Raw genomic sequence first — 111953 nt, 5'->3', positions numbered from 1 at the left:
TCGGCCCATACCCGGGCAACCACCGGCCGTGGGCGTCAGTGCACCTGGCGTGCGGAGAGCTGTGCGCGCCCTATCCCGCCAACGTCAAGTCCCGCGGCGGCGGATGCGAGGTCTGTGCACGCCAGGTGCGCGGCCGCAGGCGCCGCGTCGACGAGTCGGTAGCCGTCGCGATCATGCGCGCGGCAGGACTCGTCCCCTGGTCCCCTACCCGACCTCCGGGGAACCCTGGACGTGCCGGTGCGAGACCTGTGGTCGCGAGGTCTCACCCACGTACGACAACGTGCGCGCCGGGACAGGGGCTGCCGGCCGTGTGGCAGCTACGGGCTGGACTGGGACGGGCCGGCGATCGTCTACGTGCTGACCCAGGCAGCACACCTGGCGGTGAAGGTGGGCATCGCGAAGGCCCGGCCGACGCCAGGCACCCCGTCGCGCGTCGACCTGCTGTCCCGGCGCTTCGGGTGGGTGCCCTACGCGCGGCTGCCGGTGCCCACCGGTCGGGAGGCGTACCGCATCGAGCGGGCCGTGCTGCGCGTATGGCGGGAGGATCTGCGGCTGCCGCCGCACCTGGGGCCGCAGCAGACCGAGGGGCACACGGAGACCGTCAGCCTCGACGCTGTCTCGGAGGAACAGGCGTGGCAGCACGTCCTGACCGCGGCCCACCCGCCCGGGCCGCCGCAGGCGCCGTCTCCTGCACCGGTCTGACCGCCTCCAGACGCGCGCGAGCCCCGGTCGGCTCACCGACCGGGGTTCGCGCCGGGGAAGTGGGTGGCGTCTTCGTAGATCGGGGCACGCAGAGGTCGGGGGATCCCTTTCTATAAATGACATGAGCCGCCTGCACCCTCCGGCGCCGAGTCAGCACCATGAACCCGCAGATCAAGCGCCCCGCTCGTCGAGGAAGCGTGCACGCAGGGTGGCCAGGGTGACCCGACCGGTGGGGCGGTCGACGGCCCAGAACTCCCATCCGTTGGCGTGGAGGCCACCCCTGACGGCCCTCGCCGCATTACTGGGGCTCGGGTGCGACGTGCCGTTGTACTCGACTTCACCGTTGGGCCCGAGGGCCGCCGTCGCGGGGTAGACGCTGTTGGTCGAGGTCAGAATCTCCCTGCGGTGAGCAGGCCGACGTCGAGGAGCTGCTTGACGGTGATCCCGTAGAAGCGGTTGCTGCGAGTCCTCGCCGCCGGCCTGGCTGCGACTTGGTCGTCGGGGCTCTCGGTGTCGTATCCCAGCAGCCGGAGAACGCGCCGGATCGGCGGCACGATGCTCTCCAACGCCGCGCGCTCGTAGGGCGGCAGGGTCTCGTCGCTGGGCCGGTTGCCGTTGTGCAGGTGGGTGTCAGCCGCGGCGTCGAGCAGGTCGTACAGCCGCCCCTCCAACCACCCCACGTGCGCGCTGTTGAACCCGAAAGTGGTGTCACGCCGGATGAGCAGCGCTCGGCACCAGTGGTCTCGGCTTCTCAGGTGTTGCGCCAGGCGGGTGCGAACCCCGCCGGGAGCCTTACCGACGTAGCAGCCCCAGGTGCCCTCGGCGTCGTGCCGGTCGAGCAGGACGTAGACGCCGGGGACATCCCAGTCACCGGTCAACTCGGCGACTGCCCCGCGGTCGACAACGGCCATCGCCAACGCCGCGGTCGTGTCGTAGATCAGCGCGGGAGCGCCCGCGTCCTCCGGTAGCAGCACGGAGAGCGGAAGCTGGTCGGCGCTCCCGGCCACCGATGCGCTGGTCATCGGTGCAAAGCGTCCAGTGCCGGCGCGGCCACGTCCCAGAGTTCCCGGAAGCTGGCCACGAGACCGGTGAGGTAGGCCGCCGGGTCGAGCGCCGGGGCGCCGGTCGGCGGCAAGACGTACCGGTAGTACGGCCAGACGATCTCCTTGCGGCCGCCCTTCAGCTGGGCGTGGACCGGCGCGACGGCCTCGGTGACCTGCCGGCGCCGCTGCGGATCCTCTTGACTGCGCGGCAGACGGACGGCCACGAACGGCCACGTGTTGCGACCCGGCTTGAGCAGCCGGGGGCGTTCCCACTCGAGGACCACGCTGAGATCCGCGACGCCGTGGTGGTGCCAGGTCGCCCGCCGCAGCCCCAGCGTCGGCCACTGCCCGGACTCGAGCTCGTCGCTGAACTCCGGTTCGGCGTCGATCTCCACCGCCAGCTTCTCGAACGTTGGCGCCAGGTCGACCAGATAGCGGTTCAGGAGCTGGGCGGCGTCGTCGCGAAGCGCGGCCCAGATCTCGATGTCCTGACGGTGATCGAGGTAGAACCAGGCCTTCGCGTCGGCATCCTCGCGCTCCGGCAGGGTGATCGGGTCAAGCACGGTGGTAGGCCTCCAGGGTGGCGATGTAGTCGTGGACACCGGGCGCGACCTCGGCCATCGGCCCGGCGGCGGTGCGAGCGATCTCAGCAACCTCGCGCCAGGTCAGCCCGCTCCAGGCCGTACGGCTGGCTACGGCGGTCAGCGGCAGCCGCTCGCCGCGGGCGAGGAAGACAAAGCATGGCGTCGGCTCGTCGGACCAGCGCGCGTGCAGCCGGTCCAGCTGCCGCTCCTGCTCGACGGCGAAGGTCTTGGCCTCCACCACGATCGTCCAACTGGGGCCGTAGACGACGAGGTCGGCCCGGGTCTCCTCCCGCTGCTCCTCCAGCACCACCCGCACGCCGGGGTCCGCGCCGGACCCGTCAATCTCCAGGTGATCCAGCAGCCCGTCAAGCACAGCAGGACCGAGGCCGTGGTGGCCGTCGGGACGGAGCAACCAGGCCAATCCCGCGGTCACCGCCAGCTCCCGGTACTGCAGGTCCAGGGCAGCGAGGAGGGTCCGCGGGCCACCCCGCCAGCGGCGGCTGACCAGCAGGGCCTGCTGGGTGGCCCGCATGTCCGCCAGCCGTGGCTTCCACTGCGACACGAGCGCACCGGCGCGGGACCGCTCCGCCGCAGCCACGTGCTGCCAGGCAGATGCTGTCTCCTCGTAGCGCTCCGGCCACCCGCGCAGCGCAATGCCAGCTCGTCCGACCTCAACCGCCAGGTGAGTCGCGTGAGGTGGATCAATGAGAGCCACAGCGCCCCTCCAATGCCTCACGGTTCGCGACCGCTGAGTAGTTCGCCAAGCTGATGCTGCGCTGATGTATCCCGCGCACCAGTGCTCAGGTCCACATACTTCAGGCGGTCCGTCGTGCTCGTCTCACCATGGCGGCTCTGCTGGAAGCCATCCACAACTTTGACGGTCCAGTCGCCGGTCGGGGCGCCATCCGCCAGGACCAGCGGCCACATGTCTACATAGCCTCCGGCGGATTGCAGGTACACGCGACCAGTGACCAGCGGAGTTGCGACATCCGCGCGCACCGGTGCCACGGACTGGGCTGCGCCAGCGAGAACTGCGAGGTCCACGCTGTAGGTGCTCCCCGTGAAAGCCATAGGTCCTGCGACCACCAGTTCGAGCGGGGTGCTCGTCCGGGCGGTCAAGACGAACCAGTCCAGCCATCCGAGCACATCGGCCAGTGCCCCATCCCATCCGCTGGCCGGGGCACCGCCGCCATGCACCACATCATTCCGGTGCTGTACGACGGCGTTCGCCTCGGTGACACAGACGGCCTCGATCCACCTGACCAGCACTCGGTCACGGACCTGCGGAAGAAGACGACGGCAGATTTCCTGCCAAGTTCCAAAGCTCGGCCGCACCAGATGGGTGAGGACCGACTGGTCGAGCGGCCCTTCGGTCCGTATGGCGGAGACGGCGGCGAGCGCACAAAATCGTGCAACCGCTTCAGCTGTCATGAGACTCGCCCGCAGTTGAGATTCCCGGTCGAGCGGCACCTGCATGCGCTGATACGGGAGAGCGATGGGGGTGGGAAGTTGATTGACGGCGAAGTCGGCACGCGATCGTTGGCTCCGGGCGAGCACATCTTGGATTCGCTCGGGGAGCTCGATGGCCGCCTTGTCTTTCATGACGAAGTCGTGCGCCAATCGCATCGCTTCGATCGTCTCGGACTGCCCACCCTCTCCGGACAGGACAAGCGTGTCGATGGCGAGACCACGCTCCGACAGCTCGCGGAGCAACCAGAGTCCTCCCCAGTCGTCGGGCGGCATTCGGAGGTCCACCACGGCCAGGTCGAATGCTTCGGCGGAGAGCCGCGTCAGGGCGGCCTCGCCGTCGTCGGCGAATCTGCACTCGAAACTGCCCTTGGGTAGCAGCTTGGACAGGGTCACCGCCACATCTCTTTGGTCGTCGACGAAGAGAATGCGAGGGCGGCGGGGGCAGGGGCTAGCGGCGGACATGTGCTACTTGTCTCGACTTTCGGCTTGGCCGTCTTCGGTCGCGGTCGGCAGCGTCAAGAGCCAACCGGTTCCTTTCGCCCGCGGCGCAGGCTCGAGTTCACCACCAGCACGACGGAGGGTCCGCCGGACCCCGAGGAGGCCCAGACCACTTCCTTCCCGCTTGCCGCTGGTGATCGACTTCCCTGCTGCGAGCGCTTCGAGGACGGCCGCCGGGATACCGGCACCGGTGTCCGCAATCTCCAGCAGGACGACGTCGTCACCTGGCGAGGCCGTGTAGTCGAAGGTGATCTCGCCGCCTACAGCCATTGCCTGCTCGGCGTTCTTGACCAGGTTGTCCAACACCGCGCGGAGTGCACGCTCGTCGATCGCCACCACCGCGGGGGCCAGCGCGGGGGAACAACGCGAATCTGTGTCGGTAGCCGCCGGATGAGGTCGCTGACGTAGGCCTGCATGAAGGCAGCGAGTTCTGTGGTTCCTACGAGGTCGGCGGCCTCGTACAGCATGTCCGCGTCTCGCAGCCGCGACGCGAGAGCGGCTGCTGCATCCATGTGCCGGCTGGCTGCGAGCTGCGCTTCCAGGCGTTCGGTCCGCGTGGCTGCATCTCGCTCGTACGCCAGCCGCGCAGCGGTCACCTCGTTCTTCAGGTCGTGGATGAGGCGCGCCAACTCAGCGTCATAGTCATCAGCTGTCGGTTGGCCGTACGCGGCTCGCGTCAGCCAGTTCTCGTCGGCGGAGGGCGGCGACGTCTTCACGCTGAACTGGATGGATCGTGCGTCGTGGACGCCTACGAGAAGCGTGGGACAGGTCTCGCACAGGAGCCGCATCGTCAGGGTGTCCTTCACCTGGTCGAGCGGGTGCCCCGCACAACTGACGGTCACTGAGACACCGGCCGCGGTCGTTCGGCCGTGCATCGACAGGCGAGGTTCAGACTGTCCGGATAGGGCCGCGGCACACTCCTGCAGGGCCCTGAACAGGGCCGCCGCTGTACGCGCATCGACCACAGCACCATCCAGGGGAGGTCGTGCTCGACCTGCAGCCGACGCCGATTGACCACGAGCCAGTTCTCCAGGACCTGCGCAACCGGCTGATCCGCCCCGGCGGACATCCACACGCTCTGTGCCGCGGATAGCGCAACGAGTTGTTGCGTTGGCTCATCCCACGACGTAGCGGGCTCGTCGGCGGCGGCGGCTGCCGCTATCCAAAGCAGGAGTGCGGAGAGGACGTCCGTGAAGATCACCCGCTTCCGCGCGGTTTGCGAGACCTGACCGAAGTAGTCAGCCAGCGCGGCCTCAGCAACTGCATCGGGCCGCCAACCCGGACCGATGACGTCGTACACGCCAGCGGCCCATCGACCGAACCCATGCCGATCCCCTGCTGCACCATGCGCGCACCCAGTCGCCCGGCACGCTGCCAGCGCGGCCAGCGAGTCCGTGATGCTGCGAGCACTTCAAGGTGCCGCACAAGGAGGAGGCGAGCGATCGTCGTGTCCGGCACACGCCCCGCGCCGTCCGTCAAGATCTCCGCGGACGACCAGAAGTGTGCAGCCGCGATCTTGCGGGCAGCGGTCCGGGAAGCGCCGGCTCCCTCCACCGAGATCGGCTGTGCAAGGCCCCGCACGTTCAACCGAACGCGGAAAGTGGAGTTGTGGTCCGGCCCCTCCCGCGAGCTGTCCTCCTCGACTTGAAAGTCGAGTTCGATGGAGAGCTCTTGCAGGCGAGTGACCGGGTCCACGAGGCTTGTGCTGCTCTGCGCACCCAGGAACTGGTGCACTTCGGCAGGGAGATGGCTCTCGAAGGTCGAATGGTCCGGCCACTGGATGTGGGACGCGGCGAGCGTCGCCTGAACCATGTTGGCGACGATCTCGTCGGAGAGAGGTTGCCCTCGCAGTCCGGCGCTGACTCGGACGAGCCTCCCGAGGCCAAGAGCCTCGAACATGGGTCGCAGAGCCGCGTCCGGGACGGTGAGCGCGACCGCGACATCGGGGTCGGGGTCGGTCGTCCGACTCAGCAGCACCGCCGCCCGCCGGCGCATCATCGCAGCGTTCAGAACGGAGCTCCCAAGGTTGGCGAGCACCGCGTTGCCGTCACGGTCGGTGTCTCCCCACTGATGTTCTCGTACACCCAGGATCGGTGAATGAGGGCGCGGGCGAACGGCCGCGCATCACGACAGTCGAACCTGGCGGCGAGCGCGGCGTACCGCTCATCTACCAGCGGCCGCGCCGGTCGGCGCACGACCGGCTTCCCGCGCTTCGCCGGCGAACCCTGGTCCGCCAGGACGTGAGGCGCGTGTCGGGACAGGTAGTCGTGACACGCGAGTCGCTGCGCGTGCTTCTTCGAGCCGGCCTCCCCTTCCCGTTCGGCCGTCCTTCGTCGTGACAGTCACCGTGAAGACGGTGTCGTGGTCCGGGCCGGCCTGTGCGACCTCGAATGCCGGTTTCAAACCTTGGGCATGCTGCTGAAAGAGCGACCGCACGTCCGCAGCGGTGGCTGAAGACATCGCGGCGTCGGCGTACAGCCTCTCTACAAACGTCCGTAAGCCGGCTCCCGCGACCACAAGAGACCACCAACCCACGACCTGCAGGGCGACGGCATCGAACGTGCGAACGGTGGAACCGGACGCCACCTTGTTGGCGGCCTGTGACGCCTCGCCCCGACCAAGGTGAGCCCGGTTCTGAACTTGAAGGCTTTGCCCGAGACGTTCGCGGACCATGCGACCGACACGATTCGCCTCTTCATCACGTCGCTTCACGTCGAAGTTCGGAGCCGCCTTCGCTATGGCGCGTCGCAGTTCAACGTCGACCGCTGCTTTGCCGACGCTTTCTAGCAGCGACAGGCACACCGCACTCACATCTGGGAACTCGTCAGGACTTTCATAAAGGCCGGATCGGTGCAGCGTCGCGACGGTCAGCCACTGACGTTCCCTCGATTGAAGCTCCGCCAGTGCGTGGCCCATCACTCGCTCCAGTTCTGGCCACGACATCACCTCACCGATGGCTTGCGGCAGAGCGACGAGCGGAGGTAGCGGAGATCCGGGCGGTCGGCTCACGCGGCCACCTCAGCGGCCAACAGTTCAGCCTGCTGCATGACCAAGGCGGCGCCTTCCTGCTTGTCCGGTGGGCATCAGTGCTTTGTCATCCGTGCCGTCACGCGACCGTGACGTCCGGAAGAGCACGGTCTCTGACCTGGTGAAGAACGGTCACGATCCCGTCGACGTCATCCTCGGTGAAGATCGAGTCCGGCCCGTGGGGCGCGCTGTCGGTGAACGGTGATTCGTAGAGGCGGCCCACGTCCATGACCCCGTTCGCGGTCAGGTGCTCGACGATGAGCTGGACGAACCGGATCTGGTTGACCGAGTACACGCCGTCGGACAGGTAGCGGTCGAACGCGGCGGTCGCGGCCTCGCGGTCGAGGCCAACCAGGGAGCGGATGAACAGCCCGAGTCCGTGGGACTCCTCGCGGGCGCGGGCGATGTCGGCCTCGCTGCCGGCGCCGGACTCCACCAGCATCTCCTCCAGCGACGCCAGATCCTCCGGTGTGAGCTGGAGGTTGCGGCGGAGACGCTGCAGGGCCAGGTGGTCCTCGTGGTCGCGGAGGTAGGCGCGGGCCTTCGCACGGAATCGTTCCCAGTTAGTGCCGGGCGTGACGCCGGGCAGTTCGATGACGCTGCTCTCGCCGAGCTCGTCGGCGAAGTCCGAGTAGACGACGGCGCGCCGGGACTTCTCGACGAACCGCACGAGCCCGCGGATTCGGCGCCGGGCGAGCTCGAGCATCGGGAGGGTGACGTCGACCCACCATTCGTCGCCGGCCAGCTCCTCGAGCAGCTGCTCTTGTGCCTTGACCGAGGGGATCCCGGTCTGGCCGAGCAGCGCGCCCGCGATGTCCTGCACCTGCGTGCGCAGCCGCTCCACAAGGAGCGCATCGCCGTCGAGCCGGGCCAGCTGCAGTCGCAGCAGGATCAGGTCGAAGCGCTTGGCGTCCTCGTCGTCGTCCCGCTTGGTGGACGGCAGGCCGGCGAGGTGGTGCGCGATGTCGCCGGCCTTGTCCGGGGTCAGCTGGTGCCAGGCATCCCAGTCGGAGTACGTCTCGACCCATTGCCGAGCCGGGCGGACCAGGAAGTTGTCGACGTTCATGCCGACCAGCACCTCGTGCAGCGTCCAGGCCACGTCGACGCGCAGGCCGCGCTCGCTGACCTCGCCGTGGCCGACCTCGGGCTGGCCTTCGGAGTCGGCGCCCGCGCCGGTTTGGTCCAGTGCGGTGAGCAGTCCCAGTCGGGCTTCGAACAGCCGCTCGGCGAGCGACTTCTGCAGCGACCCGCCGGAGTCGGGCAGGTTCTGGCTGAAGAACTCGAGGTTGCCGCAGAAGTCGAAGACGTAGAAGTTTTTCTTGTCCTCGCCCGGTCCGTAGAGGTCGGGGCACAGGCGGGTGCCGCGGCCGATCATCTGCCAGAACTTGCTCTTGGCGCGGATGAGCTTGAAGAAAACGAGGTTGACGACCTCGGGGACGTCGATGCCGGTGTCGAGCATGTCGACGGAGATGGCGATGTGGGGCGCCTTGTCCTTGATCGAGAAGTCATCGATCAGGTTCTGGGCGTAGGTCACCGAGTGGGTGATGACGCGGGCGAAGTGGCCGGCGTACTCGGGGTAGTTGGCGTCGAAGCGCTTCTGGATGAACTCGGCGTGGGCCTGGTTCTTGGCGAAGACGATGGTCTTGCCGAGCCGGTCACCGCCGGCGACCTTGTGGCCGTCCTTCATCAAGGTGGCGAGGACCTTGTCGACGGTGTCGGCGTTGAAGAGGAACTTGTTGAGCTCTTCGGCCGAGACGGCGTCAGGGATGTCGCCGTCCTCGTTCCACTCGAGCGAATCCCAATCGTCCTTCTCCTCCTCGCTGAGCTCGTCATAGCGGATGCCTTCGCGGAGGAACTTCGTAGGCACCGACACGGCCACTGGCGGCACGAGGTAGCCTGCGGCCACGGCTTCGTCGAGGCTGTAGGCGTCGGTGGGAACCCCGTCTTCGAGGTTGAACAACGAATAGGTGTTGCGGTCGACCTCGTCCTTCGGCGTCGCGGTGAGGCCTACAAGAAGCGAGTCGAACCAGGAAAAGATGGAGCGGTACTTCTGGTAGACCGATCGGTGGGCCTCGTCGATGACGATGAGGTCGAAGTAGCCCGGTCCGAACAGCCTCCGACCCGCGTCGGTCTCGTTGATCAGGTTCATCATCGTCGGGTACGTCGAGACGTACACCCGGCCGTCGGCGACCTTCTCGGTCACGAGGTTGACCGTGGTCGCGTTCGGCAGGTGGGTCTTGAAGGCCCCGACGGCCTGGTTGACCAGGGCGGTGCGGTCGGCGAGGAAGAGGACCCGCTTGACCCACCCAGCGCGCATCAGCTGATCGACCAGCGCGATGACGGTTCGGGTCTTGCCGGAGCCGGTGGCCATCACCAGCAGGGCGGCGCGCTGCTTGGCGATGAAGGTCTCTCCTACCGCCCGGATGGCGCGCTGCTGGTAGTGGCGCTCGACGATGCTCTTGTCGATGGGCGCGTCGGCCAGCGGCAGGCGGCCGGTGCGGCGCTGCACCATCAGGGCGAGCTCGTCGGCGGTGAAGAAGCCCTCGACCCGGCGCGGCGGGTAGCCGGCGGCGTCGTCCCATAGCCAGGTCTGGTAGCCGTTGGTGTAGAAGATCACCGGCCGGCGGCCGGTCATCTGCCGCAGGCAGTCGGCGTACAGCTTGGCCTGCTGTTGGCCTACCGCGGGCTCCACGGTCGTCTTCTTCGCCTCCACAACCGCAAGCGGGAGCCCGTCGCTACCCCACAGCACGTAGTCGACGTAGCCCTTGCCCTCAGCGTTGGGCATGCCGGTGACCTCGAACTCGCGGTCTCGGACATCGGTGAGCTGCCAGCCCGCCTCGCGGAGGAGCTCGTCGATGATGAGGTCGCGGGTCTGGGCTTCGGAGTAGTCGTGCGTGTCGGTCAGCGTGTTCGCGGCCTGCGCAGCCTTGATCTGCTGGCGCAACTCTTCGATCTCGGCGTCCTTCGCCGCTGCGAGCTCGTCCCGCTCCCTTAGAGCGCGACCGTGAGCCTCGTCCTGGAGGCGGAATCTCTCCGCCAGCTGAACGACGTCGGACCGGCTCAGGGGCGCCTGGCTGCCGGCGAGCTTCGGGTCGAATACCGTGCCGGTCGGCACCGCCGCCGGGTTGGTCGAGTAGCGAAAGGCCGTCCACACCACCACGTGGTGCAACTCGCGCAGCACATCAAGCGCGGCTCTCGCCGGGATGGCCTGAACGTCATGGACAGCCCGGTTCCCCAGTTTGCGGATCAAGTTCAGCTTCTGCCCGATACCGACGCCGACCCGCCGCTGGAAGGCAGGCTCGTTGATGCGGGCGGATAGGTCGTCCTTGTATGGGATAGACAGCCCGTCGACGTCGTAGATCAGCCCGACCAGATGCTCCGCCGCGCGGCGGGCGTAGAAGCACGCCGACCGCGGATCAGAGGTCAGATAGCCCGCCGCGCGCACACAGTCGGCGTGGACCTGCGGCCACTCGGCATTGATGAAGTCGAAGTTGCTCACGTGCTGGCGCCCCCGCAGGTTCTCCTGACACCGAGACGGTCGCGAACGCGCGCCGCCGGAGAGACGTCACGAGTTCCGCCGTGGCGGCCTCGGCCTCCCGACCTATGATTCGCCTCTCTTCAATGACGTCAACAACATGACTAAACGCCGCCAACTGGCGACTGCTCGGAACTGGCACCGGCAATGAGCGCAGGATTGCAAGGTTGATGTTCTTCTGTGCCGACTGGGGTGCTGACGCCTCCAGGGTGGCCTGCAGAAAGGTCAGCCAAACCCGCACGTAGTTCGTCATCTCTTTGTCGGCAGTAAAGCCCACGATACTGTCCGGAAAGCACGCGTCGAAGGTCAGGATGCCGGTTTTGGCGATGTTCGCTGCAATCGTAATGCATAGCGTTCCTGCGGGCCACAGCCTACTCTGGGCCAGCCCAAGTTCAGAGTAGGTGGAGGAGTACTCGCGGATGAAGCCACCCGAGCTTGCGACCTCTCCTGTCTGAATGAGCGGGTACCTGCCGCCCAGTAATGCCGGGTCGTTGCGAGGACGGTGCCTCGACACGCCTCTGTCAAGCCGCCCCAACTCGCCTAAAGGCACCAACGCAAGACCGTTGAGATTTCGAATAGGATCACCGAACATCTCGACGAATGCCGACTGAGTGAGGTCGTTGATCAACGCGAGGACTCGGCGTCGCTTGGCGCGCAGGGTTTCTGCTTCATCCATGATCGCCACGAGGCGCCGTTGCTCCTCGAGGGAAGGAAGCGGGACCTTCAGCTCCTGCAGGAATGCAGGGGAATGCGTCGCTGCCCAGCACTCCCCGTCATGCGCCGCTCACCCTCAATGCTTACGCAATCTTGACGTAGGAAGTGCAGCAGGTAGCGATCGTCTACCACATCTGTTTTCGGTCGAACGACATGGAACTCGGTTGAGCCGACTCCTACTAGATGACGGAGTCGCGCTTGCCCGATCTTGCCATTCTCGAAGCACGGCGTGATCTTTGCGACCAACAGGTCTTTGTCTCGGAAGAGCGTATAACCTTTAGAAACTTCCCGAAAAGGGCGAGTCTGGCCGGGCCCAGCCTCTGCCGCGTCGGCATCGAGATCAGCCATTGGCACGAAGGCGATATCATCGTCGCCGGCGGGCTTGACATTAGCTCGCGGATTCACGTCGGCTACGTCACCTAAAGCGACAGTCCTCATGAGAGCATCGACCGTAGATCGGCAAGTCCCTGCTGAATGTCCGCTTCGAGCTTCTCGAGATCTGCGATGATCTCGAGGGGTGACCGATGCGCGATTTCCTCTAGAGCGTTCTTTTTGTAGCTGTTGAGAGACAGATCGTAAGCGGGACCGACGATCTCCGACTTAGGCACAGAGAAGCTTTGCTCCGTACGCTCGCGGTTCAGTTCGTCGGCGTGACGATTGCGCCAGCGCGCCAGCACGTCAGGAAGGTCGCTGGCCTCGACAGGATTGCGTCGGTCGTCCAGGCTGAAGCCGTCGGCGCGCACGTCGTAAAACCAAACATTGTCTGTGCCACCGCTGTTGGTCTTCGTGAAGAGAAGAATCGCGGTCGACACCCCGGCGTACGGCCTGAACACCCCAGATGGGAGCTTCACGACCGCGTCGAGCTTCTGGTCCTCGACCAAGATTCGGCGCAGCTCCCGGTGTGCCCCTGACGGCCCGAAGAGGACCCCTCGGGGACAATGACTGCCGCGCGTCCGCCTGGCTTCAGCAGCCGCAGGAACAGCGCGAGGAAGAGCAGTTCCGTCTTCTTCGTCTTGACGACCCGCTGCAGATCCTTCGATGTCGATTCGTAGTCGAGGCTCCCCGCGAAAGGCGGGTTCGCGAGAATCAGGGAGTAGAGGCCTTCTTCCCCCGCAGCGCCCTCCGAGAGCGAGTCGCGGTAGCGGATGTCCGGCTGCTCGACCCCGTGCAAGAGCATGTTCATGCTGCCGATGCGGAGCATGGTGGAGTCGAAGTCGTACCCGTGGAACATGCTGCGGTGGTAGTGCTGCCGCTGCTGCTCATCAGTCATGACCGTGTGGTGCTCGCGGCGCACGTACTCGGAGGCGGCGACGAGGAAGCCGGCGGTGCCGCAAGCCGGGTCGCAGATCTCATCCGACGGCTGCGGGGCGGTCATGGCGACCATCAACTGGATGATGTGCCGAGGCGTCCTGAACTGGCCGTTCTGACCGGCAGTGGCGATCTTGCTGAGCATGTACTCGTAGAGGTCGCCGTTGGTGTCGCGGTCCTGCATGGGAACGTCGTCGAGCATGTCCACGACGCGGGAAAGCAGCGCCGGCGTCGGGATGGTGAACCGAGCGTCCCTCATGTGCTCGGAGTAGGTGGATCCGTCGCCACCGAGCCGGCGCAGGAACGGGAACACCCCTCGCCGATGACCTGGTGCATGACCCCGGGTTCGAAGTCCTTGAACCGCGACCACCGGAGGTCCGCATCGTCGGGCCCGAAGATCGCGTCCTCGATCGGCTTACCGGTGCGGTTGGCCTTCCGCTCCTTCAGCGTCTGCAGGTCATCAAGCCGTCGGACGAACAGCAGGTAGGTGATCTGCTCGATGACCTCGAGGGGTTGGAGATGCCCCCGGACCAGAAGGCATCCCAGACTCTGTCGATCTTGCTCTTCAGATCGCCGGTGATCACGCCGGTACCCCCGTCCTCGGCACGACGAGCTGCAATGGGCCGCAGAGCTGGTTTGCTGGCTTCGACGGCACGCCCTCGGACTGCAGCGGGTCCGACCCGTTCCTCTTCGCGCGCGGCGGCACGTGCAACTCCCTCGGTTGTTCAAGCACAGGCACGGTAGCCCGGCGACCGCCGCACAGTGGACAACCGGACACTGTCGGTCACGCCAACGAGGGCTCACCTCCTCTCGGCGTCGGCCTGACCCGACGTGTGTCCCGTGCCCCATCGCCCGGCGGCTTCTACAGCAGTGGGACGCGGGCGACAGCGCCGTCGGGGATCACCTCCTTCGGTGACGGCTGTCAGTCGCCGACGACCGGGCGTCCGTTGATCTCTGTGGAGTTGTCAAGCTGCGATCGGCGGCACCTCGGGACGCCGCCGCCGGGCACGGTCACCGGGCACTTTTCTTCGTCAATCAGGCTGCCCAGTCGAATGCCCCCACGGACCCAGCTGGCACAGCTGAGGGCGCGGATCGTCCGCCGCGGCCCATTGGGTCGCCAGCAACCGGAGGTGCCGGCATGTCCGTGCTCCCCTTCCCGTCCGTCGACAACGGCCACCGGCCGTGGGCGTCAGACCGCGTCGTCACTGCCTCGGACCAGGCTGTGCTCGCCCGCGCAGCGACCCTGGTAGGCGTCTCCCCCACCTGCTCCCGCTTCCTCTGCGCTGGGGTCCGGGCCCCGCCCAGCTGGCGGTCCTCCGGGTCACCGCGACGGTGCTCCTGTCGCGGCTGGAGGAGACCTCCGGTGCATGCTCCGACTGCGCCGGCTCTGACCGGGCGATGGCCTGCGCACGTGAGCTCGGGAGGCTAAAGGCGCGGCTGGACGCACTCGCCCGTGAGGAGCCGCTCCGCAGCTGGCACGACCGCACCGCCCGCGGCCCGGCGGACCACCCGCTGCTGCAGCCCGACCCGCCGTACTGGGGCTTCCGCGACCTGACGAAGGAGGAGGCGAAGGCCGTCGACGCCGAGCACCTGCGCCGCCTTCACGGCGGCCACCTGCAGCCCGTCGCCACGGCCGCGTGACACACCACGAGACGACGAACCGCCCCGGACCTCAAGGTCCGGGGCGGTTCGTCAATCTACGAAGGATCTCCGCACATTCTGCGAAGACCTCGTGGTGGAGGTGGCGGGAATCGAACCCGCGTCCTTCGACGCATCACCAGGGCTTCTCCGAGCGCAGTCTGCGTTGCCTCTGCTCGACCCCGTCGATCATGCAGACAAGTCGACGTGACGGGCCCAGTCGCTGTTGGGTGTCCCGCACGCGCCCGCGACCGGCACGTGCGGTGAGTCATCTAGCTGATGCCAGGATCCGGGCCGATGACGAACCCGGGCTGACAGACTCGCCTAGCTGCCGTCAGGCAGCGAGAGCGAAGTCGCGCTGATTGGAATCGGCGCTTGTGTGTTGTGCAACGGATGGTTAACGAGCTCATCGTTGCCTTCCTCGGCTCGCTTCCCTGGTCACCCGACCGAAGTCGAGACCATTCACCCCTGTGTAGTTGTGCAGACAGCGTAACGGGGGCAGAGCTTCCCGTGTTCCCCACGCTGCGGAGTCACCCGCCCGGGTCTGTCACCCGATGGCCCCCGACAACCGGCGTCGCAGGCCGGTCGCCCGGGCCACCGGCTGCGACACCGCCCGCCGCACCGCCTCCGCCGATCCCACGACCGTGACGCCCTCGCGCGCGCGGGTGACGGCGGTGTAGACCATCTCGCGGGTGGCCAACGGCGAGGACGACGGCGGCAGCAGCACCGTCACCTCGCCGAACTGCCCGCCCTGACTGCGGTGCACGGTGAGGGCGCGCAACGGGACGACGTCCCCCAGGCGGCCGAGCGGGACGTGCACCGGTGCGCCAGGCCGGCCGAAGGCGGCAAGCAGCTCCCCATCGCGGGCCACCACGACGCCGGTGTCCCCGTTGAACAGGCCGTTGTCGTAGTCGTTGCCGAGCACGAGGAGGGGCAGCCCGGCGTAGCGACCGTCCCGCCGCGGGACGGCCCCGACCTCGTCCCCCATCCAGTGCTCGACCGTCCGCTCCCACACCGCGACGCCGCGCGGCCCTTCCGGTGCGCACACATCAGCCGATGCCGCTCCAGCGCGTGCAGTGCCGCCCCGGAGTCCCCGGCCCGCGCCGCCTCCAGCACCGGGCGGGCGGCAGCCAGCAGCTCGGTCCGCAGCGTGGAGAGCGCGGCTCCGGTCACCGCTGCGCCGTCGGCGACCTCCAGGAAGCGCACCGCTCCACCGGCGCGGAGCACCGTCAGTGCAGCCTCGCCGTCGCCCTCTCGGATGCGCTGGGCGAGCTCCGCGATGTGTCCGCCGGCATCGAACCTGCGGACGGTGCGCAGGAAGCCGATGCCGTCACGCACCCGGGCCGCCGGCGTCTCTGGCGCCACCGGCGCGTCGGCCGGCACGTCGTCCGGCACCGCTGCGCGCAGCTGCGCGAGCCGGGCCGCCGTCCGGGCGCCGTCGCCCGCCTCCGCGGTCAGATCGGCGAGGACCGCGCCGGCCTCCACAGCGGCCAGCTGGTCGGGGTCGCCCACCAGCACCAGCCGTGCGCTGTCGGGCAGCGCTTCGAGGAGGCGTGCGAACAAGGTCAGCGACACCATCGACGCCTCGTCGACGACGACCACGTCCAGCGGCAGCGGGTTGCCCCGGTCGTGCCGAAAGCGAGCCGACCCGGGGCGGACACCGAGCAGCCGGTGCAGGGTCTTCGCCTCGGTCGATCGCAGCAGTTCCCGGTCGGCCCCTCCAGGACCTCGTCGGAGGAGGCGGCTTCGTCGACGGCCTCCTTCAGCCGCGCGGCGGCCTTGCCCGTGGGCGCCGCCAGGGCCAGTCGTGGCGCCTGCTCCGGGTCGGCCAGGGCACGGAGCGCGGCGACGAGCCGGGCCACCGTCGTCGTCTTGCCGGTGCCGGGGCCGCCGCCGACCACCGCGATGCGCGACAGGACGCTGACGGCGGCCGCGTGCCGCTGGTCGTGCGCGCCGGGCTGCGGCCACAGCCGGGTGAGGACCGCCCGCAGCCGGGCCGCGTCCACCACCGGCGGCGATGCCGTGCGGCGGATCAGGTCCTCGGCGACGGAGGCCTCCTGCCGCCAGTACCGGTCCAGCCACAGCGCGCCGTCGGCCAGCCGCAGCGGAGCGCCCTGGCCGACGCCGTCCACCGCCACCAGCGGGCTCCGGCTGACCACGGACAACCACTCCGTGGGCTCGGGCCACGGCAGGGCCGCGACGTCGTCGGGGCCGCCCTCCCCTCCAGGAGGTCCTCCTCCGATCCCACCGCCAGCTGAGGGGCATCGGCCAGCGGCAACATCACCGATCCGGACCGGGTGCTGCGCACGACGAGCGCCGCGGCGAGCAGGACCCGCTCGTCGGACTCCCGGCACAGGCGTCCCAGCCGCTGCGCGACGTGCACGTCCGCGGCGTGGAGCACGCCAGCGCGATTGAAGTCGGCGAGCAGGCCCGTGGCCGCCAGGGCGAGCCGCGCCTCGGGCACCGAGGTCATCGGGCACCTCCGGCCAGCAGGTCGGACAGGGCGATCACCAACGACGATGGTGGTCGCCACGACCACACGCCGGGGATCTCGCCGTCGGACCCGACCGGGGCGTCGGGCCCGCACATGCCCCGGAGGAACAGGTAGAGCAGCCCGCCGAGGTGCTGCTCGGCCGCGTACCCAGGCTGCCGCCAGCGCAGGAACCGGTGCAGGGCGACCGAGTACAGCAGCGCCTGCAGCGGGTAGTGCGAGCGCACCACCGCGTCGTCGAGCGCGGCCGCGCGGTAGTGCCACGTGGTCAGCGGCACGCCGGGCTCGGCGAGGGTGTTCGTCTTGTGGTCGACGATGACGTAACGCAGATCGGTGCCGGCACCCATCCGCAGCACCGCGTCCAGCGACCCGGTCAGGTAGCCGCGCAGCGGCTGCCCGGCGAGGACCGGGTCGCGAAGGGCCGCGGCGTAGCGGGCCATGCGGTCGCCGGCGGGCAGGTGCTCGTCCAGCAGCCCGGCCATCGCCCCGAGCCGCAGGTCGCCGTCCACGACGTCGCCGCCGGCCAGCGGCAGCTCGAAGTCGAGTTCGGCGAGCACGTCGCGGCGCGGGAAGTCGCTGAACGGACGCCCGTCGGCCAGCGGCCCCATCGGCGTGCGCATCGCGGGCACCAGTGCCTCGGCGAGCGCGTCCGGGTCGACCCGCCCACCGTGCCGGAGCACCTGCCGTCGGGCCGCCGCGCGCAGCGGCGGGAGCGGGTCGTCGGACGCGAACTCGGCCTCCTCCAGGACGGCGTGCACCAGCGTGCCGAAGGCGGCGCCACCGGGGAGCGCGGCCATCGGGGACACCGGATGGGCCGACTCGTCCGGGGGCGGCTGATCGCCGGCGACCGCGGCGGCGTCGTCCTCGTCGTCCTTCCGGACGAGGTCCGGTTCCGAGCTGACGCCGCCCCCGCGCTGTGCGTGTCCCGGGTGAGCGCCGTGTAGGACGTGCGCCGCCAATCGGTGTCGACAGGCCGGCCCAGCCGCGCGGCGGTCAGCGTTCCGTCGACGCCCCCGGCTGGGGCGGGCGGCGCAGCGACCGGCCCGGCGCCCGCCGCCGGGACCGGCTCCACCCGCACCCCGCCGCGCGGGCCCGCCGCGACGGCCTGGAGCCGGGACATGGCGTCACCGTCGTTGTCGGGCACGGCGACGTTCACCGGCATCGCGACGGAGGGGTCGGGGCTGAACAGCAGCCGGTGCAGCGGGCTGGGCTGCGTCTTGGTCGACGGCGCCCACCACAGCACCAGCCGGGAGACCGCGCGGGTCGCGGCGACGTACAGCAGCCGGAGTTCCTCGCCTGCCGAGTCCGCGTCCTCTGCCCGGCACGCGGCGGCGTAGCCGGGCCCGTTCCGCCCGCCCACGTAGCGCACCCGCCGGCCGACGGCGTCGTAGCTGCGGGGCAGCCGCTCCCACGTACCCCCACCGAAGGCGTCCCACGCGAAGGGCAGGAACACCACGGGGAACTCCAGGCCCTTGCTGGCGTGCACGGTGACGACCTGGATCGCGGCGTCGTCGGTGTCCAGCCGCCGCGAGCGCTCCTGGTCCAGGTCGCCCCGGGCCTCGTCGATCCGCGCCCGCAGCCAGGCGAGCAGTCCACCGATCCCGAGCGAGGACTCCAGGGCCTCCGCATGCAGCGCTTCTGCGACGTGGCGGCGGTCGGTGACCAGCCGCTCGCCGTCGGGGAGGCTGAGCAGACGGGCGGCCAGCGCGCGCTCCTGGGCGACGGCGGCGAACAGCCCGGCCACACCGCGACGGCGCAGGACGTCCTCCCACCGGCGCAGCGCGTCGGCGAGCTCGTCGGTGGCCTCCTGACCTCCGGCCTCGAGCTCCGCCGCCGAGCTCCCGATCAGCGGGGTGAGTGCCAGCCGGCGGACCCGTCGGCGCCGGTGCGGCTGCTCGAGGGCCTCCAGCAGCAGGACCCAGTCCCGCGCCGCGTCGGTGCCGAAGACGCTGGACGTGCCGGTCACGACGGTCGGGAACCCGCGGGCCTGCAGCACGTCACGCACGAGGTCGGCCTGCGCCTTCGTGCGGACCAGCACCGCGACGTCCCGCGGAACGAGCGGGCGCGGCGCGCCGCCCGGGCCGCGCGGGACGATCGTCGCCTCCTCCTCGAGCAGCGCCTGCACCTGCGTCGCGAGGTCCGCGGCCACGGCTCTCCGCGCGGCGTCGACCTGGATCAGCTGCGCTCTGCCCTTGAGTTCCAGTCCGGCCCGCGGCAGGACCCGCATCCGGACCGGGGCGGGGTCGGCCGTCGGACCCACGGCGCAGCCGGCGTGCCCCGCACGGACCGGGCGGACGACGATGGCGGGGTCGCCGAGGGCCGCCCCGCGGAACACCGTCTCCAGTCCGGCCAGCAGTCCGGTGTCGCTGCGCCAGTTGGTGTCCAGGGTCGCCCGGGTGGTCGCCGCCTGCGCGGCCGACAGGTACGCGCGGACGTCGGCGCCCCGGAATGCGTAGATGGCCTGCTTGGGATCGCCGATGAGGACCAGGTCCCGGGAGTCATGGAAGGCCAGCCGGAAGACGTCCCACTGCACGGGATCGGTGTCCTGGAACTCGTCGACGAGGACGACCCGGTACCGCTCTCGCAGTCGCTCCCGAGCCTGCTTGCCCGTGGCCGGGTGGTCCAGCGCGTCCCGGACCCGCACCAGCAGGTCGTCGAAGCCCTGCACGCGTGCCCTCCGCTTGCGCCGCTCCACCTCCTCGCGCACGGCACGCGCGAAGCGCCACTGCAGATCGGCGGGCGTGTCCCGGTCGGCGTCGTCCGGGGCGAGGACGGCCTGCGGGTCCTCGATGACCGCGGCCCGGGCCACCGCACGCGCCCGCTCGTGGGTGAAGGACGCCGGCGGTGAGCCGGGGCGGCAGTGGAAGAGCAGGTAGAGGTCGTCGCAGACCTCGGCCACCAGGTCCGCGAGGTCGGTGACCAGCTCGGTGCCCGGGTCGACGTCGGCCACGATGCCGAGTCCCTGCAGCACCTGCTGGCAGAACTGGTGGATGGTGGCGACGGTCGCCGCGTCGAAGCCGGCCAGCGCCTCGGTGAGCCGGGCGTGGCGCTCTGCCACCTCGGCCGCCGTCCCGTCGGCGAGCAGCGCCACGACCGGGTCCGCCGATCCGCGACCCGTGGCCGGATCGGCCAGCGCATCTCGGGCCGTGACCAGCCGCTCCCGCACCCGGGTCCGCAGCTCGCTGGTCGCCGCCCGTCCGAACGTCACCACCAGCAGCTCCCCGAGCCGGGCGTGCCCTTCGGCGATGTAGCGGGTGACCAGCCCCGCGATGGTGTACGTCTTCCCGGTACCGGCACTGGCCTCGAGCACACTCGTGCCGGTGGGCAGCGGGCCCCGCAGGTCGACGACCGCGGGCGGGGTCGCCGCGCTCACCGGACCACCGTGCGCTCGGCGTCGAGCAGCGGCTGCCAGATCGTGCGGGCCAGCCGGCCGAAGTCGGTGGGCTCGTCCCGGTGCGCATCGCCGAGCAGCCCGGGCGATGCGGTCCAATCCTCGAGCACCGTCAACGACGCCGCCTCTCCCCAGATCAGTGCGTGCGCCGCGTCGACGTCCTCACCGTCGCGGCGGTAGGACGACGCCCAGGCGCTCTCGGCCGCCACCCGGGCCGAACCGGGATCGCGACCGCGGCTGCGAGCCTCCGCGTAGCCGGCACCCGTGCCCACCGGCACGGGGAGGGGACCACAGCACCCGTGGGCCCGCAGCCGCACGAGATCGGCCAGGGCGGCCCGGGCGTCCTCCGCACCGACCGGACCGAGGGTGACGACCGTGACGTCGGGGTCGTCGTCGCCGCGGCCGACGACGACGGCACGCCAGGGCCGGTCGTGGCGGGTCGCGGTCAGCGCCAGCAGCTCGACCCAGGCCCGTAGCCGCTGCTTGGGGCGCACGCGGGAGTACGTCACGGTGAGCAGCACGTCCCCGTGCACCCCGCCCACGGCACCGAGGACCCGCAGCCCTCCAGCAAGCGCGGCATCCACCGCCAGGGTCTGTGCCGGACCGGTGCGGAGCGGGGCGCTCACGTCGACCAGCCGGTCCACCCGGGTGCCGATCGCCGCGAGCTGCCGGTCGCCCAACGGCGGCGGAGGGAGCGCTCCCCGCGCCCGTTCGAGCTCCCGGACCTCCGCGGCGCCGACGCCGCGGAGCCGGGACCGCAGCACGCGGTCGCCGACCGCCCAGAGTTCCAGCGGCCCCGGCTCGACGGGCATGGCGTCGTCCGGCTCCTCGTCGGCGCTGTTCACGCCGACGTCCAGCCGCTGGGCGAGGAACTCCTCGGCCGGGTGCTGCCAGAAGCTGATCAGCCGACGGAGCTCGACGACGCCACCCTCCTCGGACGCCGGCAGCGGTGACGCCAGGAAGGCGCCGGCGCCACCCGCTCGCCGGCGGCTGTCACCGCACCGGCCAACCAGGTGGTGTCGAAGGAGAACGGCCCGGGGCGACCGAGGGCGCCGTCGAGAAAGTTGCGGCGGTCGAAGGGCTGGAGCGGGTGGTGCACCACGACCGCATCCCGGACGGACCCGCCGTCCCCGCTCACCGCGGTGGCCTCCAGGGCATCCAGCAGTTCGCCGACGGGAACCGCCGGCGGCAGCGGTGCACCGGTGCGGACGTCCGCGCCGCCGTAGGTGATGACCAGGTGGTCGCCGGCCGCACCCAGCGCGTCCAGGAAGAGCTGCCGGTCCTCGCTGCGCGCGTCCCGCTCGCCCAGGCAGGGATCGCGCAGGAGCAGGTCCTCCCCGTCGACCGACGTCTGCCGGGGAAAGGCTCCGTCGTCCATGCCCAGCAGGCACACCACGCGGTGCGGCACCGAGCGCATGGGGGTGAGCGTGCAGACCGTCATCCCGCCGTTGCGGAAGCCGGCCGTCGTGGGCCGGCCCTCGAGCCGGCGGCCGATCAGAGCGGTCATCTCGGCCAGGCCGATCTCCGGGCGCCCGGCCTCGGCACCGGCGTCCTCGGCGGCGGCGCGCACCTCACCGAGCTCCTGCCGCAGGGCCACCAGCTGCCACTGCGCATCAGCCCGAGCGCCGCCCAGTGCCTCGACGTGCCGCTCGAGGAGGTCCACCCACTCGGCCACGGTGTACCGCCCACCGAAGTCGGCGACCGCCGTGTCGAGCCGGTCGACGAACTCCGCGAACCGGCCGGCCAACTCGATGGCGCTGGAGTCCACCTCGTCCACGGGGAGGGCGGAACCCAGCAGGGTGTCGTGCTGCTCCACCGCCACGCCGGCCAGGAGCCGGTCCATCCCGGCCCGCCACGTGCCCTGCTCGAGGTGCCCTACCCGCCAGCCGTCCCGGTGACGACCGTCCAGCCCCCACCGGACCCCGGCCGACACCGTCCACTCGCGCAGGCGTTCCAGGTCGTCGTCGTCGAAGGCGAACCGCACGCGGACCGGGTCCCCGCCGGCCAGGTCGAGCACCTGCGTGGCGGTCACCCGGGAGGCGGCCGTCTCGAGCAGCGTCGCCGCCAGGTCGAGCAGCGGGTTCACCCGCCGGGGCGAACGGTCCGCGAGTGACACCCGGAGTCGCCCGCCGGGATGGTCGTCGGCCCCGAACACCGCGGCGACCAGCGGCGCGAACCCCTCGACGTCGGGGCACATGACCAGCACGTCCCTCGGTTCCAGCGTGTCGTCGTCGGCCAGCAACCCGACGAGCACCTCGCGCAGCACCTCGACCTGGCGGGCCCGGCCGTGGCAGGCGTGTACCTGGACCGACCGGTCGTCGGGGGCCAGCCGGTGCCCGGGCGCGGGTCGGCGGTCGCCGCGCAGGTCGGCCTGCAGCCGCGCCAGCAGGGACGGCGCTCCGGCCGGCGGGACCGGCGGGTGGTGGACGTCGGCGACCACCGGCAGCGCGCGCAGCCGCAGCTGCAGCTCGCGGACATCGCGGGACAACGAGGCCAGCAGCGGGTTGCGGACCGGGACCGACACCTCGGCCCGCCGCACCCCCGGCACCTCGGCACCGGCCACGGCGTCCCAGAGGGCCGGGCTCGCCGAGTGCACCCACAGGTGGACGGCTCGGCGCCCGGCCAGGGCGGAGAGCACCTGGAGGTCGGCGGCATCGAGCCGGCTGGCCCCGAAGACGTTCAGCCGGCCGGGCAGCGCGCCGTCGTCCGGGGAGTCGCGCAGCGCCGCACACGCCTCGTCCAGCAGCTCGGCCGGCGAGGAGCCCAGCCGTGCGCGCAACCGGCGCCAGAGTTCCGGCTGCCACCGCAGATCGGCCGGCACGGCGTCGTCCCGGCCGTCGGCCCAGGCCCGCACCAGTTGCGGCCGGACCGCCGCGTAGGAGCCGAAGAGGCCGCTCACGTGCCGGGCCAACCCGTACCGCCGGCTGCTCGGGCCGCCGTCCACCGCGAGGTAGCGGTGCAGGGCGGCGCACCACGCGGCGCCGGGTTCCTCCCGCAGGACGTCGTCCAGGGCGCGGAGGAGGACCCAGACGGCCCGGTCGGCCCGCCAGGCGTCCACGGCCTGGGCGTACCGGGGACTGACCGCCGCCACGGCACCGTGGAGCAGCTCACCGGGGCGCGGGAACTCCACCCGCGCGCAGACGCCGTCCTGCCGCCCGGCGGCACCGAGGCGCGCCGACATCTGCTGGGTGATCCAGCGCTCGACCCCGCGGGCGGGGACCGCGACCACATCGCGATCGAACGGGTCCGCCGGGGGTGTGGCGAGCAGCCCGGCGAGCCCGTCGACCAGCGCCTGGGCGCTCTCCGACCGGTGCACGTGCAGCCCTCGACCGAGGCTGGGAACGGGCATGACACCTACCGATCGCGAGGTCCGGGCCGAGGCAGAGCGACCCTAGGCGAGGGGTACGACGCAGTTGCGGATCACCGCTGGAGGTGCCGGCGATCAGATCCAGTCGCGGCGCTTGAAGACGGCGTAGAGCGTCAGGCTCACCCCGACCATCAGCAGGAGCGCGAACGGGTAGCCGAGGTGCCAGTCCAGCTCCGGCATCTCGTCGAAGTTCATCCCGTAGACGGTGCCGACGAGAGTGGGCGCGAAGAGGATGGCGGCCCACGCCGAGATCTTCTTGACCTCCTCGCCCTGGGCGATCGAGGCCTCCGTGAGCTCGCGGATCTCCTCGTTCTGCCGCTGCGCCACCAGCGTCGCGTTCACGGTGAGGATGTCGCGCAGCTGCAGCCGGAAGGCCTCCGCCCGCTCGTTGACCTGGGTGACGTGGTCGGCGACGTCGCGCAGGTAGCTGCGCAGTTCCTCGTCGACGCCGTACTTGTCGAAGCCGGCGGTGATCGCGGCGAGGATGCCGGCCAGCGGGGCGGCGGCCCGCTGGAACTCGAGCACCTCCTGGGACAGCTCGTAGATGCGCCGCGAGACGCCCGGGTCACCGCGGAAGACCTCGGTCTCGATCTCGTCGATGTCGATGGCCAGCCCGTCGACCACCGGCCGGTACCCGTCGACGACGGCGTCCAGCGTCGCGTAGAGCACCGCCTCGCTGCCCCTGGCCAGCAGCGCCGGCTCGCTCTCCAGCCGTCGGCGCACCCGCGACAGGTCCGGCGACTCGCTGTGCCGCACGGTGATCGCGAAGTCGGCGCCCAGGAACAGGTGCAGCTCCCCGAACTCCACCTCCTCGGTCGCGTCCAGGTACCGGGCCGCCTTGAGGACGACGAACAGCGTGCTGCCGTAGCGCTCGAACTTCGGCCGCTGGTGGGCCTTGATCGCGTCCTCGACCGCCAGATCCGGCAGGTCGTAGAGCTCGGCCAGCTCACCGAGCTCCCCGGCTCCGGCCGGTACAGCCCCAGCCAGGCGAGGCGGTCCTCCCCGCTGCCAGCTCCTCGAGGCTCTCCGCGGCCGTCTCCGGCGTCGCGACCCGGCGCCCCTCCGAGTAGACGGCGTTGTCCACGACGCGCGAGCGGGCTCCGGCGCGGACGCCGGGGGTGGTGGAACCCGCGGCTCCGCCCGGTGCGGGCGACGGGTCAGTGTGGTGAGGGCGGTCAACGGCGCGAGACGGCGCTCGGTCATCAGGGGCTCCCGGAGCAAGGCGACGGCGAGGGCACGGGAGGTCCTCGCACAGCGCCGCCCCGACCGGGGAACGGCCGGGGTTCAGGCGGGGAGGACCTCGGGATGACCGGGACTGGGCGGTTCGCTGCGCATGCGCGTCTCCTCCCGGTCGGGGCCGTCGTCGGCCTGAGGGCCGTCGTCCATGGTGACACGGGTTGTCCAGCCCCCGCCCGGACGGGTGATGTCAGCCGCCGACCGCCCCCAGGACGAGGTCGACCAGCACCGGCAGGAGCAGCACGATCAGGATGGCGCCGAGGACGTCGAAGGATATCCCGGACCGGATCATCTTCGTGATCGGCACGACGCCGGAGCCGTACACGATCGCGTTCTGCGGCGTGGACACCGGCAGCATGAACCCGAACGACGCCGCGAACGTCGCAGCCAGCGCCGGCACGAACGGGTTGATGCCCGCGGCGACGGCCACCGGGATGATGATCGGCACGACGACGGCCGCCGACGCCGTGTTCGAGGTCGTCTCGCTGATGATGATCGCCAGGATGACCGCGAACACGGTGATGGCGAGCGTGCTGGTCAGGCCGAGCCCGTCCGCGGAGGCCTGCCCGATCGTCTCGGCCAGGCCGGTGCTCGCCAGCAGCGAGCCGAAGATGATCCCGGTGCCGAACAGCAGGATGGTGCCCCAGTCGATCTTCGCCGCGTCGCTCCAGTTGAGCGTGAACTCCCGCGACTTCCACTCCGTCGGCAGCAGGAACAGCAGCGAGGCGCCGAGGACGGCGACGATGCCCTCGTCGAGCCGGTCGCTGATCGTCGCGTAGAGGTCGGACTCGGTGCCGGCGGTGAGCGCGATGACGCCGGGGAAGATCCACAGCGCGACGGTGATGCCGAACGCGATGAGGGTGTTGCGCTCGGCGCCGGAGAACGGGCCGAGCTCCGCCCGCTCCTTCGAGACGTACTCGTGCACCCCTCGATCCGCTTGATCTCCGGCTTGTTGATCAGCAGCAGGACGACGGTGAGGGCGACGAACATCAGCGCGCAGATCGGCAGCGCCATGAGCATCCAGTCGAGGAAGCCGATGCGCTCGCCGGTGGCCTCCTCGATCAGCCCACGGCCGATCAGGTTGGGCGGGCTGCCCACCGGGGTCAGCAGCCCCCGACGCCGGCACCGTAGGCGAGCATGAGCATCAGCGCGACGCCCACGCGCAGCCGGAGCGGGTCGAAGTCCGGCTTCACCAGCTCCTTGTCCTGCAGCAGCTTGGCGATGACCGACAGGATCCCGATCGCCGTCGGCAGCAGCATGGCGACCGTGGCGGTGTTGGAGACGAACGCCGACAGCACCGCGGTGATGAACCCGAAGGCGATGATCACCCGCGCCGTCGAGGCCCCGACCCACTTCAGCGACAGGATGAACATCGCGAAGCGCCGGGCGACCCCGTGCTTGAGCATGGCCGCGGCCAGGATGAACGCGCCGATGAACGTGAACACCGTCGTCGACCCGAACGGCGCCAGTGCGTCGTCGGCCGGCACCACGCCGAGCACGACGATCGCCCCGACGCCGATCAGGCCGCCGATCGGGATCGGCACCGGCTCGGTGATCCACAGGACGATGACACCGAGCAGGACGGCGGCGAGCAGGTGCTGGTCGCGCGGCAGGTCGATCGGCACCAGCGCGAAGACGAGCGTCACCACCGGCGCGAGGAACAGGCCGACCGTGCGCCGGCCCTTCTCGAACTTCTCCTCGGCCGGGCTGAGCTCCTGCTCACCCAGGCTGCGGTAGGTGGCGCTGCCCTGGAAGGCGGCGTCCACGTCGGTCCGCTGTGCCTGGACCTTGCCCTGCTCCCGCTCCGTCGCGGTCATGACGCCTCCCTCGGTCCGGGGATCCGGCCTGACCCTAGGAGTCCGGCGGTCCCTCGGCGACATGGAGAACGTGCGGGTCCGCGATAGGTGACGCGACCCGCCCGGGGAGCACGAGGAACCGCCTCCCGCACCCGGCGGGAGTGCCTCGTCAGCGACCGAAGATGCCCTGCCCGAAGGCGCCGGCCTCCGCCACCCGGCGCGAGAGCCCCTTGCCGAGCTCCACGACCCGCGCGGTCTTCTCCGCGCCCAGCGACAGCCACGGGTCCGCGGCCAGGGCATCGGTCTGGACCTCGATCCGCCGGCGCAGCTCCTCGCCGTCGGCGGTCAGGCCCGCCTCGTCCAGGAGCCCCCGCTCGGCGAGCGCGGAGCCGGACGCGGCCCACTCCTCGTCGCGCCAGCCGCGGGTGCCCTTGGCGGCACTCTCGGTGAACCCCGACCGGTGGCACAGTGCGTGATGAGCGCTTCCAGCCCGGTGAGCCCGGCGTGCAGGAGGACGGCGACGTGCCCGTCGCCGCGGTGCTCCCGGAGCAGGGTGGCGCCGTGCCAGAGCGCCAGCAGCGGCTCCTCGGGCCAGGGCAGGTCGGCGTGGCCGGCGAAGAGCGGCCGTCCTCGGCGGTCAGCCCTCGGCGGCCTCGCGCAGCAGGTCGCCCAGCTCGGTGACCTCCGGCGACCCGGCCGCCTCGCCGAGCAGCCGGGTGAGCGAGGCGCGCGCGGCCGCGAGACGCGCGGCCAGCACCTGCTCCGGAGAGGCGAGCGTCCACGCGCGCGGGATCATGTGCGCGACCAGCGACGGCGAGAAGTTGTAGAAGGTCGCCGTCACCACGCCGGCGCCGACGGCCCCATCGGCGCCGCGCGCCCGGCGAAGTAGGACATGCGCCCGGGCTTCAGCCCGACGGCACTCAGGTACTCGTCCTGCTCCGGGGCGAAGTACAGCTGCGAGTGCAGGGGATCGACCGCGCGGTGGGCGCGGCCGACGAGGGCGGGGTCGAAGTGATCGGCGCTGACCATGCGCCGGACCTTAGTCAGCCCGCTGCGGGGTCAGCCGGCGGGACCAGGAGACCTGGGTGTGCGCGGTCGCGAAGCCGAGGCTCTCGTAGAGGCCGAGCGCGCCCGCGGAGTTCTCGCTGTCGACCTCCAGGCCGGCCGTCCGGCAGTCGTTCGCCGCCGCCGCGTGCAGCGCCTCGATGATGATCGCCTTCGACAGCCCCTGCCCCGGGCCTGCGGCACCACGCCGATCTGCCCGAAGTAGCACTCCCGGGCTCCGGTCACCCGGGCACCCGACTCGTGCACGTAGGCCAGTGCGTAGCCGACGACCGCGCCGTCGAGCACCGCCAGCACCGAGAGGTCGGGGCGGAAGGCACGCATGCCGGTGAACATCACCCGCCAGGAGACGACGTCGCGCTCGCTGGACCCGTAGTGGTCGGTGAAGGCCGCGTTGTGCGCGTGCCGGACGTCCTCGTCGCGGTCCCAGGTGAACGGCACCAGCTGCACGCCGTCGACGACCCGGCGGTCGGGCAGGCCGGTGAGCGGGCGTGCCATGTGGAAGAACCAGCGCAGCTGCTCCAGCCCGGCCCGGCGCAGCAGCGCCTCCAGCGACGTCTGGCTGGTGTAGACGGTCGCGGTGAGCCGGGCCGGCGCCTCCGGATGACGCGTCGCGTGCAGCTCGGCCCCGCGGTCGAGCTGCCAGGCCAGCAGCGCCCGGCCGATGCCCCGACCCCGCCAGTCGGGGTGCACCCGGCCCTGCAGGTGGACGCCGTAGGCATCCCGGAACGTGGGTGGGGCGACGGTGGTGGCGTAGCCGACGACGGTGCCGTCCCGGTGCTGCACGAGGACGCCGTCGTGCTCGAGGTCGACCAGCTCGTTGACCCAGAGTTCGGTCAGGTCGGCGGCGTCCGGGTGGTCGCCGGTGTGGTCCACCGGCTCCGCTGCGGCCAGGAGTGCGGCGACGGCCTCGGCGTCGCCGGCGCGGAGCGGTCGGGCGGTCAGGCCGTCGGACAGGGAGAGGCGGGGCGTGGACACGGGGACCCAGGCTACGGGCGCCCCTCCGTCCCCCGTCGCCGTGCGACACCCCGGTGAGCGCGGGCAGCGGACGAGCCCACTGCACCTGGGTGCGCCGCCGGGTGAAGCCGAGGCCCTCGTAGAGCCCGAGCGCTCCGGTCCCGTTCTCGCTGTCCACCTGCAGCCCGGCGCTCCGGCAGCCGTGCTCCGCCGCCGCACGGAGGGCAGCGGCGATGGTCGCCTTGGCCAGCCCGCGGCCGCGGGCCGACGGCAGGACGCCGATCTGGCCGAGGTCGACCTGCTCGTAACCGGTGGCCGCGGTGTCGGCCTCGAAGACGTAACCCAGCGCGTAGGCGACGACCATGCCGTCGGCGAGCGCCAGCACCGACAGGTCGGGCCGGAATGCGCGCTGGCCGGTGAAGAGGGTCCGCCAGGTCGCCTCGTCGCGCTCCGCGGACCCGTGGTGCTCGGTGAAGGCCGCGTTGTGCGCCCGCCGCACCTCGTCGTCCCGGTCCCGGCTGTAGGGCACCAGCTCCACGCCGTCGGCGACCGGGGCCTCCGGCAGGGCGGTGAGCGGGCGCTCCATGACGAAGTACCAGCGCTCCCGGACCAGCCCGGCCCGCTGCAGCAGGCGCTCGAGGGAAGGCATGGAGGTGTAGGCGGCCACCGAGAGGACCGCCGGCGACCCGGGGTGCCGGTCGGCGTGGATCTCCCGGCCACGCGCCAGCTGCCAGCGCAGGAGGGCACGGCCGATGCCGCGCCCACGCCGGTCCGGGTGGACCCGGGCCTCCAGGGTGATCCGGAAGGCCTCCCGGAACGTGGGCAGGGCCAGCACGGTGGCCCAGGCGACGAGTCCGCCGTCCGCATCACGGACGGCGAGGCTCTCGCGCTCCAGGTCGACCAGGTCGTTGACCCACCACTCCGTCAGGTCCTCCGGGCTCCAGTGCTCTCCGGTGTCGTCGACCGTCTCGGCCGCCGCGAGCAGCGCCGCGGCGTCGACCACGTCGTCCGGGGTGAGCGGGGCGACGGTCAGTCCGTCCGGAAGCGCGGGAAGGTCGGCCACGACGCCGGAGACTAGGCACCCGGCCGCGCTCGGGCCAGCCCTTTCGGGTCAGCAGAGTCGGGCCAGCAGGGTCAGCGGCGCACGAACAGGCAGAAGGGGTGCCCGGCCGGGTCGCGGTAGACCCGCACGATCTCCTCGTCGTCCTCGTGCCCGCCCACGTGCTCGGCACCGGCCTCCTCCGCCATGGCGCAGGCCGCCGCCAGGTCGTCGACCAGCAGGTCCAGGTGCTGCTGCATCTGCTGCGCCCCGGCTCCGGTGGCCACACCGGCGGCACGTGCTCTGGCTCCCGCTGGAACGACAACCCGGTGCCGCCGTCGGCCGGCCGCAGGGTGGCCCACTCGTCGGTGTCGTCGCGCAGCGGCCAGCCGAGCAGTCGCTGGTAGAAGCGGGCCAGCCCACGCGGGTCCGGGGTGCCGAGGACGGCGGCGGTCAGGGTGACGCTCGGCATCAGGCCTCCAGCGAGAACAGTCGGGCGCCGTTGTCCCAGAGGACGGCGCGCAGCCACTCCTCCCCAGCCCCAGCCGGTGCAGCGCCTGGAGCTGGTGCGCGTACGGGTACGGGATCGAGGGAAGTCGCTGCCGAGGAGCACCTTGGCACGCAGGGCCGACAATCGCGGCAGGTCGTCCCGGTCGAAGGGCATGAGCCGCTCGGTGAAGTCGGTGGCGAACATCGTGGTGTCCAGGTGCACCCGCTCGTACCGCTCCGCCAGGTCCAGGAACTCCCGGTACTCCGGCATGCCGAGGTGGGCGATCACCAGCTGCAGCCGCGGATACCGCTCCAGCAGGCCGGTGACCGGCTCCGGTCCGGTGTGCACCCCGCCAGCGGCCCGGAGCCGCAGTGGATGACGACCGGCGTACCGGTCTGCTCCAGCCGCGCCCAGACGTCGTCCAGCAACGGGTCGCGTGGGTCGAAGGAGCCCACCTGCACGTGCACCTTGAACACGCGAGCGCCGCCGTCGAGCGCCGCGGCCACGTAGCCGGCGGCCTCCGGTTCCGGGTAGAAGGTCGCCGACTGCAGCACCTGCGGGCGGGACGCGGCGAACCCGGCCGACCACGCGTTGAGCCAGGCTGCCATCCCGGGCTTGTGGGGGTAGGGCAGCGTCGGGAACGCGCGGACGCCGAGCCGGCCGAGGATCGCCAGCCGCTCGTCCTCGGGCAGGGCGTAGGCGACCGGCCAGTCGGACCCGTAGTGGGTCCCGGCCGCCTCGAAGTACTCCCAGACCTTGGCCTGCACCCGCTCGGGCAGGAAGTGCACGTGCACGTCCACGAGCCCGGGCAGGCCCAGCTCGCGCCAGTACCTCGGGACGTCGGCGTCGTCCTCAGGTGGCAGGACCGTCATCGGACCGTGAGTTTCGGCAGCAAGGTGACGCCCGGGTGGGAAAGCCCCGCCCGTCATGACAGGCCGCCGCTCCCGGGGCCGGGATCGCCGTGCCGAGTCTCGCAGCGCCCTGTCGGCATGCAGGTTGAGCCGCGCCAACGGACGGTGAGCCGCGCCGTGACGCGGCTCACCGTCCGGTGGAGCGGCTCCACCTTGCCCGTCGTTTCCCACCCCGAGATCACCCTGCTGCCGAACTCATCCGACCGTGACCACGACCTTGCCGCGCACGTGGCCCTCGCCGACCATCCGGTGCGCCGCCACCAGGTCCTCGAGCGGGAACGCCTTGGCGATCGGCACGCGCAGCTGGCCGGCGTCGGCCATGCGGCCGAGCTCCTCGAGGTCGTGCTGCTCGGGCCGGACGAACACGTAGCGCCCACCCATGTCGTTGACCGACGGGTCGACGACCGAGGCGATGCGGGACACGTCGCGCACCTGCTTCGGCGCGTCGGCCAGGGTGTCGCCCCCGACCAGGTCGAGGACGGCGTCCACGGGCTCGGACAGCTGCCCGCTGATCGGGCCGGCGGAGTAGTCGAGCACCTCGGCGGCGCCGGCGTCGGTGAGGAAGCCGTGGTTGCGCGGGCTCGCCGTCCCGATGACGTGGGCGCCCAGCGCGACGGCGATCTGGACCGCGTTGAACCCGACGCCGCCGGACGCGCGGTGGACCAGCACCCGGTCGCCCTCGCCGACGTCGAGCGCCTCGGTCAGCGCCTGGTAGGCGGTCAGCCCGGCCAGCGGCAGGGCGCCGGCCTCGGCGAACGAGAGCGACGACGGCTTGTGCCACAGGCAGCGCTGCGGGGCGGGCACGAACTCGGCCGCCGTCCCCCACTGGACGTCGTCCCGGCGGACGTAGCCGAACACCTCGTCGCCGGGCGCGAACGTGACCAAGGCGGGCCCCACGGCCTCCACGACACCGGCGACGTCCCAGCCGGGGACGATCGGGAAGTGGTGCGGGTAGAAGGTCTGCAGCCCGCCGGCGCGGATGCCCATGTCGACCGGGTTGACCCCGGCGGCGCGCACCCGGACCAGCACGGTGTCCGGCCCCACCGGCGGGTCGGGCAGGTCATCGCGCAACTGCAGGACGTCGTCGTCCCCGAACCGGTCGTAGGCCATTCCACGCATGCGGCTCACCGTATGCGGACCGGCGGAACCCGGCTCAGGCGGTCAGCGCCGGCCCTTCACGTACCGGCCGAAGGCCTTCTGCATCTCGCGGCGGGAGTCGCGCTCGGCGAGGTCGTGCCGCTTGTCGTAGGACTTCTTGCCCTTGGCGAGGGCGAGGGTGGCCTTGACCTTGCCGTCCTTGAAGTACAGGTCCAGCGGGACGAGCGTCAGCCCGCCCTCCTTGATCTTGCCCAGCAGCTTGTCGATCTCCGCGCGGTGCATGAGCACCTTCCGCTTGCGCCGCGGGGCGTGGTTGGTCCAGGTGCCCTGCGTGTACTCGGGGATGTGCACGTGCTGCAGCCACACCTCGCCGTCGTCGATCGAGGCGAAGCCGTCGACGAGCGAGGCACGGCCGGCACGGAGGCTCTTCACCTCGGTGCCGGTCAGCGCGAGGCCGACCTCGTAGGTGTCGAGGATCGAGTAGTCGTGCCGCGCCTTCTTGTTCTGGGCGATGAACTTGCGCCCCTGTTCCCGCGGCATGACCCCAGGTTACGCGGTGCCCTTCCGCGACGATCATGAAGCAGCGAGGCGACACGCCGCGCGCTGGCGGCGTGTCGCCTCGGCAACTTCATGCTCGTGGGGAAAGCGGGGTGCGGGAGCTACAACCGCACGTAGAGCCGCAGGGTGACGTAGGCGGCGACGCCGGCCAGCGCGACGCCGGCCGCGGTGATGATGCCGCCGGTCCACGCGATCTGACCCCAGTCGATCCCGGTGATGATGCCGGCCTTGATCGGTCCGGCGAGCGTCTCGTCGACGAACAGCACCTTGGTCAGCACCAGGCCGCCCACCGCGAGCAGCCCACCGACGAGCCCGGCCAGCGCCGCCTCGAGGATGAAGGGCAGCTGGGTGTACCAGCGGGAGGCGCCCACCAGCCGCATGATGTTCGTCTCGTTGCGCCGGTTGAACGCGGCCAGCTGGATGGTGTTCGAGATGAGGAGCAGCGCCGCCAGCGCCTGCACCACCGCCACGGCGATCGTCGCGTTCCGGGCACCGTTGAGCAGACCGAACAGCCGGTCGAGGAAGTCGCCCTCGTCGGCCACCTTGTCCACGCCGTTCTCGCCGTTCGGGAACTCGGCGGCGATGACCGCGTAGCGCTCGGGGTTGACCAGCTCGACGCGGAAGCTCTCCGGCAGCGCGTCGGCCGGCGTGTTCTCGACCAGCTCCGGCTGCTGGCTGAACTGCTGCTGGAAGCGCTCGTACGCCTCGTCCTTCGACTCGTACAGGAAGCTCCTCACCTCCGGCGAGGACTCGAGCTCCGCCTCGATGGCCGCGCGCTGCTCGTCGGTGACCTCGTCGGCCAGGAAGATGGAGACCTGCACCTTGTCGTAGTAGATCCCCTTCATCTCGTTGATCATCGAGGCGATGAGCAGGCCGGTGCCCATCAGCCCGAGCGAGATGGCCGTCGTCAGGATCATCGCGACCGTCATGGTCAGGTTGCGACGCAGCCCGGTGGCCACCTCGGAGAGGACGAAATTGACGCGCATTGATTCCCTGTCGTGGAGTTCAGCTGTGGGACGGCTCGGGGGTCAGCAGCCGCCGGTCTAGCGGCCGACCCCGTACACGCCACGCGACTGGTCGCGGGTGAGGGCTCCCCGTTGAGCTCGATGACGCGGCGGCGCATGGAGTCCACGATGTGGTAGTCGTGCGTCGCCATGATCACCGTGGTGCCGGTGCGGTTGATCCGCTCGAGCAGCAGCATGATGCCCTCGCTGGTCTCCGGGTCGAGGTTCCCCGTCGGCTCGTCGGCGAGCAGCACCAGCGGCCGGTTGACGAACGCGCGGGCGATGGCCACCCGCTGCTGCTCACCACCGGAGAGCTCGCCGGGCAGCCGGTGCGCCTTGCCCTCGAGGCCGACCATCTCGAGCACCTCGGGCACGACCCGCTTGATCGTGCGCTGGGGCTTGTTGATGACCTCGAGCGCGAAGGCGACGTTCTGGGCCACGGTGCGGTCGCGGAGCAGGCGGAAGTCCTGGAAGACGCAGCCCATGGTCCGGCGCAGCTTGGGCACCTGCCACTTGCTCATCGTGTTCAGCACCTTGCCGTTCACGCTGATCGTGCCCGAGGTCGGGGTGTCCTCCTTCAGCAGCAGCCGGAGGAACGTCGACTTCCCCGAACCGGAGGACCCGATCAGGAAGACGAACTCACCCTTGTCGATCTCGGTGGACACGTCGTCGAGGGCCGGCCGGCCGCTGGCCGGGTAGAGCTTGGTGACGTGTTGCAATTCGATCACGAGGGGCCACGGTACCTGCCCCGGGCCGCTCCCTGTCCGTTCGCCACGCATCATGTGCGACTCGTTCTCGCGCTGCGTCACCGCCGCCCGCGAATGCGCCGGTGAGCCGTTACGGACGGTTGCGTCCGCCTCGGATCCGACCGGCCAGACTCACAGTCCTTTCTCAGCCGGCGATGTCCCAGGCCGGCTTCCGCGCCGCGGTCCGCTCCTCGCTCGCCGGCGCTCGCTGCGATGCTCCCGCGGCTGTCAGCCGGCGATGTCCCAGGCCGGCTTCCGCGCCGCGGTCCGCTCCTCGCTCGCCGGCGCTCGCTGCGATGCTCCCGCGGCTGTCAGCCGGCGATGTCCCAGGCCGGCTTCCGCGCCGCGGTCCGCTCCTCGCTCGCCGGCGCTCGCTGCGATGCTCCCGCGGCTGTCAGCCGGCGTCGACGGTCTCCTGCTGACGCCGCCACCGGATCCCCGACTCGATGAACGCGTCGATCTCACCGTCCAGCACGGAGGCGGTGTTCCCGGTCTCGTGCTCGGTGCGCAGGTCCTTGACCATCTGGTACGGGTGCAGGACGTAGGAGCGCATCTGGTTGCCCCAGCTGCTGCCCTCGCCCTTGAGCGCGTCCATCTCGGCCCGCTGCTCGGCCTGCCGGACGACGAGCAGGCGGGCCTGCAGCACCCGCAGCGCCGCGGCCCGGTTCTGGATCTGGCTCTTCTCGTTCTGGCAGGACACCACGATGCCGGTGGGGATGTGCGTCATGCGGACGGCGGAGTCGGTCGTGTTCACGCTCTGCCCACCCGGACCCGACGACCGGAAGACGTCCACCCGGATCTCGTTCTCGGGGATGTCGACGTGGTCGGTCTGCTCGACGACCGGCAGCACCTCGACCCCGGCGAAGGACGTCTGCCGGCGGCCCTGGTTGTCGAACGGGGAGATGCGCACCAGCCGGTGGGTGCCCTGCTCGACCGAGAGCGTGCCGTAGGCGTAGGGCACCTTGACGGCGAAGGTGGCCGACTTGATGCCCGCCTCCTCCGCGTAGCTGACGTCGTAGACCTCGGTGGGGTACTTGTGCCGCTCGGCCCAGCGCAGGTACATGCGCATGAGCATCTCGGCGAAGTCCGCGGCGTCGACGCCGCCGGCCTCCGAGCGGATGGTCACGAGGGCCTCGCGGGAGTCGTACTCCCCGTTGAGCAGGGTGCGGACCTCGAGCTCGTCGATGACGGCGCGGATGCTGGTGAGCTCGCGCTCGGTCTCCGCCGTCGTGGCCTCGTCGCCCTCCTCCTCCGCCATCTCGTGCATCAGGGCGACGTCGTCGAGGCGGCTGCGCAGCTCCTCCACCCGGCGCAGGTCGCCCTGCAGGTAGGACAGCCGCGAGGTGAGCGCCTGCGCGGCCTCGACGTCGTTCCAGAGGTCGGGCGCGGCGGCCTGCTGCTCGAGGTCGGCGATCTCGTTGCGCATGTCGTCGATGCGCAGGACGGCCTCGATCGACTTCAGGGTCGTGTTGAGCTCGTCGAGTACGACGGAGAAGTCGGCAGCCACGTCTAGCCAGGGTAGTGGGCTCCTGGAAGGGGTAGGCATCCGTGGCATGAGTGAGCCACAAAACCCAGATCACGAACCGAGTACGAACGCGGAATCCCCGACTACCACGACCCCACGGCCGGTTTCGCCGGCGCACCACCTGCCCGGTCGGCGCTCACGCTCCGGCTGGTGCTGGCCGTCTTCGGCCTGGTGTTCTGCCTCGCCGCCGGGTTCGCGTGGCTGGCCACCGACCTCCCGGCGTGGCCGGCGATCGTGCTCCTGGTCCTGGGAGCGGTCGCCGCCGTCGACATCGCAGTGATCCTCCGCCGAAAGGCTCGCGGGGAACCCGGCTGAGAAGAAGGTTCAGACCCGCGGGGCGGGCGACCGGACGCCGGCCGTCTCCGCGGCCGCAGTGAGCAGCGGCTGCGGCGGCCGCCCGGCTGCCCGGCGCACCATCCAGGTGGCGAGGTCGTGGGCCGGCATCGGCCGCGCGATCCCGTACCCCTGGGCGAACGTGCAGCCGAGTTCGGCGGCCACGGCCAGCTGCTCCTGCGTCTCCACCCCTTCGGCGAGGGTGCGCATCCCGAAGGCATCGGCCAGGCCGACGACCGCCGCGATCGCCGCCGCCGACTCGCTCGCCCGGCCGTTCGCCCCGGCGACCAGGCTGCGGTCGATCTTGAGCACCCCGACGGGCAGCGAGATGAGCTGGCTGAGGGACGAGAAGCCCCGTCCGAAGTCGTCGATCGACACCTCGACACCGGAGATGCGCAGCTCGGCGAACTGGGCGGCGGCCCGCTTCGGGTCCTCCGCGACGCTGGTCTCGGTCAGTTCGAGGACCAGCCGCTCGGGCGGCAGTCCCGAGCACGCCAGCGCGTCGGCGACGTCCTGCACCAACGTGCCGGTGGTGAAGTGGTGCGCGCTGATGTTGACCCCGATCACCAGCGGCAGTCCCGCCGCGTCCCAGGCGGCGACCTGCCGCGTCGCGGTGGCGAGCACCCAGCGGGTCAGCGGGACGATCAGGTCGTGCTTTTCGGCCAGCGTCACGAACTCCGACGGAGGCAAGAGTCCCCGTTCCGGGTGCTGCCAGCGCACCAGCGCCTCGACGCCGCTGCAGTTCCCGGTGGGCACGTGCATGACCGGCTGGTAGTGCAGGACCAGCTGGTCGCTCTCGATGGCGTCCCTCAGCTCGGCTGCGAGCTGCATCTTCTGCTGCACGGCGGACCGCAGGTCCGGGCTGAAGTGCCGGACGCGGTTGCGGCCAGCGGCCTTGGCCGCGTACATCGCCAGGTCTGCGTCGCGCACGAGGTCGGTCGAGCGGACCGGCTGCCGGTCTGATCGACCGACGCCGGCGATACCGATGCTGGCACTGAGCCGCACCGAACGGCCGTCGAGCTCGAACGGCTGCTCGAAGGTGTTCTGGAAACGCCGGGCCAGCACCTCGGCGCCGTCGCCGTCGCAGTCGCGGCAGAGGACGACGAACTCATCGCCCCCGAGCCGGCCGACGGTGTCCTCGGCCCGCGTGCTCGCCATGAGCCGGCCGGCCAGCTCGCGCAGCAGCTCGTCGCCGATGTCGTGGCCGAGGGAATCATTGACGTCCTTGAAGCCGTCGACGTCGAGGAAGAGGACGGCGACCGCAGGACGGTCGGGCCGCTTCAGCTCGGCATCGATGAGGTCGTGCAGGTGCACTCGGTTGGGCAGTTCCGTGAGGTGGTCGTGCCGGGCCCGCCATGACGAGGCCCGCTCGGCGCGCACCCGGGAGGTGACGTCGGTGTGCGTGACCACGACACGTCCGCCGTCACCCACCCGGGAGGCTTGGAGGTGGAACCAGGTGACGCCGTCGCTGTGCGGCAGCGCGTAGTCCGACGACACGCTGGTCCGCTCGCCGCGGGAGAGTTGGTTCAGCTTGGCGATGAGCGTGCGGTTGGTGGCGTCGTCCTTCATGTCCAGCGCCATCTGGAAGTAGTTCCCACCGACCCCGACCAGCAGGCCGTCATCGATCATCTCGGCGACGTGGACCCACGCCGAATTGGTGAGCAGGACCGTGCCGTCCTCGTCGATGAGCACGGTGGGCGAAGGCAGCGCGTCGAGGACGGCGGCCATGAGGATGGCGTCACGCCCTCGCCGCTGTCGGGCCGGGGCGCGACGACAGCCGATTCGTAGCCGTCCGGTCGTGGTCGCACGTGTACTCCGGCTGTCGTGGACGCGCTGGACGGCGTCCCCTGCCTCGTTCATCGGCATCGGTGACCCAGGGCACAGCCGTCCGGGAGAGACCTACCCCGAAATAGGCAACGCATCCGCTGCGGTCCCGGGGTCCTCGTCTCCTCGGTGATCCACCGCAGGTACGCCGGGTTCCCGCCCTGCAGCGGCAGCGCGATGACGCACGGGACGTCGTACGGGTGCAGCTCGTCGGCGCGCGCGGTGATCGCCGGGACCAGCGAGCGGCGGGTGTGCAGCGCGACGCGTGCCTCCGGTTCGTCGTGCACGGCGCGCTCCCATCGGTACACCGAGCGGATCGCGCCCAGGAGATGGCCGCAGGCGGCCAGGCGCTCCTCGACGAGGACCCGCGTGAAGCCGGCCAGCCAGTCGGCATCGGGCGCGGTGACGACGACCTCGCAGTACTCCTCGTCCACCGCACCATCCTCGGCCCTGCCGGCCGCCGGTGCGGATCGGGGCGTGGAACCCCGGTCAGGGCGGGTAGGGGCCGAGCATGAGCGACGACATGACGATCCAGATCGACAGCGAGCAGTACGTCATCCGGCAGGAAAGCGACGGCCTGCAGGTCGGCCGCAGCAATGCCGGCGACGTCGTCTGGCTCGAGACCGTCGACCTCGGGCTCCTGCCCGACAAGGCCCGTGAGGCGCTCGAGCGCGGCGACACCACGGACGAGGCGCTGCTCACCGCCCTGCGCGGGGTCACCCAGGCCCAGGTCGAGCGCGGCGCCTGAGCCCGGCGGGGTGCGCTCGGGCGCAGCGCGCAGGCATCAGGCCGCCAGGTCGACGGGAACGCCCAGGGGCAGCCACCGCAGCCGGGCGCGCACGTCGGCCGGCGCACGGGCGAACTCCGCCTCGATCGCCTCCCGCCCCTGCCGGAAGTGCGACCAGCCCTCGTAGTGCACGGGGACGGCGGTCCGCGGCCGCAGCACCCGGCACAGTTCCACGGCCTGACGGGCGGTCATCGAGTACCGCAGCGGTCCGGTGACCGGGAAGCGGACGCCGCCCAGGTGCAGCAGCGCGGTGTTCACGTCGAACCGGTCGGCCACCTCGCGCAGGCCTCCGAAGAGCACGGTGTCGCCGGAGATCCAGAGGACGCCGTCGTCCTGGCCCTTCTCGCGCAGGGCGAACCCGATGACGTGCCCGGCGACCGGGCGACTCAGCGGTGGACCGTGCCGCGCGGGCGTCGCGGTCACCTCGACGGTCGGCTTCCCGGGTGCGACGAGCTCCGTCGTCCCCCAGGCGCGGAGCCCGCGGGTGGCACCGCCGAGGCGACGCGCCCCTGCCTCCGTGCACACGACGGACCCCGCGGCCGGGAGCAGGGCCCGGCCGGCGTCGTCGAGATTGTCGGCGTGTTGGTCGTGGCTGAGCAGCACCACGTCGACCGGGAGGACGTCGGCCGCGGCGACCGCCGGGCCGGCGACCTTGCGGGAGGACGTCCCCAGCCGAAGGCGTACCTCCGGCCAGGGGCGTCGAACGTGGGGTCGACCAGCAGCCGCCAGCCGTGCACCTCGATGAGGACCGTCGGCCCGCCGATGTGGGTGAGCCGGACGTCCTTCACTGCTGGCCGGCCTCCTGCTTCCGCGGAACCGCGTGGGCGACCGCCCACGCGAGGGCGTGGTCGGCTATGGCCTCCCAGCCCTCCTGCGCCGGGAGCAGGTGCGCGTACCCGGGGTACTCCTCGACCTCGACGACCCCGGACGCGTAGTGCTTGGCGTTCGAGCGCTGCACGCTCGGCGGCATGATGTGGTCCTCGCTGCCGGAGATGAACAGCAGCGGCGGCCGGGCCGCGTTCTCGTAGTCCACGGCGGCGTCCTGGGGACCCGGCATGAAGTTGGCGAGCACCGAGTCCCAGAGGATCCGGCCCGACGCCGGGACGTGGTACCGCTCGTAGAGCGCCCGCGACTCCTCGTCGCTGAAGGTGTTGGCGAAGGCGTAGTGCCACTGCTCGGGCGAGAGGCCCACGGCGCGGTGCCGGTTCGCCGGGTTCTTGAACGCGACGAACGTCGACCTCAGCTGCGACAGGGGCAGCACGCGGACGCCCTCCGTGGGGGCGGAGTTGAGAGTGACCCCGACCGCGCCGTGGCCGCGGTCGAGCAGCAGCTGCGTCAGCGTGCCGCCGGCCGAGTGGCCGATGATGATCGGCGGCTCCTCCAGCGCCCCGACGACGGACTCCAGGTGGGCCATGATCGTCGGCAGCGTCAGCCCGGCGATGAGCGTGGGATCGGCGTTGAGCGCCTCGACCTCCACCTCGAAGCCGGGATAGCCGGGTGCGAGGACGCGGTAGCCCTTGGCCTCGTAGTGGGCCTTCCAGTTCTCCCAGCTGCGGGGCGTGACCCAGAAGCCGTGGACGAGGACGATCGTGTCGGGGCTGCCCGGCGCCGGTGCGTCGGCCGGGCGGGGGCGGGGATGTCGGTCATGTCGATTCCTCTCAGCGCCGCGCGAGCGCGACCGGGTCGGTGGTGAACTCCTGTTCGTGCGCCCCGACGAGGCCGTGGGGTCATGCCTGCCTCTCGACCGGAGTTCGTCGGTGAGCCATCCGATTCGCAGACCCTGGCACCGCCTCGAGCCACCGGATCGGCTGTCCGCGCACACCTCCGGTCCGGAAGTGCACGAACCGTTCACGAACCGGCCGGTTCCCCACGTCGTCCCTGCTCTGCCACCCTGGGCCCGCGCGGGCCGGGGTCGCGCCCGTCGTACAGGTCCGCTCCGCCGGGGAGAAGCCGATGCAGCTGCTCGACACGGCCACCGTCGCGCCCGAGCACCGGGTCGACGCGTTCCGCGCGGCCTTCGGCCAGGCGTCGGTCCCCTGCCGCATCGAGCACCTGGGGCCCGACGAGCGGGTGCAGTCGCGCATGCACCTGTGGCACTTCGGCGCAGCGAACATCTTCACCACCGACGCCTCCGGCTTCCGCCTCGTGCGCACGCCGCGGCACCTGCGGATGGAGAGCCCTCCGGTGGTGGCGCTGGCGGTCCAGGCGAGCGGCGTGGGCCGGTTCCGCCAGTTCGGCGCCGAGTCCCTCGTCGCCCCGCGGCAGCTGATGCTCAGCGACCTGACCGCGCCGTACGAGTTCTCGTGGGTGGACACCGGTGGTTCCCGGGCCCTGCAGGTTCCCTACGAGCGGCTGGCGCTGCCGCGCGACGTCGTCCGCCGGGCGGCGCCCCGGCTGCGCGGCAGTCCGTTGCACGACCTGGTCCGTGACCACCTCGTCCGGATGACCGCCGATGCCGACCGGCTGGCCGCCGACGCCGGGGCCTCGGCGCTGGGGACGGCGACGATCGAGCTGGTGCGCGCGCTGCTCGTCTCCGCGGCCGACGACGAGCGGCTGGACCGGCAGGTGCGGGAGGAGACGCTCCTGACCCGCGTGCTCGCCTGGAGCCGGCGTCACGTCCGGGAGGCCGACCTCGGTCCGGAGCGGATCGCCGCGGCGCACAACATCTCGGTCCGGCAGCTCTACAAGGTGTGCGCCGCCGGCGGGATCGGCCTCGAGCAGTGGCTGATCGCCGAACGGCTGGAGCTCGCCCGCGCGGAGCTGGCCTCGGCCGCGGGCCGGCGCCGGCCGATCGCCGTGACCGCGCGGGCTTGCGGGTTCCTGGATCCCAGCCACTTCGCACGCCGGTTCCGGGCCGCCTACGGCCTGACGCCCGGCGAGTGGCAGCGGCTCCCCGTTGAGGTCCGGTCAGCCGCCCCGGCCGTTCCCGCGGCCGTTGCCGTTGCCGTTGCCGTTGCCGCGCTCGGCGAGTTCCTGCCGGGCCCGCTCGAACGCCTCCCGCAGCCACTGCTCCAGCCTCGCCCGCGCCTCCTCGGCATCGGAGCGGACGTCGTCCACGACCGGGGGCACCGCCGGCGCCACGGGGGCGGGCGGGGGTGCCGGCGGCGCCACGGGGGCGGGCGGGGATGCCGGAGGCGCGGGGACAGGGGCGGGGACGGGAGCAGGAGCAGACCGTGGCGGCTCCTGTGCGGGCTGCGGTGGGGGTGGCGCGGAGGGGACGGGCGCCTGGGCCAGCCGCACGGTCCGCCCCGCGACCGCGTCCGACGCCGTTCGCACACCCCGCTGCCAGTCAGCCCAGTCCGCCGGGTCGTCGAGCAGGGCCTGGACGTCCCGGACCGCGCCCCGAGGCAGGTGCATGGAGACGGCCCGGCCGATGGTCGCGGAAATGACGACGTCGCAGGCCGCCACCCGGAGGAAGTTCTTGCCGTCCGCGCAGTCGGCTCGCTCCACCACCGCGGGGGCTACCACGTCGACCACCCGGGCGAACGCCACAGCCAGGTCGCCGGCCGACCCGTCCGCGGCCTTCGGCAGGGCCGGCCCCACCTCGCGCACTATCGCGTCCTCCGCGCCGCCCGGGAGCGAGGCCACCACCAGTTCCGCGGCACCGGCGCCGAGCGGCCAGCGGACGATGTCGCCGGGCATGAGCAGGGTGGCGGCGCCGGCGGCCAGCCGCAGTACCGCGGCGGCTGCCGAGTCATCGGCGTGCACGGTGAGCGGGGCGGCGAGGTCGCCGGCCGACCGCACGACGACCGGGACGCCGAGGTCGTTGCGCAGGGTCAGCGCACCGGCGTCCGCGCAGGCGTCGAGCACGAAGTCCGCCGGCACGCCGCCGCGGGCGTCGTCCGCCGTGCACAGCTCCACGGCCGGTCCCGCGAGGGCGGGGGACGCGGCGAGCTGCACCGCACCGACCGCCACGATGAGCGAGAGCAGGGCCGACAGCCGCCTCACGACGGGAACCTGCACGCCGGTTGCACCAGACGGCCCACGTCGTCGAGGGCGGCACTCACAACTTCGCGCACGGACGTGGTCACGCCGTCGTCCCGCGCCGAGTTGAGGGCGTCCACCAGGTCGTCGACGGCCGCTCGCAGCCTCGGGGATCCGCCCTGGTCGGAGACCCCGTCGCCGATGAGGCGCAGCTCGTCGATCGCCGCGGTGAGCTCGAGCTCCGCCTCGACGTCCCCGCGCTCGGCAGCCAGCACTCCCACGGCTGCCGGGACCCCGGCGAGATGCGTGCTGCCGGCCAGGGCGTCGCAGTAGTCCGGGGCGTCCGGGGTGGGACGGTACGAAGGAACGGCGACGTCGGCCGATCGCGTACCCGGGCCGGCGTCGGCGACGCCGGCGCAACCGGCCAGCGGGAGGATCAGGCAGATCAGCATACCCACGATCCGGGGCCCGCTGATGATCACGGACGCAACGTAGGGGCGGGGCACGCACGGCCCCAATCCGCGTCACCCGCCCGGGCGAATCGGTCGCGCACGACATGACCCGGCGTCAGCGGGTGGTGCCGTTCCGGCCCCGACGGCGTGCAGCGCGGCGGGTCAGCCCTCGGGTCGTGCGGCACGTGATCGGGCCGCACCGGCTGCCCGAGCGCGTGCACCCGCCAGCCACCGAGGCGGGGCCTGCGCACCAGCGTGGCCACGAGGAGGTCCACCTCCTCGGTCGGGTGCTCGTCGCGGGCGAAGGTCAGGTACGCGACGTCTGGATCGCTGTCGGACGGGGTGACCGCGGAGGCCATGGCACAGCCGGGCAGGAGGGTCGCGGCCCGGCCGAACCCGCGCCAGTGCGGCCAGCTCTCCGGCGTCACGACGATGCCGAGGACGTCGACGTCCGGGCCGTCGGGTTCGGTGACCGCCGTCCAGAAGACGGCGCCGACGGTGACCGGATTGCCGGGGCCGGGCGGCCCCGCCGCGATCAGCGCGTCGACATCGGACGGCCCGCCGGGCGGCGGCGGGTGGTCGGCTGGCGGCTCGGCCATGACACCAGGATGCCCCCGGCCGCCGTCGCGGTCACTCGAAGTAGCGCCGCGGGGCCTCGACGAGCATCTGCCGGAGCTGGTCCTCGGTCACGCCCCGCTCCCGGAGCATGGGCAGCACGTCCTTGCTGATGTGGGTGTAGTTCCAGTTCGGCGCGATCTGCTCCTTGGCGGCCTGGGCCTCCACGCCGGGGAAGTAGTCGATGTAGCAGCTCGCGTCGTGGGCCAGCACCATGCGGTCGGCGTAGCCGCGCTCGGCGAGCGCGACGATCGTGTCCACCCGCGACGACGTCGGGTTGTAGATGTCCAGCCCGAAGCGGTCCATCCCGAGCAGGCAGCCGGCGTCGGCGAGCTCGGCCAGGTAGTCGAGATCGTTGCTGTCGCCGGCGTGGCCGATGACCACCTTGGTGAGGTCGACGCCCTCGTCGCGGAACACCTGCAGGGCCATCCGCCCCGCCTGGTTGCCCACGGACGTGTGCACGGTGATCGGGGCGCCCGTGTCGCGGTGGGTAGCGGCGCAGGCGCGCAGGTTGCGCTCCACCCCCGGGGTCAGGCCCTTCGCCTCCACCACGCACTTGAGGAACGCCGCCTTGACCCCGGTGCCGGCGATGCCGTCGCGGATGTCGCGGGTGAAGTCATCGACCATCGGGTCGCGCGGCAGGTCGAGGAGCAGCCCCGGGCCGCGGTGCTCGTACTGGTGCGGGAGCTCGTCGTACGTGTACAGCCCAGTCGCCACGATGATGTTGATGTCGGTCTGCTCGGCCACGCGCTGGACCCGGGGATGTACCGGCCGAGGCCCCACACGGTCGGGTCGACGATCGTGTCGATGCCCAGTGCCTTCAGGCCGGTCAGCTGCGCGACCGCGTCGGCGACGCGCTCGTCCTCGTCCCACCAGTCGCTCTCGCCGTAGTTCTGCACGTGCTCGGTGGAGAGCACGAACACGTGCTCGTGCATGAGCGTGGGGCCCAGCTCCGCGGTATCGATCGGGCCTCGGACGGTCTCGACGGTGGGCATGGGTTCCTCTCGAGTGGGGAGCGCCGGTCAGCGCGCGGTCTGCCAGTCGGTCTGCTCGCGCAGCGACGGCTTGAGCACCTTGCCGCCGGCGTTGCGGGGCAGCGGCTCGGAACGGATGACGACGAACTGCGGCACCTTGAAGTCAGCCAGGTGCTCAGCCGCGAACGCCGTCAACTCGCCGACGTCCGGCGTGCGGCCGGGACGGGGCACCACGACCGCGCCGACCTTCTCGCCCATCATCGAGTCGGGGACGCCGATGACGGCGACCTCGCCCACGTCGGGATGCGCGGCGAGCGCGTTCTCCACCTCGACGCAGTACACGTTCTCGCCGCCGCGGTTGATCATGTCCTTCTTGCGGTCGACGATCGACACCCGACCCTCGTCGTCGATGCGGGCCAGGTCGCCGCTGTGCAGCCAGCCGTCGACGAACGTCTCCGCCGTCTGCTCGGGCTTGCGCCAGTAGCCGGGGACGACGTTCGGGCCGCGGATGAGCAGCTCCCCACCCCGCTGACCGGATCGGGGTCGTCCAGCCGCACGTCGACCACCGGCGCCGGGTAGCCGACGGTGTCGGCGTGCTCGGCGGCATCCTCGTGCGGCAGGTAGGTGGAGACGGAGGCGGTCTCGGTCAGCCCGAACCCGTTGCCGACCCGGGCCGTCGGGAACGCCTGCTGGATGCGGTGCACCAGGTCGGGGGCGATCGGTGCGCCGCCGTAGCTGAGCGACCGCACGGAGGAGGTGTCGTTCTCCGCGAAGTCCGGTTGCTGCAGCGCCAGCCAGTAGATGGCCGGCACGGTGGTGAGCACCGAGATGCGCTCGTCCTGGATCGTGCGGAGGAACGCCTGGACCTCGAACGCCGGCATGATCACCGACGTCCCGGCGATCGCCGTGACCACGAGCAGCTGCGAGTTGCAGCCGGTGACGTGGAAGAGCGGCACCGAGATGAGCGTGGACACCGGCTCCGCGCGGTCGACGGCGAGGCAGCGCAGGCAGGTCTCGACGTTGGACAGGAAGTTCTCGTGGGTGGTCATCGCACCCTTGGGGAAGCCGGTCGTGCCGCTCGTGTAGAAGATCGCGGCCAGGTCGGGATGCCCCTGGTCGGTGGTCTCGAGCGGCTCGCCGTCGGGCAGGGCGGCGCCCGGCTCGACGACGTAGCCGGCGCCGGAGTCGTCGACGACGTAGCGGACCTCGGGCTCGGCGAAGCGGGTGTTCACCGGGACGACGACCGCGCCGGCGAGCAGCGTCCCCCAGAACGCGTAGACCCAGTCGTTGCCGTTGGGCAGCCGGTTGGCGACCCGGTCCCCCGGCTGGACGCCCGCCGCGCGCAGACCGCCGGCGACCCGGGTGGCGCGGTCCCACAGCTGCCGGTAGGTCACCCGCTCGCCGCCGAGCTCGACCAGCGCCTCGCCGTCCGGACGGTGGTCGACCGCGGACCGCAGCATCGCCGGGACGTTCTGCGGGAGGTTCACGTACCGGCGGATCCCGTCCGGGCCCGGCTCGATGCCGCTGCGGTCGAACGGATAGGCCATGCCGATCTCCGTGACGTCGTCGTCCGGTGCTGGTCAGCGGAGTCTGTCGCGGCCGTCTCCCGTCGTCCAGAGCGGTGCAACGCGTTGCACCGCTCGGCGTCAGGCTCCCGGCTGGGCGATGTTCACCATCCACTGCACGCCGAACGGGTCGACGCACATGCCGAACTCGTCGCCCCACATCTGCTTCTCCAGCGGCATCGTGACCGAGCCGCCGTCGGCCAGCTTGGTGAAGTAGCCGCGCAGCTCGTCGGCGTCGTCCCCGCTGAGACTGATGGAGATGTCGCTGCCGCCGCTGAGCTCCATGCCGGGCGGCACGTCGGAGGCCATCAGCGTGTAGCCGGCCGGCGTCTCCAGCTGAGCGTGCATGATGCCGTCCTCCTGCCCGGGCGCGGCGGCACCGGTCTCGCCGAAGGTGTTCAGCACGAGGTCGCCGCCGAAGACGCCGCGGTAGAACTCCATGGCGTGCCGGGCGGTGCCGGGGAAGACGAGATAGGGGTTCAGCCGAGAGGACACGAGGGCTTCCTTCCTGCGCAGGTGGGGGCCACCGTAGCGACGGCGCCGCCCGTGCGGCGTTCAGCGTCCATAGGCAACTCCCCGCAGGACGGAGCGCACACGCTCGGGCAGCGCGCGCCGGCCGATGCGGCGGGCCAGCCGCTTCAGGCGGCGGCCGACGTCCCTCCCGACCCACCGGGCGTAGCGCGGCCCGAGGTGCACGGCCTGCTTGATCCGCTGGAGCGCCGGCGGGTCGTAGAGGAAGCTGCGCAGACCGAGCGCGGTGCTGGGGAACCACTGCATCGGCCAGGGGTCGTAGACGAACGGTCCCGCAGCGCGGTCGGCCGCGCCGGCCAGACCCTGGCATCGCTCCGGCCGGGTGCCGGGGTCGCAGCGCTGCCACGTGTCGAAACCGACCACCCGGATGCCGGAACTGGTGAGGATCACGTTGTCCCGGGGTCGCAGGCCGACCGGGTCGAACCCCTTCGCGACGCAGGTCTTGACGAATGCCGACAGCTGCCGGATCGCCCAGAACGGCAGCGGCCAGGGCCAGCCCGGGTCGGGCACGTCGCCCTCGACGTATTCGACGACGATCCAGTCCGGCCCGCGCTCCAGCAGCTTCGGGATCTCCGGGCAGGAGGGCCCGAGCTCGTTGATCACCGCGATGTCGTGCTCCATCGTCTCGATCCCATCCGGCCCGTAGGTCTTGCGCACCGCCGTGCCACCCCGCCAGTCGACCAACTCGGCCCTGGCCACCGAGCCGTAGGGGGTCAGGTGCTGCACCGCGCCGGCCGCTGCGGTCGCCGCCGCGGCGGCCGAGCTCTGGCGCAGATCGGCGACCTTGGCCCGGAGCTTCGGCTCCTCGTCCGGCAGCAGCTGCCGGATCGCCGTCCACGCCTGGTGGCTGTTGTCCGTCGAATGCAGCGGGTTGTACGCCTCGTCCTTGGGCAGGGTCGCCTTCAGCAGCTTTCGCGTCATCTCCTTGGCGGTGATGGTGCGTGAGTTGTCGGCCAACGGGTGGGTCTCCCGCACCTTTCCGACCACCGGCTGCGGGTTCGGGTCGAAGGCGACGATGACGCACGCCGGACCGCCGCCGCTGATCTTGAGGTTGACCGCGCCCCAGTCCCCGCCGCGGAACATCCGGGTGGCCCGCCCGCGGCTCTCGTCGTCGAGGTCCCTGACCAGCACGACCTCGAACCCGTGCTCGGCCAGGGTCGCCAGGATCCGCTGCTTCCACCCGTTACGGAACGCGAGTTCGCGGAGGAACATGACGGCCACCCCGGCTCCCGCGACTCCTCGTCGCTCTCCAGTTCGGGGAAGGCCTCGAGGAGCCACGGAGCCCACTTCAGGGCCCTGTCCAGGAGGTCCAGCGGAGGGCGCCAGCCGTAGGTGTTCAGCAGTTGGTCGAGCGATTGCGGAGTGAGGACATCCGGGAGCGGAATGCCGGCGGCGGCGGACAGCCGCGGGAGCTGTTCCAGATACTCGGTGCAGGTGGCGCAGCGCATCCTGGCATCGCTCCAGTCGCAGCAGACGGCCTCCATGTAGGCCGCGCGGTACGCACAGCCGAGGAACGCGTCCTGGGGCGTCAGCACCCTGACCCCGTCGCCGTCGACCGTCGCGCGGGCCAGCAGCTGCTCGCTGACGTACGGCGGGAACACGGCGATCCGGTGGGCGGAGATCCGGGGCACCAGAGGCGAGTAGTAGGCGGTGGTGTGGCGGGGAGAGACCGTGTAGATGCGGATCGGCGTGCCGAGCGGCCATTCGGTCACCAGGTCCTCGAGCTCGTCCATGTCCGGATCGCCCTGGACCAGCAGTTCGATCTCCTCGCCCTGCCGGACGCCGAAGTCGAGCACCACGTAGTCGACGTCCCGCTCGTTCAGCTGCGCGGCGAAGTCGGCGAGGGAAACGCCCGGGGGAGGTGGAACCTGCCGCTGTGGTTCCACAAGCGCGGCAGGGCGACGCCGAGCCGTCGCGGCATGTGGTTGCGCAGGGGTAGAGCAATTCGGCCGAGGTCTGCTGCATGGTGCCTGCCCCCAAGATGCTGTTCTGGATCGACGAAATCGTTCGCTGCCGTGCGTGGAGCCCTGTGGCCCCGGCCGCCTCGCGGGCGACTAGGGCCGCCCGGCGGGAAAGCGTGCCCGGACCCACTCGTTCCGTTTGCCGAGCTCCGACCGCATCGCCGGAGGTGGCCGCCAGCCGCGGCCGGCGAGGTACTCGTCGAGCTCTTCCATGCGGATGGGGACATCGATCCCCGCGGCGGCGGCGAGACGACCGAGGTCGCCGGCGTAGTCGTGGCGCGGCTCGGCGTCGGGCTGCAGGCCAGGGCCGGCGGTAGGCAGCCCCGACCGCAGCCCCTTCTGGTAGACGGCGTGGTAGGCGAGGCTGAGGAAGTAGTCCTCCGGGCTCGGGACCTTGACGAGATCGCGGAACATGACGGCGCGATCGAGCACCTGGGCCGCCTTGTCGGGCGGGAGGTACGGAATACCTCGGTAGGAACTGCCGCGGAGGCCGCTGACGGAGAACAGGTCGCATGCCGCCCCGCGCATCCGACCCGTGAACAGGTCGGAGATCGATTCCACGTCCCGGTCGTCGATCAGGAGGTCGACGTCGCCCCGGGCTTGATCTCCGGCAGCTCGTCGAACCAGCGCAGCACCACGTAGCGGGTCCCGCGGTCGCCGAGCGTCGAGAAGAATCCCTCGAGCCCGATCTCCGGGGGATGTATCGGCGGGCGCGGCGCCGCCGCTTGCCGTTCGCCGGCGGAGGCTGGCCGAGACTCTGCAGCTTGCGGAACAGGACTCGAGGCAAGGACCGCCGGAGAACCCGGACGGGCGGACCGGCCGGCATGGCGCGGCTGCCGCGAGGGCCGGTGACCGTGCCTGCAGGCCCCTCCGGTACCGAGTCGTTCGCCCGCATCGCTCGTCCCCCGCTCGCACGGCCGGAGCCGGTGCCGGCCCGTGATGGCGCGTGACCGTAGGGAATGCGATCGGGTGGCGCCAGAGGTTGCTGTGGGAAACGGCGCACTTCCCGAGAACGCCACCCGAACGGCAACTCAGTGTGAGCGCAGGTCGACCGGCTGTCCCATCCCGTCCGGAACCGACCGGCTGTTCCATCCCGTACGGAAGGACCACACCCGGGAGTCGGTCGCAGGCCAGAGACGGCGGCCGAGGCTGGCGGACGGTCAGCCTGCCCAGCCGTCGACGTAGCGGTCCCGCTCGACGACGAACTGCCCGGTCGCCGTGTTCGCGTCAACGAACTCCGGGAGCAGCGGGATCCGCACGGTCACCGTGACGCAGACGGAGAACTCCTCCCCGGCGCGAGCGTCGGCGTGTACCCACCGGCCGACGCGCAGTCGGCCCCGGCGGGCGCATAGGCGAGCCGCAGGTCGATGACGTCGACCGACTGGTCCTCCACCGCCAGCTGCGCGGCCCGAAGCGCCCGCTCCTGCCCGCTGACCGGGTCCGGCGCGGTGGCGATCGCCCGACCGGCCTCGCGCGCGGCTGCCGTCGAGGCGAACACCCCGCGCTGCACGGCGGAGAATCCGGCGACGATGTAGATCAACGGCACGAACACCACCAGGGCGATGAACACGAACTCCACCAGCGCCGAGCCCTCGTCGTCCGAGAGGCGGCGCCGCAGCCACGTCACGCCGCCTCCTTCACCGCGCGCCCGGTGACCTCGAGCGGCAGCAGGTCGCCCAGCACCGCCAGCAGCGACGGAACCGCGCCGGCGCAGCGGACCACCACCAGGGTGAGCCCGCTGGGGTCCACCTCCTCCGCCGACGTGCACGAGAGGCCCTCGGCGGTCTGGTCCGAGGTGGCCCGGGCGACGATCTCCACCGTCCGCGGCGCACCGGCGGCGGAGGCGACGTCGGCGTTCGCGGCGTAGCGGGCGCCGGCCTGCGCGCTCGCCGTCACCACGTTGCGCACGTGCACGTAGACAGCCACCTGCAGCACCGCCAGCAGCAGCGCGACGATCAGCATCGACACCATGACGAAGTCGACGACGGCGCTGCCCCGCTCGCCTGTAGGGACCCCTCTGCCCCCACCGCTCGCACGCCCGCGGCGGGACCCTGCAGAGGGGCCTCAACCACCGCTCGTGACGGAGGTGAGGGCGTTGGTGACCGCGTCCACGACCGCCTCGCGGAACGGGATGAGGATGGCCAGCACGAGGGCCGCCGTCATCACGGTGATCATCACCCAGCCGGGGACGTCGCCCCGCTCGGGATCGGCGCCGCGCACCCGCGCCGTGAATGCGGCGAGAGCGGTGGTCAGGTACGTGAACGGGCGCATGATGCGTTCTTCCTCCTGTCGGTCCCGCCGGCTCATCGAGCCAGCGAGACGATGCTGATCAGCCCCGGGAACAGGGCGAAGAGAACGGTGACCGGCAGGACCAGGAAGACGACCGGCACCATCATGGCGATTTCCTTCCGGCCACCGGCCTCGAGCAGCCGGCGCTTCCCGGCCTCGCGGACGTCGGCCGCCTGCGCGCGGAGCACCTCGGCCAGGGGCGTTCCGCGCTCGATGGCCACGAGGAGGCCGTCGATGAACCGGGCCAGCGGGTCCAGGGACGTGTGGTCGGCGATGTCCTGCAGCGCCTCGACCAGCGGCACGCCGGCGCGGGCCCGCCCGAGCGCCGCGCCCAGCTCCCGGGCCAGCTCGCCACCGGAGAGCCGGGTGACCCGGGCGATGGCAGCCGTCGGGCTCTCCCCGCCGTGACGGCCAGCGCGAGCAGTTCGGCGACGACCGGGAACTCGGCCAGGAGCAGCTCCTCGCGCCGCTGCACCTGCTGGGTCAGCCACCAGTCCCGGCCCAGCACCCCACCGACCAGCCCGGCGACGCAGAGCAGCCCGGCCGAGAGCACGTTGAGGTCACCGGCCGCGACCGAGCCGACGGTGGCCACGACCGCCGCGGCGAGCAGCCCGAGCCCGCCCCAGACGACCTGCTCGACGCGGAAGTCTTCGACGCCCGCGTCGCCGCCGAGGGCGTCGAGCCGGCGGCGGACGGCGGCCCGTCCCCGAGCATCCGGTCGACCAGCCGGGCGCCGTCACCGACCGCCGGTCCGAACACCCGGCGGACGGCGGTGAGCAGCCCCGGCTCGGTCGCGGTGCCGAGCAGCCGTGAGGGCGGCGGGGTGTCGTGCACGTAGGGCGCGAGCCGGTCGACGAGACGCACCGACCGGAACGGCGGCGCGTAGCTGACCACCAGCACCACGCCGACGCCGGCCAGGAGGCCGAGCAGGATGCCCGTGACCCCGGCGGTCACTGCAGCACCCGGACGTCCTGGGGCAGCCGCCCGATCCGCAGCATCAACCGGTAGGCGACGACGCACACGGCCCCGCCGACCAGCAGGATCCCCGTGCCGAGCGCCGAGTCGTAGGCGGCCAGCGTGGTCGACTGCGTCGCCAGCAGGAGCAGCACGACCCAGGGCGCGGCGACGGCCAGGCGCGCCGCCGATACCACCCAGCCCTGCCGGGTCTCCAGCTCCGCCCGCGCGCGGGCGTCCTCGCGGAGGAAGGTGGCCAGCGTCCGCAGCACGCGGCCGAGATCGGTGCCACCGACCTCGCGGGCGACCCGCAGCGTCTCCACGATGCGGTCGCCGACCGGGTCGGCGAGGTCGTCCTTGAGCCGGTCGAGGCAGGCGCTGAACCGGCCGGTCGACCGGTACTCGGCGGCGAAGCGGCCGAACGGCGCCCGCAGCACCTCGGGCCCGCGGGTGGACAGCGCCGACAAGGCCTCCGGTAGCGACATCCCGGCCCGGACGGCGGAGGCGAGGTTGTCCACCACTTCCGGCCAGACCTCGCGCAGATCCGCCGTGCGGCGGCCGGCGAGCCGGCGCACCTGCGCGTACGGCAGGGCGAAGCCGAAGAGCCCGAACACCAGGCTCACGGTCACGGTGCCCGTGGTCAGCAGGACGACGACCAGCACCAGCAGTCCGAGGCCGACCTGCAGGGCCAGCAGCTGCGCGGCGTTGATGCCGGTCAGCCCCGCCTCGGCCAGGAGCAGCTGGCGCCGGCCGGGGCGCCGGGGGCGGTGCGCGGCTGCGGAGCGCGCGGGCCGCTGCGCCAGATCAGCAGCAGCCCGACGCCCAGCAGCAGCCCGAGCAACGCCCCGGACTCCGTCATGTCCGCTCCCCGAGCAGGGCGGGGAGGTCGAACCCGGCGGCGGCGAACCGGTCGGGGTGCGGCGGGTAGCCGTCGGCCCGCACCAGCCGGTTGTCACGGGTGGTGAAGACGTCGGCCGTCTCGATGACGCCGTTCTCGGCCCGCCCGGGCAGCGCGACGATCTCGCGCACCCGCCGCTGACCCGAGGCGTCGGTGTTGACGTGCACGACCAGGTCCACGCTGGCCGCGACGGTCGGGACGACGAACGCCGTCCCGATGTTCTCCCCGGCTAGCAGCGGGAGCGTGCACATCTTCACGACCGCCTCGCGGGCGCTGTTGGCGTGCAGCGTGCACATCCCCGGCAGGCCCGAGTTCAGCGCGATCAGCAGGTCGAGGCACTCCTCCTGCCGCACCTCCCCACGACGATGCGGGAGGGCCGCATGCGCAGCGCCTCCTTGACCAGGCGGCGCAGCGGGATCTCCCCGGCGCCCTCCAGGTTGGCCTGCCGGGTCTGCATGGAGACGACGTCGGGCAGCGGCACCCGGAGCTCGAAGACCTCCTCGCACGTGATGACCCGTTCGCGCGCAGGGATGGCGGCGCACAGGCAGTTGAGCAGCGTCGTCTTGCCTGCCTGCGTGCCGCCGGACACCAGCACGTTGAGCCCGGCGGCGACGGCGGCCTCGAGGAAGCGGGCCGCCTGCGTCGTGATCGTCCCGAGCGCCACGAGCTCGTCGAGGCTGTGCGCCTGCAGCACGAACTTCCGGATGTTCACCGCCATGTGGCGGCGGGTGATGTCGGGGATGACGCGCTACCGGCCTCTCTCCGCAGGTCAACGCAGGTATGCGACCCCCTCAGTCCGCACGGAGTCCGCAGATCGAGCGAACGCCGCGTCGACAGCCGCACGGGTTCGGGTGTCCGCGTCGGGCCACAGGTGCGAGTAGGTCCGCAGGGTTTCCGTTTCGTCCGCGTGCCCCAGGACGTGTGCCACGGTCTTCACCGACTCCCCGTAGCGGATCAGCGCCGAGGCGGTGAAGTGCCGCAGGTCGTGGAACCGCGCGGTCGGGAGGCCGGCGCGCTTGCGGAGCGGCTGCCACACCGAGTTGTTGAAGGTATTGGCCCAGATCGGGCCGCCGGTGCGCGATCGGAAGACGAGGTCGTCCGGTCCGGCCGGGAACCCCGCCAGATGCTCGGCCAGCGCCGAGGCGACCACGTCGGCCAGCGGCACCGTGCGGATACTTCCGCGGGTCTTCGGCGGTGCAAGCTTCGGCGGCGCCCCCGGCACCAGCGTCAACTGCTCGACGACATCCAGCTCCCGCTCCAGGAACCGAACCCTGCTCACTTTGAGGCCCAGCGCCTCGCCCAGCCGCAGGCCACAGCCGGCGCCCAGGACGACGAGGGCGCGGTACCGGTCGGGCGCGGCGTCGACTAAGGCCGCGACCTGCTCGACTGTCAAGGGGACGACCTTTTCCCGGTGCGGCCGAGGAGGAACGGTGTCCCGACACGGTGACTTGGCGAGGAACCCGTCCTCAACGGCGTCGGCAAAGATGCCAGCCAGCAACGCCATCATCTGACGACTGGTCGTCGGCGACAGCTTCGCCTCGATCCCGCGACGCAACGCGAGCACCTGCGTTCGCGTGACTGCCGACAGCCGCTTGTCCCCGAACGCGGGCAGCAGGTGATTCCGCAGATAGGAGTCGTAGGCCCGGCGGGACGAGTCCCGTAGCGGCTGCGCCGGCAGCCAAGTCTCGACATAGGCACCGAAGGTGCTCCGGCCCCTCTTCGGGTCAACCCAGTCGCCGCGCACCAACGCCGCGGTCTGTTCGTCGAGCCACCGCTGGGCGTCGACCTTGCGCCTGAAGTGGCGGGCGTGCTCCTTGCCGTTCTCGTCCCGGTACCGCGGCCGGTACGTGCCGTCAGGCCGTCTCGCGATCGACGCCACCGCTCATCGCCTCCCTCGTCGTGCATCTGGCCATGGCCAGCGCAGTCTCGGCTCGTCTGCTGACCCGAACGCTGACACCGCGAATGGGACTTGTCCTCTGGTTCCTGCCTACCTGGGGATTCACCGAGACATCCCCAGCCCCGCGTCGGGATGTAGTGCGAGCCGTCGGACGTCCTCGGGCCGCGGCGGTCGGACGACCAGCTGCGGTGGTGCCGACGGGGAGGCGGGTGTCTGGGTGGTGGCGAGCCCGGGGTCGTGGCGGGCCCGCCAGTGGTCACGCTCTCTGACTAGCTGGTCGGCCGGCTGGGCGAGGAGAGCCGGCTCGGCCGTCAGTCGAGCGATGCGAGCTCGGATGGCGGCCAGTTCTGCCTGAGTGGCGGCGATGTCCCGGTCGGCGTCGGACAGTCGCTCCGCCGGATCGAGGGTCCAGGCGAGCGGTCCGAAGCGGGCGAGCCGGGCCTCATGCTGACGGCGGGCGTCGGCCACCGCGGCCCCGGCGTGCCGGTGGATCTCCTGTGCGGTGGCTGCGGTCGCGCGCAACCGAGCGTGCTCCGGGTGTGCGTCCTCGGCGTGATGGCGGGCGTAGGAGTCGAAGGCAGTCCACAGCCGCGGTCGGTCGTCGGCCCGGTCAGCCAGGCGCGCGATCTGCTGCGGGTCGGTGGGCATGGCCGGCAGGTAGGGCCGCCAGGCGTCCGCCCAGTCGACCAGCTGCTCGCCGGCCCGGTTCACCGCCGCCCGCCGAAGCCGGAGCCGGCCGGGACCGTCGAGCACGACCAGCGCGGCGTCGCGGGCGACGTCACGCCCGGTGTCCCAGCCGTCGAGCAGCGTGTCGCGGATCCGGTCAATCTCGGCGGTGACGACCGCCCCGCTGGCGTCGGCCCGCGCCGTGGCGTGGCGGCCGTCGATTCCCGCCTGCCGATAGGCGTCGGTCAGCACGGCGACCCGGTCGGCGTGGGCGGACTCGAGCGCGACGATCTCGCGCAGCCCGTCCCGGCGCGGCAGGTCGGAGGCGAGCCGATCCAGGCAGCGCTGCTCGGCCGTCCACGCTGAGTGCAGGTCGGCGAGCGCCTGCTCCGGCGGTCGGGGCGTGGCGTAGCGGGCGGCCTCGGCGGCGGCCAGCCGGGCGGCGTGCGCCGGGCCGAGATCGGCGCGGTCGCGGGCGAAGACCGCGAGCCACTGCTCCCGCGCCTCGGCCGGGTCGGCCGCGACGAGGTGCGCGGTGTTGGCCTCCCTACCGCGGGTCATCCCGACGTAGGCCGCCGCCGCGCCGGTGTCCTCGCCGACCACCAGGTGCGCGGCGGCCACGGTGTCGCCTTGGGTGCCGTGCGCCGTGGTTGCGTAGGCCAGTTCCACGTGCGCGGTGACATAGTCGGCGGGCAGCACCCGCGCCCCTGTCCCGGTCGGGGTGACGGCGACAGTGACGTCGGGGGTGACAGCGGCCAACTCGCCGCCGGCGGGGGTGACATGCGGTGTGCCGTCGGGGGTGACGAGCAGCCCGCCGTCCCGGTCGACGCCGATGACCGTCCACACGTCGCGGTTGGCGACCCGCAGGTCGCGGTCGTTGCGGCGGGTGGCGATCCGGTCACCGACCCCGATCGGCTCCCCGCCCCGGTGACCACCACGCGCCGGTCGTCGACCCGGCCCTCGGTGACCAGACGGTCCCGGATGGCGGCATTGACGGCGGCGGCCTGCTCACGTGTGGCGACCACCACGGCCACGCGCTCGCCCGCGGTGTAGCCGTCGGCCGCGGCGGCGGCGAGCGCCTCCCGCAGCGCCTGCGCGTCGGGGTGCAGCCGGATCTGCCCGCGGGCCAGCAGCGCGTCGAACACCGTCCCGGGGTTCTCGCCGGCGCGCATCGCCAGGGTCAGCTCGGCGTAGTCGGTGTCCGGTGTCGTGGCGCCGGTGGCGTCGGTGCGGGTGAAGCGGTGCACCCCCACCAGGGTCAGATGCCCCGTCGGGTCGACCTGCGCCGCGGCGAGGTCCAGGACGCCACCCCGCCCGACCGCTGCGAGCTGATGCCGGTCACCGAGCAGGGCGAGGCGCACCTGGCACTCGTCGGCGACCGTCAGCAGGGCCCGGGCGGTGTCCTGATCCAGCATCCCGGCCTCGTCCACGACGAGGAGGTCCCCGGGCGGAGCCGCGCCCCCTCCCCGGCCCGGCGTAGACACCTCCCGTGGTCGGACAGAGATCCCCGATACCGAGCCGGGCCCAGGCGCCGTCGTCATTCCAGCGCCAGCCGTACTCGAAGGCCAGCCGGGCCGCCGACCCGGCGACCGCGCCGACCTCCGCGGCCACGACCTTGGCCGCCTTCAGCGTCGGGGTCACCACCACCAGCCGGCGCCCCTGCTCGGCGAGCAGGGACCGGGTGGCGGCCAGCGTTGTCGTCTTGCCCGCGCCGGCCGCGCCCTCGATCACCACCAGGCGCCGCCGGCCGGCCAGCGCGACGACCGCCGCGGCCTGCCCGGGATCCAGCCGTGCGGCACCGGCTGCGACGTCGACGAGCGGTGTCTGGTCGGTGTCCGGGACGCCGGCCGGGCGCTCGGTGACCCGGGTGGCGAGGCGGGCGGCCAGCTCGGCCTCGACGGCGAGCACCGGCCGGGAAGTCCAGGCCCGGATGTGCTCGGGTACGCCGTCGCGGTCCAGCAGCGGCAGGCAGCGGTCCATCGCGCGGGCGGCGACATCTTCGGCCAGCTCGATCCGCACCGCCGCCTGCACGACGACGCCCGCGGCGGCGATCAGCCGCTCGACCTCGCCGCGGACGTCCGGGGCGTTCCACGCCGACCGGTCCGCCGCGAGCCGGGCCAACGCGCGCTGCACCAGCTCCTCTCGATCGAGGGCGCCGACCGGGGTGGGCGCCAGGTCAACGGGACCGGACGGGCCGCGGTAGCCGAGCCCGGACAGCTGCCCCCGCCACCGTTCGTCGAGGGTCACCCCGGGCTGCGCAACCACCTTGTCCGGGCGGCCGTCGGCCCAGGCGCGGGCGTCCCACGCCCGGCGCAGCGCCGGGCCGGGCCGTTCACCGGGGTGCGTGGCGGTCCATTCCCGTTCGTAGCGGTCCACATTCCGGGCGATCTGCGCGTTCCGCGCGCTGAACGGGCCGGCGTAGTCGGCGAGCTCCTGTATTTCTCCAGTAGCGTCCTTCGTGTAGCCGTGCGCGGCGAACGCGGCGTTCAATTCCGGGTCACACGCCATCGCCGCGTGCCCGATGCCGTTGATCGCCCCGAGCGAGTCACGGATCCCGACGGTGTGCAGGCCCCGCCATTTCCCGGCGGCGAACACGCGGGAGAGCAGCTGCAGGTGCAGATGCCAGTGCGGATCGTTGGCGCGGGAGGTGTAGTGCCGCACGGTGGCCGCCTCCAGCACCTGCAGCGGCACCTGCACCTGCCCGCCGCGCGGGCCGACCCGGGTGGTGGCGTGCTCCGCCAGCCAGCCGATGATCTGCTCGGCCGCGCGGTCCTGCGCCGCCTCGTACGCGGCGGCGATGTCCGGGTGCAGTGCGGCGGCCAGCGACCAGGTTTTCGGGCCGTTGACCACCACCTCGACGAACCGCACCGCCCGGTCGTCGTCGCGCAGTTGCCCCCGCGGCTGGTCGGTGTCCGGGTCGCGGCCGGCCACCCAGGTCTCGTAGCCGTCGCCGGTCAGCGGGACCAGTTCGGTCACGCGGGCGTCGGTGGCGGTGAAGCGGCGGGCGAAGCCGGTGCCCTCGGCCAGGTAGTAGTCATCGGCCCGACCCCTGTCGGCCTCCACATAGGCGCGGGCGGCTGCCGGGTCGCCGACGTACACCTTCATTCCCCGTGCATTTTCAACGCCACCCAATAACGACCAACAGGTCACCCCTAGAAACGGCGATGGGCCCCGCGAAGCGGGCCCGAACTACCCGCAAAGGTAGCATGCGTGCCGTCCTTTGATAAGCGAGCTCGTCCTTATCGAAGCGCGGAAAATCGCAACATTCAAGGCTGGCGCCATTCGAGAGTACGGACGTCGACGGAAATCGTTGGGTACTCGAGGAGCCGGTCAATCTCCTTGAGTGAGCCATCCTTGAGCTCGGACTGCGTCGACGATTGGGGCGATGTCGGGCTCGCGCTCGTGGTCGTACCGGAGGGCCTGCCAGGCGGCGAGGCGGAGGACGACGGCGGTGGGTCCGTTGTCGAGCAATAGCGCAGCTACGTGCTTCGCGGCCACGTACTGGCCGACCGAGTCTGGCACCCCGGCGAGGGCGCGCCCAAGCTGTCGAGTGGCGCGCAAGCTGGGATGGACGTCCTGCGGACGGAGGTCCTCGAGGAGCTGCTGTAGTTGCGGCAGACCGAAGCGTCCGATCGCGAATGCCGCGTCGGCGGGCCCTCCGGCGAGGATGCGTGGGCCGCCGGGTCCCCCGGCGGGTTCGGTGAGCCCGTAGGCATCGATGGCCCGCAGCGTCAGCGCGAGGGCGTCGGTGTCGCGCGGGTCGGGGGCTTGGCCGGCGACCGCCGCAACGACGAGGGTCAGCACGCTCCCGGCGTCAGCATCGCTGTCGTTGGCAGGCGCGTCGCGTAGCCGTCGGGCGATGGCCCGCATGAGCTTCGGATTGGCGCGGACGACCTCGTCCACTACCTCCTCGACGATCCCAGTCACCCCGCTCGATTCGCCATGCAGCGCGACTTGGGTACCGACAGGGAGGCCGAGATGGGCACGGATGGTGCGGTCGAGCTGAGCCAGATGAGTCCGGGCGGCGGTGAGGACGGCTTCGGGCGGAACGGGCATGCCTTCACCGGCCAGGCACAGGGCAGCATCGGTGTTGGTCTTGCCGCGTCCGGTGGCATCCACCAGCCGCAGGGACAGAACTAGGGCGTCGGCAAGCTCGCGATCTGTCCACGCGAGCGGCGCACGGCCCGGGTGTCTTCCGACGCGGGGAGCCGAGCCGGAGGGAGCGGGCAGCAGGCCCGCACGACGCCAGCCGGCGACCCGTGACGGTTGACACGGATGACCGTTAGCGCTGATCCAGTCGGCCAGCTCCTGATCGGCACGGGGTAGGGAGTCGCAGGGCGACGCGAGGCCGTCATGGACGGCCCGTGACCTCAGGCCCGAGCTTTCCTCTGATCATTTCGCTCAGGTACTCCCGATCAGTAGGGGATGGTTCACGCCGTCGGTCAGGTATCCGCGAGGAAGGGAGGTGATCCGCATGTCGGTGACTGACATTCGGCGGTTGACGGCGCTGCTCACGCTGGTGGGAACGGCGGCATGGGCAGTCGGCCAGATTCGGCGAGCCCTGTAACCGCGCGCGTCGGAGCCGACTTGATGCCCTCCAAGGCGTCGGGTCCGGCCGTGACGATGCTCAGATGTCGTGATCCACGGCGTAGTGGATGGGGAAGCATGTTGTCGTCGTGGGTGGGCGACGGTTGGGCAGCGCGACACCCCGGTCCCGATCGATCGATCGTCGGCCGAGACCGGGGTGTCGCAGCGCTTCCGCTATCGCCTGTCCCGCGGCGGGTTCGGGTCGTTCCCGGGCGGGATCGTGTCCTTGTCGCGGATCTGGCCCTGCTGGTTGTGAATGACGACCTCACCGCCGCCGGCGTTACGGACGATGTCGCGCGCTCGGTCGATCGCCTGCTGCTGGGTCTCGGCGTGGGCGGACCGACGCGCAGCGTCGGGTCTGGTCACGTCCCAGCCCCTTCGGGGTTCTTGACGACGTGACGGTCGTTGGAGTTGCTGCCCATGGGCTTGGGCGCTCCTTCTTACGGATAGCGCCCGGGGTGGACGCCTGAGGCGGACCGTAACGTCGAGATACGACAGAACCGGCCGACGCCGTCACTCGTTCGTCAACGGTCATCGCGACAGGCACGTTGGAGGATCCGCCGGATGGTTCCGAGCCAAAGCGCTGCTGTGCCGCCTGCCTGCTGACGCCGAGAGAGGCGCCGATCAGGGCCCAGGAGTAGCCGGCGGCCCGGGCAGCGGCCACCGCGTGACGCAGCTGGTCCTCGGCGTCGGCGAGAGCCTTGCCGGCGGCGATGATGCGCCGGTGATGAGTGGCGTCGTAGAACGTAGTGGTGGCGGGGTCGAGCTGGTCGAGCCACTGCTCGACGTCGGTGTCGACGGGTCGAACCTCGTGCTTGTGCACGGTCATGGGAATCACCTGAGGTACTCGAGGAACTTGGGGCGCATACGGTCGGCGTGGATGACACGGTTGGGTCGGTCGGCTTCGACGACGACGAGTTCAAGCAGTGCGCCGTCACGGCCGGGGCCAAGGACGAGGAGTCGGGTCTCGTAGTCGTATTCCTGGGGAACGATCCGGAGGGCGTTTTCCCACGCGTGGAGGATGTCGGCGTCCGCGACGCCGTGCTTGCGGGCGCTATCCGCGATCTCCACGACTGTCAAGGATAGGTTGACAGTCGAGTTAAGTCAAGTAGTTCTTGACACCGCCGTCATGCTCCGCGCCTCGGCACTGGCGGACACCCGCCGGCGAGCTCGCTCGCTCATCGAGGCGTCCGGGGGCGCTGCACGGACGCGCAGCAAGCTGGGCCCTCTGCCTGAGAGACGCAACCTCCTCCACACAGGCCCCCGCCCTGGGCGACGCTCACACCTACCGGTTCACGCGAGACCGGGCCGAGCTCAACGGCGAGTGGGCAACTCCCCACCGGATACTCAAGCTGCGGTCGAAGACCTGACACCGCGGATGCAGAGCTTCCGATCGGCGGCGCAGACCCGGCCTTGCAGCAGAACCCCTGCTTGCCGTCTTAGGGTCACCTTGTGGCCACCGGAAGCATCGACCTCACGGCGACGGCTGGGCGCCTATTGGCGCGCACCCCAGGCCGAGCCGAGGCCACCGTGCAGAGTGATCTACGACTGCTCCTGCTGGCCTCGGGTCTGAACCTTCGTGAGGAGAACCTGCACGAGGTCGTGCTGGAGGCCCCCGTCGGGCAGCGCCGGCGCATCGACGTCGAGGTTGGCGCCACTGTCTTCGAGGTCAAGCGGGACCTGCGCGTCGGGAACGTGCGCACCGATGCGGTCGCGCAGCTCGCCGGCTACGTCGCCGACCGAGTGCAGGAGACCGGCGCGCGGTATGCCGGGGTGCTGACCGATGGCGCGGAGTGGCACCTCTACCACCTCGACGCCGGGGAACTTTCCCTCGTGTCGTCCTTCACCCTAACGAGCACTTCCGGTCTGGATGACCTGATCATCTGGCTGGATGGCGTCCTGGCCACGGCCGAGGCCATCATCCCGACCCCGGCGACGGTTGCTCGACGCCTGGGCGCCAGCAGCCCCGCCCACGCGCTGGATGTGGCCGACCTGACGGCCCTTTACGAGCGGCACGCCAAGCACCCGGGCGTCGCGCTCAAGCGCAGTCTCTGGGCGAAGCTTCTCACCACCGCTCTGGGCACCGCATTCAGCGACGAGGACTCGCTGTTTATCGAGCACACACTGCTGGTGATTTCGGCGGAGATCATCGGCCACGCCGTCATCGGATTCGACCCTCGCACCCGGACATCAGCCCCGCCACGCTCGTCCGTGGACAGCTCTTCAGCGAGGCCCAGATTCGGGGCGTCATCGAAGAGGACTTTTTCGACTGGGTCGTGGAAGTCCCCGGCGGGGCTGCCTTCGTCACCACGCTGGCGAGACGTCTGGCTCGGTTCAACTGGGGCGACGTCGAGCACGACGTGATGAAGGTGCTCTACGAGTCGGTCATCAACCCCCAGACCAGACACTCGCTTGGCGAGTACTACACCCCCGACTGGCTTGCCGAAGCCATCGTCACGGAGGTCGTGACGGCTCCGCTTTCACAACGGGTCCTCGATCCTTCCTGCGGCTCCGGCACCTTCCTCTTCCACGCCGTCCGGCACTACCTGGGCCGGGCCGACGAGGCCGGCACCTCCGACGTAGACGCCATCCGGGGCGTCACAGCATCCGTGCTCGGTGTCGACGTGCACCCCGTGGCCGTCACGTTCGCTCGAGTCACCTACCTACTGGCACTCGGCCGGGAGCGACTCAGTCGCCAGGACCGCCCAGCGTTCAGCGTGCCTGTGTACCTGGGAGATGGCATCCAGTGGGGCCAGAATTCCACCCTCATCGACACCGACGCGCTGGTGGTGTCGACGGGGGACGGAGCCACCCTGTTCGCTGACGAGCTCCGCTTTCCGGACCGTGTCGTCGAGGACGCGGCCCAGTTCGACGCCCTCGTGTCTGACCTGGCCGATTCCGCCGCTCGACCTAACCGGCCACCGGCAGAGCCCCTGCTTCGGGGCGTCTTCCGTCGGCACGGCATTCACGACGCGGATCAGGGCACGATCACGGCCACCTACCGAACGATGTGCGAGCTGCACGACACCGGCCGCAACCACATCTGGGGCTACTACGTCCGCAACCTCGCGCGGCCGATCTGGCTCGCTCGCCCGCAGAACCGGGTCGACGTGCTCGTAGGTAATCCGCCGTGGCTGGCGTACCGCTACATGCCCGCGGAGATGAAGGCCAACTTCCGAGAAATGAGCGAGGCTCGGGGTTTCTGGGCGGGCCCCTCGGTGGCAACGCACCAGGACCTTTCGGCCCTGTACGTCGCGCGCGCCGTTGAGCAATACCTGAAGCCGGGAGGTCGCTTCAGTTTCGTCATGCCGCTCGCCGTCCTCTCTCGCCGGCAGTTCGCCGGCTTCCGAACGGGACGCTGGGGCGGGCCGAACCTCGGCCAGATGGACGTCGGGTTCGACACCCCGTGGGACCTGCACGCCGTGAAGCCAAGCTTCTTTCCGGTACCTGCTGCCGTAGTGAGCGGAGTGCACGCCGGGCCGGCTCGGGCCCTCACCAACTCGGCCGAGAGCTGGACCGGCCGGCTCAAGGGGCGGAACCCCACGCTGGCCGAGGCCTTCAAGCACATCACGCGTACGGACCCCGTTACCGGCGGACCCTCGAGCAGCGCGGTCCGCTCGCCCTACGCGGCCCGCTTCGCGCAGGGGCCAGCCTGGTTCCACGCTTCCTTCTCCTGGTCGACCGCGACCAGACGGGCCCCTTGGGCGCCGGCGCTGGACGCACGAGGGTCCGTAGTCACCGGAGCAGCAATGAGAAGACGCCGTGGAAGGAGCTGCCTGGGCACACCGGTTCCATCGAGAGCCAGTTCTTGAAGGCCGTCTTCGTGGGGGACAGCGTGCTGCCCTTCCGCACCCGGACGCCGCAGACCGGTGTCATCCCCTGGGACGGGACGAGTCTCGCGGAGACGACGACGAGCCGGCTGGACTACTACCCGGGCCTGGCTGAGTGGTGGCGGGCGACCGAGCAGACGTGGAGTTCGCACCGCACGAGCGCCATGACGCTCCTGGAGCAGATCGACTTCCGGAAGAAGCTTTCCGAGCAGTTGCCGGGGCCCGCGCATCGCGTGGTCTACACGAAGAGCGGAATGTACTTGGCGGCCGCCTACGTCTCCGACCACAGAGCGGTAATCGACCACAAGCTGTATTGGGCGACGGTGTCCGGAGTAAGCGAGGGTCGCTTCCTCACGGGCGTTCTGAACAGTGACGCCATCACCGAACTGGTGCGTCCTCTGCAGGCCCGAGGCGAGCACAACCCGCGCGACTTCGACAAGTACGTCTGGCAGCTGCCTATCCCGCTCTACGACCCCACCAGCGATCTGCACAGCCAACTCGTTGACGCTGCTCGGCGAGCGGAGGAAGCAGCTGCATCCGTGGAGCTGCCCACGACGAGCTTCCAAGCCCTCCGCCGCCTCATCCGACAGCGACTCGGCGACCTGGGGATCGCGAAGGAGCTCGATGAGCTGGTCCGAGGACTGCTCATCTGAGCGCGGACTGATTGAAGGACAGACTCGCGGTGGGGAGGCCGTTTGGCCGGGCGCAAGCGCCCTCGCCTGAGGTCCGGGACTGTCGTATCCGACGTATCCATGGCGACACGCGGCCCCAATAGTTGTTTTTTCGAGCCATCTAGGCCACTGTGGTGGAGCGGCACAGCCGTCCAACCGTCGCCTAGAGCTGGGAGCCCTCTGTGGATGCAAGCGAGCTTGAAGCGCGGTTCTTCGATCACGTCCCCGAGCAGTTCTGCCGGCGGTTGCTGCGGATGATCTTCGATGCGCGACGTCGCGCATGGGACCACTGTGCTGCAGAGTTCCCGCCCACCGAGGCCGAGAACGTCCGCCCCTTCTACGTCCGCGGCAAGGTCGAGACTCAGCTCCGGGAGGTGGCCGACCTCCACGCGGGGGACGGCCTCATCCACCGGGTACTCAAGGCTCCGGGCAGCGGATGGAATCACACGGAGGTACTCGCGGGCCCGATCCTGCTCACCGCCGGCGCTGTGCAGAGCCCCTGCGGCCCGATCAACAAGGCTGACTTCCGCCTGGGGCTCGCCGCCAGCAATCAAGGGACGCTGTTCGACTCGGGACCCGCTGGGTCCCACCTTTACGTGATGCTTATCCATTCAGGATATCGCTCGGTCAATAGTTCCGAGCAGCGAAAGTATGGACACCTCGCCGGTTCGGCCTACCTGGCATTCCCTGCATCGGATCTAGATACCTACCTGCACGAAATCAACTTGTTTGAGCGCTACCCCGACATTGTTGGGGCTAATCTGCCGCAGGAGTGGGACCAAGAGGCAGTTGTCAAGTTCATGTACTATGCCCGAAAGAGCTCCTGGCCACGCGCATCATGAAAAGCGGCACGCCGGGATTCTCCGGTCAAAGGCTACGCGAGGCGCGAGAGATCCGCGGAACTCAGCAGTTGTTCCTCGCCGAGATGCTGGGTGTATCGGCACAGGCCATTTCGAATTATGAGCGTAACCGGTCGACGCCGAGCCCAGACATGCTCGACCGTCTTGCGCGTGCACTAAACGTACCCCCGCGTTCTTTACGCTGCCCGAGCGCCCCACCGTGGAGCGCACGGTGTTTTATCGCTCGATGAGCGCGGCCACTAAGAGCGCGCGATCTCGGGCTGAACACCGCGCAAATTGGCTGACAGACATCACCTGCTACGTCTCAAGCTTCGTGGAGTTGCCCGAGTCGAACATCCCTCAGTTTGATGTGCCCGACAACCCATTGCAGCTCGACGGCTCCGATATTGAGCAGTTCGCCGCTCAGGCTCGGAGTTTCTGGCGCATGCGTGATGAGCCTGTAGGCAACATGGTTAGGCTCCTGGAGAACCAGGGTGTTGTCGTCGCGCGAGACAAGTTGGGCGCCTCCACGCTGGACAGTCTGTCGGAGCTTGATGGCACAACTCAAAGGCCATTCGTAATCATCGGCACTGACAAGGGGACACCCGCGCGTTGGCGTTTTGACGCCGCCCACGAACTGGGGCACCTGATCCTGCATCGAAAGCTCGACCGACGACGCCTTCGGAACGCGGCAGAGCACAAGGAGGTCGAAAATCAGGCGCATCGCTTTGCCGGAGCTTTCCTCCTGCCGCAGGCGCCGTTCTGCGATGAACTATTTGCTGCGTCGCTCGACGCGATGCTCGCATTGAAGTCGCGGTGGCGGACCTCGATAGCAATGATGATCATGCGTGCAAGGCAAACGCATCTGATCAACGAAGCCGTAGAGAAGCGACTCTGGATCAACTACAGCCGGCGTGGGTGGCGTGGGAGTGAGCCGCTTGACGATCTCATGGAGGTCGAAACGCCGCGCCTGCTCTACCGTAGCTTTGAACTCATCTTTGAGGCGCAGGCTCAGTCGCCCGAGGATGTCGTACTTAGCACCGGTCTCCCCGCACCTGATATCGAAAGCCTGGCCAGTCTGCCTGAACGCTTTCTGGCACGCGACTTTGCTCCCGTCGTTCTCCGTGGCAGCCACGAGTGGCCAGCCAATGTCACACCGCTGTGGCGTCGTTGAATCGTACGTCGATCGGCAATGCGCCGTGACCATGCTGGTGAAGCCGTCAAAGTATAATCGAAATCAAACAGCACAAACCGGGAGGATTTCTTTGACCCTTTATGTGGACGGTGAATGGTCGGGGTGGTCTGGCGACACGATCGTTCAGCTCACAGACGGCTCGGTGTGGCGACAAGACGAGTACCACTACTCGTACCACTACTCCTACCGACCCAAGGTCGAGATCTCTAACGGGAAGATGTTGGTCAAAGGAATGAACCGAGCGATCCGGGTGCGACGGCTCTCCTGACCCTCATGCGTCGCTGACGTCGAGCGGACCGAGTGCCTCGACCGCAGGCGCGTGTCAGCAACATCGCTGTGTGGAGAGCGGGACAACGATCCTGTCGGACAGGTGTGCTTGGCTTTCGACGTGGACGTCACTCGCTTCACCTACGTCGGGCCACCTCGGTACGCCGGTGCCCTCGCACAACAGCTGGAGGCGCACGGCCTGTCAGCCGACTACGACGCGCCGTACGAGACGAAGGATCTTGCTACCACCATGTCTGTTGTGGCTGTGGCCTTCGCGGTCACCGGACCGATGACGGACATTCTCGCCGGAATCCGGGCCTTCAGAGGTCGTTTCCCGGGCACCCAGATCAAGGGGCTGCCTGACGAAGGGGACCGGAGCATCAGGGAACGTTTGACACAGCTCGACGAGCTGCTTGCCGACGGTTCCATCAGCGTCGACGAGCATGCTCAGCAGCGCAACCGCATCCTCAGCGAGCTCTAGTCCCCCGGACGCTTGCTACGAGAGCCGATCTCCGGGTGCCAATGGAGTGTGCCCGAGTCGCGGGACATCCCGGGCCGATCACGTAAGAGAGGGCGGGCCGCGGCGTGGCCGTATTCGGTACATCGGCGTGGCTCCGCGGACTGATGTGATGCGGCGAGCGTGAACCCCTCAGTATCGGTAGTTGACGGTCCGGAACGACAGAGTCGGCGCCAGGTCCAGATAGACCATTGTCGCGGCCAGGACCAGGCTTGTGATGGCTTCTGTACCGATCATGCCTAGTCTCCACGGGCGTCCGGAATAGACCTCCTCGCGAAAGAACCGACGCCATGTTCCGCCGGTGCCGCTCAAGTCTTTGCCGAAGAAGAACAGGACGACCGGTGTATCCGACGTCGCGAGCTCGGCGAGCAGCGACCTTCGCTCGTCCGCGGATAAGTTCGAGCGATCCGGCGCGCGATCGATGACGACAACGGCCTCTCCTGCACGGATTCAACCGCGGGGTCGTCCCGAAAGTCGTCGTTTGGGCCCACCCCGAACTCGGCGAAGGCGCTCGACTGCCACACCATGGTGTCGTAGAAACGCCCCTTGGCCACCACTACGTCCGGCGCGACGGAGGCCCTCGGCGCCGTCTCTCTGAACCGGTACTCGACGAGAAGCCGTGCCACGATGCTGTCCCAGAGTTCGGGCGTCTCGATGGCGAGTTCGGACCGCAGCGGGTCGAACCGGTGTCCCAGTGGGCGGCCCTGAAATGTCGCGCCATCGATGCGCATGCTTCGGTGAGCGAGCATTGTGGCGATCCGGGGTACGTCCAATACCGCTGCTTTGTCCAAGTGGACTGTCACCGTCGTCTGGCCGCCTGTCGCGGTGTAGAAGTCTCCGTAGGGCCACATCCTGTGGACGATGTCGCGCACGTCCTCCGCGATGAACAGGTCCTTGGACTCTACGAACACCACCAAGTAGACAGGCTCCGGTGCGGCGTACCAATAGCGAAGGTGGTCGACCTCCACCGACGTGCTCACCGACGACGCCGCGTCGAACTGCGCTTCGGAGAGCGTGTCCGCACGCTTCCCTTGGCCTGGAACCAGACCCGCGCGTGAGATGCCAGGTAGTCCTTATCCGCCCCCTCGACGAAGAGGTGCAGGCCCGTGTCGATAGCGGCCCGGTCCTGGTCGTATGTGACCGGGACGCCGCCGTGGCTCAGCAAGGTCTTGAGTTTGGCGATGTAGAGCTGCTCGAAGCGGTCGTGTCGGCCCTGCCGAGGCATCCCCACACGATGGCACGAACTGTTCCAGCGAAGTCGATCGGCCCTCGGTGCTCGATGCGTACTCGCCGGCGCGCTCTTCCCCGTCTCGTGGCGGTTCACGGGTGGTTCGGCTGGGGCCAGGGAACCAGGGGCGGCAGTCGGTCACCCGGGTGCGGGACTCCGTGAGGGCGTGGGTGATGCTGCGGGGTTCGTGGCTGCCGGCGGCGTGGGAGATCGCGGCGAGGACGAGGGTGAGGCCGTGGCGGTCGAGCCCGGCGGCGAGCTCGCCAAGGTCGACGGGGTGCCCGTCGGCGATGCTGGCGGCCGCCCGCAGGACCTGATGGTCACTGCTCCTGCCGATGATCGTGCCGATGCGCAGGGCCCCGTCGAGGTCTGGCCAGTAGATGTGGGCCCACAGCCCCTCACCGTCAACCTTCCCGTCGACGGTGATCAGCCCGGCGTGCTGCAGTTGCGGTAGCCAGTGGCCGGAGGTGATCAGCAGGAGGATCGCGGCCTCGTCGGAGTAGTCGCCTAGGGCGGCGCGCAGCAGGGCGTTCTCGACGTCGACCAGGTCAAGGTCGGCGGCTCTAGGTTCGAAGATCACTTGGTTCTCCCTCTCCCCGGCCTGCGGGTCGGGCTGAGTGTGCCGTTGGGGTCTGACAGGCGCGGCCGGTGACGGGTGTGCGACGGCGGACGCGGGGCCATGAGCGCGTCGGGCCGGCAGGCCCGCCGGCAGCTTGCTGACGGATGGCCTCGACGCGCCAGCGGCGGGGCCTCGCGCGACCCCGCCGCCGGCCGGCAGCACGAACCAGCCCCGGCCTCGGCGTGGCCGCCCCGCGGGGCGGGCGGGGACGGCCGAACGCCGTCAGGTGACGTCGGGTGCGGGATCGGCTGTGGGTTGCTCGGCGGCCTCGACGATCCGTTGTTCGATGTCGGCGAGTGTGTAACCACACGAGTCCAGAAACCGCAGCCAGCGGGCGTCGCCGACGCCGGGGTTGCGCCAGGACTGGCGGTGCAGCCCGGACTCGATGGCCCCGGCGACGTGGGCCAGCAACGCCACGGCGAGCCGGGCGTCGGGCACCTGTTCGCCGCTGGTCAGCGTGGGCGCGGGCTTGTCCCTGGTGGTCCACCACTGGCCGGGTGCGTCGATGCCGAGGTCGGCGGCGGCGGAGTCCTGGGCGCGGTTGGGCTGCCCGGACAGCCAGCGGGACAGCGCCCGAGGGTCGGCGGCCATGGTTTCGACGGCGAACCGCAGCGCCGCCTTGGGCGCGGTCTTGCGCTGCAGCAGGCCCTTGACCCACTCCCGGCGGGTCTCGTTGGCCGCCGCCATCGCCTTGTTGTTCTCGATGGTGGCCCGCCGCTCGGCCGCGGCGGCCTCGCGTTCGGCGTCGCTGGGGTCCTGGGCTGCTGCCCCCGGGCAGGGCGGTGGCCGTCCAGCGGTCGCGGTGGCCGTTGCCGGCCGGGTCGGTGCACACCTCGACGACCTGTGGCCCCTGCCATCCGGTGGTGTTCACGTAGACCGCTGCGCCGGGGCAGCCGGCGTGGTCCTCGGCGGTCAGCGGCCGGCCGTCGTGGGCGAGGTCGGTCAGCCGGGTGCGGGCGCGGCCGGTGTCCTCGTCCAGGACGGTGCGCCCGGCGGCGGTCAGCTCCGAGAGCAGTGCGGCTGCCTTCTCCGCTTCCTGCTTCGCCTGCTTGGCGCGGGTCAGCGCGTGGGCGAACCGCCCGGGCCCCTCCCCGCTGCCGCGACGAGGGCAGCGGCGGTCTCGGGGTCGCCCGCGTAGACGGCGACGGCGGCGGCCCGGTCCAGGGTCAGCCCGGCACCGGCCACCGCGGCGGCGGTGTCGCCGTCCAGCCGGGCCACGCCGGCGGCCTTGGCGACCCGCTTGCGGCCCAGCCCGGTCGACTTGGCCACCCTGGTCAGCGGAACGCCGAGGTCGAGCATCGCCTGCACGCCGCGCGCTTCCTCCACCGCGGACAGACCGCGGCGGTGCAGGTTCTCGGCCAGCATCGCCCCCACGTGCCCGGCCTGGGCGGCCCGGTCGCCGTCCGCGGCGTCATCGTCGAGGGCGAGGTCGGGGCGCAGCACACACGGCACCGAGGCCACTCCGGCGAGGATCGCGGCGGCCGCCCGGCGGTGCCCGGCGACCAGCTGGTGTCCCGGCGTGCCGTCGGCGGCGACGTGCGGGATCACGGTGAGGGCCTCCAGCACGCCCTGGGCGGCGATGGAGTCGGCCAGGCCGGACAGGTCGCCGAGGTCGTCGCGGATGTTGCGGGGATGCACGGCCAGGCCCCGGGGTCCAGCCACACCAGCCGGTGTGCCCGGCCGCTGTCCTCGGCCGTGTCGGCGCGTGCGCTGCCGGGGGCGGCCGGGTCGACGTGCTCGGTCTCGCGCTGCTCGATCCCGGCACGTTGAGCGTTTTCGGTCGCGGAAGGCTCGTCGGGCGTGCTCTCGCGGACGGTGTTCAGGGCGGCAACTGTCGTGGTCGTGGTCATGGCGGGTTCTCCTTCGATGCTCTGCGGGGTGGCGGTGCTCTCGGTGGGGGTGTTGTCGGCGGGGCTGCTGGTGGCGGGCATGTCGCGTTCTCCCCGCTCAGGCGGTGGCGAGGACGCGGGCGCCCCGGGCTGCGCGGCCGGTCCGGCGGGCGGCGCGGTTTCCCTATCCCCCGGCGGCTCGGTGGCCTCGGCGCCGTCGAGGTGGTCGAGGATGCGGCGGGCGGCGGCGGTCACCGTGGCCGCGGCGGCGCGGACGACGTCGGTGTCCCCGGCCGACCAGGCGGCGACGTAGGGGACGGTGTAGGCGCCGGCGTCCAGCCCGGCCCAGGCGGTGACTATGTAGGCGACCGACTCGGCTTCGGCCTCCGCCTGCCCGCGGCAGCCCCGGTAGTCGTAGCCGTCGGCGGTGTGCCCGCACTCGATGTGCGCCAGTTCGTGGGCGAGGGTCTTGACCGCCTGTGCGTCGGCGACGTCCGGGCGGACCCGCACGGTGCGGGCTGCCGGGTCGGTGAGGCCGTTGGCCTGCCCGCAGGCCTCGCGGGTGAGCGTGTAGCCGTGTGCGGCGACCTGGGCGGCCAGCGCCTCCCACAGGGCGGCGGGGGCGTCACCGGTCAGCAGCTCGGGTGTGATGTCGGGAAGCGGGTCGCCCTGGGTCTGGGAGATGTCGAAGACGTGCGCGACCCGGAATCCGCGCAGCACCCGGCCCCGGGCCGGCCGGTCGGCGTCCCCGCCGGCGGGCTCCCCGCTGTCCCCGCCGCCGTCGTGGCGGCGGGTGCGGCCCGACGGGTGTCCTGCCCGGTGCCGGTGCCGGCCTGGGTCTCCTTGTGGGTGTACGTGCAGGGAGCCAGGACGGCGAGCCCCGTGGAGCCCTTGACCACGCTGCGGCCCAGCGCCTTCCAGGTGCCGAAACCGGCGACCCGGGTCGGGCTGATGCCGAGCCGCGCGGCCTGCAGCTCGATCAGCAGCTGGTTGTTGAGGCTGTAGGTGTGGAACTTCGCGGCGGCATCCAGCATCGCCCGCCACTGGGGGTCGGCGGTGAGCGCCTCGACCTGCTCGCCGATCTGGTCGTGCAGGGCGGCGATCTTGGCTGCCCGCGCGGCGTCGGCGGCTTCTCGCTGCACCTCGCTGAGGTGGGCCCGTCGGCCCCGCCCGCCCGTGCCGGTGCGGCTGCTGCTTGCCGTGCTGCTGGTGCTGGTCATCTGGACCCTCCCGGAACTGGAGCCGAAGCCGGTACGGGAGGGACTGCGGAACAGGTGTCCTGCCACCCATTCCCCCGGCCCGTCCGGCATAGAGCTCTGCTCAGGGGCCGGGAGCGACGGCGGGGACGACCGGACCAAGACTGCTTCCGCAGCGCAGCGCCCGAAGGGCGGAAGGATCTTGGTCCGGTCGGGAGGAGACGGCGCGGGAGGCCCCTACGCTGAGCTGCCGGACGGGTCGGGGGACCAGCAAGCGCAGCCCGCCGAAGGCGGACCTTGACGACGGCGCAGCCGGCGCCACGCGCAGCGTGGCCCGAAGGGTGCTCCTGGCCCGCCCCAACGGTCGCGGCGCGGGGACGTCGACGCCGCGCTCACCGGTCAGGGGGCCCCGGTCAACCGCCACGTCGCGGCGGCCCCTGGCCGCCCGATCACGGCCCCGGCCGGCTCGTCGTGCCCCGAGTGCGGTGTCCAGCGCCATGAGTCGAGCGTGGCCAGGTCAGCGCCCGCCCGAGGGAGTCTGTCCGGATGTTGTGGACAGACTCCCTCGTCCACAGGGACCAATTGCGCAGGAGCACCCTGATGCTCACGGCCTGCATCGGCAAGCAGGAGGACAACAGGAGGAACCCCAGGTCAGCAGCGGACCTCCCGTAATTCTCCAGGTCCGTCGGCACACGGCTACCCCGACTGCCGTCGGCCTACCGGAGAACGTGCCGAACCCCAGCCGCAGGACCGGGGCCGTCCACCGGCTGTCCCGGCGCCGACACCCGGCGTCGGCAGATGAAGGGCCTCCATCGCTGACAGGTGACGCGCCAGCGGCGACCGCTACAGGAGAACAACCGGAGATCGTCAGAACAAGGTGGCTGTGAAGTGTCACCAACGGGCCCGAAATGGCGCCTTCTGTGGTGAAGGCACCGCCACCGACCACCCCGGGAGCCAGCCATGCCCGACCCCACCGCCGACCACGAGCCCGAGTTGCTCACCATCACCGAGGCGGCGGATGTGCTCCGCGCCCCCGTCGCCACCCTCCGGTACTGGCGTCACCTCGGCACTGGCCCGAACAGCTTCCGACTCGGCCGGCGCGTCCTCTACCGCCGCGCCGACCTGCGCACCTGGATCGACGCACAAGCAGACCAGTCCCCGCACCGATAGCCCCCGCCGCCGGACAGCTGCGGGACGGGCCTGGGGCCGCTTTCGGACGCCGGGCACGCGGTGAGGTCGGTGGCCACCACCGGCTGTGGACAGCGAAGGGGCATCCACAGAACCGACCGGGACAGGCCGGGCCAGCGCCGCAACGTCGACGCTGCCCACACACATCGAGAGGAGGAGCGATGGGATGGATGGGCCCGGTCGTGGACGGCCAGGAGCATGAAGGTTGGGTGGTGCCGCTGTTCGCCGACGGCGCGCAGGGCGCCGGCACCAGCAGCGCCCGCGGTCGGCTGATAGCCCGCCGGCCCGACGACGGGCCCTGCAACGGCGACCGCGTGCGGCTGACCTACCGCGACGGGTCCACCGCCGAGGGCCTCTGGCAGGACGGCACGATTCTCCGCGGCGACGGGATCGTGCACTCGCACACCAGCGGCCAGGTCCGCCTCGAGGTGGTCGACAAGGCGGAGGAGTGGCGCCCGGACGTCGCGGTCGTCGGCTGGGTCGCCGGCTGCACCTGCGGCTGGCGCGGCACCCTTGGACCCGCGTACCACCGGGGCTGGCCGACCCGGCGACGCGGCGGCTCGCCGTCACCGGCCCGTGGGCCGATCTGGAGGCCGCCGACGAGCACCGGGTGATGACCGAATGGCGCCGCCACATCGCCGGATGGCAAGCCCTGGAAGACGTCGAGGAGGCCGCCGCCCGGCAGGCCGCCGCCGCCCGCGCGCTGGACGAGGCGGTCCGCGCCGCACTCGCCGCCGGAGCCTCGTGGGCCGACATCGGCCGGGCCACCGGCCTGACGACCGGGTCGGCCACCGAGCGGTGGTCCATCCGTGACTGAGCAGCCGACCGGCCACCCCGGACCGAGCGTGGACACCCGGCCAGGGCAGCGAACCGTGCTCGTCGTCGACCTCGACGGCGAGCCGCTGGCCCGCTGCGCGCCCTGGAGGAGATCCTGCTGTGCCTGGGCACATGGGAGGACGACGACCGGGAAGATCGGAGCACCGGCACCGGCACCGGCACCGGCACCGAACCGCTGCCGGTGCCGGCGCCACTGGCCGACCGGGTCGCCCTCGCCGCCGTGCAGCGCCTCCTCACCACCCTGGCGCCCACCCAATCCCGAGGACCAGGGTGCGGCCGGCTGCTCGCCCCGGACGGCCGCTACGAGCACGCGCCGATGACCGCGCTGCCCATGCCTCCCGCCGACATCGACCTCCTCTCCGCCACCGCCGCTGTCCTTGGCGACCCCCGGCTGAACGCCGACATCGCCGAGCTGGTCGACGCCCACGCCGAGCAGCTCGCCGGCGGCTACCGCCGCGCCGACCGCACCGAACTGGTCTCGCTCCTCGCGCGGCTGGCCGGCCTGCTCGACCTCGCCCCCACCGACGACACCCGGCTACTCACCGCGCGGCTGCGGGCCACCTCGCCCGGCGCCGACTGCGTGCTCAGCGACGCCGAGGAAGCCGCCCACGCCCGCACCGCCGACCGGATGAACCACATTTGGGCGCACGGCTCCGCCATCGACCGCTACCTCTACTGAACCCGCAGCCGCCCCGGCTGCGGCCCGGGATCGCTGCTGTGCGCATCCTCGACGTGTGAGGACTGCCTGGCATCGCCGCAGATCAGCTCCCAGGCGCCCTGCTCCTCTTCACGTGGCTGCTGTGCACGCGTCCCACGCACAGGCAAGACTCGGGCCACCGCGGGAGTGAAACGGGAGGCACGGATGGCCACGGAGTGCATCGGGGAACGGCCACGACGCGAGCACGGCACCCGCAACCAGCGTGGTGAGGAGAAAGTGCAAGAGGCCGCAGCCACCGTGCTGAGGCGCGGGCTCGTGGGCGGCGACTCCGCCTTCACTCCGGGCTCGCCAGTGTGGACGGCGCAGGCCGCCGCTGAACTCGAACGGGCCTTCGTGGACAACCCCGACCTCGGCCCCGGTAGCTTCCTCGAGAAGCTGCGTGGTCAGCTGGCCGGTTGCTCCCCGGTCGCGCTCCAGCTCGCGGCAGAACTGCAGTACCTGTCTGTACTGCCGCTGAGCGATCTGAAGGTGGACACCAAGCGGGATCGCATCCGTCGTCCGCTGTCGCTGACGGCCGAGCCGGTCACGGTGCCGCCCGACCTTGACTCTGCTCTCAGCAGCGGCGTCTTCAACGGCGGCATGGGCTACAAGGTCCAGGTTTGGAACCAGTTCGGCGTCCTCATCTCTTTCGTCCGCGCCTGGACGGAGCTGCCCACATCGGAGCGACAGCGACTGGCCTGCGACCCCTGGGCGTTCCGGGACCTGCTCCAGTCGACACCCGGCTCCAAGCCGGCCGGGCAGCGCCACGCCCTCGCCTACCTCGCGTTCCCCGACGTCTTCGAGCCGATCATCAGCGACGAGCACAAGCGGAAAATCCGGTCGGCATTCGCGGACGTCGTCGCACCGACCGGCGACCTGGACCGGGACTTGCTTGCGCTGCGCGACCACTTCGAGCAGGCAACCGGCGAGCCGTTCGACTGGTACCAGCCGCCCTACCGCGACAAGTGGCTGCCGCAGAGCCAGAGCGGCACGGCAGCGCCCCTCCAGGAGGGCGTGGCTGGTCCGGGGGCGAGCGTGCAGGGCACAAGCCTTGTCCCGTCCTGGCTGGCGGAGGGCTGGATCAGCCTGGCCGCCACCCACCTGCCAGCGGTCGATGGCGGGACGGCTCACGAGGAGCTCAAGCGCCTCGTCGACGAGAACTATGGGCACGTCTCCTACAGCCAGCGCGACCAGAAGGTCGACGAGTTCCACGCCTTCCTCACCCGCATGCAGCCCGGCGACCTCGTGGCCACCACCGACAAGGGCGCCCTCTACGTCGGCGAGGTCGATGGGGACGTCGAGTACCGGGCCGCCGAGACGCTGTCCCGGCTCCGCAGGCCCGTGAGGTGGGACAACCCCGGGGAGGGCGTCGACTTCACCGACCTGCCCGCCACGCTCAGCGCGAAGCTGCAGAGCCAGCACGAGCTGCTCGACCTCACGGCTCAACTGGCCGAGCTCGAGGAGCTCGTCGACCGCAACGAGGCCGCCGCCCCGTGGCAACGTTCGTCCTACCCGACGTGACCGACGACCTGGCCGATCAGCTGCTGATGCCCCGCACCTGGCTGCAGGAGTGCGTGGAGCTGCTGCGCGACCGGCCGCAGCTCGTCCTCTACGGCCCACCCGGAACGGGCAAGACTTACCTGGCGCAGAAGCTGGCCCGCCACCTCGCCGGCCCCGAGGGCACGACGCTCGTGCAGTTCCACCCCGCCTACAGTTACGAGGACTTCTTCGAGGGCTACCGCCCCGTGGGAGGTGAAGGCGGGACGGTCGGGTTCAGGCTCCGGCCCGGGCCGCTGCGACGAGTAGTCGACCAGGCACTCCAGCACCCGGAGCAGCCGTTCGTTCTCATCATCGACGAGATCAACCGCGGCAACCTCGCCCGCATATTCGGTGAGCTCTACTTCCTGCTCGAGTACCGGGATGAGGCGATCGAGTTGCTGTACGCCTCGGGGGACGACAAGGCCTTCACGCTCCCGCCGAACGTGCTTGTCATCGGGACGATGAACACCGCCGACCGGTCCATCGCCCTGGTCGACACCGCGATGCGGCGACGCTTCAACTTCCTCTCGCTGCACCCGGAGGAGGACCCGATCCGCTCCCTGCTCGGTCGCTGGCTGGAGCGTGAGGGCAGAAAGGATGAGGCGGCGCGGCTGCTTTCCGAGCTGAATCGCCGGATCACCGACCCGGAGTTCAAGGTGGGGCCGTCTTACCTCATGCGTTCAGCGGCGCACCAGGACGGTGGTCTGGAACGGGTATGGCGCACGGCGATCCTGCCGCTCCTGGATGAGCACCACTACGGGGACGGCGTGGACGTCCATCGTCGATACGGCCTACCGGCCCTCCGCGCCGCCCTGGCTGGCCAGGACCCCGACGAGGAAGGCCAAAGCGGACCGTCACCGGAGCCGGGAGACGCCGTTGGCCCCTGAGCGCCTGGAACTCGTGGAGCTGGGAGACGCCCAGGAAGTCCGGCTGCCGAGCCCGGTGGCGGAGACGCTGTCGACCTCAGGCGTCGTGACGGTCGAGCGCCTCCTGCACGGCGACGCCTACCTCGTGCGACCGGCCAATCTGGTCGGCGTCGCGGTAGTCGCTGGCATCGAGGTGTGGATCCGGCCCAAGGTCGAGATCGACCGGCTGCTGTTCCTCCTCGGTTACGCGCTGTCGGGCAAGAGGTGGCAGGACACCCGCGTCCCCCTCGCCGAGGAGCCAGAGCTTTTCCCGGCCGTCGCCGAGGCCTTCGTGCGCCAGGCCGACCGCGCGCTCCGCCAGGGGTGCTCCACGGGTACCGCGAAGTGGAGGCGAGCCTCCCCGTGCTCCGTGGCCGCATCCGGGAGTCTGATCAGCTGCGCAGGCGCTTCGGCTTCCCGTGCCCTTGGAAGTGCGCTTCGACGAGTTCACCGTCGACATCGCCGAAAACCAGCTGCTCCTCACCGCCACGCGTCGCCTGCAGCGCCTGCCACGGCTGCCGCGCGAAGTCCGACACGGGCTCCTTCGCGTGGCCGGCCGCCTCGACGGAGTCACTCCGGCAGTGGCCGGGCGCCCTTGCCGACCTGGCGGCCGACACGGCTCAACGCCCGTTACCACGTCGCGGTGCGCTTGGCGGAAATGGTGCTGCGGGCCACCTCCATGCAGCTGGCGCCGGGCGTGTTGCAGGTCGATGGCTTCCTGGTCAACATGCCACAGCTGTTCGAGGACTTCGTGACCGTGGCGCTCGGCGAGGAGATCGAGCGGCGTGGCGGCCGGACGCAGCGGCAAGCGCCCACCTGGCTGGATGAAGCGGACTCCGTGAGGATGAAGCCGGACCTCGTCTGGACGTCCGCAGCGGGCATCCCCGCGGGGTCGTCGACGCGAAGTACAAGGCAGAGAAGCCCGCCGGCTTCCCGCAGGCCGACCTCTACCAGCTGCTGGCCTACTGCACCGCCCTGGAGCTGCCGGTCGGACACCTGGTCTACGCGAAGGGATCCGGGGAGACGGAACGGCGGCACGTCATCCGCGGAAAAGGCGTGGAGATCGTGCAGCACGTCCTCGACCTGGCACAGACACCCGACGGCCTGCTTCGACAGACCAGGCGAATCGCCGCAGCGGTGGCCGACGGCCAAGACCCTTCGCTCGCCCCGGCGAAATGACAGGGAGCCGGGGCCCAGGGGCGCGCCAGTGCTCATCTCGATGCCGTTCGAGTTGGGCGCCTGAGGAATAGGTATCCGAGTAGAGCCTGTCGCGGCTCATGAAGGCACGGGCGGAAACTATCGCTGATGGCGCCCATCGCGCGAAACAGAGCGTCGACCCGGGGCGGTTCACACGCGCGGTCTCCTCGTCGTCGGAGAACGATCGATCAACCCATGTGACGTGTTCTTTGTCCGCACAGAGTCCGCAGACAGTCCGCAAGACGTCCACAAGTCGCCGATGTCGTTCAACGATCTTCGACGCATATACACGCAGGTCAAGACGGTGATTTGCGTTCGCCCTGCTGGTCAGCGGCGCGCCCCACAATCATGTCGGGGATGACCACGTGCAGCCGCGATCCGTCGGGCATCGTCGCGTCGACGAACGGTGTCGACATGTCGATCCGTCGACCCGAGGTGCGCAGCATCCGCTCCACCAGGTCGGCCAGCTCCCCGGCGCCAGGATCGTCGTGGTGAGCTCGCTGCGGCCGCGGCGGGCGATGAACACCCGGCCGGGCTCGTTGACCCAGATCTCCTCGATCTCGGGGTCGTCGAGGTAGCGCTGCAGCGGGCCGAACCCGGCCACCCGGTCCAGCACGTCGCGGACCACGGAGTCCGCGTCACCGATCGGCGGCAGCGCCGAGGTGAGCGAGCGCTCGGAGTAGTCGGCGACCACATCGCGGACCAGCACCCGGACGGGCGCGGGGTCGGTGAACGGGTCGAGGCCGCGACGCCGGATGAGCTCCCGGACCTCGCCGTCCACGACGTCCAGAGCGGTCGGCACGGCACCCCCGTCGAGCCCGGTCGATCAAGTCGGCAGAACAGCGGGACTGTAAGGAAACCGAACAGTCCGCGGGGCCCGGATCAGCCGTTCTGTGGACAAACCGACCCCAGGGACCCGCAGGTCCACCCGGTCAGGTGAACGGCCGGGTGGGCCCGCCCATGGCTGCCGCACGCCCGCCGGCCCCCGTGGCGAGGAGGCCGAGCCGTCGGCCCCACGGCCACTCCCGCCCGCAGTCGTAACCGGACGGAGACCTGCCAGGCATCGACGCGGCGTGACATCTCTGCCAGGGTCTGCGCACTGATCGGTGCGCCCCCACGGGGAGAGGAAGCCGGATGACAGTGCCGCTGGACGAGTCGACGGCCCGGTCGTGGCTGGCGGTCGCCATCGAGGAGGCCCGCGCCGGGTTGGCCGAGGGCGGCATCCCCATCGGGGGCGCGCTCATCGGCGCCGACGGCACCGTGCTCGGCCGCGGGCACAACCGCCGGGTCCAGGACGACGACCCGTCGGTGCACGGCGAGACCGACGCCTTCCGCAATGCCGGGCGCCAGGCGACCTACCGCGGCACGACGATGGTCACCACGCTGTCGCCCTGCTGGTACTGCAGCGGGCTGGTGCGCCAGTTCGGCATCTCCCGGCTCGTCGTCGGCGAGGCGCAGACCTTCTCCGGCGGGCACGACTGGCTGGCCGAGAACGGCGTCGAGGTGCTCGTGCTCGACGACCCGGAGTGCGTGCAGCTGATGACCGAGTTCATCGCCGCGCACCCCGCGCTGTGGAACGAGGACATCGGGGAAGACGACACCACGCAGGAGGTCGACGGATGAGCAGCAGCACCGATCGTCGGGACGACGTCGCGCAGGCGGCCGGGGAGATCGATCCCGACTACCCGATCGACCCGGTTCCGCAGCACGCCCGGAAGTCGCTGTTCTCCCTGGGGATCGTGCTGCTGGGCTTCACCTTCTTCACGCCCACGATGCTGGCCGGCGCCCAGATCGGAGCGGCGTTCGAGGTGGGCACCCTGATCTGGGTGCTGCTCCTCGGCAGCGCCGTCCTCGGCGTGTACGTCGCCGTCATCGGCGGCATCGGCGCCCGCACCGGCCTCACGACGGTGATGATGTGCCGCTACGCGCTCGGCCGCACCGGCGCCAAGCTCGCCTCGCTGCTGCTCGGCGGCACGCAGGTCGGCTGGTACGGCGTCACCGTCGCGACGCTGGCCGGGCTCACCGCCAGCGCCCTGGACTGGTCCGGTCGCGGCGTCGAGATCGCGCTGATGATCGCCGGCGGCGCGATCATGGGCGTCACCGCCTACTACGGCTACAAGGGCATGTACGCCCTGTCGCTCGTGTCGGTCCCGCTGCTGCTGGTGCTCGCCGGCTGGGTCACCTGGCGGTCGCTGGACGAGGTCGGCGGCTGGAGCGGCCTGACCGCGATCGTGCCGAGCGAGACGATGACGGTCGCCGCCGCGGTCACCATCGTCGTCGGCACCTTCGCCTCCGGCGGCACCCAGGCACCCAACTGGACCCGGTTCGCGCGCACGCCGTCGGCCGGGTTCTGGGCCTGCGTCATCGCCTTCCTCATCGGCGAGCTGCTCATGCTCGGCTTCGGCGCCATCGGGGCCATCTCCTTCGGCGAGGGCGACTTCGTCCTCGTCCTCTACGAGCTCGGTCTGGTCGGCTGGGGCCTGGTGTTCCTGGTCGCCAACCTGTGGACCACCAACGACAACACCGCCTACAACTTCGGCGTCGCCGGCGCCGAGATCGCCAACAGCCGCTCGAAGAAGCCGTTCGTGATCGGCGGCGTCGTCCTCGGCACGCTGCTGGCCATCACCGGCATCTACGACAACCTCATCGAGTACCTGGTCTGGCTCGGCATCCTCATCCCGCCGCTGGGCGGCGTGGTGATCGGTGACTTCCTGGCCCGGTGGCGCGGCGGGATGCCGGCCGCGTCGAACCTGCCCGCGTTCGAGTGGCGCAACCTCGGCGCCTACGTCGTCGCCGCGGTGGCCGCCTGGTGGAGCAACGAGGCCGGCTGGTTCATCCCGCCGGTCGTCGGCGTCGTGGTCGCCGTCGTCGCGGTGGTCGCCGTCCAGTGGGGACGTCGCCCGGTGGCCGAGCCGGTCGGCTGAGGGCTCACGCCAGCTCGACGACGGCGTCCACCAGCGCGTCGCCGTCCAGCAGGACGGCGTCGTTGTGGTGGGCGCCGGGCACCTCCACCAGCCGGTGCAGCTGAGCTGCCGCGTCGGCGACGGCCCGGCTCTGCTCCGGCGGCACGATCGTGTCGGCGTTCCCGTAGACGACCGTCGTCGGGACGTCGACGCGCGCGATCTGCTCGGCCACCGGGAACTCGTCGCGCAGCAGCGCCCGCACCGGCAGCACCGGGTAGTGGACGGCGGCGACCGACGCGAGGTCGACGAACGGTGACCGCAGCACCAACCCGGCCGGGGGTGCTCGGTGGCGAGCTCGGTGACGACGGCGGCGCCCAGGCTCTCCCCGACGTAGAGGAGCCGCGCGGGAGGCACGCCGTCGTCGAGGAGGAACTGCCGGGCGGCGCGCACGTCGAGGGCGAGGCCGTCCTCGGTCGGACTGCCCGGGTTGCCGCCGTAGCCGCGGTAGTCGAACAGCAGGACCCCCAGCCCGGCGTCCGAGAGCGCCCGTGCGAGCGGCGCGCGCATCCCCGGTGCCCACCGTTGCCGTTGGCGACGAGCACCGTGGCGGCATCGGCCGTGCGGGCCGGCAGATACCAGCCCCCAGCTCGAGCCCGTCCGCGGTGCGCAGGACGACGTCCCGCGCGCCCGGGAGCGCGGAGGCGGCGGAACCGACGGGCCCGTCGTCGGGCAGGTAGATCAGCGTCCGCTGGAACCCCCACAGCAGCCCGGTGATCAGCGCGAGCACGAGGAGCAGCACCCCGCCACCACCAGAACCGACCGGGCCACCCGTCGATGATGACCGGCCCCACGGCTCCGGTCAGCGCAGCACCCGCCGCAACCACAGGCCCGCCGTGTCGCTGCTCCGCGCGGTGGCTTCGGCCACCGCCTCGGCGAAGCCGGCGGCGTACCAGAGCGGCGCGTTGAGCTCGAGCCCCACCGGCGGCGCTCCGTGCCTCCGCGCCCACAGGAGGCGGGCGAAGTCCTCCGGCGTCCGGCCGAGACAGCGACCGGCGGAGACCTCGGCGCCCGATGGCTCGAAGGCCGCGGCGAACCGGCCGTCGAGCCGGCCGAGCTCGCGTGCCTCCTCCAGCAGTTCCCGGTACGTCGGTGCGTCGGATGCCATGAGGATCAACCTCCCGAGGACGGCGGACCGGCGCCGGTTGCCGGTCGTCCGTCGCTGGAGAGAGATCCGGGCGCGGCCGTGGGAGACACCCTCGATCTCGGGTCCTCACGGGCGTAGCGTCCGCGCATCGGTCCCGCCCCGGACGAGGGAGGTCGCCATGGGCGACAAGTCCCCGCACGACGCCCACCACTCGCAGAAGTCGGCGAAGTCGATCAAGGAGAAGAGGGCCGAGCGCAAGGCGAAAGAGCAGATGACGGAGTCCCAGATGGCCCGGCTCGCCGCGGACGCCAAGCGCAAAGGGTGACCCCGCGTTGCTGCCCTTCGAGGCCCTCGCGGGGAGAGCCGCGTCGGAGCGCCCCGCGGTCATCGGGGCGGGACACGCCGGGGCAGCCCTCCGGCGCGTAGCGTCCGCCGCACGGAGCCGCTCGGGCTCCCGATGAGGGAGCGCGCCATGGGTGACAAGTCCCCGCGACAGTCGATGACGAAGAAGGCCAGCGGCAAGTCGATCAAGGAGAAGCGCAGCGAGAAGAAGGCCAAGGCCGACACCAGCTCGCAGATGGACAACCTGACGCACGGCAAGAAGTAGCTGAGCGACCGCGGCGGTCGGCCCCTCCGCACGGTGGGGGCGACCGCCGCTCTCAGCGCCGCAGGACGGCGTCGATGAGGTGCGGCCCCGGCGCGGCGAGCGCCCGCCGCAGCTGGTCGGCCAGTTCCTCGGCCGTCGTCGCCCGGGTCGCCGGTACCCCCATTCCGGTGGCGAGGGCGACGAAGTCCAGGCCCGGTCCGCCGAGGTCGAGCAGCTGCCCGGCCCGCTGCCCGTCGCTGGCTGCCCCGACCCGCTCCAGCTCGTGCTGGAGGATCGCGTACGAGCCGTTGTCGCAGACGATCGTGGTGATGTCGAGCTGCTCGCGGGCGTAGCTCCACAGCGCCGAGATCGTGTACATGGCGCTGCCGTCGGCCTGGATGCCGATGACCGGCCGGTCGGGGCAGGCGACCGCCGCGCCGAGCGCCATCGGCAGCCCGTCGCCGATCGCCCCACCGGTGAGGGAGAGCCAGTCGTGCAGGGGCGCGCCGGAGGTGAGCTCCATGAGACCCACGCCCGAGGTCAGCGCCTCGTCGACCACGATCGCCCGCTCGGGCAGCAGCGCCCCGATGACCGCGGCCATGCTGCGCGGGGTGAGCTCCCCGTGGGCAGCTCCGGTCGCTCCGCCTCCGGCAGCACCGGCTCGGCGTCCGGGGCCACGCGTCCGGCGAGGGCCTGCAGCGCGGCGACGGCGTCCTCCCCGGCGCGCTGAGCACGTGCACCGTGCAGCCCTCGGGCACCGGGTGCCCGGGCACGTCGGGGTACCCGAAGAAGTGCACCGGGGCCTCCGCGCCCGCCAGCACCAGGTGCCTCGTCCCGGCCAGGGCGGCCATCGCCATCTCCGGCGGATAGGGCAGGCGGGTGAGGTCGGGCATCCCCGCACCGCGGACGGCGCGGGCCGGGAAGGTCTCCGACATCAGCCGGGCGCCGGTGCCCGCGGTCACCCGGGCGGCGGCGAGCTGCCCGTCGGCGCTCATCGCGTCGCCGCCGAGGAAGAGGACGGCCGGTTCGCCGGACGCCAGGGCTGCGGCGACGTCGTCCACCACCGAGGGCGCGACGTGCGGCGCCGGCCGGGCGGGCAACGGCGGGGCGACGTCGGCGCCGTCGGACCAGGAGACGTCCGCGGGCAGGATCAGCGTGGCGATCGTGCCCGGGGACGAGGCCGCGGCGGCCACTGCGGCTGCGGCGTCGGCCGCGACGTCCGCAGGTGCCAGGGACCGGCGCACCCAGCCGGAGACCGTTCCGGCGACGGCGTCGATGTCGGACTCCAGTGGCGCGTCCAGCCGCTTGTGCGAGCGCGCGTGGTCACCCACGACGTTGACCAGCGGCGTCCGTCCGCGCCGGGCGTTGTGCAGGTTCGCCAGCCCGTTCGCCATCCCCGGGCCCAGATGCAGCAGGGTGGCCGCCGGGCGGCCCGCCATCCGGGCGTATCCGTCGGCGGCCCCGGTCGCGACCCCTCGAACAGGGTCAGCACGGCCCGCATGTCGGGCACGTCGTCCAGCGCCGCGACGAAGTGCATCTCCGAGGTGCCCGGATTGGCGAAGCAGACGTCGACGCCGGCGTCGACGAGCGTGCGGATCAGTGCCTGCGCGCCGTTCACCTGCCCGCGCTCGCGGTCTGCACCTCGAAGTGGGTGAACGTCGCGCCGCCGGTGGCGAAGTTGGCCAGGTCCTGCCCGGCCGCCCGGCCCTCCGGAGAGGCGAGCGCCTCCCCATCGCCTGCTCGGAGTCGAAGTCGAGCTCGGCCACGAGGTACGGCGCCGGCTGCGCGGGGTCCAGCGATGCGCCGTGCCCGAAGGTCAGCCGGACCAGGCCGGGCTGCTCCAGCGCGAGCGGGGTGTGGGTCTCGCGGTAGTAGGCGTCGAACGCCGCCGGGTCGTCCGGCTGTCCGTAGCTGACGACGAGCCTGTGCACCATGCAGAAACCTCCGCCGACGTCGTCCGGGCGCCACTGCCCGGAACCGCTCCTGCACCCAATCAGGTGGCGGGTGCCACCCGCGACTTCAGAAGGTGAGGACCAGGCGGCCGCGGACCCCGCCGCGCTCGAGCATCCGGTGGGCCTCGGCCGCCTGCTCCGCTGCGAGGGTCTGCGCGACGCGCAGGGTGAGCACGCCCTCCTCGACCTGCTGACGCAGCCGGTCGAGGGCTGCGCGGTCCTCGGCGACCCTGCGCACGAGCGTCGGGAAGAACCGCAGTCCTCGCTGCCCGTCCCCCGGTAACCGCGCACGGTCGCCACGGCCCCGCCGTCCTTCACCGCGGGCAGCACCTGGGCGTCCTGCACCGAGCCGTCGGCCAGTCCGTCGACGCCGTCGGGGAACGGCTCGCGGATCCGCGCCGCGACGTCCTCGCCCCGCCGCACGACGACGTCGGCGCCGAGGTCCCGCACGAGCGCCTCGTCGGCCTCGGAGGCGTCGGCGACCACGGTCAGACCGTCGGCCTTGGCCAGCTGGACGACGTAGCCGCCGAACGCCCCGGCCGCGCCGGTCACCGCCACCACCTGGCCGGGCTGCAGGCCCATGAGGTCGAGGGCGAAGCGGGCGGTGAGGCCGTTCATCGGCAGGGTCGACGCGGCGACGGCGTCGGCACCGCGCGGCGCCCGGACGACGGAGTCGCCGGACAGCACCTTGTCCTCGCGGTAGGCCCCGTACGGGCCGAAGGGGACGACGATGCCCATGGCCCCATCCCCCACGGCGAGGTGGTCGACGCCCTCGCCCACCTCGGTCACGACGCCGGCGAGGTCCATCCCGGGGACCCACGGCGGCGTCTTGACGGGGTCGCGCTCCGCGTAGGCGCCCGACCGGGCGTAGGTGTCGGTCGGGTTCACCGCGGCCGCCCCCACCCGGAGCCGGACCCGGCCCGGGCCGAGCGGCTCCGGCTCGACGTCGACGATGTGCAGGGCCTCCCGCCCGCCGAACTCGGTCACTCCCGCGGCACGCATGCGTCCTGCCTACACGGTGCGCGCGGAGGCCCACTCCGGGGCCTGGTGCCCTCACCCCCTTCGTCGACCAGCTCCGTCGCGAGCCGGCTCGAGTGGCCGGCGGTCGCCGGCGTCCTGGCCATGACCAGCTTCGCGCTGTCCTGGCTGTCGATCGCGATGGGGCTGTGGACGAAGACCGTCGAGGCGGCCAGCAACGTACCGATGCCGCTGATGCTCCTGCCGTTCTTCGGCAGCGGTTCGTGCCGGTGGAGTCCATGCCGGCCGGGCTGCGCTGGTTCGCCGAGCACCAGCCCGTCACGCCGATCATCGAGACGGTGCGCGGCCTGCTGCTCACCGGGACGGCGATCGGCTCCAGCGGCCTGGTGGCGACGGCGTGGTGCGCCGGGATCGCGCTGGTCGGCCATCTGTCAGCGCGCCGGAACTACGAGCGCTGCCCGGCCCGCTGACGGCCTCCGTCCGGCATGACTCTGCGGACAGGTGTGCCCTGCCCGCCGTGGCGGGCAGAGCACAACAGAGGGACGGGGAACAACCTGCGCGCGGCTGGCGCTGTACGCCGCACTCCCCCGCCAGGCCCGAGAGGACGCGCATGCCCGCTCTCCTGCAGGACTTCCGCCGCACCGACGCCGACGCGGACCGTCCCCCGCGCCGCTCCCGGCGAGGGCGGGGAAAGCTCGTCGCCGCGGGAGTCGGCCTGGCCGTGCTCGTGCCGGCCGGCCTGCAGTTCGCCGACTGGCTGCCGGACAACCCGTTCGGCCAGGACGTCGTCGACCGGAGCACGACCCCGCTGCTGCTGGCCCTCGAGGACCTGCACGAGTACCACGCGGCCAGCGGCACCTTCCAGGTCGTCGTCGACCGCGAGGTGGACACCCGCTACGTGCCCGCGGCCATCAGCGGCGAGCGGGTCCAGCTGCTCGCGACCGGCACCGCCGACGCCTACGTCGACTTCGCAGCCCTGGACGCCGGAGCCGTCACCCTCTCCGCCGACGGCACGGCCGCCACCATCGAGCTGCCGGCCCCGCGCCTGGACGAGGTGCGGATCGACCAGCAGGAGAGCCGCGTCCTCGACCGCGACCGAGGCCTGTTCGACCGGATCGGCGACGCGGTCGGCGACGACCCGGTCGACGACAGCGCGCTCTACGCGGTGGCCGAGGACCGGCTGACCGCGGCGGCCGCCCAGAGCGACCTCCGCGAGCGCGCCGAGACCAACACCCGCGTCATGCTGACCGGGCTCGCGCAGTCGCTCGGCGTCGACGAGGTCGAGGTCCGCTTCGACGAGACGGCCGACAGCACCGGCTGATGCGGGACGACGATGGGCGCTGATGCGCAGTTCCGGGCACGGAACCTGCGCATCAGCGCCCGCTGTCGCGGCCGGCCGGGTCAGCCCTTGAGCTTGTACTCCTTGAGCAGGCCACGGCTGATGATGGTCTTCTGGATCTCGCTCGTGCCCTCGCCGATGAGCAGGAACGGCGCCTCGCGCATGAGCCGCTCGATCTCGTACTCCTTCGAGTAGCCGTAGCCGCCGTGGATCCGGAACGACTGGGTGGTCACCTCGGCGCAATACTCGCTGGCGATCACCTTGGCCATGCCGGCCTCGACGTCGTTGCGCTGCCCGGCGTCCTTGAGGCGGGCGGCGTTGACCATCATCTGGTGGGCGGCCTCGACCTTGATGGCCATCTCGGCCAGCTGGAAGGCGATCGCCTGGTGCTGGGCGATCGGCTTGCCGAACGTCTCACGCTGCTGGGCGTAGGCCACGGCGAGCTCGAAGGCGCGGATGGAGATCCCGCAGGCCCGGGCGGCGACGTTGACCCGGCCGACCTCGACGCCGTCCATCATCTGGGCGAACCCTTGCCCGGCGCCCCGCCGAGGACCATGTCGGCGCCGATGCGGTAGCCGTCGAACACCAGCTCGGTGGTGTCGACGCCCTTGTAGCCCATCTTGTCGATCTTGCCGGGGATGGTGAGGCCGGGGGCGACCTCGCCGAACCCGGACGGCTTCTCGACGAGGAACGTCGTCAGGTTCTGGTGGGCCCTCTCGGCACCCTCGTCGGTCCGGACGAGCGCCGCGACCAGGGTGGAGCTGCCACCGTTGGTCAGCCACATCTTCTGGCCGTCGATGACGTAGTCGTCCCCGTCACGGACCGCCTTGGTGCGGATCGCCGCGACGTCGGAACCCAGCCCCGGCTCGGACATGGAGAAGGCGCCCCGCACCTCGCCGGTCGCCATCCGCGGGAGGAAGTGCTCCTTCTGCTCCTGCGTGCCGTGCTGCTTGATCATGTAGGCGACGATGAAGTGCGTGTTGATGACGCCGGAGACGCTCATCCAGCCTCGGGCGATCTCCTCGACGACGAGCGCGTAGGTCAGCAGCGACTCGCCGAGACCGCCGTACTCCTCCGGGATCATCAGACCGAAGATGCCGAGCTCCTTGAGCCCGTCGACGATCTTCTGCGGGTAGATGTCGCCGTGCTCGAGCTCCTGCGCGTGCGGGATGATCTCGCGGTCGACGAAGCTCTTGACCGTCGAGAGGATCTCGCGCTGGATGTCGGTGAGGTCAGCGGTCTGTGCCAAGCGGGTCAACGGTCCACTCCTTCGGGACTCCGGTGTCCGAGTTACCGGTGAGTATGGGCCACGCCCGGCGACCCTCCGCCGTGTGCCTGATCACGCTTCGCCCGTCCGCGTGGTGGAGTACCCCGACCGGCACCGCCTGCCAGGAGGACGCATGAGCACCGACGACGAGAACCTCTACCGGGGCGATCCGCCGTCCCCACCGCCACCGGGAACCCCGCCGGCCGGGTACGGCCAGCCGCCCCCGGCTACGCCCCTCCCGGATACGGGCAGCAGGGGTACGGGCAGCAGGGGTACGGGCAGCCGGGCTTCCCGCCACCGGGGTACGGACCGCCACCGGGTTACCCGCCCGTCCACGTCCGGCCGACCAACACCATGGCGATCCTGGCCCTGGTCATGGCCTTTGTCTTCGCCCCGGCCGGGCTGATCCTGGGCATCGTCGCCCGCAAGCAGATCCGTCAGACCGGCGAGGACGGCGACGGCCTGGCGCTGGCCGGGATCATCGTCGGGGGCATCGTGACGGCGATCTTCGTGCTGATCATCCTGCTCTGGATCATCGCCTTCGCCGCGCTCAGCAGCAACGGCTTCAGCTGAGGTCCCGGTCCGGCTAGATCTCGCCCACGAGCACCCGGCCCAGCGTGTAGATGTAATTCGGGATCTTGCCGTGCTCGAACCCGACGCTCTGGATGCTCGTGGTGTCGGCCTCGGGGTCGTAGATGATCTGGATCACCGGCTTGCCGCCCGATGCCACCAGCATCGCCTGGATGGTGGCGTCGGCTTCCCGGATGATGACGCCGTCGGTCATGGCCCCACTCCTCGCCCCCGCTATGAGCACGGACGGTCCTTCAGCGGACACGGTCCGCGCGCGGGTCTCGCACCACAACCCTCCCGATGGCCGCCGGACGGCTCCGCGACGGGTCGTCACCCGGCGTTTGCGGACGGTTCGGTATCGAGTTTCCTACGGACACGACGCCGGCGGCCGCCGGGATCCCCGGACGACCGCCGTCGCTGCGTCAGCTGGAGCGCTTCACGCCTCCGGCGGGGTGAAGGACGACGTCCGGTCCATGCCCGCGGCGCGGCCCTTGCCGGCGATGACCAGCGCCATCTTGCGGCTGGCCTCGTCGATCATCTCGTCGCCGAGCATCGCCGAGCCCTTCTTGCCTCCGGCCTCCGACGTCGCCCAGTCGTAGGCGTCGAGGATCAGCTCGGCGTGGTCGTAGTCCTCCTGGGACGGCGCATAGATCTCGTTGGCCGCGTCGATCTGGCCCGGGTGCAGCACCCACTTGCCGTCGAAGCCGAGCATCGCCGAACGCTTGGCGACCTCCTCGAACGCCGGCACGTCGCGCACCTGCAGGAACGGCCCGTCGATCGCCTGCACACCGCGGGCGCGGGCGGCCATGAGGATCTGCATCAGGATGTAGTGGAAGGGGTCGCCCGGGTAGTCGGGGTGCAGGGCCCCGACCACCAGCGACTTCATGTTGATGCTGGCCATGAAGTCGGCCGGCCCGAAGATGATCGTCTCGATGCGGTCACTGGCGAACGCGATGTCGTTGACGTTGATCAGGCCCTGCGCCGTCTCGATCTGCGCCTCGATGCCGATCCGGCCGACCTCGAGGCCGTTGGCCTTCTCGATCTGGCTGAGCAGCATGTCCAGCGCCTTGACCTGGGCGGCGTCCTGGACCTTCGGCAGCATGATGCAGTCCAGGTTCGCGCCGGCGCCGCCGACGACCTCGAGCACGTCCTGGAAGGTCCACTCCGTCGTCCAGTCGTTGACCCGGACGGTGCGGATCTTCTCGCCCCAGCCCCCTCGTTCAGCGCGGCGACGATGTTCTTCCGGGCGCCGGGCTTGGCCAGCGGTGCGCACGCGTCCTCGAGGTCGAGGAACACCTGGTCCGCCGGGAGGCCCTTGGCCTTCTCCAGGAACCGGGGGTTGCTGCCCGGGACGGCGAGATTGGAACGACGGGATCGGAGCTCGGCCACGGTGCCTCTCTTCGTGCAGACGACGGCGTCTTCAGCTACCGGAGAGTAGCCAGGGCGCTTCGGCCTCGCTCACCCGGAGTTGATCATCGGGTTGTTGCCGTCCCCTGCGGCGCGTCGGCGCGTGTCTCCGGCAACAAGTCGATGATCACGGCCGGGTCGGCGACTTTCAGGTGCCCGCCTCCACCAGGGTCTGCGGCCGGCTGGCCCGCACGACCAGGGCCACCCCGACCACCACCAGCGCGACCCCGGGGAGGGCCAGCAGCGGCGGCACCTGCCCGAGCAGGACGAGCGCGAAGAGCAGCGCCCCGGGGACCTCGAGGAGGATGGCGAGGCTCACGACCGTCGGGCCGACCGACGAGAGCACCAGGTTCAGCAGCGTGTGCCCGAACAGCTGCGCGGAGACGGTGATGCCCGCGATCAGCCACCAGTCCCGGGCCTCGAACCCGCCCAGCGGTGCGTCCACCAGCAGCGCCGCGACCGCGATCACGACGGCGCACACCGAGTAGCAGACGACGGCGTAGGCCGAGGTGGCCAGCCGCCGGCGGGCGCGCGCCCCGGCCAGCACGTACCCACCGGCGCAGATCGCCCCCAGCAGGGCCAGCGCGTCGCCCGCCAGCGCCTCGAGGCTCACCGTGACGTCCACGCCGACGATCAGCACGACGCCGGCGAACGCGATCAGCAGGCCCCACCACACCGCGGCCGGTAGCCGCACACCCGACACCCGGGCGGCCAGCGCCGTCCAGATCGGCGTGGTGGTGACCAGCGCGACCGACGCAGCGACCGTCGTCATCGACAGGCTGGGCAGCCACGCGGCGAAGTGCGCCGCGAGGAACAGCCCTGCGACGACGGAGCTGCGCAGGTCGCGCCCGCGCAGCCCGGTGAGCGTCGAGCGCTCCCGGGTCAGCAGCACCGGCAGCAGCGCGGCGGCACCCGCGGCGTTGCGCCAGAACGCCAGCGCCAGCATCGGCGCGGTGACCATCGCGGTCAGCGGGGCCGACAGCGAGACGCCGACGACGGCGAGGGAGAGCAGGCCGACGTCCCGCGTGCCCGGCCGGTGCAGCGCCCAGGCGTCAGCCGTGGCCCCGCCCAGAGGCTCGGTCCGAGCGGAGCGAGGGTGAGGGGGCGGGGTCCTTCGTCATGCGGGCACGCGGATGCGGCCACGCGCGATCGGGACGACGTCCCCGCGCACGGTCGCTGCCACGGCACGGTCGCCGGCAGCGGTCACGGTGCACTCGAGCACCGACGGCCGACCCAGCTTCTCCCCTGCCGGACGACGTAGGACGACGTCCCCTCGGACGCCAGCAGGCCGCTCTCCACCAGCCAGACGCCGGTGCCCAGCGCAGCCGAGCCGGTGGCCGGGTCCTCGCCCCAGCGCAGGTCGCCGGCGAACACGCGGGCGTAGGCGGTGGAGGTCGCGGCATCCCAGGACAACACCGAGACGCCCTCCCCACGCCGAGCGCGTCCAGCGTCCGCTGGTCGGGGACCGCCCGGTCGACGGCGCCGGACCGCACCGACAGGTAGGCGAAGGGCAGACCGCACCCCGCCACGTCGGCCGGCACGCCGGTGACGTCGGTCTCGCTCAACCCCAGGGCCGCGGCCAGCTCGGCGGGCGGCGGCCCGTCCTCGAGGGTCGGTCGCCCGCCGGACAGCGTCGCGCCCCGGTCGTCGACCAGCAGGTCGAGCACGCCTGCCCCGCACTCCTGCCGCACCGTTCCCGCAGGAAGCCGTCCGGTCCGCACCAGCGTGTGCGCCGCACCGACGCTCGGGTGCCCGGCGAAGGGCAGCTCGGCGAAGGGCGTGAAGATGCGCACCCGGTAGTCGGCCCCGGGCTCCGTCGGGGCGCAGAGGAACGACGTCTCCGACAGGTGGAACTCGAAGGCGAGCGCCTGGCACTGGGCGGTGGTCAGGGCATCGGCGCCGAACACGACGGCCAGCGGATTCCCGGCGAACGGCCCCGGCGCGAACACGTCGACGATCTCGTAGTCCAGCTCATCCCGGGACGGCACGCCGCCGACGGTAACCTCAGCCCCCGTGACGACGGCGAGCAGGGCGTATGTCTCCCGGCTCGCCGGGTTGACCGTGTTCGACCCCAACGGGGACCGGGTCGGGAAGGTGCGCGACGTGGTGATCGCGCTGCGCGTCGGCACCGCGACCCCGCGGGTGCTCGGCATCGTGGTGGAGGTGGTCGCCCGCCGCCGGATCTTCATCCCCATGGGCCGCGTCACCGCCGTCGACCCCGGTGCGGTGATGCTCGCGTCGGGCACCCTCAACCTCAAGCGGTTCGAGCAGCGGGGCGGCGAGACGCTGGTCCTGGGCGAGCTGCTGGACCGCACCGTCCGCATCGTCGAGTCCGGGAAACCGGCGCACGTCGTCGACGCGGGCATCGAGCAGACCCGCACCGGCGACTGGGTGCTGTCCCGGGTCGCCGTCCAGGAGCCGGGGCGGCTGGGGCGCCGCGGCCAGCTGCACCAGCTCTCCTGGGACGAGGTCGAGGGACTGGCTCTCCCCAGACCGGTCAGGGCGCGGAGACGCTGATCGCCACCTACCGCGAACTCAACGCCGCCGACGTCGCGCACGCCCTCCAGGAGCTCCCGGTCAAGCGGCGGCACGAGGTGGCCGAGGCCCTGGACGACGAGCGGCTGGCCGACGTCCTCGGGGAGCTGCCCGAGGACCTCCAGGTGACCATCCTGGGCACCCTCGACGAGCGGCGGGCGGCCGACGTCCTCGAGGTGATGGACCCCGACGACGCCGCCGACCTGCTGGCCGAGCTCTCCAACGTCGACCGCAACCGGCTGCTCGAGCTCATGGAGCCCGACGAAGCCGAGCCGGTCCGCCAGCTGCTCAAGTACTCCGAGGACACCGCCGGCGGCATCGTGACCAGCGAGCCGGTGATCCTCGCCCCGGACGCCACGATCGCCGAGGCGCTGGCGCGGGTGCGCGAGGAGGAGATCACCCCGGCCCTGGCCAGCCAGGTCTACGTGTGCCGTCCGCCGTCGGCGACGCCGACCGGGCGCTACCTGGGGCTGGCGCACATCCAGCGGCTGCTGCGCGAACCCCCGTCGTCCCTGGTCAGCGGGGTGCTCGACGACCTGGAGCCGCTGCGTCCCGAGGCGCCGCTGGCAGAGGTCACCCGCTACTTCGCGACCTACAACCTGGTGGCTGCCCCGGTGGTGGACGCCCAGGGCCGTCTGGTGGGAGCGGTGAGCGTCGACGACGTGCTCGACCACCTGCTCCCCGACGACTGGCGCGAGCGGGCCCGTCGTGGCTGACGCCCCCGTCTTGACGTCCCGCGGGGGCAGGCGCGCCGGTTCGGCAGCTTCCTGCGGCTGAACCCCGACGCCGTCGGCGCGTTCGCCGAGACGATCGCCCGGTTCCTCGGCACCGGGCGTTTCCTGGCGGTGCAGACCATCCTCGTGATCGCCTGGATCGCGCTGAACGTCTTCGCGGTGAGGCTCCGCTGGGACCCCTACCCGTTCATCCTGCTGAACCTGGCCTTCTCCACCCAGGCCGCCTACGCCGCACCGCTCATCCTGCTGGCCCAGAACCGGCAGGCCGATCGCGACCGCGTGCAGGCCGAGGAGGACCGCGCCCGCTCGGCCGCGGTGCGCGCGGACACCGAGTACCTGGCCCGGGAGCTGGCCTCGCTGCGGGTCGCCGTCGGCGAGCTCGCCACCCGCGACTTCATCCGCAGCGAGCTCAACCGGCTCACCGACGACGCCACGGACGACGGCGAGAAGCGCGAGAAGAAGGGGAAGAAGCGGCGCGACCCGGTCCCCTGACACCGGATCCCGCCCCGGGAACCGCTGAGTCAGCCGGTCACGGTTCGCAGCACGTCGAGCAGCCGGCCGGCCACCGCGGTCGCCCCCGCCGGAGCAGCGGCCGGTCGGGAGGTCGGCCTCGGCCGGCTCGCCGTCCATGCGGTCGATCGCCGCACGCACGTCCGCGAGCGAGTACTGATCCATGATCAGCGGTCCTCCGGTCGGCTCCGGGCCGCGGAAGGACGGGACGTCCCGGACCGGCTCTGCGCAGCGGCGGTCTGGTCGTGCGACGACGGTCCGCCTACCGGCAGACCCACCAGCTGCGTGGCGTCGTCGTCACGCCGGCACCCTGGCCCGGTCGCCGCCGGACGGGTCAGGTCCCGGGAACGCGGAAGCCGACCACCATCCCGGACATCGACTGGGCGACGACCGTCCCCGACGAGATGGCGACCCCGCCGTAGAACCCGCGCTGTCCGACGGGCAGCTCGTAGCGGAACAGGGACGCCGTACCGCGACCGCTCGCCCGGTACCCCTCGACCGATCGCACCCCAGTTCCGTCGGGCCCTGGATCGGCGATCAGCCACACGGTGCCGCCGGCTCGCGCGGGCGTGCCGGGATTCTCGAGCGTGGACGTCGACCAGAGCACGGCGCCGGTCGACGCCGAGAGGCGCACCAGCACGCCTCGCTGCGTCATGCCGTCCCCGTAGTCGAAGTAGGTCGCGAAGAGCGTGCTCCCGGATGCGCCGCCGATCCTCGGCGCCCGGCCGTCGGCCCCCGGTGGCGAGGTCTTGGACGGCCCGAGCTCCCGGTTCCACAAGACCGGGCAGGTGACCGCTGCGCAGCCGGCCGCGTCCACCGCGGTGACCCCGCCCGCCCGGGCGACGAACACCCTCCCCGCAGCGACCACGGGCCTGCCCGCCGCCGGCGCGGACCACAGGGAGCGCCCGGAGGCCGCGTCGTACGCGCCGAGTCCCTGCGTGGTGCCGACGTAGGCGACGCCGCGAGAGGTGGCCGTCCCGTACCACTGGTGCAGGAGGCGTTCACCCCGGAGGGCGAGAGGGACCGTCCACAGCGGCGCACCGTCGGTGAGGCGGAAGGCGTTCACGGCGTTGTCGGCACCGGCGACGAAGACCCGGGTTCCGTCGGAGACCACCGGACCGGCGCCGTGGACGTCGTTGCCCGACCAGCTGTGGCGGCGCGGGGGCAGGTCGCGGGTCCAGGCGATCCGCCTGGCGGCGAGGTCGACGGCCACGACGCCGTGCGGACGGCCGAACCCCTTGAACGACACGATGGCGAGGAGCGCGCGGCGTCCACCGTCACGCCCTGCTCGTAGAAGGCGTTCCCCGGCAGCGCGAGTGTCCAGGCCACCGCGCCGGTGCGCGCCGACCGCACCTCGAAGGTGCTCGCGGGGCCCGCCGAGCCGGTGTCCCGGACACGGAAGACCTGCCCACCGACCACGGTCGGAGCGACGAGCGGTCCACCGTTTCCGTCGACCGTCCAGGCCACGCGCGCCCGTGCCGCGTTGGCGGCGGTGATCACCGATTCGCCCGGGTTGGTCGACGCGTTGGCCCCACCGGCGGTCTCCGACGACCATGCGTCCGCCGGCGCCGCACCGGCCGGGGTGCTGCTGAGCACACAGGCCGCAGCGACGGCGAATGCCGCGAGGCGCAGCCCGGTCCGGCCGGATCGATCGGTGCGTCCGCGCACGCCTGCCTCCACTCCGTGGCCAGGCGGCACCGCCCGGCGGGACGGCACACGGTGGTGCACTGCGAACCAGGCCGGCAATGCGGAATTCCGACGTTCACCCGCTCGGGGCAACCACCGGCCGGACGTCACCCGGTGAGCGAGTGCACCAGGGCGCCCGCTGCCCCGGCGAGGACCAGCACGACGATGAACGGCGCCCGTAACGCCAGGGCGAGGGCCGCGACGGCGAGCCCAGCCAGCCGGCCGTCGACGACGAGCTCCTGCCCGGAGGTCAGCGCCTGCACCGCCACCAGCGCGGCGAGCAGCGCAGCCGGCACGAAGTCCACGATGCGGGCCACCCAGGGCTGCTCCACCCAGGACGCGGGCACCGACAGCCCGGCGAGCTTGAGCAGGTAGCAGCCGGCCGCTCCTGTGACCACCGCCGCCCACAGCGCCGTCCCGCTCACGCCGCCACCTCCCGCGGACGCGGGCGCCCCGCCAGCGCGACCGCCACCACCGCCGCGACCACCTGGACGCCGGCCGGCACGAACGGGGTGAGCGCCAGGGCGACGACGGCGCCACCGATCGCCACCCGCAGTTGGACCCCGCCTCCGGAAACCCCTTCCGAAGCCGCGGCCACAACAGCGCGAGGAACGCGGCCGGCACGACGGCGTCGAGAGCGGCCAGCGCCGGGCCGGTCAGGGCTGCGGCGCCCAGCGCGCCGATCACCGTGGTGACGTTCCACATCACGAAGATCGAGGCGCCACCGGCGAGGAAGGCCAGCCGGGCCAGCCGGCTGTCGGGTGCAGCGATCGCCAAGGCCGTCGTCTCGTCGATGACCCAGTGCGCCGTGCCCAGCCGTCGCAGGGGCCCGCGCGGCTGCAGCAACGGGACCAGCCGCACGCCGTAGACGGTGTTGCGGGTCCCGAGCAGCAGGGCGCTGCCGACGGCGGCGAGCGCGCTGCCCCTGCCCCGAGGACGCCGACCATCGCGAACTGGGAGGCGCCGGTGAACATGAGCGCCGACATGGTGACCGTCTGCCAGAGATCGAGGCCCGCGGCGTCGGCGGCCGCTCCGAACGCGGCGCCGTACAGACCGACCGCCACGCCGAGCCCGATCGCGTCGCGGAGCACCGTCGATCGGGTGGGGGCGGACATGTCTGGCGACCCTAACGACGCGCGGGTCGGTGGTGCCGTCCGGAAGGGATCAGCGGCCGGTCGCCGCCAGCGCCTCCAGCAGGTGCGCGTGCAGCCGCTGGGCCGGCCCGAGGAGTTCCGCGACCTCGTCCGACTCGCCGTCCGCGGCCGCGACGGCCTCGTCGAGCAGGTGAGCAGCCGCGGCCAGCTCGCGCTGCACCACGATGCCCGGACCCGACGTCAGCGCCACGCCCGGCTCCACGCCGAGGGCGCCCGCCGCCCGCCGGGCGAGGGCCGCGAGCGACAGCAGGGCGCGCCCGGCCGGCGTCCGGCTCGAGTAGCGGTCGGCGGCGTCGTCGGCCACGTCGAGGAGGACCTCGGCGAGCAGGACGCCGAGGACGTCGGTGCTGGGCGTCCGGGCGCTGCCGGGCTGCTGGAGAAGTGTCGTGGTCATGGCGACGACGATCGTTCTGAGGGGCTCCTCCCGGCATCGGTCGACCGGGCAGTTCCGGGACGCGGCGACCCCTAGGGCGGAGCGCTCGGCGTCTGAGGGGCCTCAGGTGCGGATGCGGCCCGGATCACCCTCCGGCCCACGGCCACGCCCGTCGCCCGCCGTACAGTGGCAGGCGACCCGATCGCGCAGGTCCACGCCGTCGACGGCCACCGCCGACCGGGGTCCCCGTCGAAGGAGACACACGCAACGATGTCCGACACGCTGACCGGCTTCCCGGCCCTCGACGCCGTCACCGCCGCTCTGGCCACCGTCCAGGACCCCGAGATCAACCGCCCGCTCACCGAGCTCGGCATGGTCAAGGACGTGCAGATCGGCGACGACGGGTCCGTCCGCGTCGAGGTCTACCTGACCGTCTCGGGCTGCCCGATGCGCGAGACCATCACCAACCGCGTCACCCAGGCCGTCTCCGCCGTCCCCGGCGTGACGTCGGTGTCTGTCGTGCTCGACGTGATGAACGACGAGCAGCGCGCCGAGCTGCGCAAGGTCGTCCGCGGCTCCGACACGGCCGAGCCGGTCATCCCGTTCGCCCAGCCCGGCTCGCTCACCCGCGTGTACGCGGTGGCGTCGGGCAAGGGCGGGGTCGGCAAGTCCAGCGTCACGGTCAACCTCGCAGCCGCCCTGGCCAAGCGCGGGCTGTCGGTGGGCGTCGTGGACGCCGACATCTACGGCCACTCGGTGCCGCGCATGCTCGGCGTCGAGGAGAAGCCGACCCAGGTCGACAACATGATCATGCCGCCTCAGGCCTACGGCGTGAAGGTCATCTCCATCGGCATGTTCACCCCGGGCAACACCCCGGTCGTGTGGCGCGGGCCGATGCTGCACCGCGCGTTGCAGCAGTTCCTCGCCGACGTGTGGTGGGGCGACCTCGACGTCCTGCTCATGGACCTCCCCCGGGCACCGGTGACGTCGCGATCTCGGTGGCCCAGCTGGTGCCGAACGCCGAGATCCTCGTCGTCACCACCCCGCAGCTGGCCGCCGCCGAGGTGGCCGAGCGCGCGGGCGCCATCGCCACGCAGACCCACCAGCAGGTGGTCGGGGTCGTCGAGAACATGTCCTGGCTCGAGCTGCCGGACGGCTCGCGCATGGAGATCTTCGGCTCCGGCGGCGGCGAGGCGGTCTCCGACGCGCTGACCAAGACCCTGGGCGCCCGGGTGCCCCTGCTGGGCCAGATCCCGCTGGACACCCGGCTGCGCGAGGCCGGTGACGCCGGCGCGCCGATCGTGCTCGCCGAGCCCGATTCGGCCGCCGCACAGGCGCTGGAGAGGATCGCCGACGGGCTCGCCGTCCGCCAGCGTGGGCTCTCGGGCATGTCGCTGGGGCTGACCCCGGTCAAGCGCTGAGCTGATCCCACCCGCTCCAGGGGCCGAAGCGCGGCGGCTGGTGGGGGCGGCCCGTCAGCTCGTGGAAGCCGTCGACCGCGGCGACCCGCACGACGCCGTCCCACAACCGGCAGGCCGGCAACGGTGAGCACCTCCTCGAAGGCGACCCAGCTGCCGGCCTCGTGCCCGAGTCGGCCGTCGGCGTCGTACAGCGCCAGGAGCGAGGGCACGCCGTACCGCTCGCGGAGGACGGCGAACACCCGGACCGGCAGCATCAGCCCCTCCGGATCGCCCTCGGGGGTCGTCGTCGCGGCCCTCGCCGAGCACGGTGAGGCACTCAGAGCTGGCGCAAGCCGTCCCGACGAGCGGAGGGCCGGAGGCCTCCCCGAGGAGGGACGGCGGGGCTCGACGCACCCGGGCACGGCCCCTGGGCCGCGGTGTCGTCCGGAGGACGACAGATCACGTGGCGTCGGGGTCGAACGGGGGCGGGACGGCGCGGTCCCGCGGCCGGGCGACGACCGGTGCGGCGGCAGCGGCGCTCCCCGGTGGACGGTGGGCCCGTCCTCGTCGCCGAGCAACTGGCTCCGGATGAAGGTCTTGGGGTGGTACTTGCGCAGGTCGAGATCGCGGAATTCGGGCAGGTCGTCGCCGAGGGACTCGTTCACCTGCTCGCGGATCCCGGTGATCGCGGCCCGCACCCGCTTGAGCCCGGACGCGGCATCCTTGGCCAGATCGGGCAGCCGCTCGGGACCGAAGATGAACAGCGCGGCCAGCGCGAGGACGATGATCTCGCTCCAGCCGATCGAGTCGAACACCACCGCTCCCGTCTCCCGGGCCGCTCCCCGCAACCTGCCCCAGCGTAGGCGGCCCCGTCCAGGGGCCCGCCCTGAGCTCGCGAAGGGTGGTGAGGACGGGGTCCTTCGTCAGGCCGCGTCGAGCGTGGCCTCGACCTCGACGGAACCGCCCCCGCGCACGACCTCGACGGTCACGGTCTCGCCCGGGTCGAAGGCGTCGATGGCGACGACCAGCTCCTCCGAGCTGCCGACCCGTTCGCCGTCGACGGCGATGACGACGTCCTCCTCGCGGATGCCCGCCGAGTCCGCGGCGCTGCCGGGCTCGACGTTCAGGACGAGGGCGCCGTCGCGCGTCCCGTCGGTCACCGAGCGCGTGTTCACCCCGAGCGAGGAGTGCACGGCCGACCCGGTGGAGATCAACTGCTCGGCGATGTCGCGGACGGTGTCGACGGGGATGGCGAACCCCAGCCCGATGGATCCCCCGGCCCCGGTGGAGGCGATGGCGGTGTTGATCCCGACCAGTGCCCCGCTGGCGTCCACGAGCGCGCCACCGGAGTTGCCCGGGTTGATCGGGGCGTCGGTCTGCACGGCGCTGATGACGGCGTTGGTGTCGCTGCCCTCGCCGGCCAGCCGGACCGGGCGCTCCAGCGCGCTCACGATGCCGCTGGTCACGGTGCCGGCCAGGCCCAGCGGCGAGCCGATGGCGACGACGGGGTCGCCGACGACTACGTCGGCGGAGTTGCCGAGGGACGCCGACACCAAGCCAGGCTTCTCGACCTTGAGGACGGCGAGGTCGCTGGCCGGGTCGCGGCCGACGATGCGGGCCGCCGAGCCGCTGCCGTCGAAGAAGACCGCCCGGATCTCCGCACCCTCCACGCCCTCGGCGCCGGAGACGACGTGGTTGTTCGTGACGATGTAGCCGTTCTCGCTGTCGACGACGACGCCCGAGCCGGTCGCACCGGCCTGGCCCACCCGCACCTCGATGGAGACGACCGCCGGCATCACGTTGTCCGCGATCTCGGAGACCGACCCCGGTTCCCGGGTGATGCCGGGGTCGACCTCGGACAGCTGGGTGCCGGGCGCGAGCAGGGGCGTCTCGTCGTTGGCCTTCGTCAGGTACCAGCCGATGCCACCACCGACGGCGCCGACGAGGAGCACGGCGAGCAGCGCCAGCGCCGACAGCCGCACCGACAGGTCGCCCAGCCGCACCTTCTTGCGGCCCTGGGGGTCGACGACGATGGGTCCCGGCTGGGCGGCCTCGTCGTAGACGGCCGGCGCGCCGAGCGCGACCGGGGCGTAGGGATCGCGCCACGGGTCGCTCGGCGCATCGGGCTTCCACCACGGTCCGGTGGCGGTGCGTCGGCGACCGGGCCGGCCGCCCGGGGGTTCCTGGAGCCCGCGCTGCCCGGTGCCCTTGGGCCCGAAGGCGCGCAGCAGGGCCTCGGCCGGGGGTGGTGGCACTGGCCGGGGCGGCGGGGTGGGCCGCCCGCCGTCGAAGCCGCCGTCGGCGGTGGCCGGCCGTCCGAAGGCCGCTTCCTGTCCCGCCGTCGGCTGCGGCGCCGACACCGGCCGGGGCGGAAGCCGGTCGGGGACGTCCGCGAAGGCGCCCGCCGCACCCGTCGGCCGGGCGAAGACCGCCTCCTCGCCCGCAGCGGCGCCGTCCGCGGGCGGACCGGAATCGCCGCTGGGGCGCTGGGCGGAGGCGCTCAGGGGTTCCGCCCTGGGCCGGTGGCGTGCTGCCGTTGCCGACGGTCACCGTGCGCACGACCGGCGGGACGACCTCGGTGCGCTGCTCGGGAGCAGACGGTCCGGCCACCGGGGCGCGCGTCCCCGTGTCGGGCGCGCCGCTGGCCGGGAGGTTCAGCGCGAGGGCCGTCACGCCCGCGCCGAGACCGATCATGGTCCCGGCGAGGCCGCGGCGCAGCCAGCGCGCCTGGCCGGGCCGGGGCGTCCGCTCCGAGCGCTGCAGGTCGACCGACCAGGCACCGGAGGTGCCGCTGACGGTGAGCCCCTCGGGTCCGGCGGCCACGGTGCCGAGCCCGGGCCCACCCGGTCCCGCGACATCGGTGGTGAAGGGGATGGCGCACAGGCGCGACATCAGGTCGCCGGGCACGGCGACGTCCCGCGATCCGTGCAGCGCCTCCTTCGCCTCGCGCTGGGCCTCGACGGACAGCCGGCACTGGAGGCAGCCGGAGAGGTGCCGGGCGGCGCGGGCAGCCGGCCCGGAGGGCAGTTCACCGTCCACGAGCGCGGCGATCGCCTCCTGCGCCAGGTGGCTCTCCGGGATGCTCATGCCGGCGCGCCACCCGTTTCGACGACGGAGCGGCCGGGGGCGAGGTGGGCGAGGGCCTGGCGCAGCTGCACGCGGCCACGGTGGATCCGGCTGCGGACGGTGCCCAGCTTGATGTTGAGGGTCGCCGCGATCTCCTCGTACGTCAGGCCTTCGATGTCGCAGAGGACGACGGCGACGCGGAACTCCGGTGACAGGGCGTCGAGCGCCGCCTGCACCTGCGGGTCGAGGTGAGTGTCGGCGTAGACCTGCTCGGGGCTCGGCGCGGTGCCGGGCAGGCGCTCGGTGTCCTCGGGCAGCGCGTCGAACCGGATCCGCTGCCGGCGGCGGACCATGTCCAGGAAGAGGTTCGTGGTGATCCGGTGCAGCCAGCCCTCGAAGGTCCCGGGCGAGAAGTCGGCCAGCGAGCGGAAGACGCGGACGAACGTCTCCTGCGTCAGGTCCTCGGCGTCCTGCGGGTTCCCCGAGAGCCGGTAGGCCAGCCGGTAGACGCGCGCGGAGTGGTCGCGGACGACCTGCTCCCACGTCGGCGCGACCCAGGCCACCTCGGGCGCGGGGCTGTCGGCAGGCTCGGACACGCCCCCAGGATCGCAGACCGCAGGGCCCGACACCTCCCCGGTGTGGGTGGGATCGGCGGTCGCGGCTCGCTTCAGGCGCACATCGTGATCAACGGACGGCGACGGTGCCGGTGTTCCCGCCCACTGCGGCTCGCAGGAAACCCACAGGTTCGAGGTCCGCGCCGGTGCTCCTCGACACCCCGGCCGGGCGCCCGCCCCGCCGCTGGCGCCCGGGCCACTACCCTCGGCCGGTGATGAGCGCCGAGCAACCGCCGCCGGGCGGCGGCCCCGAGGGCGCCGCCTACGCCGACAGGTTCGCCGTCGAGACGCCCGAGATGGTGGCGGCCCGCGACCGCGTCGCCCGTCTCCCCGGCTCCCGTCCGGTCGCGCCTGCGGTCGGTGCGACCCTCGCCGTGCTGGCGGCCGGGGCCGGGGCGCGCTCGGTGGTCTCGATCGGCAGCGGCGGTGGGCTCGCCGGGTTGTGGCTGCTCCGCGGCATGCGCACCGACGGCGTGCTGACCGCGCTGGACGGGGATCCCGAGCAGCTGCGCGCCGCCCGTGCCGCCTTCGCCGACGCCGGGGTGGCCCCCAGCCGGGCGCGGCTGATCTTCGGCACACCCGGCGAGGTGCTCCCCGCCTCTCCCCCGGCGGCTACGACATGGTCGTCTGCGACGGTCCGCCGCGGGACTACGCCGACCACCTGCCGGCTCTGCTCGACCTGGTGCGGGTCGGTGGGACGCTGACCTGCCACGGGCTCCTCGTCGGTGGCCGGGTCGCGGACCGCACCGCCCGCGATCCGCAGACGGTCGCCGCCCGGGAGATCGCCCGCACCGTCCGCGAGGACGAGACCCTGCTGCCGGCCGTGCTGCCCATCGGCGACGGCCTCCTGGTCGCCACCAAGCGCAGCTGACGCCCGGCCGAACCGATCACCGGGCGCTGATGCGCGGTTCCGGCCCGCAGAACTGCGCATCCGCGCCCATCGTCGCCGGCGTCAGACCGCGGCTCGGTGGAACGGGTACTCGCTCACCGGTTCCCACGGGCCGCCGAGGTAGCGCCACAGCCCCAACCCGCGGGCGCGGACGTCGTACGGCACGAACTCCGCGAGCAGCCGCTCGTGCAGCGCCCGGGCGACGGCGGGCGGCACCTTGTTCTGCACCGTCACGTGCGGGGCGTGCCGCTGCCGGTCCTGCGGCGTGAGCCACGGCTGCCATGCCGCAGCCAGTCCGCTGCGCACCGCAGCCACCTCGGGTGAGTCGAGCGCGTAGGCGACCCCGCGACCGAGGAAGCGCACCCCGGTGACGACGACGACGAAGGACGGACGATCGGCGGCAGCTGCGAGGTCGGCACGGACGGCGTCCAGGTGCTCCCCGGGCACGGCGTGGAACAGCGTCACGTGCGCGGCGAGATGGTTGCGCTCCGCCGGGAAGTGCTCGACGCGCAACCGGTCGAACCGCGCCTGCGCCTCGTCGTCCAGCAGGAGAGTGACGATCAGCGGCTCAGACGACATCTACCGTCTGATTCCGCGCCTCGGTCCGCTCCTCGCTCGTTCCTCGCTGCGATGCTGCCGAGGCTGGCATCAGACGACGGCTCGGGCACCCTTGCCCAGGACGGTCACGCCGCCGTCGCTCACGTGGTACTGCTGGCGGTCGGTGACCGTGTCGACGCCGATGCGGGCCCAGGGCGGCACGACGACGTTCTTGTCGAGGATCGCGCGGCGCACGTAGGCGCCCTCGCCGATGTGCACGCCGTCCATCAGCACGCTGTCCTCGACCCGGGCCCCCGCTCCACGCGCACCCCGGGCGAGATCACCGAGTTGTGCACCGAGCCGCCCCCGATGATCGCGCCGGCACTGACCATCGACTCCTCCGCGCGGCCGCCGAGGACGAACTTCGCCGGCGGCAGCTGCGGCGGGAGGGTGTAGATGGGCCAGCGGTCGTTGTAGAGGTTGAAGACCGGCGTCACCGAGACCAGGTCCATGTGCGCGTCGTAGTACGCGTCGATCGTCCCGACGTCGCGCCAGTAGCCGTGGTCGCGCTCCGAGGCGCCCGGGACGATGTTCGTGCTGAAGTCGTAGACCCAGGCCTCACCGGCGTCGGCCAGCATCGGCATGATCGAGCCGCCCATGTCGTGCACGGAGGTCTCGTCCTCGGCGTCGGTACGGAGCGCCTCGAGCAGGGCGTCGGTGGTGAACACGTAGTTCCCCATGGACGCGAAGCTCTCCTCCGGCGAGTCCGGCAGACCGGGCGGGTCCGCCGGCTTCTCCAGGAATCCGCGCACCTTGCCCTCGGCCGTGGCGTCGATGACCCCGAACTCGGTCGCCTCGCGCCGAGGGACCCGCAGGCCGGCGATGGTCACGCCGGCACCGGTCTGCAGGTGCTGGTCGACCATCTGGCCCGGGTCCATCCGGTAGACGTGGTCGGCACCGAAGACGACCACGATCTCCGGGCGCTCGTCGTAGATGAGGTTCAGGCTCTGGAAGATCGCATCGGCGCTGCCGGTGTACCAGCGCGGCCCCAGCCTCTGCTGGGCCGGCACCGGGGTGATGTAGTTGCCGAGCAGCTGCGACATCCGCCAGGTCTGGGTGATGTGCCGGTCCAGGCTGTGGCTCTTGTACTGCGTCAGCACCGCGATCTGGCGGATCTCGGCGTTGACCAGGTTGGACAGCACGAAGTCGATCAGCCGGTAGTTGCCCCCGAACGGCACCGCAGGTTTGGCACGGTCCGCCGTCAGGGGTGAGAGCCGCTTGCCCTCGCCGCCCGCGAGGACGATGCCGAGAACCCGTGGACCGCCGCGCATGCTGGCAACGTAGCCGCTGAGCTGTGCTTCCGCGCCTGCACGGCCTCCAAACCGCCCCTAGGGTGAGCGTGTGCGCATCGGCATCGTGACCCGCGAGTGGCCGCCGGACGTCTACGGGGGGCCGGTGTCCACATCGAGCACCTCGTCGCGGCGATGCGGTCCCTCCCAGGGGCCCCCGACCTGGACGTCCATTGCTTCGGCGAGCCCCGGTCGGACGCGACCGCGCACGCCGTCCCGGCCGGGCTGTCCGAGGCCAACGGTGCGCTGCAGGCCGTGGGCGTGGACGTCGAGATCGCCGCAGCCCTTGCAGGCGTGGACCTCGTGCACAGCCACACCTGGTACGCCAACGGCGCGGGGATGCTCGCCGCGCTGGTGCACGGGGTGCCGCACGTGGTCACCGCGCACTCCCTCGAGCCGCGCCGGCCGTGGAAGGCCGATCAGCTCGGCGGGGCTACCGCCTCTCGTCCTGGGTGGAGCGCAACGCCTACCTGGCCGCCGACGCGGTGATCGCGGTCAGCCACGGCATGCGCGCCGACGTCCTCGACGCCTACCCCGACCTGGACCCGGCGCGGGTGCACGTCGTCGGCAACGGGGTGGACGCCGAGGCCTACCGCCCGGTCGAGGACCCCGACGTCATCCGCGGCCTGGGCGTCGACCCCGACCGCCCGTACGCGCTGTTCGTCGGGCGGATCACCCGGCAGAAGGGCGTCGGCCACCTGCTGGCCGCCGCCGAGCAGCTGCCTCCGGATGCCGGCCTCGTGCTGTGTGCCGGCGCCGCCGACACCCCGGGCGAGCGGCAGCAGGTCGCCGAGGCCGTCGAGCAGCTGCAGAAGCGCCGCAGCGGCGTCGTGTGGATCGAGGCGATGCTGCCGCGCGAGCAACTCGTGCCGCTGATCACCGGCGCGACGGTGTTCGTCGTCCCGTCGGTCTACGAGCCCCTGGGCATCGTGAACCTGGAGGCCGCCGCCTGCGGGACGGCCGTCGTCGCCAGCGCCGTCGGCGGCATCCCGGAGGTCGTCGACGACGGCCGGACCGGGCTGCTCGTGCCCTACGACCCCGCCGACGTCGCGAGCTTCGAGGCGGGGCTGGCGGCCCGCGTCGCGGAACTGCTGGCCGACCCCGCCGGGCGGCCGCCATGGGCGCGGCGGGCCGGGAGCGGGTGCTCGCCGAGTTCGGCTGGCCGGCGATCGCCCAGCAGACCGTCGAGGTCCACTCCGCCGTCCTCGCCGCCCGCCCGTAGGGCCGCTGGTACCTTTCCCCGCCGGCCCGTGCGCCGGCGGCGCAACGGCAGCGAAGTCCGGTGGAAACCCGGCGCTGTCCCGCAACTGTGATGGCCGCTCGCGGCCTGAGCCAGATCGCCTGCCCTGCGCCATGCAACCGACCCTCGCGGCAAGGGTCGCGCATCGGGCGTCGGGTCAGCTCGTGGGCGACGCTCGCCGCCTCCTGTGGAGGCACTCCTTGTTCGGCTCCCCCTCGCGCGACGCGGTCGACGTCGCGCGCCTTCCTGGCCCTCCCGGCCGCCCTGGTCCTGGCGCTCTCCGCCTGCGGCGGATCCCCGCCCGAGGACGACGGGGCCGCGGCGTCCTCCTCGTCGACCGGGGGCGCCTTCCCGGTGACCGTGACCGGTGCCGACGGTGAGCTCACCCTCGACGAGCAGCCCGAGGCCATCGTCTCCCTGTCCGCGTCGGCGACCGAGATGCTCTTCGCCATCGGCGCGGGGAACCAGGTCGAGGCCGTGGACGACAACTCGAACTTCCCGCCGGAGGCGCCGATCACCGACCTCTCCGCGTTCACGCCGAACGCCGAGGCCATCGCCGAGTACGCGCCCGACCTGGTCGTCCTCAGCAACGACCAGAACGGGATCGTCGACGCCCTGGACGCGCTCGCGGTGCCGACCCTGCTGCTCGAGGCCGCCGAGACCATCGACGACACCTACGAGCAGCTCGAGACGCTGGGCGATGCGACCGGGCACGCGGAGGAGGCCGACGAGGTCGTCGCCGACGTGCAGGACCGGATCGACGCCGCGGTGGAGTCCGTGGGCTCCGACGCGGAGGGGATGAGCGTCTACCACGAGCTCGACCCGAGCTACTTCTCCGCCGGCAGCAGCACGTTCATCGGCAGCGTCTACGCGCTCTTCGGCCTGGAGAACATCGCCGACGAGGCGGCGGCCGCCGCCGGCGGCTACCCCCAGCTGTCGGCCGAGTACATCGTCAGCGAGCAGCCGGACCTCATCGTGCTCGCGGACACGCTCTGCTGCGCGCAGACCGCCGAGACGGTCGCGCAGCGGCCGGCCTTCGACACCGTGCCTGCCGTGCAGGAGGGTCGGGTACTGGAGGCCAGCGACGACATCGCGTCCCGCTGGGGTCCCCGGATCGCCGACTTCGCCGAGTCCGTCGCCGAGACCCTGCAGGGCTGAGGACGGAACAGGCGATGACGACGACGACGCCCGGCACGGCCGGCACGCAGGTGGCCGTCCCGCCGCGCGGCCGGCGGCCCTGGCTGGCGATGGGTGGGGCGGGCCTCGCGCTCGTCCTGGCCATGCTGGCCGGCGTGTGGGTGGGGGCGCTGCCCCTGCCCCCGGGCGCCGTCGTCGTCACCCTGCTCGACCGGCTCCTCGGTCCGCTCGGCGCCGAGATACCCGGCGGGCTGGCGGGCACCCAGGCGGCGGTGCTGCTGGAGCTCCGGCTGCCGCGCGTAGTGCTCGCGGTCCTCGTCGGCGGCAGCCTGGCCATCGCAGGCGCGGCCTACCAGGGCGTCTTCCGCAACCCGCTCGCCGACCCCTACCTGCTCGGTGCCGCCGCGGGCGCGGGCCTGGGCGCCACGCTCGTCATCGGCTACTCCCCGTCCAGTCGGTGGGCCCGGTCGGCGCCGTGCCCTCGCGGCCTTCGTCGGGGCGCTGGTCGGCGTCGGCTGCGCCCTCGCGCTGGGGGCGGCGGCCGGCGGCTCGCACAGCCCCACGCTGCTGCTCGCCGGGATCGCCGTCGCCGCCTTCCTCGCCGCCGCCCAGACCCTGGTGCAGCAGCAGAACACCGACGACCTGCGCGAGATCTACGGCTGGCTGCTCGGCCAGCTCGGCAGCTCGCGGTGGTCCGACATCGCCCTCGTGCTGCCGTACCTCGCGGTGTCCTGCACCGTGCTGCTCGTCTGCGGCCGCGCCCTGGACGTGCTCGCGGTCGGCGACGACGAGGCCAGCTCCCTGGGCGTGCACCCCGGCCGGCTGCGGCTGGTCGTCATCCTCGCCGCCTCGCTCGCGACCGCGTCCGCCGTCGCCGTGAGCGGTCTCATCGGATTCGTCGGGCTCGTCGTGCCGCACATCGTGCGCCGGTTCGTCGGTGGCTCGCACGCCAGGGTGCTGCCGATGTCGCTGCTGGTCGGCGGCGCATTCCTGGTGCTCGCGGACCTGGTGGCCCGCGTGGTTCTGGCGCCGGCCGAACTGCCCATCGGCGTCGTCACCGCCTTCATCGGGGCGCCCTTCTTCGCCGGGCTGCTCTGGGCCGGGGCGCGGCGGCGGTGAGCCGGGGACGCAGGGTCGCCCCGCGGGCCCCGGCACGGGCGCCCGCGTCGAGGTCGTCGGGCTCACCGCGGGCTACGGACGCACCCGGGTGCTCGAGTCCGTGCGCCTGACCATCGAGCCCGGGGGCTGGCTGGCGGTCATCGGGCCCAACGGGTCGGGCAAGTCCACGCTGCTGCGCTCGATGCTGGGGTTCCACCCGCACGAGGGCCTGGTCCGCGTCGACGGCCTCCCCACCACGGGGATGGCGCGCAGGAACCGTGCCCGCTGCCTGGCCTACGCCCCGCAGACCCCGGTCCTGCCGGAGGCCGTCACGACGCAGGACTACGTCACGCTGGGGCGCACCCCCATCGCCCGCTGCTGTCGGCTCCTCGCGGCGTGGACCGGCAGATCGTCGCCGACGTCATGGACCGGCTCGGGCTCGGGCCGATGGCCAGGCGCCCGCTCAGCACCCTCTCGGGCGGGGAGCAGCAGCGCGCCGTCCTGGCACGGGCGCTGGCCCAGCAGCCGCGGGTGCTCTTCCTGGACGAGCCGACCGCCGCGCTGGACCTGGGTCACGCCCAGCAGGTGCTCGACCTGGTGGACCGGCTGCGCCGGCAGGACGGGCTGACGGTGGTGAGCACCCTCCACGACCTGACGCTGGCCGGTCAGTACGCCGACCGGCTGGCGCTGCTGTCCGAGGGCCGCGTCGTCGCCGACGGCACCCCGGCCGAGGTGCTCACCGCGCAGGCGCTCAGCACGCACTACGGCGCGCGGGCCGAGGTGGTCCACGGGCCGTCCGGGCCTGCCGTGCTGCCGGTGCGATAGCACTGCGATCCTCGCGGATCGCCCCGCGACCGCACGCCGTCCCCCAGGCGTGGTGAGCCCCTTCACGACCCCGCGCGGAAGCGCAGCCGGTCCCCGGGTCGCAGTTGCGCCGCCGCCGGCAGGTCAGCGGTCGCCACCACGGCGAGGACGGGGTAGCCGCCGGTGACGGGGTGGTCGGCGAGGAAGAGGACCGGCGCCCCGTCCGGTGGCACCTGGACCGCGCCGGGGACGAGCCCTTCGCTCGGGAGCTCGTCGCCCCTGGCGCGTTCCAGCCTCGGGCCGGAGAGCCGCAGGCCGACACGGTCGCTGTCCGCGGTCACCGTCCAGTCCGCCGACGTGAGCGCCCCCAGGCTGACGGGTCCAGCCAGTTCCGGCGCGGTCCCGGCAGCACCCGCAGCACCGGCCGGGACGACGGTGGACCCACGGGGGCGACATCGACGAACGGCTCCTCCCCGTCAGGGCACCCACCGGCAGCACGTCGCCGGCCCGCAGCGGGGGCGGGTCCAGACCCGACAGCGTGTCGGTGCTGCGCGAGCCCAGGACGGGCGGGACGTCGATGCCCCCGCGCACGGCGAGGTAGCTGCGCAGCCCCACGGCGGGGACGCCGAGACCCAGCGTGCGTCCCGGCGCCAGGGAGAAGGGCGCGTCGAACGGGGCGGCCCGGCCGTCCACCGTGACCGGCGCCGGTGCGCCGGTCACCGCCACGAGCAGGGTGCGCCCGGCACGCACCCGCAGGCCGCCGGCGGTCACCTCCACGACGGCGGCGGTGCCGTCGTTGCCGACGAGCCGGTTGGCGAGCGCGGCGGAGGCACGGTCTGCCGCCCCCGAGCGGGTCACCCCGATCGACGCCCAGCCGGGGCGCCCGCCGTCCTGGACGGTCGACAGGGGTCCGGAAGCCAGCACGGCGAGCACTCAGCCCACCTCGAGCAGCCGCACCCGCACACCGGGCGCCAGCAGCGCCGGCGGGTCGCGGTCGACGTCGAAGAGGACCGCGTCGGTCCGGCCCACCAGCTGCCACCCTCCGGGCGACGCGCGCGGATAGGCGCCGGCGAAGGGCCCTGCGAGCCCTACCGAGCCGGCCGGCACCCGGGTGCGCGGGGTGTCCCGGCGGGGGACGTGCAGGTCCTCGGGGAGCCCGGCGAGGTAGCCGAACCCGGGCGCGAAACCCCGAAGGCCACCGTGAGCTCCGCGGCCGTCAAGGCGGCCACCAGGCCGGCCACGTCGCGCGAGGTCAGTGCGGCCACCTCGGCCAGATCGGGGCCGTCGAAGACGACGGGCAGGTCCACGACCGGCCCCGGCTCCCGCCCACCGGCCGGGTCCGGCGCCACGCGCCGCAGGGTCGCCACATCGAGGTCGGTCGGCGCGCGCTCGAGGACGACCAGCACCGTCCGAGCGGCCGGCACCAGCTCCACCTGCCCGGGGAGGGGGACCGCTCCAGCGCGGCCCGGATGCCCGCGACCGCCGACGGGTCCGGAACCTCGACCAGCAGCGCCCGGTCGCCGCACGGCAGCACCGCCGGTCCGGCCCCTGCGCGCTCCGCCATGGCTCCATGATCGCTGCCGGTCCGGTGGTCTGACCAGCGACGGCGCGCGAGCCGGAGGCGCTGGCGTCCCTCGGTCGGGCGACCACCGGCACGCCGGCGAGACAGTCACCCGCGCG

At 71.8% G+C, this 111953-nt stretch carries 117 protein-coding genes, 1 other RNA gene and 24 pseudogenes; 43 read left to right on the top strand and 99 right to left on the bottom strand.

The genetic code is table 11. The annotated features are described in order from the left end of the window. Nucleotides 1-237: 237 nt before the first annotated feature. A complete protein-coding gene (locus tag U6N30_RS04940; protein ID WP_324276376.1) occupies nt 238-702 on the top strand; it encodes a hypothetical protein in 465 nt (154 codons plus the stop codon). Nucleotides 703-1091: 389 nt separating this feature from the next. Here U6N30_RS04940 and U6N30_RS04935 read toward each other — a convergent pair whose 3' ends face one another. The 9 genes from U6N30_RS04935 to U6N30_RS04895 form a co-directional block, all read right to left on the bottom strand. Further along, the gene (locus U6N30_RS04935) at nt 1092-1724 is read right to left on the bottom strand and encodes a GIY-YIG nuclease family protein (protein ID WP_324276375.1); all 633 of its coding nucleotides are present in this window, start codon (nt 1722-1724) and stop codon (nt 1092-1094) included. Further along, nucleotides 1721-2308 carry a hypothetical protein gene (locus U6N30_RS04930; RefSeq protein ID WP_324276374.1) on the bottom strand — a complete coding sequence of 196 codons (588 nt, stop codon included), beginning with the start codon at nt 2306-2308 and terminating at the stop codon, nt 1721-1723. Before U6N30_RS04930 ends, U6N30_RS04935 begins: the two co-directional genes overlap by 4 nt. Further along, the gene (locus U6N30_RS04925) at nt 2301-2891 is read right to left on the bottom strand and encodes a PD-(D/E)XK nuclease family protein (RefSeq protein ID WP_324276373.1); all 591 of its coding nucleotides are present in this window, start codon (nt 2889-2891) and stop codon (nt 2301-2303) included. The genes U6N30_RS04930 and U6N30_RS04925 overlap by 8 nt, the downstream gene beginning before the upstream one ends. Before the next feature lie 170 nt (nt 2892-3061). Further along, entirely contained in the window at nt 3062-4261 is a 1200-nt protein-coding gene (locus tag U6N30_RS04920; protein WP_324276372.1) for a response regulator, read from the bottom strand. A gap of 3 nt (nt 4262-4264) precedes the next feature. Beyond that, the gene (locus U6N30_RS04915) at nt 4265-4636 is read right to left on the bottom strand and encodes an ATP-binding protein (protein ID WP_324276371.1); all 372 of its coding nucleotides are present in this window, start codon (nt 4634-4636) and stop codon (nt 4265-4267) included. A gap of 858 nt (nt 4637-5494) precedes the next feature. Then, nucleotides 5495-6334, bottom strand: a complete 840-nt coding sequence (locus U6N30_RS04910) for a hypothetical protein (RefSeq protein ID WP_324276370.1) — start codon at nt 6332-6334, stop codon at nt 5495-5497. 126 nt (nt 6335-6460) lie between these two features. Beyond that, nucleotides 6461-7213, bottom strand: coding sequence for a hypothetical protein (locus tag U6N30_RS04905; RefSeq protein ID WP_324276369.1), 753 nt, complete (start codon nt 7211-7213; stop codon nt 6461-6463). Between the two features lie 190 nt (nt 7214-7403). Continuing rightward, the gene (locus U6N30_RS04900) at nt 7404-10823 is read right to left on the bottom strand and encodes a DEAD/DEAH box helicase family protein (protein WP_324276368.1); all 3420 of its coding nucleotides are present in this window, start codon (nt 10821-10823) and stop codon (nt 7404-7406) included. Then, nucleotides 10741-11535, bottom strand: a complete 795-nt coding sequence (locus U6N30_RS04895; protein WP_324278167.1) for a restriction endonuclease subunit S — start codon at nt 11533-11535, stop codon at nt 10741-10743. The genes U6N30_RS04900 and U6N30_RS04895 overlap by 83 nt, the downstream gene beginning before the upstream one ends. Nucleotides 11536-11756: 221 nt before the next feature. On the opposite strand from U6N30_RS04895, the gene U6N30_RS04890 reads away from it, so the two are divergent. Next, complete coding sequence (locus U6N30_RS04890; RefSeq protein ID WP_324276367.1) at nt 11757-11996, top strand: hypothetical protein; 240 nt, start codon at nt 11757-11759, stop codon at nt 11994-11996. Between the two features lie 11 nt (nt 11997-12007). Here the strand turns inward: U6N30_RS04890 and U6N30_RS04885 are convergent. The 3 genes and pseudogenes from U6N30_RS04885 to U6N30_RS04880 all read right to left on the bottom strand — a co-directional run bounded on the left by U6N30_RS04885 (nt 12008) and on the right by U6N30_RS04880 (nt 13465). Further along, nucleotides 12008-13026 (bottom strand): annotated as a pseudogene (locus U6N30_RS04885) (HsdM family class I SAM-dependent methyltransferase). A 110-nt stretch (nt 13027-13136) separates the two neighbouring features. Then, a complete protein-coding gene (locus U6N30_RS33300) occupies nt 13137-13361 on the bottom strand; it encodes a hypothetical protein (protein WP_422678088.1) in 225 nt (74 codons plus the stop codon). Continuing rightward, a complete protein-coding gene (locus U6N30_RS04880) occupies nt 13325-13465 on the bottom strand; it encodes a hypothetical protein (RefSeq protein WP_324276366.1) in 141 nt (46 codons plus the stop codon). The genes U6N30_RS33300 and U6N30_RS04880 overlap by 37 nt, the downstream gene beginning before the upstream one ends. A 748-nt stretch (nt 13466-14213) precedes the next feature. Here U6N30_RS04880 and U6N30_RS04875 point away from each other — a divergent pair. Then, nucleotides 14214-14522 (top strand): hypothetical protein, encoded by a 309-nt coding sequence (locus U6N30_RS04875; protein ID WP_324276365.1) that lies wholly within the window; start codon nt 14214-14216, stop codon nt 14520-14522. Nucleotides 14523-14614: 92 nt separating this feature from the next. On the opposite strand, the gene ssrA is transcribed toward U6N30_RS04875, so the two are convergent. From ssrA to U6N30_RS04795, 17 genes and pseudogenes are all read right to left on the bottom strand, one after another. Beyond that, nucleotides 14615-14989: a transfer-messenger RNA gene (gene ssrA, locus U6N30_RS04870) on the bottom strand. A 77-nt stretch (nt 14990-15066) separates the two neighbouring features. Further along, nucleotides 15067-15252, bottom strand: a complete 186-nt coding sequence (locus tag U6N30_RS04865) for a hypothetical protein (RefSeq protein ID WP_324276364.1) — start codon at nt 15250-15252, stop codon at nt 15067-15069. Beyond that, on the bottom strand, nt 15249-16187 hold the full coding sequence (locus tag U6N30_RS04860; protein ID WP_324278166.1) for an AAA family ATPase: 939 nt from the start codon (nt 16185-16187) through the stop codon (nt 15249-15251). Before U6N30_RS04860 ends, U6N30_RS04865 begins: the two co-directional genes overlap by 4 nt. Beyond that, complete coding sequence (locus tag U6N30_RS04855; RefSeq protein WP_324276363.1) at nt 16085-16678, bottom strand: AAA family ATPase; 594 nt, start codon at nt 16676-16678, stop codon at nt 16085-16087. Before U6N30_RS04855 ends, U6N30_RS04860 begins: the two co-directional genes overlap by 103 nt. A gap of 95 nt (nt 16679-16773) precedes the next feature. After that, nucleotides 16774-16992: pseudogene (locus U6N30_RS33295) on the bottom strand (hypothetical protein); the annotation flags it as partial. Beyond that, the gene (locus U6N30_RS04850; RefSeq protein WP_324276362.1) at nt 16989-17492 is read right to left on the bottom strand and encodes a PDDEXK family nuclease; all 504 of its coding nucleotides are present in this window, start codon (nt 17490-17492) and stop codon (nt 16989-16991) included. The gene U6N30_RS04850 and the pseudogene U6N30_RS33295, both read right to left, overlap by 4 nt. After that, the gene (locus U6N30_RS04845) at nt 17384-20383 is read right to left on the bottom strand and encodes a UvrD-helicase domain-containing protein (RefSeq protein ID WP_324276361.1); all 3000 of its coding nucleotides are present in this window, start codon (nt 20381-20383) and stop codon (nt 17384-17386) included. The genes U6N30_RS04850 and U6N30_RS04845 overlap by 109 nt, the downstream gene beginning before the upstream one ends. After that, complete coding sequence (locus U6N30_RS04840; RefSeq protein WP_324278165.1) at nt 20380-21303, bottom strand: hypothetical protein; 924 nt, start codon at nt 21301-21303, stop codon at nt 20380-20382. The genes U6N30_RS04845 and U6N30_RS04840 overlap by 4 nt, the downstream gene beginning before the upstream one ends. Next, nucleotides 21303-23750, bottom strand: a complete 2448-nt coding sequence (gene recC / locus U6N30_RS04835; protein ID WP_324276360.1) for an exodeoxyribonuclease V subunit gamma — start codon at nt 23748-23750, stop codon at nt 21303-21305. The genes U6N30_RS04840 and recC overlap by 1 nt, the downstream gene beginning before the upstream one ends. Nucleotides 23751-23843: 93 nt before the next feature. Next, nucleotides 23844-24971, bottom strand: coding sequence for a magnesium and cobalt transport protein CorA (locus tag U6N30_RS04830; protein WP_324276359.1), 1128 nt, complete (start codon nt 24969-24971; stop codon nt 23844-23846). A gap of 223 nt (nt 24972-25194) precedes the next feature. Then, a complete protein-coding gene (locus U6N30_RS04825; RefSeq protein WP_324276358.1) occupies nt 25195-25929 on the bottom strand; it encodes an SLC13 family permease in 735 nt (244 codons plus the stop codon). Nucleotides 25930-26107: 178 nt separating this feature from the next. Next, a complete protein-coding gene (locus U6N30_RS04820; protein WP_324276357.1) occupies nt 26108-26821 on the bottom strand; it encodes an SLC13 family permease in 714 nt (237 codons plus the stop codon). A 148-nt stretch (nt 26822-26969) separates the two neighbouring features. Then, nucleotides 26970-27400, bottom strand: a pseudogene (locus U6N30_RS33290) (SCO6745 family protein). Nucleotides 27401-27437: 37 nt separating this feature from the next. After that, nucleotides 27438-27829, bottom strand: a pseudogene (locus U6N30_RS33280) (SCO6745 family protein). A 30-nt stretch (nt 27830-27859) separates the two neighbouring features. Next, the gene (locus U6N30_RS04805) at nt 27860-28840 is read right to left on the bottom strand and encodes a GNAT family N-acetyltransferase (protein ID WP_324276354.1); all 981 of its coding nucleotides are present in this window, start codon (nt 28838-28840) and stop codon (nt 27860-27862) included. 112 nt (nt 28841-28952) lie between these two features. After that, nucleotides 28953-29822, bottom strand: a pseudogene (locus U6N30_RS04800) (GNAT family N-acetyltransferase); the annotation flags it as partial. Nucleotides 29823-29953: 131 nt separating this feature from the next. Next, nucleotides 29954-30145 (bottom strand): VOC family protein, encoded by a 192-nt coding sequence (locus U6N30_RS04795; RefSeq protein WP_324276353.1) that lies wholly within the window; start codon nt 30143-30145, stop codon nt 29954-29956. Between U6N30_RS04795 and U6N30_RS04790 the strand changes: the two genes are divergently transcribed. Next, complete coding sequence (locus U6N30_RS04790) at nt 30107-30265, top strand: hypothetical protein (protein WP_324278651.1); 159 nt, start codon at nt 30107-30109, stop codon at nt 30263-30265. The two genes, U6N30_RS04795 and U6N30_RS04790, sit on opposite strands and share 39 nt — an antisense overlap. Here the strand turns inward: U6N30_RS04790 and U6N30_RS04785 are convergent. The 7 genes and pseudogenes from U6N30_RS04785 to prfB all read right to left on the bottom strand — a co-directional run. Beyond that, nucleotides 30241-30636 (bottom strand): annotated as a pseudogene (locus tag U6N30_RS04785) (hypothetical protein); the annotation flags it as partial. The gene U6N30_RS04790 and the pseudogene U6N30_RS04785 sit on opposite strands and share 25 nt — an antisense overlap. Then, nucleotides 30633-31220, bottom strand: a complete 588-nt coding sequence (locus U6N30_RS04780; protein WP_324276352.1) for an amidohydrolase family protein — start codon at nt 31218-31220, stop codon at nt 30633-30635. The gene U6N30_RS04780 and the pseudogene U6N30_RS04785, both read right to left, overlap by 4 nt. Before the next feature lie 234 nt (nt 31221-31454). Continuing rightward, entirely contained in the window at nt 31455-32378 is a 924-nt protein-coding gene (locus U6N30_RS04775) for an NADP-dependent oxidoreductase (protein ID WP_324276351.1), read from the bottom strand. A 42-nt stretch (nt 32379-32420) separates the two neighbouring features. Then, complete coding sequence (gene smpB, locus U6N30_RS04770) at nt 32421-32897, bottom strand: SsrA-binding protein SmpB (RefSeq protein ID WP_324276350.1); 477 nt, start codon at nt 32895-32897, stop codon at nt 32421-32423. A 119-nt stretch (nt 32898-33016) separates the two neighbouring features. Beyond that, nucleotides 33017-33901, bottom strand: a complete 885-nt coding sequence (gene ftsX, locus U6N30_RS04765) for a permease-like cell division protein FtsX (RefSeq protein ID WP_324276349.1) — start codon at nt 33899-33901, stop codon at nt 33017-33019. Further along, the gene (ftsE, locus tag U6N30_RS04760; protein WP_479690573.1) at nt 33847-34647 is read right to left on the bottom strand and encodes a cell division ATP-binding protein FtsE; all 801 of its coding nucleotides are present in this window, start codon (nt 34645-34647) and stop codon (nt 33847-33849) included. The genes ftsX and ftsE overlap by 55 nt, the downstream gene beginning before the upstream one ends. A gap of 412 nt (nt 34648-35059) precedes the next feature. Continuing rightward, nucleotides 35060-36172 (bottom strand): peptide chain release factor 2, encoded by a 1113-nt coding sequence (prfB, locus tag U6N30_RS04755; protein WP_324276348.1) that lies wholly within the window; start codon nt 36170-36172, stop codon nt 35060-35062. A 168-nt stretch (nt 36173-36340) separates the two neighbouring features. On the opposite strand from prfB, the gene U6N30_RS04750 reads away from it, so the two are divergent. Continuing rightward, nucleotides 36341-36505: a hypothetical protein gene (locus U6N30_RS04750; RefSeq protein ID WP_324276347.1), complete on the top strand. Its 165-nt coding sequence runs from the start codon at nt 36341-36343 to the stop codon at nt 36503-36505. A gap of 9 nt (nt 36506-36514) precedes the next feature. On the opposite strand, the gene U6N30_RS04745 is transcribed toward U6N30_RS04750, so the two are convergent. Together U6N30_RS04745 and cutA are read right to left on the bottom strand one after the other, a co-directional pair. Beyond that, nucleotides 36515-38251, bottom strand: coding sequence for a putative bifunctional diguanylate cyclase/phosphodiesterase (locus tag U6N30_RS04745; protein ID WP_324276346.1), 1737 nt, complete (start codon nt 38249-38251; stop codon nt 36515-36517). 128 nt (nt 38252-38379) lie between these two features. Beyond that, nucleotides 38380-38781, bottom strand: coding sequence for a divalent-cation tolerance protein CutA (cutA, locus tag U6N30_RS04740; protein WP_324276345.1), 402 nt, complete (start codon nt 38779-38781; stop codon nt 38380-38382). Between the two features lie 77 nt (nt 38782-38858). Here cutA and U6N30_RS04735 point away from each other — a divergent pair, with 77 nt between their 5' ends. Continuing rightward, nucleotides 38859-39095, top strand: a complete 237-nt coding sequence (locus U6N30_RS04735) for a hypothetical protein (protein WP_324276344.1) — start codon at nt 38859-38861, stop codon at nt 39093-39095. A gap of 36 nt (nt 39096-39131) precedes the next feature. Here the strand turns inward: U6N30_RS04735 and U6N30_RS04730 are convergent, their stop codons facing one another. Both U6N30_RS04730 and U6N30_RS04725 read right to left on the bottom strand, forming a co-directional pair. Continuing rightward, the gene (locus U6N30_RS04730) at nt 39132-39740 is read right to left on the bottom strand and encodes an MBL fold metallo-hydrolase (RefSeq protein ID WP_324276343.1); all 609 of its coding nucleotides are present in this window, start codon (nt 39738-39740) and stop codon (nt 39132-39134) included. A gap of 178 nt (nt 39741-39918) precedes the next feature. Further along, nucleotides 39919-40722: an alpha/beta hydrolase gene (locus U6N30_RS04725; RefSeq protein WP_324278164.1), complete on the bottom strand. Its 804-nt coding sequence runs from the start codon at nt 40720-40722 to the stop codon at nt 39919-39921. Between the two features lie 365 nt (nt 40723-41087). On the opposite strand from U6N30_RS04725, the pseudogene U6N30_RS35265 reads away from it, so the two are divergent. Further along, nucleotides 41088-42011, top strand: a pseudogene (locus tag U6N30_RS35265) (AraC-like ligand-binding domain-containing protein); the annotation flags it as partial. A 30-nt stretch (nt 42012-42041) separates the two neighbouring features. On the opposite strand, the gene U6N30_RS04715 reads toward U6N30_RS35265, so the two are convergent. The 24 genes and pseudogenes from U6N30_RS04715 to U6N30_RS04610 all read right to left on the bottom strand — a co-directional run bounded on the left by U6N30_RS04715 (nt 42042) and on the right by U6N30_RS04610 (nt 61518). After that, a complete protein-coding gene (locus tag U6N30_RS04715) occupies nt 42042-43082 on the bottom strand; it encodes a hypothetical protein (RefSeq protein ID WP_324276341.1) in 1041 nt (346 codons plus the stop codon). Continuing rightward, nucleotides 43079-43510, bottom strand: coding sequence for a hypothetical protein (locus U6N30_RS04710; RefSeq protein WP_324276340.1), 432 nt, complete (start codon nt 43508-43510; stop codon nt 43079-43081). The genes U6N30_RS04715 and U6N30_RS04710 overlap by 4 nt, the downstream gene beginning before the upstream one ends. 26 nt (nt 43511-43536) lie before the next feature. Continuing rightward, nucleotides 43537-44109 (bottom strand): hypothetical protein, encoded by a 573-nt coding sequence (locus U6N30_RS04705; RefSeq protein WP_324276339.1) that lies wholly within the window; start codon nt 44107-44109, stop codon nt 43537-43539. Between the two features lie 31 nt (nt 44110-44140). After that, nucleotides 44141-45060, bottom strand: a pseudogene (locus U6N30_RS04700) (phosphotriesterase family protein). An 87-nt stretch (nt 45061-45147) separates the two neighbouring features. After that, nucleotides 45148-45492: a class I adenylate-forming enzyme family protein gene (locus U6N30_RS04695; RefSeq protein ID WP_324276338.1), complete on the bottom strand. Its 345-nt coding sequence runs from the start codon at nt 45490-45492 to the stop codon at nt 45148-45150. Beyond that, a complete protein-coding gene (locus U6N30_RS04690; RefSeq protein WP_324276337.1) occupies nt 45462-46646 on the bottom strand; it encodes a class I adenylate-forming enzyme family protein in 1185 nt (394 codons plus the stop codon). The genes U6N30_RS04695 and U6N30_RS04690 overlap by 31 nt, the downstream gene beginning before the upstream one ends. 99 nt (nt 46647-46745) lie before the next feature. Continuing rightward, on the bottom strand, nt 46746-47159 hold the full coding sequence (locus tag U6N30_RS04685) for a VOC family protein (protein ID WP_324276336.1): 414 nt from the start codon (nt 47157-47159) through the stop codon (nt 46746-46748). 60 nt (nt 47160-47219) lie between these two features. Next, nucleotides 47220-48326 carry a hypothetical protein gene (locus tag U6N30_RS04680; RefSeq protein WP_324276335.1) on the bottom strand — a complete coding sequence of 369 codons (1107 nt, stop codon included), beginning with the start codon at nt 48324-48326 and terminating at the stop codon, nt 47220-47222. A 923-nt stretch (nt 48327-49249) separates the two neighbouring features. After that, on the bottom strand, nt 49250-49717 hold the full coding sequence (locus U6N30_RS04675; protein ID WP_324276334.1) for a hypothetical protein: 468 nt from the start codon (nt 49715-49717) through the stop codon (nt 49250-49252). A gap of 700 nt (nt 49718-50417) precedes the next feature. Continuing rightward, on the bottom strand, nt 50418-50783 hold the full coding sequence (locus U6N30_RS04670; protein WP_324276333.1) for a TadE/TadG family type IV pilus assembly protein: 366 nt from the start codon (nt 50781-50783) through the stop codon (nt 50418-50420). Continuing rightward, nucleotides 50780-51139 (bottom strand): annotated as a pseudogene (locus tag U6N30_RS04665) (TadE/TadG family type IV pilus assembly protein); the annotation flags it as partial. The pseudogene U6N30_RS04665 and the gene U6N30_RS04670, both read right to left, overlap by 4 nt. A gap of 81 nt (nt 51140-51220) precedes the next feature. Beyond that, nucleotides 51221-51427: a hypothetical protein gene (locus U6N30_RS04660; protein WP_324276332.1), complete on the bottom strand. Its 207-nt coding sequence runs from the start codon at nt 51425-51427 to the stop codon at nt 51221-51223. Nucleotides 51428-51459: 32 nt separating this feature from the next. Continuing rightward, a complete protein-coding gene (locus U6N30_RS04655) occupies nt 51460-51936 on the bottom strand; it encodes a type II secretion system F family protein (protein WP_324276331.1) in 477 nt (158 codons plus the stop codon). Further along, a complete protein-coding gene (locus U6N30_RS04650; protein WP_324276330.1) occupies nt 51929-52399 on the bottom strand; it encodes a hypothetical protein in 471 nt (156 codons plus the stop codon). The genes U6N30_RS04655 and U6N30_RS04650 overlap by 8 nt, the downstream gene beginning before the upstream one ends. After that, nucleotides 52396-53061, bottom strand: coding sequence for a type II secretion system F family protein (locus U6N30_RS04645; RefSeq protein ID WP_324276329.1), 666 nt, complete (start codon nt 53059-53061; stop codon nt 52396-52398). Before U6N30_RS04645 ends, U6N30_RS04650 begins: the two co-directional genes overlap by 4 nt. Before the next feature lie 53 nt (nt 53062-53114). Further along, nucleotides 53115-53258: a hypothetical protein gene (locus U6N30_RS04640; protein WP_324276328.1), complete on the bottom strand. Its 144-nt coding sequence runs from the start codon at nt 53256-53258 to the stop codon at nt 53115-53117. Further along, nucleotides 53255-54015 (bottom strand): annotated as a pseudogene (locus U6N30_RS04635) (CpaF family protein). Before U6N30_RS04635 ends, U6N30_RS04640 begins: the two are co-directional and overlap by 4 nt. Nucleotides 54016-54066: 51 nt before the next feature. Next, entirely contained in the window at nt 54067-55176 is a 1110-nt protein-coding gene (locus tag U6N30_RS04630; RefSeq protein ID WP_324276327.1) for a tyrosine-type recombinase/integrase, read from the bottom strand. A 120-nt stretch (nt 55177-55296) separates the two neighbouring features. Then, complete coding sequence (locus U6N30_RS33270) at nt 55297-56481, bottom strand: hypothetical protein (RefSeq protein WP_422678028.1); 1185 nt, start codon at nt 56479-56481, stop codon at nt 55297-55299. Beyond that, nucleotides 56418-57275 (bottom strand): AAA family ATPase, encoded by an 858-nt coding sequence (locus U6N30_RS33265; protein ID WP_422678027.1) that lies wholly within the window; start codon nt 57273-57275, stop codon nt 56418-56420. The genes U6N30_RS33270 and U6N30_RS33265 overlap by 64 nt, the downstream gene beginning before the upstream one ends. Beyond that, a complete protein-coding gene (mobF, locus tag U6N30_RS33260) occupies nt 57199-58965 on the bottom strand; it encodes a MobF family relaxase (protein ID WP_422678026.1) in 1767 nt (588 codons plus the stop codon). Before mobF ends, U6N30_RS33265 begins: the two co-directional genes overlap by 77 nt. A 225-nt stretch (nt 58966-59190) precedes the next feature. Next, nucleotides 59191-59979 carry a hypothetical protein gene (locus U6N30_RS04620; protein ID WP_324276326.1) on the bottom strand — a complete coding sequence of 263 codons (789 nt, stop codon included), beginning with the start codon at nt 59977-59979 and terminating at the stop codon, nt 59191-59193. 642 nt (nt 59980-60621) lie between these two features. Next, complete coding sequence (locus U6N30_RS04615) at nt 60622-60945, bottom strand: DUF2188 domain-containing protein (protein WP_324278163.1); 324 nt, start codon at nt 60943-60945, stop codon at nt 60622-60624. A gap of 336 nt (nt 60946-61281) precedes the next feature. Next, nucleotides 61282-61518: a hypothetical protein gene (locus tag U6N30_RS04610; protein ID WP_324276325.1), complete on the bottom strand. Its 237-nt coding sequence runs from the start codon at nt 61516-61518 to the stop codon at nt 61282-61284. Between the two features lie 459 nt (nt 61519-61977). Here U6N30_RS04610 and U6N30_RS04605 point away from each other — a divergent pair, with 459 nt between their 5' ends. The 7 genes from U6N30_RS04605 (at nt 61978) to U6N30_RS04580 (ending at nt 67730) form a co-directional block, all read left to right on the top strand. Next, entirely contained in the window at nt 61978-62811 is an 834-nt protein-coding gene (locus U6N30_RS04605; RefSeq protein WP_324276324.1) for a hypothetical protein, read from the top strand. Continuing rightward, nucleotides 62811-64259, top strand: coding sequence for an N-6 DNA methylase (locus tag U6N30_RS04600; RefSeq protein ID WP_324276323.1), 1449 nt, complete (start codon nt 62811-62813; stop codon nt 64257-64259). The genes U6N30_RS04605 and U6N30_RS04600 overlap by 1 nt, the downstream gene beginning before the upstream one ends. Continuing rightward, nucleotides 64256-64930, top strand: coding sequence for a hypothetical protein (locus U6N30_RS04595; protein WP_324276322.1), 675 nt, complete (start codon nt 64256-64258; stop codon nt 64928-64930). Before U6N30_RS04600 ends, U6N30_RS04595 begins: the two co-directional genes overlap by 4 nt. Before the next feature lie 200 nt (nt 64931-65130). Beyond that, nucleotides 65131-65790, top strand: a complete 660-nt coding sequence (locus tag U6N30_RS04590) for a hypothetical protein (protein ID WP_324276321.1) — start codon at nt 65131-65133, stop codon at nt 65788-65790. After that, complete coding sequence (locus U6N30_RS33255) at nt 65787-66038, top strand: helix-turn-helix domain-containing protein (protein WP_422678025.1); 252 nt, start codon at nt 65787-65789, stop codon at nt 66036-66038. The genes U6N30_RS04590 and U6N30_RS33255 overlap by 4 nt, the downstream gene beginning before the upstream one ends. Then, nucleotides 66008-66961 carry an ImmA/IrrE family metallo-endopeptidase gene (locus U6N30_RS04585; RefSeq protein WP_324276320.1) on the top strand — a complete coding sequence of 318 codons (954 nt, stop codon included), beginning with the start codon at nt 66008-66010 and terminating at the stop codon, nt 66959-66961. The genes U6N30_RS33255 and U6N30_RS04585 overlap by 31 nt, the downstream gene beginning before the upstream one ends. A 397-nt stretch (nt 66962-67358) precedes the next feature. Next, entirely contained in the window at nt 67359-67730 is a 372-nt protein-coding gene (locus tag U6N30_RS04580; RefSeq protein WP_324276319.1) for a hypothetical protein, read from the top strand. Between the two features lie 344 nt (nt 67731-68074). Here the strand turns inward: U6N30_RS04580 and U6N30_RS04575 are convergent, their stop codons facing one another. From U6N30_RS04575 to U6N30_RS04550, 6 genes are all read right to left on the bottom strand, one after another. Next, a complete protein-coding gene (locus tag U6N30_RS04575) occupies nt 68075-68746 on the bottom strand; it encodes a DUF4365 domain-containing protein (protein ID WP_324276318.1) in 672 nt (223 codons plus the stop codon). 93 nt (nt 68747-68839) lie between these two features. Beyond that, nucleotides 68840-69574 (bottom strand): hypothetical protein, encoded by a 735-nt coding sequence (locus U6N30_RS04570; protein ID WP_324276317.1) that lies wholly within the window; start codon nt 69572-69574, stop codon nt 68840-68842. A 261-nt stretch (nt 69575-69835) separates the two neighbouring features. After that, complete coding sequence (locus U6N30_RS04565; RefSeq protein WP_324276316.1) at nt 69836-70300, bottom strand: hypothetical protein; 465 nt, start codon at nt 70298-70300, stop codon at nt 69836-69838. Nucleotides 70301-70672: 372 nt separating this feature from the next. Continuing rightward, complete coding sequence (locus U6N30_RS04560) at nt 70673-71251, bottom strand: ParB/RepB/Spo0J family partition protein (protein ID WP_324276315.1); 579 nt, start codon at nt 71249-71251, stop codon at nt 70673-70675. Beyond that, entirely contained in the window at nt 71158-72162 is a 1005-nt protein-coding gene (locus U6N30_RS04555) for a M78 family metallopeptidase domain-containing protein (RefSeq protein ID WP_324276314.1), read from the bottom strand. The genes U6N30_RS04560 and U6N30_RS04555 overlap by 94 nt, the downstream gene beginning before the upstream one ends. Continuing rightward, nucleotides 72075-72662: an ArdC family protein gene (locus U6N30_RS04550; RefSeq protein WP_324276313.1), complete on the bottom strand. Its 588-nt coding sequence runs from the start codon at nt 72660-72662 to the stop codon at nt 72075-72077. The genes U6N30_RS04555 and U6N30_RS04550 overlap by 88 nt, the downstream gene beginning before the upstream one ends. A gap of 936 nt (nt 72663-73598) precedes the next feature. On the opposite strand from U6N30_RS04550, the gene U6N30_RS04545 reads away from it, so the two are divergent. The 9 genes and pseudogenes from U6N30_RS04545 (at nt 73599) to U6N30_RS33240 (ending at nt 78983) form a co-directional block, all read left to right on the top strand. After that, entirely contained in the window at nt 73599-73808 is a 210-nt protein-coding gene (locus U6N30_RS04545) for a helix-turn-helix transcriptional regulator (protein ID WP_324276312.1), read from the top strand. 188 nt (nt 73809-73996) lie between these two features. Beyond that, nucleotides 73997-74440 (top strand): hypothetical protein, encoded by a 444-nt coding sequence (locus U6N30_RS04540; RefSeq protein WP_324276311.1) that lies wholly within the window; start codon nt 73997-73999, stop codon nt 74438-74440. Continuing rightward, entirely contained in the window at nt 74440-74643 is a 204-nt protein-coding gene (locus U6N30_RS04535; RefSeq protein ID WP_324276310.1) for a hypothetical protein, read from the top strand. The genes U6N30_RS04540 and U6N30_RS04535 overlap by 1 nt, the downstream gene beginning before the upstream one ends. A gap of 201 nt (nt 74644-74844) precedes the next feature. Further along, nucleotides 74845-75342 carry a LuxR family transcriptional regulator gene (locus U6N30_RS04530; protein ID WP_324276309.1) on the top strand — a complete coding sequence of 166 codons (498 nt, stop codon included), beginning with the start codon at nt 74845-74847 and terminating at the stop codon, nt 75340-75342. Between the two features lie 183 nt (nt 75343-75525). Continuing rightward, a complete protein-coding gene (locus U6N30_RS04525; protein ID WP_324276308.1) occupies nt 75526-76881 on the top strand; it encodes a hypothetical protein in 1356 nt (451 codons plus the stop codon). 53 nt (nt 76882-76934) lie between these two features. Beyond that, on the top strand, nt 76935-77786 hold the full coding sequence (locus tag U6N30_RS04520) for an McrB family protein (protein ID WP_324276307.1): 852 nt from the start codon (nt 76935-76937) through the stop codon (nt 77784-77786). Between the two features lie 437 nt (nt 77787-78223). Beyond that, nucleotides 78224-78325, top strand: a pseudogene (locus U6N30_RS33250) (hypothetical protein); the annotation flags it as partial. A 122-nt stretch (nt 78326-78447) separates the two neighbouring features. Then, a pseudogene (locus U6N30_RS33245) lies at nt 78448-78612 on the top strand (5-methylcytosine restriction system specificity protein McrC); the annotation flags it as partial. Between the two features lie 53 nt (nt 78613-78665). Continuing rightward, a complete protein-coding gene (locus tag U6N30_RS33240; protein ID WP_422678086.1) occupies nt 78666-78983 on the top strand; it encodes a 5-methylcytosine restriction system specificity protein McrC in 318 nt (105 codons plus the stop codon). 364 nt (nt 78984-79347) lie between these two features. Here U6N30_RS33240 and U6N30_RS04505 read toward each other — a convergent pair whose 3' ends face one another. Next, complete coding sequence (locus U6N30_RS04505) at nt 79348-79803, bottom strand: hypothetical protein (RefSeq protein WP_324276304.1); 456 nt, start codon at nt 79801-79803, stop codon at nt 79348-79350. A gap of 332 nt (nt 79804-80135) precedes the next feature. Here U6N30_RS04505 and U6N30_RS04500 point away from each other — a divergent pair, with 332 nt between their 5' ends. Together U6N30_RS04500 and codB are read left to right on the top strand one after the other, a co-directional pair. Then, nucleotides 80136-80624, top strand: a complete 489-nt coding sequence (locus tag U6N30_RS04500; RefSeq protein WP_324276303.1) for a nucleoside deaminase — start codon at nt 80136-80138, stop codon at nt 80622-80624. Next, nucleotides 80621-81925 carry a cytosine permease gene (gene codB, locus U6N30_RS04495; RefSeq protein ID WP_324276302.1) on the top strand — a complete coding sequence of 435 codons (1305 nt, stop codon included), beginning with the start codon at nt 80621-80623 and terminating at the stop codon, nt 81923-81925. The genes U6N30_RS04500 and codB overlap by 4 nt, the downstream gene beginning before the upstream one ends. Nucleotides 81926-81929: 4 nt before the next feature. Here codB and U6N30_RS04490 read toward each other — a convergent pair whose 3' ends face one another. Both U6N30_RS04490 and U6N30_RS04485 read right to left on the bottom strand, forming a co-directional pair. Further along, nucleotides 81930-82703, bottom strand: coding sequence for an alpha/beta hydrolase (locus tag U6N30_RS04490; protein ID WP_324276301.1), 774 nt, complete (start codon nt 82701-82703; stop codon nt 81930-81932). A 60-nt stretch (nt 82704-82763) separates the two neighbouring features. Beyond that, on the bottom strand, nt 82764-83069 hold the full coding sequence (locus tag U6N30_RS04485) for a hypothetical protein (protein ID WP_324276300.1): 306 nt from the start codon (nt 83067-83069) through the stop codon (nt 82764-82766). A 157-nt stretch (nt 83070-83226) separates the two neighbouring features. Between U6N30_RS04485 and U6N30_RS04480 the strand changes: the two genes are divergently transcribed. Next, nucleotides 83227-83373 carry a hypothetical protein gene (locus tag U6N30_RS04480; RefSeq protein ID WP_324276299.1) on the top strand — a complete coding sequence of 49 codons (147 nt, stop codon included), beginning with the start codon at nt 83227-83229 and terminating at the stop codon, nt 83371-83373. 147 nt (nt 83374-83520) lie between these two features. After that, nucleotides 83521-83655, top strand: coding sequence for a hypothetical protein (locus U6N30_RS04475; RefSeq protein ID WP_324276298.1), 135 nt, complete (start codon nt 83521-83523; stop codon nt 83653-83655). A gap of 52 nt (nt 83656-83707) precedes the next feature. Here U6N30_RS04475 and U6N30_RS04470 read toward each other — a convergent pair whose 3' ends face one another. The 5 genes and pseudogenes from U6N30_RS04470 to U6N30_RS04450 form a co-directional block, all read right to left on the bottom strand. Then, nucleotides 83708-84235 carry a thiamine pyrophosphate-dependent enzyme gene (locus U6N30_RS04470; protein ID WP_324276297.1) on the bottom strand — a complete coding sequence of 176 codons (528 nt, stop codon included), beginning with the start codon at nt 84233-84235 and terminating at the stop codon, nt 83708-83710. Between the two features lie 760 nt (nt 84236-84995). Further along, a pseudogene (locus U6N30_RS04465) lies at nt 84996-85252 on the bottom strand (thiamine pyrophosphate-binding protein); the annotation flags it as partial. Between the two features lie 172 nt (nt 85253-85424). After that, nucleotides 85425-85499, bottom strand: a pseudogene (locus U6N30_RS32955) (EthD family reductase); the annotation flags it as partial. A 154-nt stretch (nt 85500-85653) separates the two neighbouring features. After that, on the bottom strand, nt 85654-85824 hold the full coding sequence (locus U6N30_RS04455; protein ID WP_324276296.1) for a zinc-binding dehydrogenase: 171 nt from the start codon (nt 85822-85824) through the stop codon (nt 85654-85656). A gap of 557 nt (nt 85825-86381) precedes the next feature. Next, nucleotides 86382-86588 (bottom strand): annotated as a pseudogene (locus U6N30_RS04450) (alcohol dehydrogenase catalytic domain-containing protein); the annotation flags it as partial. A 245-nt stretch (nt 86589-86833) separates the two neighbouring features. On the opposite strand from U6N30_RS04450, the gene U6N30_RS04445 reads away from it, so the two are divergent. Next, a complete protein-coding gene (locus U6N30_RS04445) occupies nt 86834-87034 on the top strand; it encodes a hypothetical protein (protein WP_324276295.1) in 201 nt (66 codons plus the stop codon). Between the two features lie 140 nt (nt 87035-87174). Then, nucleotides 87175-87885, top strand: coding sequence for a DUF4230 domain-containing protein (locus U6N30_RS04440; RefSeq protein ID WP_324276294.1), 711 nt, complete (start codon nt 87175-87177; stop codon nt 87883-87885). A gap of 80 nt (nt 87886-87965) precedes the next feature. On the opposite strand, the gene U6N30_RS04435 is transcribed toward U6N30_RS04440, so the two are convergent. Next, nucleotides 87966-88421, bottom strand: a complete 456-nt coding sequence (locus U6N30_RS04435) for an acyl-CoA dehydrogenase family protein (protein WP_324276293.1) — start codon at nt 88419-88421, stop codon at nt 87966-87968. After that, on the bottom strand, nt 88418-89161 hold the full coding sequence (locus U6N30_RS04430; RefSeq protein WP_324276292.1) for an acyl-CoA dehydrogenase family protein: 744 nt from the start codon (nt 89159-89161) through the stop codon (nt 88418-88420). Before U6N30_RS04430 ends, U6N30_RS04435 begins: the two co-directional genes overlap by 4 nt. 363 nt (nt 89162-89524) lie before the next feature. Between U6N30_RS04430 and U6N30_RS04425 the strand changes: the two genes are divergently transcribed. Next, complete coding sequence (locus tag U6N30_RS04425; RefSeq protein ID WP_324276291.1) at nt 89525-89743, top strand: DUF4190 domain-containing protein; 219 nt, start codon at nt 89525-89527, stop codon at nt 89741-89743. 13 nt (nt 89744-89756) lie between these two features. Here the strand turns inward: U6N30_RS04425 and U6N30_RS04420 are convergent, their stop codons facing one another. From U6N30_RS04420 to U6N30_RS04400, 5 genes and pseudogenes are all read right to left on the bottom strand, one after another. Then, nucleotides 89757-89984, bottom strand: a complete 228-nt coding sequence (locus U6N30_RS04420) for a hypothetical protein (RefSeq protein ID WP_324276290.1) — start codon at nt 89982-89984, stop codon at nt 89757-89759. Between the two features lie 192 nt (nt 89985-90176). Beyond that, nucleotides 90177-91013 carry an HpcH/HpaI aldolase/citrate lyase family protein gene (locus U6N30_RS04415; protein ID WP_324276289.1) on the bottom strand — a complete coding sequence of 279 codons (837 nt, stop codon included), beginning with the start codon at nt 91011-91013 and terminating at the stop codon, nt 90177-90179. Between the two features lie 5 nt (nt 91014-91018). Further along, nucleotides 91019-91129 (bottom strand): annotated as a pseudogene (locus U6N30_RS04410) (CoA ester lyase); the annotation flags it as partial. Between the two features lie 166 nt (nt 91130-91295). Then, nucleotides 91296-92108 (bottom strand): DMT family transporter, encoded by an 813-nt coding sequence (locus U6N30_RS04405; RefSeq protein ID WP_422678024.1) that lies wholly within the window; start codon nt 92106-92108, stop codon nt 91296-91298. A gap of 91 nt (nt 92109-92199) precedes the next feature. Then, the gene (locus U6N30_RS04400) at nt 92200-93135 is read right to left on the bottom strand and encodes a PhzF family phenazine biosynthesis protein (protein WP_324276288.1); all 936 of its coding nucleotides are present in this window, start codon (nt 93133-93135) and stop codon (nt 92200-92202) included. 25 nt (nt 93136-93160) lie between these two features. Here U6N30_RS04400 and U6N30_RS04395 point away from each other — a divergent pair, with 25 nt between their 5' ends. The 3 genes from U6N30_RS04395 (at nt 93161) to U6N30_RS04385 (ending at nt 94908) form a co-directional block, all read left to right on the top strand. Continuing rightward, the gene (locus U6N30_RS04395; protein WP_324276287.1) at nt 93161-93664 is read left to right on the top strand and encodes a PRC-barrel domain-containing protein; all 504 of its coding nucleotides are present in this window, start codon (nt 93161-93163) and stop codon (nt 93662-93664) included. A gap of 77 nt (nt 93665-93741) precedes the next feature. After that, nucleotides 93742-94398, top strand: coding sequence for a magnesium transporter MgtE N-terminal domain-containing protein (locus U6N30_RS04390; protein WP_324276286.1), 657 nt, complete (start codon nt 93742-93744; stop codon nt 94396-94398). A gap of 51 nt (nt 94399-94449) precedes the next feature. Continuing rightward, complete coding sequence (locus U6N30_RS04385; protein ID WP_324278161.1) at nt 94450-94908, top strand: DUF1003 domain-containing protein; 459 nt, start codon at nt 94450-94452, stop codon at nt 94906-94908. A 352-nt stretch (nt 94909-95260) separates the two neighbouring features. Here U6N30_RS04385 and U6N30_RS04380 read toward each other — a convergent pair whose 3' ends face one another. From U6N30_RS04380 to U6N30_RS04355, 6 genes and pseudogenes are all read right to left on the bottom strand, one after another. Further along, complete coding sequence (locus U6N30_RS04380; protein ID WP_324278160.1) at nt 95261-96094, bottom strand: outer membrane protein assembly factor BamB family protein; 834 nt, start codon at nt 96092-96094, stop codon at nt 95261-95263. Further along, nucleotides 95989-96594 carry a hypothetical protein gene (locus U6N30_RS04375; protein WP_324278650.1) on the bottom strand — a complete coding sequence of 202 codons (606 nt, stop codon included), beginning with the start codon at nt 96592-96594 and terminating at the stop codon, nt 95989-95991. Before U6N30_RS04375 ends, U6N30_RS04380 begins: the two co-directional genes overlap by 106 nt. A gap of 125 nt (nt 96595-96719) precedes the next feature. Then, on the bottom strand, nt 96720-97037 hold the full coding sequence (locus tag U6N30_RS04370; protein WP_324276285.1) for an AzlD domain-containing protein: 318 nt from the start codon (nt 97035-97037) through the stop codon (nt 96720-96722). After that, the gene (locus U6N30_RS04365) at nt 97034-97162 is read right to left on the bottom strand and encodes a hypothetical protein (RefSeq protein ID WP_324276284.1); all 129 of its coding nucleotides are present in this window, start codon (nt 97160-97162) and stop codon (nt 97034-97036) included. Before U6N30_RS04365 ends, U6N30_RS04370 begins: the two co-directional genes overlap by 4 nt. A 170-nt stretch (nt 97163-97332) precedes the next feature. Then, nucleotides 97333-97727: pseudogene (locus tag U6N30_RS04360) on the bottom strand (AzlC family ABC transporter permease); the annotation flags it as partial. Nucleotides 97728-97776: 49 nt separating this feature from the next. Beyond that, complete coding sequence (locus tag U6N30_RS04355; protein WP_324276283.1) at nt 97777-98160, bottom strand: hypothetical protein; 384 nt, start codon at nt 98158-98160, stop codon at nt 97777-97779. 249 nt (nt 98161-98409) lie between these two features. Between U6N30_RS04355 and U6N30_RS33235 the strand changes: the two are divergent. Next, nucleotides 98410-99560, top strand: a pseudogene (locus U6N30_RS33235) (Mrp/NBP35 family ATP-binding protein). Between the two features lie 707 nt (nt 99561-100267). Here the strand turns inward: U6N30_RS33235 and U6N30_RS04340 are convergent. From U6N30_RS04340 to sigE, 3 genes and pseudogenes are all read right to left on the bottom strand, one after another. Beyond that, nucleotides 100268-100354, bottom strand: a pseudogene (locus U6N30_RS04340) (twin-arginine translocase TatA/TatE family subunit); the annotation flags it as partial. A gap of 108 nt (nt 100355-100462) precedes the next feature. Then, entirely contained in the window at nt 100463-101899 is a 1437-nt protein-coding gene (locus U6N30_RS04335) for a S1C family serine protease (RefSeq protein WP_324276282.1), read from the bottom strand. Nucleotides 101900-102622: 723 nt separating this feature from the next. Next, nucleotides 102623-103201, bottom strand: coding sequence for an RNA polymerase sigma factor SigE (gene sigE / locus U6N30_RS04330; protein ID WP_324276281.1), 579 nt, complete (start codon nt 103199-103201; stop codon nt 102623-102625). 164 nt (nt 103202-103365) lie between these two features. On the opposite strand from sigE, the gene U6N30_RS04325 reads away from it, so the two are divergent. Both U6N30_RS04325 and U6N30_RS04320 read left to right on the top strand, forming a co-directional pair. Continuing rightward, nucleotides 103366-103923 (top strand): hypothetical protein, encoded by a 558-nt coding sequence (locus tag U6N30_RS04325; protein WP_324276280.1) that lies wholly within the window; start codon nt 103366-103368, stop codon nt 103921-103923. Further along, the gene (locus tag U6N30_RS04320) at nt 103839-104090 is read left to right on the top strand and encodes an O-methyltransferase (protein WP_324276279.1); all 252 of its coding nucleotides are present in this window, start codon (nt 103839-103841) and stop codon (nt 104088-104090) included. The genes U6N30_RS04325 and U6N30_RS04320 overlap by 85 nt, the downstream gene beginning before the upstream one ends. 81 nt (nt 104091-104171) lie before the next feature. On the opposite strand, the gene U6N30_RS04315 is transcribed toward U6N30_RS04320, so the two are convergent. Both U6N30_RS04315 and glgC read right to left on the bottom strand, forming a co-directional pair. Next, on the bottom strand, nt 104172-104687 hold the full coding sequence (locus U6N30_RS04315; RefSeq protein WP_324276278.1) for a 2'-5' RNA ligase family protein: 516 nt from the start codon (nt 104685-104687) through the stop codon (nt 104172-104174). Between the two features lie 69 nt (nt 104688-104756). Continuing rightward, nucleotides 104757-105976 (bottom strand): annotated as a pseudogene (glgC, locus tag U6N30_RS04305) (glucose-1-phosphate adenylyltransferase). A 153-nt stretch (nt 105977-106129) separates the two neighbouring features. Between glgC and U6N30_RS04300 the strand changes: the two are divergent. From U6N30_RS04300 to U6N30_RS04275, 7 genes and pseudogenes are all read left to right on the top strand, one after another. Further along, complete coding sequence (locus U6N30_RS04300) at nt 106130-106483, top strand: glycosyltransferase (protein WP_324276275.1); 354 nt, start codon at nt 106130-106132, stop codon at nt 106481-106483. Beyond that, nucleotides 106447-107307, top strand: coding sequence for a glycosyltransferase (locus tag U6N30_RS04295; protein ID WP_422678023.1), 861 nt, complete (start codon nt 106447-106449; stop codon nt 107305-107307). Before U6N30_RS04300 ends, U6N30_RS04295 begins: the two co-directional genes overlap by 37 nt. A gap of 281 nt (nt 107308-107588) precedes the next feature. Further along, nucleotides 107589-108392, top strand: a complete 804-nt coding sequence (locus U6N30_RS04290; RefSeq protein WP_324276274.1) for an ABC transporter substrate-binding protein — start codon at nt 107589-107591, stop codon at nt 108390-108392. 14 nt (nt 108393-108406) lie between these two features. Next, nucleotides 108407-108754, top strand: a pseudogene (locus U6N30_RS33230) (iron chelate uptake ABC transporter family permease subunit); the annotation flags it as partial. Between the two features lie 13 nt (nt 108755-108767). Next, complete coding sequence (locus tag U6N30_RS04285) at nt 108768-109490, top strand: FecCD family ABC transporter permease (RefSeq protein WP_324276273.1); 723 nt, start codon at nt 108768-108770, stop codon at nt 109488-109490. 88 nt (nt 109491-109578) lie between these two features. After that, nucleotides 109579-109752: pseudogene (locus tag U6N30_RS04280) on the top strand (ATP-binding cassette domain-containing protein); the annotation flags it as partial. Nucleotides 109753-109865: 113 nt separating this feature from the next. Continuing rightward, nucleotides 109866-110294 (top strand): ABC transporter ATP-binding protein, encoded by a 429-nt coding sequence (locus U6N30_RS04275; protein WP_324276272.1) that lies wholly within the window; start codon nt 109866-109868, stop codon nt 110292-110294. Between the two features lie 62 nt (nt 110295-110356). Here U6N30_RS04275 and U6N30_RS04270 read toward each other — a convergent pair whose 3' ends face one another. From U6N30_RS04270 to U6N30_RS04260, 3 genes and pseudogenes are all read right to left on the bottom strand, one after another. Further along, nucleotides 110357-110614, bottom strand: coding sequence for a 5-oxoprolinase subunit C family protein (locus U6N30_RS04270; protein ID WP_324276271.1), 258 nt, complete (start codon nt 110612-110614; stop codon nt 110357-110359). Nucleotides 110615-110786: 172 nt separating this feature from the next. Continuing rightward, nucleotides 110787-111131, bottom strand: a pseudogene (locus U6N30_RS04265) (5-oxoprolinase subunit C family protein); the annotation flags it as partial. A gap of 174 nt (nt 111132-111305) precedes the next feature. Then, nucleotides 111306-111679, bottom strand: a pseudogene (locus U6N30_RS04260) (carboxyltransferase domain-containing protein); the annotation flags it as partial. Between the last annotated feature and the right edge of the window lie 274 nt (nt 111680-111953).

This window comes from Blastococcus brunescens (assembly GCF_035320885.1).
Classification (GTDB): domain Bacteria; phylum Actinomycetota; class Actinomycetes; order Mycobacteriales; family Geodermatophilaceae; genus Blastococcus_B; species Blastococcus_B brunescens.
The sequence above is the reverse complement of the archived record's forward strand: the minus strand, read 5'-3'. Positions and strand labels throughout refer to the sequence as shown.

Coding starts and splice junctions, on each gene's coding strand:
- U6N30_RS04935 (WP_324276375.1), bottom strand. CDS start 1,724: ATGACCAGCGCATCGGTGGCCGGGAGCGCCGACCAGCTTCCGCTCTCC.
- U6N30_RS04920 (WP_324276372.1), bottom strand. CDS start 4,261: ATGTCCGCCGCTAGCCCCTGCCCCCGCCGCCCTCGCATTCTCTTCGTC.
- U6N30_RS04905 (WP_324276369.1), bottom strand. CDS start 7,213: ATGGGCCACGCACTGGCGGAGCTTCAATCGAGGGAACGTCAGTGGCTG.
- U6N30_RS04895 (WP_324278167.1), bottom strand. CDS start 11,535: ATGGATGAAGCAGAAACCCTGCGCGCCAAGCGACGCCGAGTCCTCGCG.
- U6N30_RS04890 (WP_324276367.1), top strand. CDS start 11,757: ATGACGGAGTCGCGCTTGCCCGATCTTGCCATTCTCGAAGCACGGCGT.
- U6N30_RS04850 (WP_324276362.1), bottom strand. CDS start 17,492: ATGGCCGGGCTGCTGGACGAGCACCTGCCCGCCGGCGACCGCATGGCC.
- recC (WP_324276360.1), bottom strand. CDS start 23,750: ATGCCCGTTCCCAGCCTCGGTCGAGGGCTGCACGTGCACCGGTCGGAG.
- U6N30_RS04830 (WP_324276359.1), bottom strand. CDS start 24,971: ATGACCGAGCGCCGTCTCGCGCCGTTGACCGCCCTCACCACACTGACC.
- U6N30_RS04820 (WP_324276357.1), bottom strand. CDS start 26,821: ATGACCGCGACGGAGCGGGAGCAGGGCAAGGTCCAGGCACAGCGGACC.
- U6N30_RS04780 (WP_324276352.1), bottom strand. CDS start 31,220: ATGACGGTCCTGCCACCTGAGGACGACGCCGACGTCCCGAGGTACTGG.
- U6N30_RS04775 (WP_324276351.1), bottom strand. CDS start 32,378: ATGCGTGGAATGGCCTACGACCGGTTCGGGGACGACGACGTCCTGCAG.
- smpB (WP_324276350.1), bottom strand. CDS start 32,897: ATGCCGCGGGAACAGGGGCGCAAGTTCATCGCCCAGAACAAGAAGGCG.
- ftsX (WP_324276349.1), bottom strand. CDS start 33,901: ATGCGCGTCAATTTCGTCCTCTCCGAGGTGGCCACCGGGCTGCGTCGC.
- U6N30_RS04745 (WP_324276346.1), bottom strand. CDS start 38,251: ATGGCCGCCGTCCTCGACGCGCTGCCTTCGCCCACCGTGCTCATCGAC.
- U6N30_RS04735 (WP_324276344.1), top strand. CDS start 38,859: ATGAGCGACGACATGACGATCCAGATCGACAGCGAGCAGTACGTCATC.
- U6N30_RS04710 (WP_324276340.1), bottom strand. CDS start 43,510: ATGCTGATCTGCCTGATCCTCCCGCTGGCCGGTTGCGCCGGCGTCGCC.
- U6N30_RS04705 (WP_324276339.1), bottom strand. CDS start 44,109: ATGGCCGAGCCGCCAGCCGACCACCCGCCGCCGCCCGGCGGGCCGTCC.
- U6N30_RS04690 (WP_324276337.1), bottom strand. CDS start 46,646: ATGGCCTATCCGTTCGACCGCAGCGGCATCGAGCCGGGCCCGGACGGG.
- U6N30_RS04660 (WP_324276332.1), bottom strand. CDS start 51,427: ATGCGCCCGTTCACGTACCTGACCACCGCTCTCGCCGCATTCACGGCG.
- U6N30_RS04640 (WP_324276328.1), bottom strand. CDS start 53,258: ATGACGGAGTCCGGGGCGTTGCTCGGGCTGCTGCTGGGCGTCGGGCTG.
- U6N30_RS33265 (WP_422678027.1), bottom strand. CDS start 57,275: ATGCTGGATCAGGACACCGCCCGGGCCCTGCTGACGGTCGCCGACGAG.
- mobF (WP_422678026.1), bottom strand. CDS start 58,965: ATGAAGGTGTACGTCGGCGACCCGGCAGCCGCCCGCGCCTATGTGGAG.
- U6N30_RS04600 (WP_324276323.1), top strand. CDS start 62,811: ATGAAGGTGCTCTACGAGTCGGTCATCAACCCCCAGACCAGACACTCG.
- U6N30_RS33255 (WP_422678025.1), top strand. CDS start 65,787: ATGAAAAGCGGCACGCCGGGATTCTCCGGTCAAAGGCTACGCGAGGCG.
- U6N30_RS04565 (WP_324276316.1), bottom strand. CDS start 70,300: ATGGCGGCGGCCAACGAGACCCGCCGGGAGTGGGTCAAGGGCCTGCTG.
- U6N30_RS04550 (WP_324276313.1), bottom strand. CDS start 72,662: ATGACCAGCACCAGCAGCACGGCAAGCAGCAGCCGCACCGGCACGGGC.
- U6N30_RS04545 (WP_324276312.1), top strand. CDS start 73,599: ATGCCCGACCCCACCGCCGACCACGAGCCCGAGTTGCTCACCATCACC.
- U6N30_RS04540 (WP_324276311.1), top strand. CDS start 73,997: ATGGGCCCGGTCGTGGACGGCCAGGAGCATGAAGGTTGGGTGGTGCCG.
- U6N30_RS04535 (WP_324276310.1), top strand. CDS start 74,440: ATGACCGAATGGCGCCGCCACATCGCCGGATGGCAAGCCCTGGAAGAC.
- U6N30_RS04525 (WP_324276308.1), top strand. CDS start 75,526: ATGGCCACGGAGTGCATCGGGGAACGGCCACGACGCGAGCACGGCACC.
- U6N30_RS04500 (WP_324276303.1), top strand. CDS start 80,136: ATGACAGTGCCGCTGGACGAGTCGACGGCCCGGTCGTGGCTGGCGGTC.
- codB (WP_324276302.1), top strand. CDS start 80,621: ATGAGCAGCAGCACCGATCGTCGGGACGACGTCGCGCAGGCGGCCGGG.
- U6N30_RS04485 (WP_324276300.1), bottom strand. CDS start 83,069: ATGGCATCCGACGCACCGACGTACCGGGAACTGCTGGAGGAGGCACGC.
- U6N30_RS04480 (WP_324276299.1), top strand. CDS start 83,227: ATGGGCGACAAGTCCCCGCACGACGCCCACCACTCGCAGAAGTCGGCG.
- U6N30_RS04475 (WP_324276298.1), top strand. CDS start 83,521: ATGGGTGACAAGTCCCCGCGACAGTCGATGACGAAGAAGGCCAGCGGC.
- U6N30_RS04470 (WP_324276297.1), bottom strand. CDS start 84,235: ATGGCCGCGGTCATCGGGGCGCTGCTGCCCGAGCGGGCGATCGTGGTC.
- U6N30_RS04440 (WP_324276294.1), top strand. CDS start 87,175: ATGCCCGCTCTCCTGCAGGACTTCCGCCGCACCGACGCCGACGCGGAC.
- U6N30_RS04435 (WP_324276293.1), bottom strand. CDS start 88,421: ATGATGGACGGCGTCGAGGTCGGCCGGGTCAACGTCGCCGCCCGGGCC.
- U6N30_RS04425 (WP_324276291.1), top strand. CDS start 89,525: ATGGCGATCCTGGCCCTGGTCATGGCCTTTGTCTTCGCCCCGGCCGGG.
- U6N30_RS04405 (WP_422678024.1), bottom strand. CDS start 92,108: ATGGTCACCGCGCCGATGCTGGCGCTGGCGTTCTGGCGCAACGCCGCG.
- U6N30_RS04355 (WP_324276283.1), bottom strand. CDS start 98,160: ATGACCACGACACTTCTCCAGCAGCCCGGCAGCGCCCGGACGCCCAGC.
- U6N30_RS04320 (WP_324276279.1), top strand. CDS start 103,839: ATGGTCGTCTGCGACGGTCCGCCGCGGGACTACGCCGACCACCTGCCG.
- U6N30_RS04315 (WP_324276278.1), bottom strand. CDS start 104,687: ATGTCGTCTGAGCCGCTGATCGTCACTCTCCTGCTGGACGACGAGGCG.
- U6N30_RS04300 (WP_324276275.1), top strand. CDS start 106,130: ATGCGGTCCCTCCCAGGGGCCCCCGACCTGGACGTCCATTGCTTCGGC.